This is a genomic window from Sorangium sp. KYC3313, from assembly GCF_052075895.1.
Lineage (GTDB): Bacteria > Myxococcota_A > Polyangia > Polyangiales > Polyangiaceae > Sorangium > Sorangium cellulosum_B.
The window spans coordinates 9,545,475-9,660,817 of the sequence record NZ_CP197255.1; the positions used below are offsets into that span (position 1 = coordinate 9,545,475).

Annotated in this window: 82 protein-coding genes and 3 pseudogenes (1 of these 85 only partly in view); 40 read left to right on the forward strand and 45 right to left on the reverse strand. The window is 70.6% G+C overall.

All coding sequences use genetic code 11. The annotated features are described in order from the left end of the window. Positions 1–327 precede the first annotated feature (327 nt). Entirely contained in the window at positions 328–1,287 is a 960-nt protein-coding gene (locus tag ACSRUE_RS36120; RefSeq protein ID WP_441287544.1) for a prolipoprotein diacylglyceryl transferase, read from the reverse strand. 257 nt (positions 1,288–1,544) lie between these two features. On the opposite strand from ACSRUE_RS36120, the gene ACSRUE_RS36125 reads away from it, so the two are divergent. The 5 genes from ACSRUE_RS36125 (at position 1,545) to carB (ending at position 10,008) form a co-directional block, all read left to right on the forward strand. After that, positions 1,545–2,081, forward strand: coding sequence for a MogA/MoaB family molybdenum cofactor biosynthesis protein (locus ACSRUE_RS36125; RefSeq protein ID WP_441287545.1), 537 nt, complete (start codon positions 1,545–1,547; stop codon positions 2,079–2,081). Then, positions 2,078–3,295 (forward strand): molybdopterin molybdotransferase MoeA, encoded by a 1,218-nt coding sequence (locus tag ACSRUE_RS36130; protein ID WP_441287546.1) that lies wholly within the window; start codon positions 2,078–2,080, stop codon positions 3,293–3,295. Before ACSRUE_RS36125 ends, ACSRUE_RS36130 begins: the two co-directional genes overlap by 4 nt. A gap of 195 nt (positions 3,296–3,490) precedes the next feature. Next, positions 3,491–5,209: a carbamoyltransferase family protein gene (locus ACSRUE_RS36135; protein WP_441287547.1), complete on the forward strand. Its 1,719-nt coding sequence runs from the start codon at positions 3,491–3,493 to the stop codon at positions 5,207–5,209. 356 nt (positions 5,210–5,565) lie between these two features. Further along, positions 5,566–6,732: a glutamine-hydrolyzing carbamoyl-phosphate synthase small subunit gene (gene carA / locus ACSRUE_RS36140; RefSeq protein ID WP_437768741.1), complete on the forward strand. Its 1,167-nt coding sequence runs from the start codon at positions 5,566–5,568 to the stop codon at positions 6,730–6,732. Between the two features lie 3 nt (positions 6,733–6,735). Then, positions 6,736–10,008: a carbamoyl-phosphate synthase (glutamine-hydrolyzing) large subunit gene (gene carB, locus ACSRUE_RS36145; protein ID WP_441287548.1), complete on the forward strand. Its 3,273-nt coding sequence runs from the start codon at positions 6,736–6,738 to the stop codon at positions 10,006–10,008. Between the two features lie 222 nt (positions 10,009–10,230). On the opposite strand, the gene ACSRUE_RS36150 is transcribed toward carB, so the two are convergent. From ACSRUE_RS36150 to treY, 8 genes are all read right to left on the reverse strand, one after another. Further along, a complete protein-coding gene (locus tag ACSRUE_RS36150) occupies positions 10,231–11,457 on the reverse strand; it encodes a collagen-like protein (RefSeq protein ID WP_441287549.1) in 1,227 nt (408 codons plus the stop codon). Between the two features lie 924 nt (positions 11,458–12,381). Further along, the gene (locus tag ACSRUE_RS36155) at positions 12,382–12,996 is read right to left on the reverse strand and encodes an HMA2 domain-containing protein (RefSeq protein ID WP_441287550.1); all 615 of its coding nucleotides are present in this window, start codon (positions 12,994–12,996) and stop codon (positions 12,382–12,384) included. Further along, on the reverse strand, positions 12,993–13,277 hold the full coding sequence (locus ACSRUE_RS36160; RefSeq protein WP_437745864.1) for a hypothetical protein: 285 nt from the start codon (positions 13,275–13,277) through the stop codon (positions 12,993–12,995). Before ACSRUE_RS36160 ends, ACSRUE_RS36155 begins: the two co-directional genes overlap by 4 nt. Continuing rightward, positions 13,274–16,768, reverse strand: a complete 3,495-nt coding sequence (locus tag ACSRUE_RS36165) for an HAD-IC family P-type ATPase (protein WP_441287551.1) — start codon at positions 16,766–16,768, stop codon at positions 13,274–13,276. The genes ACSRUE_RS36160 and ACSRUE_RS36165 overlap by 4 nt, the downstream gene beginning before the upstream one ends. Positions 16,769–16,882: 114 nt before the next feature. After that, positions 16,883–17,134, reverse strand: coding sequence for a response regulator (locus ACSRUE_RS36170; protein ID WP_441287552.1), 252 nt, complete (start codon positions 17,132–17,134; stop codon positions 16,883–16,885). Between the two features lie 140 nt (positions 17,135–17,274). Beyond that, on the reverse strand, positions 17,275–18,084 hold the full coding sequence (gene tsaA, locus ACSRUE_RS36175) for a tRNA (N6-threonylcarbamoyladenosine(37)-N6)-methyltransferase TrmO (RefSeq protein ID WP_437745861.1): 810 nt from the start codon (positions 18,082–18,084) through the stop codon (positions 17,275–17,277). Beyond that, positions 18,078–19,922, reverse strand: coding sequence for a malto-oligosyltrehalose trehalohydrolase (gene treZ / locus ACSRUE_RS36180; RefSeq protein WP_441287553.1), 1,845 nt, complete (start codon positions 19,920–19,922; stop codon positions 18,078–18,080). Before treZ ends, tsaA begins: the two co-directional genes overlap by 7 nt. Before the next feature lies 1 nt (position 19,923). Then, positions 19,924–23,115, reverse strand: coding sequence for a malto-oligosyltrehalose synthase (gene treY / locus ACSRUE_RS36185; protein WP_441287554.1), 3,192 nt, complete (start codon positions 23,113–23,115; stop codon positions 19,924–19,926). Positions 23,116–23,777: 662 nt separating this feature from the next. On the opposite strand from treY, the gene ACSRUE_RS36190 reads away from it, so the two are divergent. From ACSRUE_RS36190 to ACSRUE_RS36245, 12 genes are all read left to right on the forward strand, one after another. After that, a complete protein-coding gene (locus ACSRUE_RS36190; protein WP_441287555.1) occupies positions 23,778–24,842 on the forward strand; it encodes a sigma 54-interacting transcriptional regulator in 1,065 nt (354 codons plus the stop codon). Between the two features lie 132 nt (positions 24,843–24,974). Beyond that, positions 24,975–26,948 (forward strand): carbamoyltransferase C-terminal domain-containing protein, encoded by a 1,974-nt coding sequence (locus ACSRUE_RS36195; RefSeq protein WP_441287556.1) that lies wholly within the window; start codon positions 24,975–24,977, stop codon positions 26,946–26,948. Positions 26,949–27,119: 171 nt separating this feature from the next. Next, positions 27,120–28,361, forward strand: a complete 1,242-nt coding sequence (locus tag ACSRUE_RS36200) for an acyl-CoA dehydrogenase family protein (protein WP_441287557.1) — start codon at positions 27,120–27,122, stop codon at positions 28,359–28,361. Beyond that, complete coding sequence (locus tag ACSRUE_RS36205) at positions 28,355–30,358, forward strand: carbamoyltransferase family protein (RefSeq protein ID WP_441287558.1); 2,004 nt, start codon at positions 28,355–28,357, stop codon at positions 30,356–30,358. The genes ACSRUE_RS36200 and ACSRUE_RS36205 overlap by 7 nt, the downstream gene beginning before the upstream one ends. A 102-nt stretch (positions 30,359–30,460) precedes the next feature. Continuing rightward, positions 30,461–31,426, forward strand: coding sequence for a 2,3-diaminopropionate biosynthesis protein SbnA (gene sbnA, locus ACSRUE_RS36210; RefSeq protein ID WP_441287559.1), 966 nt, complete (start codon positions 30,461–30,463; stop codon positions 31,424–31,426). 15 nt (positions 31,427–31,441) lie between these two features. Then, a complete protein-coding gene (gene sbnB, locus ACSRUE_RS36215; RefSeq protein WP_441287560.1) occupies positions 31,442–32,431 on the forward strand; it encodes a 2,3-diaminopropionate biosynthesis protein SbnB in 990 nt (329 codons plus the stop codon). 46 nt (positions 32,432–32,477) lie between these two features. Next, a complete protein-coding gene (locus tag ACSRUE_RS36220) occupies positions 32,478–45,017 on the forward strand; it encodes an amino acid adenylation domain-containing protein (protein WP_441287561.1) in 12,540 nt (4,179 codons plus the stop codon). A gap of 106 nt (positions 45,018–45,123) precedes the next feature. After that, positions 45,124–45,714 carry a cysteine hydrolase family protein gene (locus tag ACSRUE_RS36225; RefSeq protein ID WP_437768756.1) on the forward strand — a complete coding sequence of 197 codons (591 nt, stop codon included), beginning with the start codon at positions 45,124–45,126 and terminating at the stop codon, positions 45,712–45,714. Between the two features lie 88 nt (positions 45,715–45,802). Further along, a complete protein-coding gene (gene hypE / locus ACSRUE_RS36230; protein ID WP_441287562.1) occupies positions 45,803–46,831 on the forward strand; it encodes a hydrogenase expression/formation protein HypE in 1,029 nt (342 codons plus the stop codon). Beyond that, entirely contained in the window at positions 46,803–49,184 is a 2,382-nt protein-coding gene (gene hypF / locus ACSRUE_RS36235) for a carbamoyltransferase HypF (RefSeq protein ID WP_441287563.1), read from the forward strand. The genes hypE and hypF overlap by 29 nt, the downstream gene beginning before the upstream one ends. After that, positions 49,181–50,824: a cyclic peptide export ABC transporter gene (locus tag ACSRUE_RS36240; RefSeq protein WP_441287564.1), complete on the forward strand. Its 1,644-nt coding sequence runs from the start codon at positions 49,181–49,183 to the stop codon at positions 50,822–50,824. Before hypF ends, ACSRUE_RS36240 begins: the two co-directional genes overlap by 4 nt. A 50-nt stretch (positions 50,825–50,874) precedes the next feature. Further along, on the forward strand, positions 50,875–51,513 hold the full coding sequence (locus ACSRUE_RS36245; RefSeq protein WP_441287565.1) for a glutathione S-transferase family protein: 639 nt from the start codon (positions 50,875–50,877) through the stop codon (positions 51,511–51,513). Between the two features lie 156 nt (positions 51,514–51,669). On the opposite strand, the gene ACSRUE_RS36250 is transcribed toward ACSRUE_RS36245, so the two are convergent. Further along, on the reverse strand, positions 51,670–53,235 hold the full coding sequence (locus ACSRUE_RS36250) for a serine/threonine-protein kinase (RefSeq protein WP_441287566.1): 1,566 nt from the start codon (positions 53,233–53,235) through the stop codon (positions 51,670–51,672). Between the two features lie 166 nt (positions 53,236–53,401). Beyond that, positions 53,402–55,753, reverse strand: coding sequence for a glycogen debranching protein GlgX (glgX, locus tag ACSRUE_RS36255; protein ID WP_441287567.1), 2,352 nt, complete (start codon positions 55,751–55,753; stop codon positions 53,402–53,404). A 384-nt stretch (positions 55,754–56,137) separates the two neighbouring features. Here glgX and ACSRUE_RS36260 point away from each other — a divergent pair, with 384 nt between their 5' ends. Beyond that, a complete protein-coding gene (locus ACSRUE_RS36260) occupies positions 56,138–57,703 on the forward strand; it encodes a 4-alpha-glucanotransferase (protein ID WP_441287568.1) in 1,566 nt (521 codons plus the stop codon). 230 nt (positions 57,704–57,933) lie between these two features. Continuing rightward, positions 57,934–59,241, forward strand: coding sequence for an ammonium transporter (locus tag ACSRUE_RS36265; RefSeq protein ID WP_437768764.1), 1,308 nt, complete (start codon positions 57,934–57,936; stop codon positions 59,239–59,241). Positions 59,242–59,343: 102 nt separating this feature from the next. On the opposite strand, the gene ACSRUE_RS36270 is transcribed toward ACSRUE_RS36265, so the two are convergent. Further along, on the reverse strand, positions 59,344–59,988 hold the full coding sequence (locus tag ACSRUE_RS36270) for a hypothetical protein (RefSeq protein WP_441287569.1): 645 nt from the start codon (positions 59,986–59,988) through the stop codon (positions 59,344–59,346). 324 nt (positions 59,989–60,312) lie between these two features. Between ACSRUE_RS36270 and ACSRUE_RS36275 the strand changes: the two genes are divergently transcribed. After that, the gene (locus ACSRUE_RS36275; protein WP_441287570.1) at positions 60,313–62,007 is read left to right on the forward strand and encodes a recombinase family protein; all 1,695 of its coding nucleotides are present in this window, start codon (positions 60,313–60,315) and stop codon (positions 62,005–62,007) included. A gap of 571 nt (positions 62,008–62,578) precedes the next feature. Here ACSRUE_RS36275 and ACSRUE_RS36280 read toward each other — a convergent pair. The 13 genes and pseudogenes from ACSRUE_RS36280 to ACSRUE_RS36340 form a co-directional block, all read right to left on the reverse strand. Next, positions 62,579–62,728, reverse strand: coding sequence for a hypothetical protein (locus ACSRUE_RS36280; protein WP_441293204.1), 150 nt, complete (start codon positions 62,726–62,728; stop codon positions 62,579–62,581). 372 nt (positions 62,729–63,100) lie between these two features. Beyond that, on the reverse strand, positions 63,101–64,594 hold the full coding sequence (locus ACSRUE_RS36285) for a sel1 repeat family protein (RefSeq protein ID WP_441287571.1): 1,494 nt from the start codon (positions 64,592–64,594) through the stop codon (positions 63,101–63,103). Continuing rightward, positions 64,576–65,232, reverse strand: a complete 657-nt coding sequence (locus tag ACSRUE_RS36290) for a hypothetical protein (protein ID WP_441287572.1) — start codon at positions 65,230–65,232, stop codon at positions 64,576–64,578. Before ACSRUE_RS36290 ends, ACSRUE_RS36285 begins: the two co-directional genes overlap by 19 nt. Then, the gene (locus tag ACSRUE_RS36295) at positions 65,225–66,025 is read right to left on the reverse strand and encodes a hypothetical protein (RefSeq protein ID WP_441287573.1); all 801 of its coding nucleotides are present in this window, start codon (positions 66,023–66,025) and stop codon (positions 65,225–65,227) included. The genes ACSRUE_RS36290 and ACSRUE_RS36295 overlap by 8 nt, the downstream gene beginning before the upstream one ends. An 832-nt stretch (positions 66,026–66,857) precedes the next feature. Then, positions 66,858–67,086: pseudogene (locus tag ACSRUE_RS36300) on the reverse strand (IS66 family transposase); the annotation flags it as partial. 595 nt (positions 67,087–67,681) lie between these two features. Continuing rightward, positions 67,682–69,202, reverse strand: coding sequence for a hypothetical protein (locus ACSRUE_RS36305; RefSeq protein WP_441287574.1), 1,521 nt, complete (start codon positions 69,200–69,202; stop codon positions 67,682–67,684). A 36-nt stretch (positions 69,203–69,238) separates the two neighbouring features. After that, on the reverse strand, positions 69,239–71,566 hold the full coding sequence (locus tag ACSRUE_RS36310) for a hypothetical protein (RefSeq protein WP_441287575.1): 2,328 nt from the start codon (positions 71,564–71,566) through the stop codon (positions 69,239–69,241). Positions 71,567–72,191: 625 nt separating this feature from the next. Next, positions 72,192–72,725: a hypothetical protein gene (locus tag ACSRUE_RS36315; RefSeq protein WP_441287576.1), complete on the reverse strand. Its 534-nt coding sequence runs from the start codon at positions 72,723–72,725 to the stop codon at positions 72,192–72,194. Between the two features lie 680 nt (positions 72,726–73,405). Next, on the reverse strand, positions 73,406–73,774 hold the full coding sequence (locus ACSRUE_RS36320; protein WP_441287577.1) for a hypothetical protein: 369 nt from the start codon (positions 73,772–73,774) through the stop codon (positions 73,406–73,408). A 1,709-nt stretch (positions 73,775–75,483) separates the two neighbouring features. Continuing rightward, on the reverse strand, positions 75,484–75,696 hold the full coding sequence (locus ACSRUE_RS36325) for a hypothetical protein (RefSeq protein ID WP_437299416.1): 213 nt from the start codon (positions 75,694–75,696) through the stop codon (positions 75,484–75,486). Further along, positions 75,693–76,253 (reverse strand): sigma-70 family RNA polymerase sigma factor, encoded by a 561-nt coding sequence (locus ACSRUE_RS36330; protein WP_441287578.1) that lies wholly within the window; start codon positions 76,251–76,253, stop codon positions 75,693–75,695. Before ACSRUE_RS36330 ends, ACSRUE_RS36325 begins: the two co-directional genes overlap by 4 nt. 57 nt (positions 76,254–76,310) lie before the next feature. Further along, complete coding sequence (locus ACSRUE_RS36335) at positions 76,311–77,186, reverse strand: helix-turn-helix transcriptional regulator (RefSeq protein ID WP_441287579.1); 876 nt, start codon at positions 77,184–77,186, stop codon at positions 76,311–76,313. Between the two features lie 154 nt (positions 77,187–77,340). Further along, the gene (locus ACSRUE_RS36340; RefSeq protein ID WP_441287580.1) at positions 77,341–78,420 is read right to left on the reverse strand and encodes an RNA polymerase sigma factor; all 1,080 of its coding nucleotides are present in this window, start codon (positions 78,418–78,420) and stop codon (positions 77,341–77,343) included. Positions 78,421–78,764: 344 nt separating this feature from the next. On the opposite strand from ACSRUE_RS36340, the gene ACSRUE_RS36345 reads away from it, so the two are divergent. Genes ACSRUE_RS36345 through ACSRUE_RS36355 form a run of 3 tightly spaced genes read left to right on the forward strand, consistent with a single transcriptional unit; the run spans position 78,765 to position 82,971 of the window. Next, positions 78,765–79,757 (forward strand): PEGA domain-containing protein, encoded by a 993-nt coding sequence (locus ACSRUE_RS36345; protein WP_441287581.1) that lies wholly within the window; start codon positions 78,765–78,767, stop codon positions 79,755–79,757. Between the two features lie 51 nt (positions 79,758–79,808). Beyond that, positions 79,809–81,404 carry a hypothetical protein gene (locus tag ACSRUE_RS36350; protein ID WP_441287582.1) on the forward strand — a complete coding sequence of 532 codons (1,596 nt, stop codon included), beginning with the start codon at positions 79,809–79,811 and terminating at the stop codon, positions 81,402–81,404. Between the two features lie 37 nt (positions 81,405–81,441). Beyond that, on the forward strand, positions 81,442–82,971 hold the full coding sequence (locus ACSRUE_RS36355) for a hypothetical protein (protein ID WP_441287583.1): 1,530 nt from the start codon (positions 81,442–81,444) through the stop codon (positions 82,969–82,971). A gap of 507 nt (positions 82,972–83,478) precedes the next feature. Here ACSRUE_RS36355 and dnaK read toward each other — a convergent pair. Then, positions 83,479–85,377 (reverse strand): molecular chaperone DnaK, encoded by a 1,899-nt coding sequence (dnaK, locus tag ACSRUE_RS36360; protein ID WP_441287584.1) that lies wholly within the window; start codon positions 85,375–85,377, stop codon positions 83,479–83,481. A gap of 6 nt (positions 85,378–85,383) precedes the next feature. Then, positions 85,384–85,887 carry an aminoacyl-tRNA deacylase gene (locus ACSRUE_RS36365; protein ID WP_437284718.1) on the reverse strand — a complete coding sequence of 168 codons (504 nt, stop codon included), beginning with the start codon at positions 85,885–85,887 and terminating at the stop codon, positions 85,384–85,386. Positions 85,888–86,368: 481 nt separating this feature from the next. Here ACSRUE_RS36365 and ACSRUE_RS36370 point away from each other — a divergent pair, with 481 nt between their 5' ends. Both ACSRUE_RS36370 and ACSRUE_RS36375 read left to right on the forward strand, forming a co-directional pair. Then, the gene (locus ACSRUE_RS36370) at positions 86,369–86,806 is read left to right on the forward strand and encodes an HAD hydrolase family protein (RefSeq protein ID WP_441287585.1); all 438 of its coding nucleotides are present in this window, start codon (positions 86,369–86,371) and stop codon (positions 86,804–86,806) included. Continuing rightward, a pseudogene (locus tag ACSRUE_RS36375) lies at positions 86,803–87,492 on the forward strand (TMEM175 family protein). Before ACSRUE_RS36370 ends, ACSRUE_RS36375 begins: the two are co-directional and overlap by 4 nt. Positions 87,493–87,574: 82 nt before the next feature. Here the strand turns inward: ACSRUE_RS36375 and ACSRUE_RS36380 are convergent. The 4 genes from ACSRUE_RS36380 to ACSRUE_RS36395 all read right to left on the reverse strand — a co-directional run bounded on the left by ACSRUE_RS36380 (position 87,575) and on the right by ACSRUE_RS36395 (position 89,869). Then, positions 87,575–87,703: a BON domain-containing protein gene (locus ACSRUE_RS36380; RefSeq protein WP_441287586.1), complete on the reverse strand. Its 129-nt coding sequence runs from the start codon at positions 87,701–87,703 to the stop codon at positions 87,575–87,577. A 267-nt stretch (positions 87,704–87,970) separates the two neighbouring features. After that, positions 87,971–88,399 carry a CBS domain-containing protein gene (locus tag ACSRUE_RS36385; protein WP_441287587.1) on the reverse strand — a complete coding sequence of 143 codons (429 nt, stop codon included), beginning with the start codon at positions 88,397–88,399 and terminating at the stop codon, positions 87,971–87,973. Between the two features lie 198 nt (positions 88,400–88,597). After that, the gene (locus tag ACSRUE_RS36390; protein ID WP_437276794.1) at positions 88,598–89,203 is read right to left on the reverse strand and encodes an HdeD family acid-resistance protein; all 606 of its coding nucleotides are present in this window, start codon (positions 89,201–89,203) and stop codon (positions 88,598–88,600) included. A gap of 72 nt (positions 89,204–89,275) precedes the next feature. Next, on the reverse strand, positions 89,276–89,869 hold the full coding sequence (locus ACSRUE_RS36395; RefSeq protein ID WP_441287588.1) for an Hsp20/alpha crystallin family protein: 594 nt from the start codon (positions 89,867–89,869) through the stop codon (positions 89,276–89,278). Between the two features lie 631 nt (positions 89,870–90,500). On the opposite strand from ACSRUE_RS36395, the gene ACSRUE_RS36400 reads away from it, so the two are divergent. Further along, positions 90,501–91,652, forward strand: coding sequence for a zinc-dependent alcohol dehydrogenase (locus tag ACSRUE_RS36400; protein WP_441287589.1), 1,152 nt, complete (start codon positions 90,501–90,503; stop codon positions 91,650–91,652). Positions 91,653–91,678: 26 nt separating this feature from the next. Continuing rightward, a complete protein-coding gene (locus ACSRUE_RS36405) occupies positions 91,679–92,089 on the forward strand; it encodes a hypothetical protein (protein ID WP_441287590.1) in 411 nt (136 codons plus the stop codon). Between the two features lie 44 nt (positions 92,090–92,133). On the opposite strand, the gene ACSRUE_RS36410 is transcribed toward ACSRUE_RS36405, so the two are convergent. Together ACSRUE_RS36410 and ACSRUE_RS36415 are read right to left on the reverse strand one after the other, a co-directional pair. Continuing rightward, positions 92,134–92,796 (reverse strand): HAD family hydrolase, encoded by a 663-nt coding sequence (locus tag ACSRUE_RS36410; RefSeq protein ID WP_441287591.1) that lies wholly within the window; start codon positions 92,794–92,796, stop codon positions 92,134–92,136. Positions 92,797–92,932: 136 nt separating this feature from the next. After that, positions 92,933–93,889: a PfkB family carbohydrate kinase gene (locus tag ACSRUE_RS36415; RefSeq protein WP_441287592.1), complete on the reverse strand. Its 957-nt coding sequence runs from the start codon at positions 93,887–93,889 to the stop codon at positions 92,933–92,935. On the opposite strand from ACSRUE_RS36415, the gene ACSRUE_RS36420 reads away from it, so the two are divergent. The 3 genes from ACSRUE_RS36420 (at position 93,888) to ACSRUE_RS36430 (ending at position 95,805) form a co-directional block, all read left to right on the forward strand. Beyond that, positions 93,888–94,169 (forward strand): transketolase-like TK C-terminal-containing protein, encoded by a 282-nt coding sequence (locus tag ACSRUE_RS36420; protein ID WP_441287593.1) that lies wholly within the window; start codon positions 93,888–93,890, stop codon positions 94,167–94,169. The genes ACSRUE_RS36415 and ACSRUE_RS36420 overlap by 2 nt on opposite strands. A gap of 371 nt (positions 94,170–94,540) precedes the next feature. Next, complete coding sequence (locus ACSRUE_RS36425; RefSeq protein WP_441287594.1) at positions 94,541–94,738, forward strand: hypothetical protein; 198 nt, start codon at positions 94,541–94,543, stop codon at positions 94,736–94,738. A gap of 83 nt (positions 94,739–94,821) precedes the next feature. Next, positions 94,822–95,805 carry a YfdX family protein gene (locus ACSRUE_RS36430; protein ID WP_437799989.1) on the forward strand — a complete coding sequence of 328 codons (984 nt, stop codon included), beginning with the start codon at positions 94,822–94,824 and terminating at the stop codon, positions 95,803–95,805. Positions 95,806–95,878: 73 nt separating this feature from the next. Here ACSRUE_RS36430 and ACSRUE_RS36435 read toward each other — a convergent pair whose 3' ends face one another. From ACSRUE_RS36435 to ACSRUE_RS36450, 4 genes are all read right to left on the reverse strand, one after another. After that, entirely contained in the window at positions 95,879–97,765 is a 1,887-nt protein-coding gene (locus ACSRUE_RS36435) for a potassium transporter Kup (RefSeq protein ID WP_441287595.1), read from the reverse strand. Beyond that, positions 97,762–98,367, reverse strand: a complete 606-nt coding sequence (locus ACSRUE_RS36440) for an HdeD family acid-resistance protein (RefSeq protein WP_441287596.1) — start codon at positions 98,365–98,367, stop codon at positions 97,762–97,764. The genes ACSRUE_RS36435 and ACSRUE_RS36440 overlap by 4 nt, the downstream gene beginning before the upstream one ends. Positions 98,368–98,620: 253 nt before the next feature. Beyond that, the gene (locus tag ACSRUE_RS36445) at positions 98,621–99,268 is read right to left on the reverse strand and encodes a BON domain-containing protein (protein WP_441287597.1); all 648 of its coding nucleotides are present in this window, start codon (positions 99,266–99,268) and stop codon (positions 98,621–98,623) included. Between the two features lie 284 nt (positions 99,269–99,552). Next, entirely contained in the window at positions 99,553–100,101 is a 549-nt protein-coding gene (locus ACSRUE_RS36450; RefSeq protein ID WP_441287598.1) for an Hsp20/alpha crystallin family protein, read from the reverse strand. Between the two features lie 576 nt (positions 100,102–100,677). Between ACSRUE_RS36450 and ACSRUE_RS36455 the strand changes: the two genes are divergently transcribed. The 6 genes from ACSRUE_RS36455 (at position 100,678) to ACSRUE_RS36480 (ending at position 106,652) form a co-directional block, all read left to right on the forward strand. Next, positions 100,678–101,331 carry a BON domain-containing protein gene (locus tag ACSRUE_RS36455; RefSeq protein WP_441287599.1) on the forward strand — a complete coding sequence of 218 codons (654 nt, stop codon included), beginning with the start codon at positions 100,678–100,680 and terminating at the stop codon, positions 101,329–101,331. A 375-nt stretch (positions 101,332–101,706) separates the two neighbouring features. Beyond that, positions 101,707–102,186 (forward strand): redoxin domain-containing protein, encoded by a 480-nt coding sequence (locus ACSRUE_RS36460; RefSeq protein WP_441287600.1) that lies wholly within the window; start codon positions 101,707–101,709, stop codon positions 102,184–102,186. Further along, the gene (locus ACSRUE_RS36465; protein ID WP_441287601.1) at positions 102,183–102,731 is read left to right on the forward strand and encodes a DsbA family protein; all 549 of its coding nucleotides are present in this window, start codon (positions 102,183–102,185) and stop codon (positions 102,729–102,731) included. Before ACSRUE_RS36460 ends, ACSRUE_RS36465 begins: the two co-directional genes overlap by 4 nt. After that, positions 102,670–103,344: a 2Fe-2S iron-sulfur cluster-binding protein gene (locus ACSRUE_RS36470; RefSeq protein WP_441293165.1), complete on the forward strand. Its 675-nt coding sequence runs from the start codon at positions 102,670–102,672 to the stop codon at positions 103,342–103,344. The genes ACSRUE_RS36465 and ACSRUE_RS36470 overlap by 62 nt, the downstream gene beginning before the upstream one ends. Further along, positions 103,341–104,330, forward strand: coding sequence for an FAD binding domain-containing protein (locus tag ACSRUE_RS36475; RefSeq protein ID WP_441287602.1), 990 nt, complete (start codon positions 103,341–103,343; stop codon positions 104,328–104,330). Before ACSRUE_RS36470 ends, ACSRUE_RS36475 begins: the two co-directional genes overlap by 4 nt. A gap of 9 nt (positions 104,331–104,339) precedes the next feature. Then, positions 104,340–106,652: a xanthine dehydrogenase family protein molybdopterin-binding subunit gene (locus tag ACSRUE_RS36480; protein WP_441287603.1), complete on the forward strand. Its 2,313-nt coding sequence runs from the start codon at positions 104,340–104,342 to the stop codon at positions 106,650–106,652. A 641-nt stretch (positions 106,653–107,293) separates the two neighbouring features. Here ACSRUE_RS36480 and ACSRUE_RS36485 read toward each other — a convergent pair. Then, positions 107,294–108,238, reverse strand: a complete 945-nt coding sequence (locus ACSRUE_RS36485) for an NADP-dependent oxidoreductase (protein WP_441287604.1) — start codon at positions 108,236–108,238, stop codon at positions 107,294–107,296. Between the two features lie 395 nt (positions 108,239–108,633). Here ACSRUE_RS36485 and ACSRUE_RS36490 point away from each other — a divergent pair, with 395 nt between their 5' ends. Further along, the gene (locus ACSRUE_RS36490) at positions 108,634–108,870 is read left to right on the forward strand and encodes a DUF2267 domain-containing protein (RefSeq protein WP_441287605.1); all 237 of its coding nucleotides are present in this window, start codon (positions 108,634–108,636) and stop codon (positions 108,868–108,870) included. 29 nt (positions 108,871–108,899) lie between these two features. Continuing rightward, on the forward strand, positions 108,900–109,499 hold the full coding sequence (locus ACSRUE_RS36495) for a hypothetical protein (protein ID WP_441287606.1): 600 nt from the start codon (positions 108,900–108,902) through the stop codon (positions 109,497–109,499). 47 nt (positions 109,500–109,546) lie between these two features. Here the strand turns inward: ACSRUE_RS36495 and ACSRUE_RS36500 are convergent, their stop codons facing one another. The 7 genes and pseudogenes from ACSRUE_RS36500 to ACSRUE_RS36530 form a co-directional block, all read right to left on the reverse strand. After that, positions 109,547–109,897, reverse strand: a complete 351-nt coding sequence (locus ACSRUE_RS36500) for a hypothetical protein (protein ID WP_441287607.1) — start codon at positions 109,895–109,897, stop codon at positions 109,547–109,549. A gap of 76 nt (positions 109,898–109,973) precedes the next feature. Beyond that, the gene (locus ACSRUE_RS36505; RefSeq protein ID WP_441287608.1) at positions 109,974–110,846 is read right to left on the reverse strand and encodes an HvfC/BufC N-terminal domain-containing protein; all 873 of its coding nucleotides are present in this window, start codon (positions 110,844–110,846) and stop codon (positions 109,974–109,976) included. Further along, positions 110,830–111,738: an MNIO family bufferin maturase gene (bufB, locus tag ACSRUE_RS36510; RefSeq protein WP_441287609.1), complete on the reverse strand. Its 909-nt coding sequence runs from the start codon at positions 111,736–111,738 to the stop codon at positions 110,830–110,832. Before bufB ends, ACSRUE_RS36505 begins: the two co-directional genes overlap by 17 nt. A 2-nt stretch (positions 111,739–111,740) precedes the next feature. Further along, positions 111,741–113,747 (reverse strand): ferritin-like domain-containing protein, encoded by a 2,007-nt coding sequence (locus ACSRUE_RS36515; RefSeq protein ID WP_441287610.1) that lies wholly within the window; start codon positions 113,745–113,747, stop codon positions 111,741–111,743. 10 nt (positions 113,748–113,757) lie between these two features. After that, complete coding sequence (locus tag ACSRUE_RS36520; protein ID WP_441287611.1) at positions 113,758–113,925, reverse strand: DUF2267 domain-containing protein; 168 nt, start codon at positions 113,923–113,925, stop codon at positions 113,758–113,760. A 190-nt stretch (positions 113,926–114,115) separates the two neighbouring features. Beyond that, a pseudogene (locus ACSRUE_RS36525) lies at positions 114,116–114,217 on the reverse strand (CBS domain-containing protein); the annotation flags it as partial. Then, positions 114,207–114,494, reverse strand: a complete 288-nt coding sequence (locus ACSRUE_RS36530; RefSeq protein WP_441287612.1) for a hypothetical protein — start codon at positions 114,492–114,494, stop codon at positions 114,207–114,209. The pseudogene ACSRUE_RS36525 and the gene ACSRUE_RS36530, both read right to left, overlap by 11 nt. A 456-nt stretch (positions 114,495–114,950) precedes the next feature. Between ACSRUE_RS36530 and ACSRUE_RS36535 the strand changes: the two genes are divergently transcribed. After that, positions 114,951–115,097, forward strand: a complete 147-nt coding sequence (locus ACSRUE_RS36535) for a hypothetical protein (RefSeq protein ID WP_441287613.1) — start codon at positions 114,951–114,953, stop codon at positions 115,095–115,097. A 22-nt stretch (positions 115,098–115,119) separates the two neighbouring features. Then, positions 115,120–115,343: the 5' portion of a hypothetical protein gene (locus tag ACSRUE_RS36540; RefSeq protein WP_441287614.1), read on the forward strand. Its footprint extends 127 nt past the window's final position; only the first 224 of its 351 coding nucleotides appear in the window; it begins with the start codon at positions 115,120–115,122; its stop codon lies beyond the right edge, outside the window.

Consider the following 115,343-nt stretch of genomic DNA (forward strand, 5'->3'; position numbering starts at 1 on the left):
TCTGGCGCCCTTGGCGCGTCAAGGGACCCGCCACGGGCGGGCGAGCCAAATGAAGGCCCGGAAGGAGCCGTCCGTGGCCCCTCCGCGCCCCTCCCCGCCTTCGCCCCTCACGCGAGCGCCGGTCCGGAGGACCGGGGCGCCGGTCCAGGCGACCAGGGCCCCCGCAGCGCGCGCTCCGTCACAGGCGGGTATCGCCAGACCGGCGCTCGGGAAACCCGGCGCTCGGGAGGGCCGAGCGGCCCAGCGCCGCCCAGCGGATGAGCGCATCGCGCGGCGTGGATCTGCCCGAAACCCGAGACGACCGGTCCAAGGCGCCCAGGTGCGGGATCACCTCTCGGCCCGGGCGCGGGAGGCCCGAGGCGCCTCGGCCTCATCGTCCTCGTCCTCGTCGGACGGATCGTCGTCCGCGACGCGCGAAGCGCCGTCCAGCGGGCTCGACCCGGCGCTCGACGGCTCGCCGCGCGCCGCCATGCGCAGGAAATAGAGCCCCACCGCGAACAGACCGAAGCATGCCCACTGCGCGGGCGTGAGACCGGCATAACGCGGATCGCCGCCGACGACCGTGCCCTCCCGCTCGCGCAGGAAATCGAGCGCGAACCGCACCGGAGCGTACGCGGTGCACATGATCCCGGTGTAGAAACCAAGCGGACGATGGGGGTTCCGGCGCCAGAGCACCGCGAACGCGATCGCGAGCGGGATCGCGAGCACACACTCATATAGGCCGAGATCGAACCGGCCGACATGTCCCGTCCCGAGCGGGTATTGGACCGCGAACCATGCGTCGGAAATACGGCCTGGATGATCGTGGACCGACGCGCAGCCCGCGCGCCCGAAGACCCACGCGAGGGGAAACGCGCTGTTGACGACCTCGCAGTAGGGCATGATCCGCTCGCGACGATAGAAGCGCCACGCGAAGGCGCCGATCAGCGCGCCGGTGAAGCCGCCGAAGCTCGACAGGCCATCCCAGAGCGCGAAGAGGTAGAGAGGATCTCGGGCGACCCGCTGCGGGTGATAGAAGATCGCGTCGAGGACGTGTCCGCCGATGAACCCGGCCGCCACGACCCAGAAGATGAACTCGCTCATCTTCTTCTCGTCGAGGCGCCGCTCGCGCGCGTGCCGCGTGGCGACCACGGCGCCGAGGTAGACGCCGAGCGCCACCAGCGTGCCGAACGGCTTGATCGAGGGCGGCTTCGCCGGATCGATGAGCTGCCCCACGAGCGGGATGTGCTCCAGGAAAGCGAGCGGGATCTCGGGGAGCTCGATGTAAGGGATCAGAGGGCCTGACACGTCGCTCCCCTAGCGCAGCGACGGGGCGAAAGCCATCCACCGTCGATGATGCCAGCGACAAGGCCGCGCCACGCGCGGCGGGGCGCGCTCAGCGCGGCGGGGGCGCCAGGGACGCAGCGAGGCCGCCTTCGCCCGGTCGAGCACCGCGCCGCCGCGCCACGACGCCACCGCGCGCGCCCCGCGCGAAGTCCGCCGCGACGTCGCGGCGGCGTCGTCAAGAGTTCGCCAACCGTGGGGGACAGGCGTAAACCTGCCGCATGAGCCGCTCCCCCGTGCGCGTCGCCACGCTGACGCTCAGTGACACCCGCACCCTCGACGATGACGAGGGCGGACAGCTCCTCGGCGAGCTCCTGAAGCGCGCCGGCTTCGCCGTGACCTCCCACGCCGTCGTCCGCGAGGAGCCCGAGCTGCTGCGAGCGGCGATCGTTCAGATCGCGGACGCAGGCTCGGCCGACGCGGTCGTCACCACAGGCGGGACCGGGATCGCCCCGCGCGACCGGACCCTCGAGGCGCTCGCGCCGCTCTTCGAGAAGACGCTCGACGGCTTCGGCGAGGCGTTCCGGCGCCTGAGCTGGGACGCGATCGGGCCGAACGCAATCCTGTCGCGCGCCGCGGCGGGCGTCGCGCGAGGGCTCGTGGTGATCGCGCTGCCCGGCAGCCCGAAGGCGGTGGAGCTCGCCGTCACGCAGATCATCGGCCCCGTCCTGGTGCACGCAGTCACGCTGGCGTCCGGCAAGGGCGGACACCACCCCCGGCACCCGCAGCCCGAGCAGGGCGAGGAGCAGCGCGGATGATCCCCTTCGAAGAGGCGCTCGATCGGCTGCTCGCGACCGCTGTCACGGTCGGCCCCGAGCGGGTGCCGCTCGACGACGCGGCAGGGCGCGTGCTTGCCGAGGACATCGCGGCCGCCGACGCGATGCCCGCCTTCGACTACAGCGCGATGGACGGCTACGCCCTCGCCTCGGCCGACCTCGCGGGCAGCGGGCCCTTCAGGCTGCCCGTCCGCGGCGAGAGCGCGGCCGGCCGCCCGCTGCCAGCGCTCCACCCGGGCACGGCGTGTCGGATCTTCACCGGCGCGCGGCTGCCGCCCGGCGCCGACACGATCGCGCCGCAGGAGGACGCCGCGCGCAGCGGCGACGAGATCACCCTGCAGGAAGCGCCGCGGGCGGGCGCCTGGGTGCGCCGCCGGGGCGCGGACCTCGCGGAGGGCGCCGTCCCGCTGCGCAGAGGAGCGCGGCTCACCCCGGGGAAGGTCGCGCTCGCGGCCGCGCTCGATCGCCCGAGCGTCCTCGTCGCGCGCCGCCCCGTGGTCACGGTGATGTGCTCCGGCGACGAGCTGCGCGCGCCCGGCTCGCCCGGCCCCGCGGGCACGATCCCGGAGTCGAACAGCTACTTCATCGCCGCGACCGCGCGCGCTGCGGGCGCGGCGGTCCGCATCGCGCCGTTCGTCCCCGACGACGCGGCGCGCGCCGCCGAGGCGGTGTCGACGGCGCTGCGCGGGTCCGATCTCGTGGTGACCGTCGGCGGCGTGAGCGTCGGCGACCACGACATCATCCGCCCCGCGCTCGAGGCAGCCGGCGTGTCGCTCGATTTCTGGCGCGTCGCCATCAAGCCGGGCAAGCCGCTCGCGGTGGGGCACGCCGAGCTCTCGCGGTGCGGCGTCGTCCACGTGCTCGGGCTGCCAGGCAATCCGGCCTCGGCCTCGCTCACGTTCGTCCTCTTCGGCGTGCCGCTGCTCCGCGCGCTCCAGGGCGACGCGGCGCCGCGGCCGCCCCGCGTGATCGTCCGCGCGGACAGCGCGCTCCGGCGCCAGACCGGTCGCGCCGAGTTCCTCCGCACCCGCCTCGACGCCTCGAGCGGCGAGCTCGTCGCCCGCATCGCCGCGAACCAGGCGTCGGGCGCCGTCACGAGCTTCGCCGAGGCCGACGCGCTCGTCGTCGTGCCGGCCGATCGGGAGCGCATCGACGAGGGCGATCGCCTCGAGGCCATCCGCCTCGCGGAGATCTGACCGCGCGCCGCGCATTGGCCACGGCGCGCCGCGCATTGCCGCGCATTGGCCACGGCGCGCCGCGCATTGCCTCCAGCACGCGGCATTGCCACGCGGCCGGCGAATTTACGTCACGAACCCGCGCTCCGTCACACCGCGCTCGGGCGGAGGGCGCACCTTGACCCTCGCGCGGGGGCACCGGAAGATGGCGGAGCGATGCTCATCCTCGGGATCAACGCCTACCACGGCGATGCGTCGGCCGCCCTGCTCGTCGACGGCCAGCTCGTCGCGGCGGCGGAGGAGGAGCGGTTCAGCAGGATCAAGCACTGCGCGGGCTTCCCGCGGCTGGCGGTCGAGTACTGCCTCGGCGCCGCGGGCGCGCGGGTCGAGGACATCGATCACATCGCGATCAGCCGCGACACGAGGGCGCACCTCGGCGACAAGCTCCTCTACGCGCTGACGCGGCGCTCGCCGGCGGGGCTCCTCAAGGGCTCGCTCGGCGCGAGCGACCCGAAGGTGCACCTCGGCGCCGCGCTCGGCGTCGACCCGAAGCGCATCCGCGCCGCGTCGCACAACGTCGAGCACCACCGCGCGCACCTCGCCTCCGCGTTCTTCCCCTCGGGCTTCGACGAGGCGGCGGTCCTGTCCATCGACGCCTTCGGCGACTTCGTCAGCACGATGTGGGCGCGCGGCCGCGGTAACAAGCTGGAGATCCTCCGGCACGTCGGCTTCCCCCACTCGCTCGGGCTGTTCTACTCGGGCCTGACGCAATACCTCGGGTTCCCCAAGTTCGGCGACGAGTACAAGGTCATGGGGCTGTCGGCCTACGGCCAGCCGGATCTGCTCGACAAGCTCCGGCAGGTGGTGCGCGTCAAGGACGGGGCGTTCGAGCTCGGGCTAGAGTACTTCCAGCACCACACGAAGGGCATCGCGATGACCTGGGAGGGCGAGCCCCGCTACGGCCCCATCCACTCCGAGCGCCTGATCGACCTGCTCGGCCCCGCCCGCAGCGCGAAAGGCCGGATGGAAGATCGCTTCATGGCGGTCGCCGCCTCGACGCAGGCGGCGTTCGAGGAGGTCTACTTCGAGCTGCTCGCGACGGCGAAGCACCTCACCGGCTCGCCGCGCCTCGCCCTCGCGGGCGGCTGCGCCTACAACAGCGTGGCCGCCGGGAAGATCCGTCCGAAGGGGCTGTTCGACGACGTCTTCATCCAGCCCGCGGCCGGCGACGCGGGCACGTCGTTCGGCGCGGCGCTCTACGTCCACCACCACAAGCTCGACAACCCGCGCGGCTTTCACCAGACGCACAGCTACTTCGGCCCGGCCTTCTCGCAGGAGACCATCGACGAGCTGCTCCGGAAGGAGCAGGTCGCGTTCGAGACCCTCCCCGACGAGGACCTGATCCCCCGCGTCGCCAGGGCGCTCGGCGAGGGCAAGGTGGTCGGCTGGTTCCAGGGGCGGATGGAGTACGGCCCGCGCGCGCTCGGCAACCGCAGCATCCTCTGCGACCCGCGGCGGCCGGACATCAAGGACGCGATGAACGAGCGGATCAAGCGCCGCGAGATGTTCCGCCCCTTCGCGCCGGCGCTGCCCCTCGAGCGCGTCGGCGACTACTTCGAGCAGACCTCGCCGGACCCGTTCATGGTCAAGGTCTACAAGATCAAGCCCGAGCGCCGCGCCGAGATCCCCGCCGTGACCCACGTCGACGGCACGGGGCGCCTCCAGACGGTGACCGCCCAGGAGAACCCGCGCTACCACGCGCTCCTCAGCGAGTTCGGCCGGCAGACGGGCACGCCCGTCCTCCTGAACACCTCCTTCAACGCCAGCGAGCCGATCGTTTGCACCCCAAAGGAAGCGCTCGACTGCTTCCTCCGGACCAAGATGGACGTGCTCGTCCTCGAGCGGGCCTACCTCGAGCGCGCGCCGGCCCTCTAGGCAGACCGCGCGCTCCTGGCGGGCCGGCGAAAAGCCCGCCAGAAGCGGCCGTGGAGGCTCGGCCGAAAGTTCGTGGTTGACGTGGAGCGAGGGGACGGCAAATGGGCGTCCCCGGCATGTGGAAGAACGGGACGCCGGGCGCCCTGCCCCACCTCGACGGAGCGCCGGAGCAACCGGCTCCGACGACCAGGGGTGCTTGGACGCCTTGCCTCGAGCATGATGCCGGCCCGCCGCGCGGCGTGCGCGCGGACCTGGTACCCCATGGGCCCACGGCGCTGCATGCGCTCACGGCCCCTCCTGCGTAAGGGTCCGCGCCGCGGCGGCCCAGGCGGTCAAAGAGGATGGATGCGAATCGGATGAAGCTCGTACTCGAAGACGGCACGACCATGACGGGCCGGTGCTTCGGCGCCCCGCGCGCGGTGAGCGGCGAGGTCGTCTTCAACACCGGCATGACGGGGTACGTCGAGACGCTCACGGATCCCTCGTACAGAGGCCAGATCCTGTCGATCACGTACCCGCTCGTGGGCAGCTACGGCGTGCCCGCGCCGCGCAAAGCTGGCAGCGTCGACGGGCCTTACGAGGCCGACCGCATCCAGGTGCAGGGGCTCGTGGTCCAGAGCTACGTGGAGCGCTACAGCCACCACGCCGCGGTCCGCTCGCTCGGCGCCTGGCTCGCCAGCGAGGGCATCCCGGCGATCACGGGGATCGACACGCGCACGCTGACGCGGCGGCTCCGGGAGGTCGGGACGATGAAGGGCTGGCTGTTCCCGGCCGAGATGGACCTGGAGCGGGTGAAGCGCTCGGCCGAGGCCGTGGACATGCGCGAGGAGGTGTTCCGCCTCGTTTCGCCCCGCGAGCCCATCACGTACGAGGGCGGCCCCCTGAAGGTGCTCCTCATCGACGCGGGCGCGAAGGACAACATCGTCCGCTCGCTCCTGCGGCGCGGGGTCACCGTCATCCGCGCCCCCTACCACGCGCCCATCGCCGAGCTCGCCGAGAGCGCCGACGGCATCCTCATCGGCAACGGCCCCGGCGACCCCAAGGACCTCGGCCAGCTGGTCGCCGCGGTGCGCGGCCTGCTCGGGACCTACACGAAGCCGATCTTCGGCATCTGCCTCGGCAACCAGATCCTCGCGCTGGCCGCCGGCGGCGACACCTTCAAGCTGCCGTACGGCCACCGCGGCGTGAACCAGCCGGTGCAGGACCTCCTGAGCCGCCGCTGTTACGTCACGAGCCAGAACCACGGGTACGCGGTGAAGCACGAGTCGCTGCCCGCCGAGTGGGAGCCCTGGTTCGTCAACATCAACGACGGCACCAACGAGGGCATCCGCTCGCGGCTCCGCCCCTTCTTCAGCGTCCAGTTCCACCCCGAGGCGACGCCCGGGCCCGAGGACGCGAGCTACCTGTTCGACGACTTCCTCCGCCTCTGCGGCGCGATGAAGGGGTCCTCCGATTCGCGACTCAAGACCGCAGGGGCCGCTGCCGCGGAGCCCCGCGCCACCCCCACCGCAGGAAGGAGCTGAGCCATGTACGGCGCGTATCTCCCCAAGAAACCCCGGCGCGTCCTCGTGCTCGGCTCCGGCGCGCTCCAGATCGGCCAGGCCGGCGAGTTCGACTACTCGGGGTCGCAGGCGATCAAGGCCCTCAAGGAGGAGGGGATCGCCACCGTCCTCGTGAACCCCAACATCGCCACCATCCAGACGAGCGAGGGGCTCGCCGACCGCATCCACCTCTGCGCGGTCACCCCGGAGTTCGTCGAGCGGATCATCCTCAAGGAGGAGGTCGACGCGATCGCCCTCTCCTTCGGCGGGCAGACGGCGCTCAACTGCGGGCTCGAGCTCCACGACTCGGGCATCCTCGACAAGTACGGCGTGCGGGTGCTCGGCACGCCGATCAAGGCGATCCGCGACACCGAGGACCGGCGGCTCTTCATCGAGCGCCTCGACGAGATCGGCGTGAAGACCGCCCGCAGCCGCGCCTGCCGCTCGCCGGCCGAGGCCATGGCGGCGGCGCGCGAGATCGGGTTCCCCGTGATGCTCCGCGGCGGCTACGCGCTCGGCGGCAAGGGCAGCGGCATCGTCGAGAGCGAGCGCGACCTCGATGACGCCGTGCGCCGCGGCTTCGCCGGCGGCGTGCCCCAGGTGCTGGTCGAGGAGTGCCTCCGCGGCTGGAAGGAGATCGAGTACGAGGTCGTCCGGGACGGGCGCGACAACTGCATCACCGTCTGCAACATGGAGAACCTCGACCCGATGGGGATCCATACCGGGGAGTCGATCGTCGTCGCCCCGTCGCAGACGCTGAACGACGAGGAGTACCAGCTCCTCCGCTCGGTCGCGCTGAAGACGATCCGCCACCTCGGCATCGTGGGCGAGTGCAACATCCAGTACGCGCTCGACCCGCACAGCGCCGATTACCGGGTCATCGAGGTGAACGCGCGCCTCTCCCGGTCGAGCGCCCTCGCCAGCAAGGCGACGGGCTACCCGCTCGCCTACGTCGCCGCGAAGATCGCCGTCGGCTACACCATGCCGGAGATCGCCAACGCGATCACCCGCAGGACGACCGCGTTCTTCGAGCCGGCGCTCGACTACCTCGTCTGCAAGGTCCCGCGCTGGGACCTCGGCAAGTTCCGCGGCGCGTCGATGCGGATCGGCAGCGAGATGAAGAGCGTCGGCGAGGTCATGGCCATCGGCAGGACGTTCCCCGAGGTCATCCAGAAGGCGCTCCGCATGCTCGACATCGGGGTGAAGGGGCTCGACCCCGACGCGTTCACCTTCCAGGACCTCCGCGACGAGCTGCAGAACGCGACGCCGCTCCGGATCTTCGCCGTGGCCAGCGCGCTCCAGGAGGGGATGTCGGTCGACGAGATCCACAACCTCACCAAGATCGACCGGTGGTTCTTGAACCAGATCGAGCCGATCGTCCGGATGCACCGGGACCTGAAGACGCTCAAGGTCGCCGTCCCCGCGCAGTCCGACAAGGCCGCGGCCGCGCAGGAGCCGGCGTTCGAGGAGGCGACCCTCCGGGAGGCGAAGCAGCTCGGCTTCAGCGACCGGATGATCGGCACGCTGACCGGCGCGCCGCGGGGCTCGATCCGGGAGGCCAGGAAGCGGCACGGCGTCGTGCCGCACCTCGCGCAGATCGACACGCTCGCGGCCGAGTTCCCCGCCGAGACGAACTACCTCTATTCGAGCTACCACGCGTCGGCCGCGGACGTCGCGCCGTCCTGGCGGAAGAAGATCATGGTGCTCGGCTCCGGCGCCTACCGCATCGGATCGAGCGTCGAGTTCGACTGGTGCTGCGTCAACGCGATCCGCGCGGCCTCGGAGCTCGGCTACGAGACCATGATGCTGAACTACAACCCGGAGACGGTCAGCACCGACTACGACACGTGCGACAAGCTGGTCTTCGACGAGATCAGCTTCGAGACGGTGCTCGACATCTACGAGCGGGAGCAGCCCTACGGCATCGTGGTCAGCATGGGCGGGCAGGTCCCGAACAACCTGGCGCTCCGGCTGCACGAGGCGGGTGCGCGCATCCTCGGCACGAGCCCGGGGAGCATCGACACCGCCGAGGACCGGAAGAAGTTCAGCGATCTGCTCGACCGGCTGGGGATCGACCAGCCGCGCTGGGCGCACGTCGTCGACGCGGGCCAGGCGGGCGAGATCGTGAACAAGCTCGGCGGCTTCCCCGTCCTCGTGCGCCCGAGCTACGTGCTGAGCGGCGCGGCCATGAGCGTGGCGCACGAGCCCAACGAGCTCGATCGCATCCTCGCCCGGGCCAAGGCCGTCTCCCCCGTTTACCCCGTGGTCGTGTCCAAGTTCGAGACCCACGCCCGCGAGGTGGAGATCGACGCGGTCGCCGACCGCGGGGAGATCATCCTCTGGGCGATCAGCGAGCACATCGAGAACGCCGGCGTCCACAGCGGCGACGCGACGCTCGTCCTGCCCCCGCAGTCGCTCTACATCGCGACGATCCGCAGGATCAAGCAGATCGCCCAGCAGGTGGCGCGGTCGCTCTCGATCACCGGGCCGTTCAACATGCAGTTCTTGGCCAAGCACAACACGGTCAAGGTGATCGAGTGCAACCTGCGCGCGTCGCGGAGCTTCCCCTTCGTGTCGAAGGTCACGGGGAACAACTTCGTCCGGGAGGCGATGCGCAGGATGCTCGGCGTGTCGCAGCCGGTCGAGAACCGCGGGCTCGACCTCGATTACGTCGGGGTGAAGGCGCCGATGTTCTCGTTCTCGCGCCTCGTGGGGGCCGATCCGATGCTCGGCGTGGAGATGGCGAGCACCGGCGAGGTCGGCTGCTTCGGCGACGACATGCACGAGGCGCTCCTGCACTCGCTGCTCGCGACCGGCTTCAGGTTCCCCAAGAAGGGCGTGCTGCTCTCGCTCGGGCCGCTCGAGGACAAGTACTGGTTCGCCGACGAGGCCCGCGTGATCGCCGAGCACCTGAAGCTCCCCATCTTCGCGACGCCGGGCACGGCCGAGGCGCTCCGGGCGCTCGGGCTCGCGTGCACGAGCCTCGCGAAGCAGCCCGACGAGGGGGAGACGGCGATGAGCGCCATCGAGCAGGGGAAGGTGGATCTCGTGATCAACATCCCCCGCGAGTACGACCAGCTCGGCCGTCCGGACGGCTACCTGATCCGGCGGCGCGCGGTCGACGCGAACATCCCGCTCCTCACGGACCTCCAGCTCGCGCGGGCGGTCATCGGGGCGATGCGCGCGAAGAGGATCGAGGATCTGCGGACCCTGTCCTACGACGAGTACCTCGCGCGGAGCCCGGTGGCGCTCCGGTGATCTGAGGCGCCGACGCGGCGAGGAGAGGCTCCGGGTGGCTCGGGAGGTCGTGCCGAGCCGCCCGGCCCCGCGACGGGCACTCCCCCATGGGGCCGGCTGCCCTCCCGAGAGCAGAACCAACACCGGCCCTCTCCGCGCCCCGCGACGGATGCCCCCACCGCGGGGCCTGCCGACTTCATGGGAGCGGAGGCGGGCTCACGAACCCGGACGGCGGGCTCGCCCTCAGTCGTTCGTGACGATGAACCAGCCGTTCACCATGCCGTTGCCGGTCGACGTGGTCGATCCCTGGATCGGGCTGGTCCCCTCATTGCGGACGCACATGCCGACATTCCATTCGCCCTCTGGCAGCACCGTCGTGGCAGAGACCGAGTAGGTCGTGCGGGTCGGCGTGAAGTAGTGGCTCGCGAAGGCGCCGCCGAAGAAGTTGACGAGCTCGCCGGTGCCGCGCCGCTGGTAACAGAGGCCGAGCGGGGCGACGAACGCAGAGCTGGACGGCCGCAGCCCGAGCGGCGCAGAGGCCGATCCGGTCACACGCTGGTTGCCGGTGATGGTCACCAACCCCGGGGGGCCGACGAAGGCATACGCGGCGCTGCCCCCCTCAAAAAGGGGAGCCATGTTGCCCGCAATCGCGATCGTCGCGACCACACCCGTCGGCCCCTGAGGCCCCGTCGGCCCCTCGGGTCCCATCGGCCCCTCGGGTCCCATCGGCCCCTCGGGCCCCATCGGTCCCTCGGGTCCCATCGGTCCCTCGGGTCCCATTGGCCCCTCGGGCCCCATTGGCCCCTCGGGCCCCATCGGGCCGACGGGGCCCATCGGTCCCTCGGGCCCCATCGGTCCCCTCTCGCCGGGCAGGCCCGCCGGCCCCTCGGGCCCTGTTGCGCCCGCGGGCCCCGTCGGCCCCTCAGGCCCCGTCGGTCCCTCCGGCCCCTGGGGCCCTGTCGGCCCCGCCGGTCCCATCGGCCCCGCGATTCCGCTCGAGTTGCCCACCCAGTTGCCGCTCTCGTCGATGACGACCCTGCCGCCGATCTTCACCAGCTTCGGCGTGATCTCACCAACAGCGTTGTTCGCGACCATCGCATACGGGACGCTCCCGATCGAAGCGCGCGGCTCCATCTCCTGATCGTCCCCGACCGTGATTCCGATGTAGCGAACCGAGCCGTCAAAGACCTTCCCGGCTTGCTCCTCGGTGAAGTCGAGCACCGTGGAGAAAAAGCCTTCGTCGAACGAGAGCGCGATCTCCTCGCTCCAGAGCGGCTCGTCGTCGTCCTCGGCGGCGTAGATGGCGAACGTCACCGAGAGCACGTCATTGACCGGCTCGCCGTTGGCCGTGAAGAGCCGCCCCTGATGCGAGATCTGCATCGGCACGGCGGCGGCGGCGCCGCGCGCGAGGCCGACGGAGGCGGCGAGAAGAACACCCATCGCGAGGACACGCCGTCCCATCCCGTTCATGGCACGCTCCCGTTCGCCCCGACCAGACCGCCCTGCACGCGGTAACTCGGTGAGGTCGTCTTTCCCTGATTCTGCGTCGGCTGACCGAGCGTGAAGACCATGCGATAGCTCGGACTCCTCACGACCTTCCCCGCGCTGACCATCTCGCCCGCGGCGATGCCCCGATCCCCCACCTCGGGGCGCCCACCTGCGCCACCCCCGCCCGCCGAAGCGACAGGATCGCCTGCACCAGCCCCGCCAGCGCCCCCGAGCCCCTCACCCCCCGGCCCGGCCCCAGTCACGGACACGTCGGGACTGCCACAGCTACAGCCCGGAGACACGGCGAGCGATGCAACAGTCAGGCCTAGCCACACCGGGAATTGCAGTCGCACCATCAACGTGTCCCCCTCTGCTTCCGGGGCTTACGATCCGGACCAGGAAGGTACGCGCGCGGCCACCAAGGTTCAATCTATTCCCGAGCCATTGTGAGACATCGCCGCTTTACGTCGGGGTCGACAGGCGGCACCACGAGCTCGAAAGCGCGCCGACACGCTCACGCCGCGATCGCAAGGAGATGTCCGAGGCGAGGTGAACGCCGAGAATCCTGGCCCCGCCGGCGGAATGCCCTCGACCCTCGCTCTCCTGCCTTCCGCGCGAGCGCGCGGGGGCAGCTCCCGCCGAGCGCTGCTTCCGCGCGCCGGGCGCTCCGGGCCCGCCTTCGGCCGCGCCCGGAGCGCCCCGACCGGCGGGGTGTCCGCGGAGGGAACATGCCTTTTTACAGCGGTTTCCGCCCCCCCTCTGCACCATCCAGAGCCGCAGCAGAGCGACGGTCACCCGCACAGGAGACGGGCCCAGATCGGCGTTTTCGGCGCGGAAGCGCACTCCGGTGCGCTGAGCACCGAAAACGTCGAGGTGGGCCCGTATCCGAAGCGGGTGACCGTCGCTCTAGAGATCGTCGCACACCGGCGCCGCCTCGCCGGGCCCCTCGCCCGCGACGCCCGGCTCGCCCTGCGCCCCGCCGTCGCTGTGCAGCTCCTCCGAGATCGCCCCGGGGTTGAACGTCATGAACCACCGGAGCGACCACCAGAGCAGGTTGAACCAGGCCGGCGCAGGCAGCCTGCGCGTCGCCCCGACCTCGGCGAGCCCCGCCGCCGCGAAGACGACCGGCAAGAGGGTGCCCAGATCCGCGCGGTAATCCATCGCCTCGCGCACGTCGGCGTTGATCCCGGCAAAGGCGTGCGCGAGCGCGCGGGCAACGCGCGTCGGACCAGGGTGCCCCTCGGGCCGCGGCGCGCCGAGCGGGTGGCCATCGTCCTCGCGCGCCCCGTCGACCAGCCCGGTGAGCCGGGCGCGGAGCCGCTCCGGATCGAGCCCGCCCTCGGAGCGCTCGACGATCACCGAGCCGGTCATCGGACGGATCGAGACGACCTCGCAGGCGGGATCGGCCGCGAGCTGCTCCGCGATCCGCTCGCACACCCGACGATGACCGGCCAGCGCCGGCGCGCGCAGGCGGACGCGCCGCTCCAGGGCGTGGACGACGAGGACCGCCGGCGACGTCATGACGACGGCTCGCCGTGGAGCTCCGAGGCGCCGTTGCTCTTGCGCGCAGCCCGCTCGCCGCGCGCCCCGCCCGCGGCCTTCTGGCGCACCCGCTCGGCGACCTCGGCGAAGAGATCCTCGACGTGCTCCCGCTGGCGCTCGAGCAAGCCGAGGCCCAGCCTGCCGAGGTGGAGCCCGAGCGCCGCGATCTCGACGACCACCGGCCGGAGGTGCTGCTTCTTGCCCATCAGGAGGACGGCCGTGCCGACCCCCAGGGCGAACGACGGTGGATGGAACTTCATGATGCCATGTCTCCCTTGCGCAGCCCCGCGACGCGCGCGGCGCGCACGCCTTGCTTGCGTCTCGCGGCCGCCCCCGCATCCTCGCCTGCGCCCTGGTCGGTTTCCGCTTCCGCGCTCGCGCCTGCTGCTTCCGCTTCTGCTGACGCGTCCGATTCGGCTTCTGACTCCGAGCCCGACTCCGATTCTGACTCCGACTCCGACTCCGATTCCGATTCGGCTTCTGACTCCGAGTCCGAGTCCGATTCCGACTCCGATTCCGACTCCGATTCCGACTCCGATTCCGACTCCGATTCCGACTCCGATTCCGCGCGCCTGCCGTTGACGATCACGATCTCGCGGCCAGCGCTCGCGGAGCGCCCCGGAGCACCGCGGAGCAGCGCGGGCAGCGCGCCTACGGCCACGGCGAGCGCGAGCTCCCCGCCGCGGAGGCGCTGCGCCCCCAGCAGGCGGCCCAGGGACCTGGAGCCGAGCGCGAGCGCCTGGAGCGCGGACGTGGCGGCGAGCGCGCGGGCCACGTGCGGGCTGTCCCGGCGGAGCGCGGCCGCCGCAGCGCCCTCCCCGGCGCCGGCGCGGCAGGCCAGGATGTGGAGCAGCTGCGCGGTCACCAGCGCCGTGAACGCCCTCGTCCCCGCGGTGGCCCGGCCGCCGAGCGCGTACGCCGAGAGCGACGCGCCCGACATCGCGGCCGCGTCCACGCCCAGCGCGCGGAGATCGGCCGCGCCGAGCAGCCGCGCCGCAGGGTCGCGCGGAGGGCGCCGCATGATGCCCGCCTCGGCCGGCTCGAGCGCGAGCGCGAGCGCCGGCGCCACGTCGGTGAGCAGGTTGATCCAGAGCAGCTGCAGCGGCGTGAGCGGCGAGGCGCCGCAGAGGGCGCCGATCAGCATCGTGAGGACCTCGCTCGCGTTCGTCGCGACGAAGTAGGCGATCGCCCGGCGGACGTTGTCGTGCAGCCGCCGCCCCTCGCGGACCGCCTCGGTGAGGCTCGGCAGATCGTCCTCGGCGAGGACCACGTCGGCCACGGCCCGCGCGATGTCCGTGCCGCGCTTGCCCATGGCCACGCCGACGTCGGCCGCCTTGAGCGCGGGCCCGTCGTTCACGCCGTCGCCCGTCATCGCCACGATCGCGCCGCCCTGCTGGAGCGCCCGCACGATGTCGAGCTTGGCCTCCGGGGTGACCCGGCTGTGCACGGCGTCCGGCGGGATGCCGAGCTCGACGCCGATCGCGCGCGCGGTCCGCTCCTGGTCGCCCGTGAGCATCAGGGTCCGGATGCCGGCGCCGGAGAGGGCCTCGAGCGCCTCCCGCACGCCGGGGCGCGGCGGGTCGCGGAGGCCGACGAGGCCGGCGAACTCGAGCGGAGCGTCGTTGTCCGGCCGGCCGTTCTGCCGCCACGCGAGCGCGAGCACGCGCAGCCCCCGCGAGGCCATCGCGTCGTTGTGCCGGAGCGCCTCGGCGCGCTCGTCGCCGGCCCCCTCGCGCCGAGGCGGCGCGTCGCAGCGCGCGACGACCTGCTCGGGGGCGCCCTTCACGAGCTCGATGTGCCCGAGCTCCGGGTGATCGTGGACCGTCACCATGAACGCGCGCTCGGCCGAGCGTCGCGCCTCGCTCACGCGCCGCGCCGCGAGGCGCCGCGCCGACACGGGGTAGCCGGCGGCGAGCGCGAACTCCACGAGGGCGCGCTCGGTGCCGCTGCCCTGGACGACCTTGCCCGCCTCGCTCAGCTCGACGTCGGCGTTGAGGGCGGCGATGCGCGCGAGCGCGTGCACGCGCGGGGCGGCGACGTCGACCTCGCGCCCGTCCTCGGCGATCAGCGCGATCCCGCGCCCAGGCCCCGCGCCGCCGCCCCGGCGCGCGGCGCGCTCCACCCGCAGCGCGCCCTCGCCGGGGAGGAAGATCTCGGCCACCCGCATCCGGTTCTCGGTGAGCGTGCCGGTCTTGTCGGCGCAGACGACGCTCACCGCGCCGAGCGTCTCGGCCGCGGCGAGGCGGCGGATCACGATGCCGGAGCCGCGCAGGCGGCGGCTCGCGAGCGCGAGCGCCGTGGTGCCCACGGTGGGGAACCCCTCGGGGATGGCGGCGACGCCGAGCGCGACGGCGCTCCGCAAGAGCGCGTGGAGCGGCCTCCGGCGCGCGAGGCCGACGACCATCACCGCCGAGGAGCTCGCGAGCGCGAAGGTCGCGAGGCGCCGGCCGATCCAGGCGAGCTCCTGCTCGAGCGGCGGGGTGCGCTCGGACTCGCGGGAGAGCGCGCGCTGGATGTCCCCGAGCGCGGTCCACCGGCCCGTCGCGACGACCACCGCCGCCCCCTCGCCCGAGGCGATCGTGGTGCCAGCGTACACCATGCCGCGGCGCTCGGCGAGCGGCGCGCCGCCGTCGACCCTCGCGGCGCACTTCTCGGCGGGCTCGCTCTCGCCGGTCAGCGTGCTCTCGTCGGCGGCGAGGGCGTGCGAGGCCAGGACGCGCGCGTCCGCCGCGACCGGCTCGCCCGCGCGCAGCGCGAGCACGTCGCCCGGCACGATCTCCGACGCGGCGAGCCGCTGCTCGCGCCCGTCGCGCACGACGCGCGCCCACCCGACGCGGAGGTCGCCCCACGCGTGCAGGAGCTCCTCGGCGCGCGACTCCGTGTACGTGCCGATCGCGGCGTTCGCGCCGACGACGAGGAGGACGGCGCCTGCGTCGATCATGTCGCCGAGCGCGAGCGACAGGCCCGCCGCGCCGAGGAGCATCGCCGTGGGCACCGTGACGATCTGGCCGGCGAGGATCTCGATCGACGAGCGGGTCGCGACGCCGGCGAGCTCGTTCGGGCCGACCGCGCGGAGGCGGCGGCGCGCCTCGGCGGCGGGGAGCCCCTCGCGCGGATCGACGCCGAGCGCGCGGGCGACCTCGCCCGCGTCCTCCGCGTGGGCGCAGAGCGCCACATCGACGCGGCGGGCGCGCTCGCCTGCGCCCTGCCCGGCCGGCGCGCCCTCACCCTGCCCGGCCGGCGCGCCCTCACCCTGCCCGGCCGGCGCGACCTGGCTCCCCCAGGCCCGCGCCTGCCACGCGCGTCGCTCGTCCTCGCCCGCCGGGCCCTCGCGGGGGCGCGCGCAGCGGCGCGCCGCGCACACGAGCGCGCCCACGCCCTCGGCCATGGCCCGAACGGCGCGGCGCGCGGACGGCGGCGGCGGGGCGCCGGGCACGGCGTGGGCGCCGAGCACGAGCGCGGCCTCGTCGGCCGCGTCCTCCCCCACGCGCACGAGCACCCGCCCGGTGCGCGCGCTCGCCCGCGCGGACACGACGCCGGGGATCGCCGCGAGGTCGCGCTCGATGCGCGCGGCGCGCGCAGCGTCTCCGAAGAGGCCGGCCACCTCCGCGCGCACCCGCGCGATCCCGGCGGGCCCGTGCAGATCGCGCGCAGGCGTGCGATCTGCGCGGGCGCGCCGCCGCGCGCCGGCGCCGCCGCGGCCCCTGCGCCCGCCACGAAGATCGATCCAGCCTGTGCCCCGACGCTCCATGATCCTCCGCGCTGAGGCGGAGGTCTTTTCAAAGGTCGAGCCAGCGCCTGTGTGCGAGCGAGCCACATCGAGCCGCCGGGCCGGCGCGGCGGCGCGCCAGCGCCCGCGTCGCCGTCACGCCCGCGTCGCCACGGAGGCCAGGAGGCTCTGCAGCGAGCCCGGATCGATCGGCTTGACGAAGTGCATATCGAAGCCGGCCTCGCGGACCCGGCGCTGGTCCCGCTCCTGGCCATAACCCGTCAGCGCGATCATCAGCGACGGGGCGACGTCCGCGCTCTCCTCCAGGGCTTTCAAGGTCCGCGCCACGCCGCAGCCATCCATCCCGCCGGGGAGGCCGATGTCGCACAGGATGACCTCCGGCAGCATTTGTCCGCCTCGAGCGCGTGCTGCAAAGCGGCGCGAGCGTGAATCGTCACGCGAGATCCGAGGAATACCAGGCGATCTGCGCGTACCTGGCGAGCGCGAGCAGGCGGCGCGCTGGTCGATGCCGATCGCTAGACGCGCCGCTAGCCGCGGCCGAACCGCTCCACGAACCGCCGGTGCGCCTCGAGATCGGGGCCCTCGCCGCCGACGAGCTCCTTCTCGCGGTAGCCCGTCGCCACCGACAGCACGTCGATCCGCCGCCCCTCGGCCCTGAACCGCACCCGCCACGACGTCACGGCGAGGCGCATCGCGTCCCCGTCGGCGCGGATCCGGCGGTAAGGGTGCGGCTGCGGGCCGAGCGCGAGCACGCGGTCGACGCGCTCGCGCAGCGCGAAGCCGTGCGCCTCCTCGATCCACGCGGCCTGCTCGGCGGCGCGCGCGCCCCACGCGACCTCGAAGCCGGGCTCGGGGTCGACCGGCGCTCCCCCGCCCGGCTCCTCCGCGAGCGGCGTGAGCCAGCCGGTGCGCGCGTGCGGGTGGGCGTCCGCGTACGGCACGTAGGGCTTGAGATCGAGCACCGGCGTGCCGTCGATCATGTCCACGCCGCCGACGCGCAGGGTGAGCCCGTCCACGGCGAGGAGCCTCACGGCGCTGAGGCCGATGGGGTTCGGGCGGTGCGGCGAGCGCGTCGACAGCACGCCGCGCCGCTTGCCGGCGCTCCGCGGGGGCAGCACCTTCGGGCGCCAGCCCTCGTTGAGGTGGAACCAGAAGACCACCCAGAGGTAGTCCCACCCCTCGATGTCGGAGAGCGCGTGCTCCAGCCCGAGGCCCGGCACGAGCTCGATCGTCCCCTCCGCGCTGCCCGCCGCGTGGGGCTGCCGCGGCGCGCTCACCTTGTCGGAGAACGGCGTGCGCACCACGCCGATGGGCGTGAACGTGACGGGCTTCAGCATGGCGCCCCGGGGGCGTCGGGCACCTCGACGATCAGGACCGACGGCCCCTCGAGCTCCACCCAGCCGCGCTCGATCGGGGGCCGCCGCGCCGCGCCGCCGAACCGCGGCTCCTCGCTGAACGCGAGCGCGCGCGCCTCCGGGCGGCCGAGGTCGAGCGAGAGCGCGCCCCGGAGCGCGCAGAGCGCGATCACGGCGGCCCCGCCGCCGCGGCGCTCGATGCAGATCGCGTCCGGCGAGAGCGCGTCGGCCGAGAAGGCGCCGCGCGCGCGGCTCCGCAGCGCGGGGTGCGAGGCGCGGAGGCGGAGGAGCTCGCGGTACCACGCGAGCACGCCGGCGTGCTCGGGCCGCTGCCGCTCGGCGGGGTCGAGCTTCGAGCGCTGGAACGTCCGCGGATCCTGCGGATCCGGCACCTCCGCGCCGGCGAACGCCGCGAAGTACTGGAACTCGCGCCGGCGGCCCTCGGTCACGAGCCGGCCGAGCTCGGCCTCGTGATCGGTGAAGTACTGGAACGGCGTCCGCGCGTTCCACTCCTGGCCCATGAACAGGAGCGGCGTGTACGGCGTGAGCAGGAGCAGCGCCGACATCGTCCGGAAGGCCGCCGGGCTCACCTTGTCCCCGAGTCGATCGCCGACGGCGCGGTTGCCGATCTGATCGTGGTTCTGGATGCAGTGGACGAAGCGCGGCGGCGGCACCGGATCCGCGGGCGTGCCCCGCGGCTTGCCCGTGTGCTTCGAGATCTGCCCCTCGTAGAGCCACCCCTTGCGGATCGTCGCCGCGATGTCCTCCGCGCTGCCCGTGTGATCCTCGAAGTAGCCGTCGCGATCCCCGGCGAACAGGACGCGCAGCTCGTGGTGGAAGTCGTCGGACCACACCGCGTCGAGGCCGTACCCGCCCTGCTCGACGGGCGTCACGAGGCGCGCGTCGTTGTGGCTGTCCTCGGCGATCACGAGGACGCGCCGCCCCTCGCCGGCCGCCCGCGCGCGCTCGCCGATCTCCCGGAGGATGTGGGGCTCGGAGTCGTCGACGATCGCGTGGGTCGCGTCGAGGCGGAGGCCGTCGATGTGGAAGTCGCGGATCCACATCTCGACGTTCTCGAGGACGAGCGCGCGGACCTGCTCGGCGCCCGCGCCGTCGTAGTTCACCGCGTCGCCCCAGGGCGTCTTGTGCCGATCGGTGAAGTAGCGCGTCGCGTACGCGCGGAGGTAGTTCCCGTCGGGGCCGAAGTGGTTGTAGACGCAGTCGAGGATCACGCCGATCCCCGCGGCGTGGGCCGCGTCGACCAGGCGGCGCAGGCCCGCCGGGCCGCCGTAGGCCGCGAGCGGCGCGAAGAGGTCGACCCCGTCGTACCCCCACCCGCGCTCGCCCGGGAAGCTCGCGACCGGCATGAGCTCGATCGCCGTGATGCCGAGCTCCCGGAGCTCGGCGAGCCGCCCGATGAGCGCGTCGAACGTGCCCTCCGGGGTCGCCGCGCCGACGTGGACCTCGTAGAGGACGAGATCCTCGAGCGCGACGCCCCGCCACCCCGCGTCGGTCCACGCGAACGAGGGGTCGTCGACCGCCGACGGGCCGTGGACCCCGAGCGGCTGCGCGCGGGAGTACGGGTCCGGGAACGGCCCCTCGCCGTCGATCCGCACCTTGTAGAGCGCGCCGGCCCCGAGGCCCGGCGCCGTCGCCTCGAAGGAGCCGCCGCCGATCGGGGCCGCAGGCAGCGCGCCCGTGACCTCCTGGCCGTCGGCCCCGTAGGTGACGATCTCGATCCGATCGTGGTCGGGCGCCCAGACGCGGAAGCGGACCGCGCCGCCCTCGAGCCACGCGCCCATCGTGCGCTTCGCCTTCATGTCACTGGCCTCGCTGCGCCGCCCGCAGGAGCAGGGCGACGGGGAAATCGGAGAGCACGCGGTCGAGCGGGAGCGACGCGCCGCCGCCCGGCTCGGGCGGCGCGTCCGAGCCGCGCGGCGGAGCGGCGGACGGCGACGCCTCGAGCTCGGCGCCGGTGAAGAGATCCGTGTAGCGGCCAGGCTCCACGTCGACCGAGGTGCCGGCCCACGCCGCGCCGATCGGCGGGGAGCAGGCGCCGCCGAGCAGCCGCGCGCTGAACCGGGGCGCGACCACGACGATCGAGCGCCCGTCCGGCGCGCGCCGCGCGAAGGAGACGACGTGGGCCTCGCGCTCGCCGATCACGGCGCGCGGCGCGTAGTCCCCGTCGGCCCCGAAGAGCGCCGGGTGGCGCCGGCGCAGCTCGAGCGCGACGTGCGTGACGAACAGCTTGGCGCGGCCGTCGCGCGCCTCGGCGCAGAGCTCGCGCGCGAGCGCGCGGCCCCCGCCGGTCGACCGCCGGCGCGCGCGGATCTCCGCGAGCGCCCGCTCGCGCACGGCGTAGTCGACCGTGCGGCGGTTGTCCGGGTCGACGAGGCTGAAGTCCCACACCTCGTTGCCCTGGTAGATGTCGGGCACGCCCGGCGAGGTGAGCTTCAGGAGCGCCTGCGAGAGCGAGCCCCACATGCCGTGGTACGCGACCACGCGCGCGAGCGGCAGGAGCGCGCCCAGGACCTCCGCGGACGAGACCGCCTTGCGGACGAACGCCTCGACGGCGGCGTCGTACTCGGGCTGCGCGTCGATCCAGGACGTGTTGACCTTCGCCTCCTTCGTGGCCTTGCGCATGTAGTCCACGAGGCGGTCGGCGTACGCCGAGAGCGCGTCGCCCTCGGGCGCGCGCGGCTCGCGTCCGCCGCCGAGCAGCGGCTCGATCGGCAGGCTGCCGAGGAGGGTCTGGTAGAAGAGGTACTCCTCGTTGCTGTCCGGCGCGAGGCGGCCCTCGATCTCGGCCTTGAGCGGCGCGGCGGCGGCGGCGGCGCGGTGGAGCGCCTCCTCCCAGGCCGACGGCAGCTCCGAGAGCACGCTGATGCGCGCCCGCACGTCCTCGCTCCGCTTCGTGTCGTGCGTCGACGTCGCGAGCATCGAGTACGGCCACGCCCTGTGCCGCTGCACGTTGCCGCGGTGGAACGCGAGGACGCTCGATCCGTAGCGCTCGGGCTCGCCCCCGACCTCGTTCAGCGACACGAGCCGGTTGTAGATGTAGAACGACGTGTCCTCGAGCCCCTTGGCCATCACCGGCCCGGTGAGCTGCTGGAACTTCATCACGAAGTCGCAGAAGAGGTGCCGGTCCTCGTCAGGGAAGAGATCCGTGCCGTCGAGCATGAGGACCGAGCGCACGAACGTGAAGATGGAGCCCTCCATCGTCGGGTTCTGCCGGCGCGCGAGGGCGACGGCGCGGCCGATGGCGACGCGGTCGTGATCGGAGATCGCCGGCGTCCGATCGTTGATGTAGGTGCGGTAGACCGGGAAGCACGCGATGACCTCGCGCAGCGCCTCGTTGAGCGAGCCCAGGGTGAAGTCGCGGAAGCGGCGGTCGCGCTCGGTGAGCCGGTTCAGGGCGTGGGTGAGCACGTTGAGCTCGCTCGCCAGGGCCGTCCGGAGGATCACCTTCTTCTTCTCGTAGACGAGCGCCTCGAACGGTATGTGCTCGTCGATGAACCGCTCGTAGATCGCGGTCATCTGCCCCTCGCTCGAGGCGTCGACGAAGAGCTCGCCCACGAGCGCGGTGAAGTCGTAGCCGCTCGTCCCGTGGACGGGCCAGGCCTCGGGCAGCGTCTCGCCGCGCGCGAGGATCTTCTCGACGACGACGTAGAGCGGCCGCGCGATCGACGCGCCACGCGCGCCGCGCTCCGAGAGGGCCGCGCGGAGGGCCGGCTCCAGCCGGGCGAAGCGGGCTTCGGGGCGGCGGCGCGGGTCGAGGAGGCCCTTCTGCTCGGGCCCGTCCGAGGCCTCGGCGAGGAAGCGGCGCCGGCAGCGCTCGATCAGGTAGCCCTGCTGGAGCTCCTCGAAGTAGCCGATCGGGTTCCAGAGGCCGTCGGGGTGGTCGATGCGCAGCCCCGTGACCTGACCCCGCTCGCAGAGCTCGAAGACGAGGCGGTGCGCCTCGGCGAACACCGGCCGGTGCTCCATCCGGATCGCGGCGAGGTCGTTGATGTCGAAGAACCGGCGGTAGTTGATCTCCTCGGCGGCGGTGCGCCAGAAGCTGAGGCGGTAGGCCTGCTCCTCGAGCAGCGCCTCGATCGGGTCGAAGCTCAGCGGATCGCCCGGCTTGCCGTTGATGCGCAGGACGCCCTCGGCCACCGCCGCCGCGATGTCGGGCGAGTCCGCGACGAGCGACGCGAGCCGCCGCCTGAGGATCTCCTTCTCCCGGCGCCGCTCGATCACCTTGGCCCGCTGCGTCTCGGTCCGCGGCGGCATGTTGCGGAGCCCGGTCAGGATGCTCTGCAGCTCGAGGAGCGCGTCGTGCTCCTCGCCGAGCGCGGCGACGAGCCCGGGCACGAGCGGCCCGATGATCATGCTGTACGTCCGCGGGTTCACCGGGAAGACGTGATCGAAGTACCGCAGGACGAACGCGCCGTTGTCGAACTCGATCTTGAGCTCGCCGCGCTCGAGCACGCGCCCGAAGTGGTCGCCGAGCACGGGGAGCAGCACCTTGTGCTTCAGCTCCGTCTTGAGCGGCGCCCAGTCGATGTCGAAGAACGGCGCGTAGAGCGAGCTCGGGCCGTTCTGGAGGACGTCGTTCCACCAGGCGTTGTCGGACGTGCCGATGCCCATGTGGTTGGGCACGAAGTCGAGCAGGAGGCCCATGCCGTGCGCCGCGAGCTCGCCGGTGAGCCGGTCGAGGTCGGCGCGCTCGCCGATCGCGGGGTTGAGCGCGTTGTGGTCGACGAGGTCGTAGCCGTGCATGCTCTCCGGCCGGGCCTTGAAGAACGGCGACGAGTAGAGATCGCTGACGCCGAGGGCGTCGAGGTAGGCGACGACCCGGCGCGCCTGCTCGAAGGTGAAATCCTTGTTGAGCTGCACGCGGTAGGTGGCGCGCGGCAGGCGAGGGGCCACGCCCTCGCACGCCGCGTCGGCGAGCCGCGCTGCGTTCGCCTGCAGGCCAGCGCCGTCCGCATGGCCGCCCGTCTGCTGTTCGTCCGACGTTCCGGTCATCCTTCGGTTGCCTCCGGCGGCAGAATCTACTGCGAACGAAGCGATGAGCATCCGCGGATCTGCGCAGCTCGCGCGGCTCCTGCCGTTTCGGCTTGCGGCACGAAGGAAAGGCCTGACGCGCCTACGGGGAACGCAGCAGCGATGAGCTTGGCGCCATGGATCACACCGGGGTCCGGCGTGGCCACGGAAAAGGGGTGACGGGCTCAGCCGTTGTCGAAGGCACGCCGGGCTCAGCCGTTGTCGAAGGCACGCCGGGCTCGGCCGTTGTCGAAGGAGTCGCCGTCAGCGCGCTGTGCTTCCCATGGGAACGCTCGACCTCCTCATCGCCACCGTTCTCCGTTGCTGTTCCACCCCTCCGCGCATGGCCGCACCGATACCCGAATAACAAGCGCCGTTCAGGCGGCCGACTGCATGTTTCCGGAGCCGCCCCCGCGAACATCACGGCGAGCGCGTTCCTCCTCCGGTGTTCGTTTGCACCGCCCGCGCGCTCTTCGCGTGTCCCCTCCCCTGGAGCCCGCCGTCGAGACGGCTCGACCGGCGCATGCTCGGCGGCGCGCGGCCGGAGGCGCACGCTCGGGAAACGATATGTTGCCAAATGCCCGTATTCGCGGGCGGAGTGAGACAACAACTGTTTCCGTCATGAAGGATCAGGAGAGGTATTGATGACCAGCTCTTGGAGATTCGTCGCGCACTCGGAGGCGCGGCGCAGGGCGCTCGGGTTCGCCAAACAGGCAGCGTCCGCAGACTGCTCGGTCCTGATCGTCGGGCCGACCGGAGCGGGGAAAGACATCCTCGCGCGCGACATCCATCAGCACAGCAAGCGTTCGAAGCACCGACTCATCACCGTCAACTGCGCAGCCCTCACGCAAACGCTGTTCGAGAGCGAGCTGTTCGGCCACGCGCGCGGCGCGTACACGGGGGCGACCGTATCGAAGCGCGGCGTCGTGGAGCTCGCGTCCGGAGGCAGCCTGTTCCTCGACGAGATCGGCGAGCTGCCGGCGGAGGCGCAGGCGAAGCTCCTCCGCTTCCTCGCGGACGGCTCGTTCTGGCCCGTGGGCGGCAGCGAGGAGAGGAGCGTCGACGTCCGCGTCCTCGCCGCCACGAACCGGGACGTCGCCACCGGGCTCGACAAGACGTTTCGAGCCGACCTGTTCTTCCGGCTCAGCGTGCTCACCATCGTCGTGCCACCGCCCAGCCGGGAGGACCTGCGCAGCCTCTCGAGGGTCCTCGCCCTGGAGCTCGGCGAGCGCTACCGCACGCTCCTGCCCGCGCGCGAGGTGAGCGCCGTCGGCGAGCTCGCGAGCAACGGCGTGTACAGGGGCAACGTCCGCGAGCTCCGCAACGCCGTCGAGCGGTACTTCCTCGTGCGAGACCCGGAGCGGACCGTCGAGCAAAACTGGCGGGCCGCGTGCGCGCTCGACCTCCTGGCCCAGCAGGGCGCGCCCCCCGACGACGACACAGCGGCGATATCCCAGGTGCACCCACAAGAGGTCGAGAAGCTCTACGACCTCCTGTTCCTGACGTGGGCCAGGGAGACGAGGAACGCGCGCGAGCTGTCGCGGCGAATCGATCGCTCGTTGCCGTACGTTTACAGCCGCCTCGCGAAGCTCGGTATCAAGCCGAAGGACCTCCAGAGCACCGAGATCCTCGAGCGCACGTCGGCGAGGATCCGCGCGGCGCTCGCCCCCCATCGCTCCACATTTCTCCAGCTTCTTAAAGAATCTTAACAAAATAGATCACCCCCTCCCGAGGGCGCCGCCGGAACCGTCGCGCCGTTCGATGGAACGACCCTTGCGAAACGGCCGAGACGGAACCCGGGAGGGCGGTGGATGTCCCGACCGAGAAGGATGGAGGAGCGCATGCTGACTCTGGGCCTCGCAGGAGGCTTGGATCCCGTCTACGACTGCCGCTACGACTCGCCGCAATTCTTCACGTACGACGCGGCGGCCGTGCTGGTCGAGGACGGGCAGGTGGTGGCCGCCATCGAGGAAGAGCGGCTGAACCGCGTCCGGCGGACGAACAAGTTCCCGTTCGACGCGCTGCGCGCCTGCCTGAGACAGCGAGGCGTCGCGCTCTCGGACGTGGACCGGATCGCCTATTATTCAGGCGAGGAGACGGCCAACCTGCTCGTCGGGCGCCTGCGCGCGGCGTTCCCGGAGCTCGCCGGCGTGCCGGACGCGCGCGGGCTGCTGCACGCGGCCATCCAGCGGGAGATGAGGTGCGCGGTCGATCCGGCGCGGCTCGTCTTCGTGCCGCACATGATGACGCACGCGGTGAGCGCCATCGCGGTGTCGGGCTTCGATCAGGCGCTCGTCTACGTCATCGACAACGAGGGCGGGGTCCTCGCCGGGACGTCGGCGAGCGGGAGCCGGTCGTGCCTCACGTCGCTCGCGGCCTTCGCGCCGCAGAAGTCGCTCGGCGAGCTGTGCCATCGCACGATCCGCGCGCTCGGATACAGCCCCTTCGAGGAGGCCGAGGCGATGGAGCTCGCCCCGCAAGGCGACCCCGCCGCGGTCCGCGGCGCGATGCGCGAGGTGTACAGGCTGCTGCCGGACGGCGACTACGATCTCGCCCTCCAGAACCTCGCGGCCGTGCTCTCGAAGGCGCCGGGCAGGCTGCGCGGCGACGCGGTGGAGCAGGCGCACAAGGACGTGATCGCCGCGCTGGAAGAGGCGATCTCCGAGATCGTGCTCCACGTGCTGCGCCACCACCGCACGAAGAGCGGGCTACGGCGGCTGTGCCTGGCCGGCGGGGGGGCGCAGATCTGCGCCGTCAACTCGCGCGTCCTCGCGAGCGGCCTGTTCGACGAGGTGTTCGTGCAGCCCGCGGCGCACGACGCGGGCTGCGCCCTCGGTGCCGCGCTCTTCGCGAGCGACGCGCCGCCGCGCCGCGCCCCGCTCGACCACGTGGCCTGGGGCACGGACATCGGGAACGCGGACGCGGTGATCCCGGCGCTCAGGCGCTGGGGCGCGCTCGTGACGGCGGAGCGCCCGGCCGATCCGGCCCGCAAGGCCGCGGAGCTGATCGCCGGGGGCGCCGCCGTGGGCTGGGCGAACGGCCGCTCGGAGATGGGGCTCGTGGCGCTCGGGCGCCGCGCGATCGTCGCCGATCCGCGGGACGAGCGGCGGCGGGAGGCGCTGAACGAGCTGAAGCGGCGCGCGCCGCACCGGCCGCTGTCGGTCGCGATGCTCGCCGAGGACGCGGCCGAGTGCCTGATGCTGCCGTGCCCGGCCGAGCAGCTGCGCTGGAAGAGCTTCGCCCTCCGCGTGAAGCGCGAGCGCCGCGCGGCGCTCGCCGCGGCGCTGCACGCGGACGGCACGGTCCGCGCGCAGGTGGTGCTGAAGGAGGCGGATCCCCGGCTGTTCGCGCTGCTCTGCGCGTTCAAGGAGATCTCCGGGGTCGGGGCGCTGCTCGCGACGTCGCTCGATCACGGGGCGGAGCCGCCCGCCGAGACCGTCGACGACGTTGTCGCGCTGCTCCTCACGAGCCGCCTCGAGGCCGCCTTCGTGGACGGCGTGCTCGTCCGCGAGGAGGGCCCGTCGCTGGAGGCCAGGCTCGGCATGATCGTGGAGATCCCGCGCTCGACCCAGGTATGCCGCACGCGCGGGTGGCTCGACGGCGCGCGCATCGGCGACGCGTGGGAGCTGCGGACGAGCTACGACCGCGGGATCCGCCGGAAGATCTCGCGCCCCGCGTACGAGGCGCTGGTGAAGGCCGACGGGAGCCGGCCGCTGTCGTCGCTGCTCGACGGCGCGGGGGCCGACGTCGCGGGCGAGCTCTGGGCCCTCTGGACAGAGCGGCTCGTCCGGCTCGCGCCGGCCGAGCGCGGGTGAAGCGCAGGCGCCGAAGCCAGACGCGCGTGAAGAGCGCGCCGGCCTCACGGACGTGACGTGAGCGCGCCCGCCGGGCGCACAGGGAAGAGACAACGCAGGCCTGCGTGGCCGCGAGGCTCGGGACACGACGGGTGCAAGGAGAAGAGCGCGGTGAGCTCGGAGGACATGACCATGAGCGCTGGACGCAAGGCGCGCCCGAGGATCGACATCGATCGGCAGACGCAGCTCGCGGCAGAAGCGCTGAAGAGCGCGCTCGCGGCGCGGGATCTGCCGGCCTTCTACCGGGTGTTCCGGTCGACGGATCTGCCCTTTTTGGGGCGCATCTATGAGGGAGACGCAGCAGGCCTGTTCCGCGCGTGCGCGCACGTGCTGCACCGGCTCGGGGGGATCTCCCCGGCGGTCGCGCTCGCGGTGGAGAACCATTTCTACGTGACCTCCGCGATAGCCACCTTCCCCATCGCGGACGACGCGCGGCTCGACGCGCGGCGGCGCGCGCTGCTCTCGGAGGTCGTCGAGGGGCGCCGGCTCGTCGCCAACACGAACTCGCGGGTGCACGCGGACCGCGTGAACGCGGTGGGGACGCGGGCGCGGAAGGCGCCCGGAGGACACGTGGTGAGCGGCGCCGCGTCGTACACCTCCCTCGCGACCGAGGGAGATCTCCTAATCTTCACGACGGCGCTGGAGGAGGGCTTCCCCGCGGTCTTCATGACGCGGCCGCGGGGCAACCCGGCCGTCGAGATAGGCCCGTACCTGTTCCCGGACGCGATGCTCGACTCCGATACACGCCGGATCGTGTTCCACGATCTCTTCGTGCCGGAGGAGGACCTCCTGCTCGGCGGCCCCGGGCCCGAGATGGTGCAGCTCCTCCTGTTCGAGATGGTGTGGCACCAGGTGCTGATTCCATCGCTGTACCTCGGCGCCGCGGCGCAGGCGATCGACGAGTCGCGCCGGTTCCTCCGCGCGGTGCGCGGCCGGGACGGGGCGCCGCTCGCCGAGCTGGACGGCATGGTCGTGGACATCGGCCGCCTCGTGATCCGCTACCGCGCCGCGTGCGCGGCGGTCCGCGAGGCGGGCGAGGCGATGGGCACGATCACCTCCGCGAGGGACCGCGCCGAGCGGCTGCCGCGGCTCTACGAGCTGGCCGGGGCCGCGAAGTACACGGGGACGAGGTGCGCCGAGGAGACCGTCGCGGCGGCGCGCGGCATCGTCGGCGCGCGCGCGTACGCGGGGGACGGCGCCCTGGAGCGCCTGTGCAAGGAGGTCGTCTTCGGCCCGCTCGGGCCGGAGGTGAACGCCGTCATCGAGCGCGCCTACGGGCGACGAGCGCTCGGAGAGGGCGAGTTCGACGGCGCGGCGTCGTCGCCGTGGCTCGATGGCGCGATGAGCGCGAGCGGCAAGGAGGAGACATGCTGACGCTGGGCCTCTCCGGCGGGTTGAGCTTCGCCCACGAGGAGATGTACGACATCCCGAAGAGCTTCACGCACGACGGCGCGGCCGTGCTCGTCGACGGCGGGGAGGTCATCGCGGGGATCGAGGAGGAGCGGCTCAACCGCATCAAGCACTCCAACAAGTTCCCCATCGAGGCGATCCGCTTCTGCCTCGCCCGGGGCGGCGTCGACATCGATCGTGTGGACCGGATCGCGTTCTACGCGAGCGAGGAGTACTGCAATGCGCTCCTCGGGCGGGTGCGGCTCCTGACCGGGGGCGCGCTGCCGCGGATCGACGCGCGCACGCTGCTCGCGGCGAAGCTCGGCCAGGGGCTGGGGCGCCCGATCGACCGCGACAAGATCGTGTTCGTGCCGCACCACCAGGCGCACGCGGCGAGCACCTACCTGCTGTCGGGGTACGACGACAGCCTGATCGTGGCGATCGACGGGTCGGGAGACTTCCTGTCCGGGCTCGTGGCCGTGGGCTCGGGCGACAGGATCGACGTGCTGAAGACGATCCCGGAGTCGAAGTCGCTCGGGAACTTCTATGTCTCCGTCATCGCGCTCCTCGGATACGGGGTGTTCGACGAGTACAAGGTGATGGGGCTCGCGCCCTACGGCGATCCGGCGAGGTACCGCGCGCTGATGAGCTCGCTCTACACGCTCTTGCCGGACGGAGATTACGAGATCCACCGCGACCGCGTGGGCGCGCTGGCGCAGGCGATCGAGGTGCGCAGGAAGGGCGGGCCCTTCACCCAGCAGCACCGCGACGTCGCGGCGTCGCTGCAGGAGGCGCTGGAGGCGCTCGCGCTGCACGTGATCCGCCACGAGCGCGAGGCCACGGGCAAGACGCGGCTCTGCCTGGCCGGCGGGGTCGCGCACAACTGCACGATGAACGGGAAGGTCCTCTATTCGGGGATGTTCGAGCGGGTCTTCGTGCAGCCTGCGGCGCACGACGCTGGCTGCGCGCTCGGGGCGGCGCTGCACACGACCCTCGCCGCGGGAGCGCTGAAGTCGCGGCGGCGGATCGAGCACGTGTTCTGGGGCCGCGACGTGGGCGGCGAGGCCGAGATCGAGCGCGAGCTCTCGGGGTGGTCCCGCTTCCTCCGCCACGAGCGCGCCGAGGACCTGCCGGGGCGCGTCGCCGAGGTGATCGCCGCAGGGGCCGCCGTCGGCTGGGCGCAGGGAGGATCGGAGTTCGGGCCGCGGGCGCTCGGGCACAGGAGCATCCTGGCCGACCCGAGGCCGGCCGCGAACAAGGACCTCGTGAACGCGATGGTCAAGAAGCGCGAGGCCTACCGGCCGTTCGCGCCGGCCGTCCTCGCGGAGGACGCGCGCGAGTTCTTCGAGCTCCCGCCCGGCGAGGACGAGTTCCCGTTCATGATCTTCGTGCTGAAGGTCCGGGAGGACAAGCGGAGCGTCCTCGGGGCGACGACGCACGTGGACGGCACGGCCCGCGTCCAGACGGTGGCGCGGGGCTCGAACCCGCATTTCTGGGGCGTCCTCAAGGCGTTCAAGGACAGGACGGGCGTGCCGGTGCTGCTCAACACCTCGTTCAACAACAACGTGGAGCCGATCGTCGACTCCGCGCACGACGTGGTGACGAGCTTCCTGACCACCGGGCTCAACTACCTCGCGATCGGCGGCTTCTTCGTCGAGAAGCGCGCGTGGACGTGGGAGGACGTGGCGGCGCTCGCGGTCGACATCCCGAGGCACGTCCGCGTGGACCAGATCCGCCGCTTCGTCGCGATGGATCGCGCGGCCACGGCCTTCGAGCTGCGGAATACCTACGACGCCGGCGTGCGGGTGAGCGTGTCGGCCGACCTGGGCGAGGCGCTGATGCGCGCGGACGGGGCGAGCTCTCTGGCCGAGCTGCTCGCGGGCGCCGGCGCGGACGAGCCCGCGCGCGCGCAGAAGGCGGCCCAGGAGCTCGAGGGGCTCTGGGCGGAGCGGCTCGTCTCCCTGCGCCCGCGAGGCGCCTAGAGCGAGAGCGCCTGTCCGTCGTCTCGTGATGAGCCTTTGGCGCGAGCGCCCTTGTCCGCTCGCGCGTCGCCTGTCCGCTGTCTTGAGGGTGGTGAAGCTTGCATGCTTAAACAAGAGCAACTCCTGACGCGGGCGGCCACGCTCGTCAGCATGCTCCGTGAGACGCCGGTCGTGAAGCTCGAGCACGAGCGGGTCGATCTCTCCGTGAAGCTCGAGTACTGCAACGCGGTCGGGAGCATCAAGGACCGCCCCGCGCTCTGGATCCTGAAGTCGGCGATCGAGCGCGGCGAGATCGACCCGCGGACGACGATCGTGGAGTCGTCGTCAGGCAACTTCGCGATCGCGCTCGCCGCGTACGCTCGGCTCCTCGGGCTCGACTACATCCCCGTGATCGATCCCCACATCTCCGCGGTGAACGAGCACGTGCTCCGCTCGCTCTGCGCGAGGGTGGTGAAGGTGGAGGAGCGCGACGACACCGGGGGGTTCCTCAAGACGCGGCTCGCGCGGGTGAGGTCGCTCTGCGAAGCGCTCCCCGGCTCGTACTGGCCCAACCAGTACAAGAACCCTGACGGGATGATGGCCCATTTCCACACGACGGGGCGGGAGATCTGCGAGGCGTTCGGTGCCCTCGATTTCGTGTTCGTCGCCGTGAGCTCTGCGGGGACGATCGCGGGGCTCTCGCGGCGCCTGAAGGAGCACTTCCAGGGCGTGAAGATCGTCGCGGTGGACGCCGAGGGCTCGGTGATCTTCGGCGGCCCGCCGCGGCCGCGGCGCATCCCGGGGATCGGCGCGGGGGTCGTCCCGGATCTGCTCCGCGAGGCGCTGATCGACGATGTGGTGATCGTGCCCGAGGTCGAGTCGATCGCCGCGTGCCGGACCCTCCTCGACCGCCACAAGCTGCTCGTCGGCGGCTCGACGGGGACGGTCTACGCCGCGATCCAGCGCTATTTCAGCAAGGCGAGCGGCCTCGTGAGGCCGAAGGTCCTGTTCCTCTGCGCGGACCGCGGCGTGCCTTATCTGGACACGGTTTACAACCCTGCTTGGGCGTCGCGTTACGCCGAGGGATGAGCGATGCGCTTTGGTGTGGTATCTGGCAATGTCATCCGCCGACTCATCGAGGAGAGCCCCGAGGAGTGCGTCAAGGCGGTCGAGGACGTGTACCTCGCAGGCCACCGGGGAGAGGTGGTCTGTCCCAACAGCTATTTCCTCCGCTTCCCCGACCGGCCGGACGCGCGGATCATCGCGCTTCCAGCCCACCTCGGCGGTGGTGAGCCCGTGTCTGGGATCAAGTGGATCGCCAGCTATCCGGCGAACATCCGGCAAGGCATCCCCCGGGCGTCGGCGGTGATCGTCCTCAACCGGGCGGACAACGGCTATCCGTTCGCGTGCCTCGAGGGCTCGATCATCTCGGCGGCGCGCACCGCGGCGTCGGCGGTCTCGGCCGCTGCGGCGCTCTCCGGGGGGCGGCGCGCGGGCACGCTCGGCATCGTCGGGACGGGGCTCATCGCGCGGTACGTGGTGTCCTTCCTGTCGCGCCTCGGCTGGGAGATCCCGGAGGTGCTCCTGTTCGACACGAACCCCGCGGAGCCGGAGCGGTTTCGCGAGGCCGCCTTCGCGCCGGAGCGGCGCCGCGACGTCCATGTGGCAACGGACCTGGAGTCGGTGGTGCGGCGGAGCGATCTCCTCGTCTTCACGACCTCGGCCGCCACGCCGCACGTCCACGATCCGGGCTGGTTCTCGCACGCGCCGGTGGTGCTGCACCTGTCGCTGCGGGACCTGTCGCCGCGCATCGTCCTCTCCTCGTTCAACGTGGTGGACAGCGTCGAGCACGTGATGAGCGCCGGGACGTCGCTGCACCTCGCAGAGCAGGAGTCCGGCGGGCGCGAGTTCGTCACGGGGACGCTCGCCCAGGTGCTCCTCGGGCAGCGCGCGGCGCCGCGGACGAAGCCGATCGTGTTCTCGCCGTTCGGCATGGGGACGCTCGACCTCGCCGTGGCGAGGTGGGCTTACGCGCGCGCCGAGGCGGCAGGCGACGTGGTGTGGATCGACGACTTCTTCGACATGACGCGCTGACGCCAGGCGGGCTTCGCAGGGCGCGACGGCGCGCTGGAGAGTTTCGATGAACGGTGATGTGTTGTTGGGCGATCTGGATCGCTGCCAGACCCTCGTGGATCTCCTCCGGCTGCGCGCGGAGGCCCAGGGCGACGCCCTCGCCTTTCGGTTCCTGACCACCGGAGACGTGGACGGCGGCTCCGAGGAGTGGACGTTTCGAGATCTCCACCTCCGCGCGATGGGCATCGCCGCGTCGCTGCAGGCGGCGGGGGCCGCCGCGGACCGCGCGCTGCTCCTCTACGCGCCCGGGCTCGACTTCATCGCGGCGTTCATGGGCTGCGTCTACGCCGGCGTCGTCGCCGTCCCGACGTACCCGCCGAACCCGGCGCAGCTGGATCGCACCCTGCCGCGCCTCCGCGCGATCGCCCGGGACGCCGGCGCGAGGTTCGTGCTGACGACCGGGCTGATCGCGTCCCTCTCGGAGGCGCTCCGAGCGCAGGCGCCCGAGCTCTCGGAGCTCCGCTGGATCGCGACGGACGCGCTCGAGCCCGGGGCGGCCGCGGCGTGGCGCGCGCCGGACATCTCGGGGGAGACGCTCGCGTTCCTCCAGTACACGTCGGGCTCCACCGGGCACCCCAAGGGGGTGATGGTGAGCCACGCGAATGTGATCGCCAACGAGCGCGCCATCCGCGCCGGCTTCGAGCACGACGCGGGCTCGTCGGGCGTGGGGTGGCTGCCGCTCTTCCACGACATGGGGCTCATCGGGAACGTGCTGCAGCCGATCTTCGTCGGCTTTCCGTGCACGCACATGTCGCCGCTCGCGTTCCTGGAGAGGCCGCTCCGGTGGCTCAAGGCGATCTCCCATTTCCGCGCCACGACGAGCGGCGGGCCGAACTTCGCGTACGACCTCTGCGCGCGCAAGGCGACCCGCGAGGATCTGGCGGCGCTCGACCTCCGCTCGTGGACGGTGGCGTTCAACGGCGCGGAGCCGATCCGCGCCGAGACGCTCGACCGGTTCGCGGCGGCGTTCGCGCCCTGCGGCTTCCGCCGGGAGGCGTTCTACCCGTGCTACGGGCTCGCGGAGGCGACGCTGTTCGCCTCCGGGGGCCTCCGCGACGCGCCGCCCGCCTGCGCGAGCGTCGACGCCGGCGCGCTCGCGCGAGGGGTCTCGCTCCCGGTGGAGCCGGCCACCGCGGGGGCGCGGCGGCTCGTGTCGTCCGGGGCGCCCCGGGCGCGCGTCGCCGTCGTGTCGCCGGAGCGCGGCGAGCGCGTCGCGGACGGGCAGATCGGCGAGATCTGGATCGCCGGCCCGAGCGTCGCGGGGGGGTACTGGGGCCGCGCCGAGGAGACGGCGCGCGCGTTCGGCGCGCGCCTCCAGGGCGACGGCGAGGCGTCGTACCTGCGGACGGGGGATCTCGGCTTCCTCTCGGGAGGCGAGCTGTTCGTCACAGGGCGCATCAAGGACCTCATCGTCATCCGGGGGCGAAACCTGTACCCCGACGACATCGAGCGGACCGTGGAGGCGGCGCACCCGCGCGTTCGCCCGGGCTGCTGCGCGGCGTTCTCGATCGAGGTCGGCGGTGAAGAGCGGCTCGGCGTCGCGGCCGAGCTCGACGGCCGCGGCGGCGACCCGCCGCCGGACGTCGTGGAGGCGCTGCGATCGGCGGTCGCCAGGGAGCACGACGTGCAGCCGCACGCGGTGCTGCTGCTCCGCCCTCGGACCCTGCCGAAGACGTCGAGCGGCAAGGTCCAGCGGCACGCGTGCGCCCAGGGCTTCCGCGAGGGGACGCTCGAGACGCTCGCGGTGTCCGTGGCGCAGGAGGCGCCGGCGCCGGCGCCCGCGGGGGCCGAGGGCGCGCGCGCGGCGGCCGATCCGGCGCGGGTGCTGCGCCTCGCGCTGCGCGCGGTGCCCGCCCCGGCGAGGGTGGGCCTGCTCGTCGACGTGGTGCGCGAGGAGCTCGCCCGGCTCGCGCGGGTGGACCTCGGGAGCGTCACCCCGACCTCGAAGCTGATGGCGCTGGGGCTCGACTCGCTCGCGAGCGTCGAGCTCCAGGCGCGCTTCGAGGAGCTGCTCGGCGCCGCAGTGCCGCCGCAGCTGCTCTGGCAAGCGACGACGGTCGAGGAGCTCTCGGCGGCGCTCTCGGCGGCGGTCGACGCGCCGGCCGCCGGGCCGGCCCCCGCGCCCGCCGCGGCGGACGGCGAGCCGGCGGAGCTCTCGTCGCACCAGCTCCGCCTGTGGTTCTTCTGCCGGTTCGCTCCGGAGAGCCCGCTCTACCACGTGGTGTTCGGCGCGCGGATCGTCGGGGCGCTCGACGAGCGGCGGCTCGAGGAGAGCCTCGCGGCCGTCGTCCGCCGGCACCCGGCGCTGCGCACGGTGTTCCGCGAGATCGCCGGGGAGCCCCGGCAGATCGTGCTGCCGGACGTGGCGGTGCCCCTCGCGCGCGCGCGGGTTGTCGTCGACACCACGCGCGCGGAGGAGCGCGAGGAGCGCCTGCGCGAGCTCGCCGCGGCGTGGGGCCAGGCGCCGTTCGCGCTCGAGGAGGGGCCGCTGCTCCGGGTGTGCCTGGTCTCGCTCGGCGAGCGCCACCACGTGCTCCTCTTCGCGCAGCACCACCTCGTGACCGACGGCCGGTCGATCGAGGTGCTCGTCCGCGATCTCGCCGCGAGCTACGCCGGCCGCGCGGACGCGCCGGTGCCACCCCTCGGGTACGCCGACTACGCGCGCGCGCAGCGGGCCGCGCTCGCGCGCATGGACGCGGCGCGGGCCTACTGGAAGGCGAAGCTCGAGGGGCTGCCACGGCTCGAGCTGGGCGCCGAGCGCCGGCGCGCGGCGGCGTCGCCGTTCGCGGGCGGGACGGTCCGCTTCGCGCTCTCCGCGCCGCACGTCGAGGCGGCGCTCGCCGTCGCCCGGGCGGAGAACGCGACGCTCTTCGTCGCGCTGGCCTCCGTCTACGCGGCGCTGCTCCACCGCACGACCGGGCAGGAGGACCTCGGGATCGGCGTCGTCGTCGCCAACCGGAGCCGCCCCGAGCACCAGGGGGTCGTCGGCTTCTTCGCGAACACGGTCGTCCTGCGCGTGGATCTCGGCGGGAGGCCGACGTTCCGCGAGCTCGTCCGCCGCGTGCGCCGGACGATGGCCGAGGCGATGGAGCACGCCGAGCTGCCGTTCGACGAGGTCGCGCGCGCCGCGGCCCCGGGGGCGGGGCGGGACGGGGAGCGGGACGCGCTGCTCCAGGCGAGCTTCGTGCTGGAGAGCGCCTCGGAGCCGCCGGCGGAGGTCGAGGGGGCGCTGTGGCGGCCCGTGCTCTGGGCCCCCGACGGGGCCGTGGAGGGCACGGCGAAGTTCGATCTGGGGCTGAGCGTGGCGCGCCTCCACGGCGAGCTCGCCGCCGCGCTGGAGTTCCGCGCGGACCGCTTCGCGCGCGACGAGATCGAGCGCATGACGGGCCACCTCGGGGAGCTCCTTCGCTCGGCCGGGGCGGAGCCGGACCGCCCGATCGACGAGCTCCGGCTGCTCTCGCCCGAGGAGGAGCGCTACCTGCTCGCGGGCTGCAACGACACCGCGGCGGCCTTCCCGCGGGACGCCTGCTTCCACGACCTCTTCCGGGAGCAGGCCTCCCGGACGCCCGAGCGGATCGCCGTCGCGTGCGGCGAGCAGCGGCTCTCGTACGCGGAGCTCGACAGCGCAACCGACCGCGTGGCGCGGGCGCTCTCGGCGCGCGGCGTCGGGCCCGATCGCCTGGTCGCGCTGCTGACGCGGCGCGACCTCGACTTCATGCTGCTCGCGCTCGGCGCCTTCAAGGCGGCGGGCGCGTACGTGCCGCTCGATCCCGCGCACCCGGCGCGGCGCAACGCCGACATCCTGGCGCGCGCGGGCTCCCCTCCCCTGCTCGCCGGCGCCGCGATCCCGGGCGCGCTGCTGGACGAGATCGCCGCGGCAGGCGCCGGGGCGATCGAGGTGCTCCCTGCCGGCGCGCTGCTCGCCGACGCCGCGGCGGAGCGCGGGGCGCCTCCGGCCGCGCGCGCGGAGCACCTCGCCTACGTCATCTTCACGTCCGGATCGACCGGCGCGCCCAAGGGCGCGATGGTCGAGCACCGGGGGATGCTCAACCACCTCTTCGCGAAGGTGCGCTCCCTCGGGCTCGGGCCCGCGGACGTCGTCGCGCAGACCGCGCCGATCACCTTCGACATCTCGGTGTGGCAGCTGCTCTCCCCGCTGCTCGCGGGCGGGACGTGCCGCCTCGTGCCGGACGAGATCGCGACGGACCCCGCGCGGCTGCTCGACGCCGTGGGGGAGCTCGGCATCACCGTCCTGGAGATCGTGCCGTCGCTCCTGCGCGGGGCGCTCGACGAGCTCGAGGCGCGCCCGGCGTGGCGGCCGCGCCTCGACGGCCTGCGGTGGCTCGTGCTCACCGGCGAGGCGCTCCCCCCCGATCTCGCGCGCAGGTGGCTCGCGCTCTACCCGCGGATCCCGCTGATGAACGCCTACGGCCCGACGGAGTGCTCGGACGACGTCGCCCAGCACGTCATCGCCGAGCCCCCGGCGGAGGACGCGGCGTACGTGCCGATCGGCAGCGCGATCCAGAACACGCAGCTCTACGTGCTGGATCGACGGCGGCAGCCCGTGCCGCTCGGCGTCGCCGGCGAGCTGTACGTGGGCGGCGACGGGGTCGGCCGTGGGTACCTCCGCGATCCGGAGCGCACGGCGGCGGCGTTCCTTCCGGATCCGTTCTCCACCGCGGCGGGGGCGCGCCTGTACCGGACGGGCGATCTGGTGCGCCGGCTGCCCGGCGGCGAGCTCGTGTTCCTGGGGCGCATCGACCACCAGATCAAGCTCCGCGGCTTCCGCATCGAGCTCGGCGAGATCGAGGCGGTCATCGCGCGGTGCGCCGGGATCCGCGACGTCGTCGTTGTCGCGCGCGAGGATGCGCCGGGGGACCCGCGGCTCGTCGCGTACGTGGTCCCCGAGGCGCCGTCCTTCGATCCGGGCGCCCTCAAGGACCAGCTCTCGTCGCGCCTGCCGGGCTACATGATCCCGGCCGCGATCGTCGCGCTCGACGCCCTCCCGCTGAGCGCGAACGGCAAGGTGGACCGCAAGGCGCTGCCCGCGCCCGCGTGGAGCGCCCCGGGCGAGCTCGCGGCGCAGACGGCGCCGCGCACCGGCCTGGAGCAGGCGATCGGCGAGGTGTGGCGCGCCGTCCTCGGCCTCGATCGGGTCGGCGTCCACGACGACTTCTTCGCGATCGGCGGCCACTCCCTCTCGGCCACGCGCGCGGCGGCCCGCCTGCGCGACGTGCTCGGCGTCGACGTCGGCGTCCGGTCGCTCTTCGAGGCGCCGACCATCGCCCGGCTCGCCGCGCACATCGAGCGGTCGACCCGGGGGGAGGCGCGCCGGGCGCAGGCGCCCCTCGCGCCGGCGCCGCGCGTCGGCGAGGAGGCGCCGCTGTCCTTCGCGCAGCAGCGGCTGTGGTTTCTGGATCAGCTCGAGCCCGAGAGCGCCACGTACAACGTGCCCGCGGCGCTCCGCCTGCGCGGCGCGCTCGACCTCACGGCGCTCGCGCGCGCGATCGCCGAGGTCGTGCGGCGGCACGAGGTGCTGCGCGCGACGATCCACGCGGTCGACGGCCGCCCTGTCCAGCGCTTCCAGGGCGCTCGCGAGACGTCGGACGCGTGGCCCCTCCCCCTCGTCGACCTCTCGGAGGTCCCCGCGCACGATCGGGAGGAGGCTTTACAAATCGACGCATCGCGGGAGGCCGCGAGGCCGTTCGACCTGGAGAACGGTCCGCTCCTGCGCGCGACGCTCTTCCGGCTCGCGCCCGACGAGCACGTGCTTGTCGTCACGCTCCACCACATCGCCTCGGACGGGTGGTCGCTCGGCGTGCTCGCGCACGAGCTCACGGCGGCTTACACCGCGTTCGCGAGAGATGCGGCGCCGGCGCTCCGCCCGCTGCCGGTCCAGTACGCCGACTACGCCGCCTGGCAGCGGCAGGAGCTCGCCCCGGAGATGCTCCAGGCCGAGCGGGAGATCTGGCGCCGGCGGCTCGACGGCGCGCCGCCGCTCGACCTCCCGACGGACCGCCCCCGCCCCGCGGCGCGCTCGTCGCGCGGGCGCACGCATCGGTTCGCGCTGCCGCAGGACCTCGCCGCCGCGCTCCGGCGCCGGAGCCAGGAGCTCGGGGCCACGCTGTTCATGACGCTCCTCGCCGCCTTCGAGGCGCTGCTCCACCGGTACAGCGGACAGCAGGACTTCTGCGTCGGCACGCCGGTGGCCGGCCGCGGGCGGACCGAGCTCGAGCCGCTCATCGGGCTGTTCGTCAACACCCTTGTCCTGCGCGCGCGGCTCGACGGCGACCCCACCTTCGCGGAGCTCGTCGGCCGCGTGAAGGCGGACGCGCTCGAGGCGTACGCCCACCAGGATCTGCCGTTCGAGATCGTCGTCGACGCGCTCGCCGTGGAGCGGGATCTCAGCCGGAACCCGCTGTTCCAGGTGATGTTCGCGCTCCAGAACGTGCCCCCGCCCGCGCTGACGCTGCCGGGCGTCGAGGCGTCGCCGGTCCCGCTCGACGTGGAGCGGGCGCGGTTCGATCTCACGCTCTTCCTCACCGAGTCGGGCGAGGCGATCGAGGGCGCCCTCGAGTTCGATCTCGATCTGTTCGACCCCGAGACCATCGCGCGGCTCGCGGGGCACTACGAGACGATCCTCCGCGCCGTCGCCTCGGACCCGGGGGCGCGGGTCGCCGAGCTCCCGCTCCTCACGGCGGGCGAGCGGCGCGAGCTCCTCATCGCGTGGAACGCGACGAGCGCGCCGCCGCCGCCCGCCGCGTGCCTGCACGAGCTCTTCGACGCACAGGCCGAGCGGTCGCCCGGGGCCGTGGCCGTGGCGTCCGAGGCCGGCGAGCTCACGTACCGCGAGCTCCGCCGCCGCGCCGACGCGCTCGCCCGGCGGCTGCGCGCGCTCGGCGTGCGGCCGGAGACGCGCGTGGGCCTGTGCGTGCGGCGGACGCTCGACATGGTCGTGGCCCTCTGGGCCATCTTCAAGGCCGGCGGCGTCCACGTGCCGCTCGACCCGGGCTACCCGCGGCAGCGGCTGCAGGTGATCCTGGAGGACGCGGCGGCGCACCTGCTCGTGACCGAGCGCGCGCTGTCGGGGCTCGTGCCGGCAGGGTCGGCCGAGGTGCTCCTGCTCGACGAGATCGTCGCGGGCGCCGACGACGCGGAGGACGCGCAGGGCGGGGCGGGCGACGCGCTGCCGGCGGGGCGGCCGGACCAGGCGGCGTACCTCATCTACACCTCCGGCTCGACGGGCCGGCCCAAGGCCGTCGTGATCGAGCACCGCCAGGCCGTCGCGCTCGCGAGGTGGGCCAGGCGGACGTTCTCGGACCAGGAGCTCGCCGGCGTGCTCGCGTCCACGTCCACGTGCTTCGACCTCTCGGTCTTCGAGCTCGTGGTCCCGCTCTGCTGGGGCGGCAAGGTCGTCCTCGCCGACGACGCACTCGCGCTGCCCGCGCACCGGCGCCGCAACGAGGTCACGCTCGTCAACACGGTGCCCTCCGCCGCGGCGGCGCTGCTCGCGGTGTCGGGCATCCCCGGGTCGGTGCGGACCGTGTGCCTCGCCGGCGAGCCGCTCCGCGCCTCGCTCGCGCGCGACGTGCTCGCGCTTCCGCACGTCGAGCGGCTCCTGAACCTCTACGGCCCCAGCGAGACCACGACGTACTCGACAGGCGCGACCGTGACCCCCGCGGCGCGCCCGACGATCGGCAGGCCCATCGACCACACCCAGGTCTACGTGCTCGACGCGCGGCTGCAGCCGGTGCCCGTCGGCGTCGCCGGGGAGCTCTACATCGCCGGCGCCGGCGTCGCGCGCGGCTACCTGGGGCGCGACGAGCTGACGGCCGAGCGGTTCGTCCCCTGCCCGCTCGAGGAGGCCCGCGGCGCGCGGATGTACCGCACCGGCGACCGCGCGCGCTGGCTCGCGAGCGGCGAGCTCGAGTACCTCGGGCGGCTCGATCATCAGGTGAAGATCCGCGGCTTCCGCGTCGAGCCGGCGGAGACCGAGGCCGCGCTCGCGGCGCACCCGGACGTGCGCGAGGCGCTCGTGCTCGCGCGGGACGACGGCCCCTCGGGCCGCTGGCTCGTCGCCTACCTCCTCGTCCGGCGGCCGGTGGACGCGCAGGCGCTGCGGGCGCTCGTCGCCGAGCGGCTGCCGGAGCCGTTCGTCCCGTCCGCCTTCGTCGAGCTCGACGCCTGGCCGCTCAACGCCAACGGCAAGGTGGACAGGAAGGCGCTCCCGGCGCCCAGTCGACCGGAGATCGCGCCGGGCACCGCCGGCGAGGCGCGGCGCGCGCCGGCGACGCCGACCGAGCAGGCCCTCGCGGGCGTCTGGAGCGAGGTGCTCGGCCGCGGCGGCATCGGGGCGACCGACGACTTCTTCGCGCTCGGAGGGCACTCCCTCCTCGCGGCCCAGGTCATCGCGCGCGCGCGGCGGCTGTTCGGCGTCGCTCTGCCGCTGCGCGCCGCCTTCGACGCGCCGACGGTCGCCGCCCTCGCCGAGCGCATCGATCGGGCGAGGCTGGACGGGCGCCGCTGCGCGCCCGAGCCGCTCCGCCCGGCGCCCCGGGGCGGCGACGCGCCGCTGTCCCACGCCCAGCAGCGCCTCTGGTTCATCGAGGCGCTCCAGCCGGGCACGGCGGTCTACAACATGCCGATCGGGGTCCTGCTCCGCGGGCCGCTCGACCGCGCCGCCCTCGAGCGGAGCCTCGATCGGGTGGTCGCGCGCCACGAGGCGCTGCGCACCCGGATCGAGGCGCCCGACGGCCAGCCGTTCCGGGTCGTGCTCCCCGAGGCGCGCCTCGAGCTGCGGCTCGTCGACCTGTCCGCCGTCCCCCGGCACGAGCGGGACCGGGCGGCGCAGCGCGCCGCGGAGGAGGAGGCGCGGCGGCCGTTCGATCTCGCCTCGGGCCTGCCGATCCGCGCGGCGCTGATCCGCCTCTCCGACGAGGCGCACGTGCTGCTCCTCACGGCGCACCACATCGCCTGCGACGGCGGCTCGATCCCCGTCCTGTTCCGCGACCTGTCCGCCTTCTACGAGGCCGCGCGCGCTGGCCACGCGCCGGATCTGCCGCCCCTCCCGGTGCAGTACGCCGACGTCGCGATCTGGCAGCGCGCCCAGGCCGACGCGTGGCGGGGGCAGCTCGAGTACTGGAAGCGGCAGCTGTCCGACCTGGAGCCGCTCGAGCTCCCCACCGACAGGCCGCGCGGCAGCGCCCTCTTCCACCGCGGCGACACCGTCCCGGTGCGCCTGCCCGCGCCGCTCGTCGAGGCCCTCCGCGCGCTCGGCAGGCGCGAGGGCGCGACGATGTTCATGGTGCTCCTCGCCGGCTTCGTCGCCCTCCTGCACCGCTACACGGGCCGCGCCGGCGTTGCGGTCGGCTCGCCGGTCTCCGGCCGCACGCAGGTCGAGATGGAGCCGCTCATCGGCTTCTTCGTCAACCTGCTCGTCCTGCGCGTCCGCGTCGACGACGACCCCACGTTCGTCGAGCTCGTGCGTCGGGTCCGGCAGGCGACGCTCGAGGCCCAGGAGCACCAGGACGTCCCGTTCGAGCAGGTCGTGGACGCGCTTCAGGTGAAGCGCGACCTCGGCCGCACCCCGCTCTTCCAGGCGGCCTTCGCGTTCCAGGGCGCGCCGGAGCGCCCGCGGAGGCTCGGCGACCTCGACGCCTCGCCGTTCGAGGTCGACACAGCGACCGCGAAGTTCGACCTCCTGCTCGCGCTCGAGGAGGACGACAAGGCCGTCTCCGGCGGCATCGAGTTCAGCGTCGACCTGTTCGACCGGGCCACGATCGAGCGCTGGCGGGGCCACCTCGAGGCCCTGCTCGCGGCGAGCGCCGCGCAGCCCGAGCTGCGCGTCGGCGACCTGCCGCTGCTCGGGCGCGACGAGCGCGACCTCGTGCTGCACGCGTTCAGCGGAGGCCGATCGGCGCAGCCCGCCCCGGAGGCCGCGTGCGCGCACCGCCTGGTCGAGGCGCAGGCCAGGGAGGCGCCCGGGCGGGCCGCGCTCCTCTTCGAGGGGGCGACGGTGAGCTACGGCGAGCTCGACCGCCGGGCCAACCAGCTCGCGCACCACCTCCGCGCCCGCGGCGTGCGGCGCGGCGCGCTGGTCGGCGTGTGCCTGCCGCGCTCGCCCAACATGATCGTCGCGCTGCTCGCGGTGCTGAAGGCCGGCGGCGCGTACGTGCCGCTCGACCCGACCTACCCGCGCGACCGGCTCGCCTTCATGATCGAGGACGCGCGCCCCGCGCTGCTCGTCGCGCAGCCGGAGCTCCTCGCCGCGCTGCCCGCGGCGCTCCCGCCGGTCGTGCGGCTCGGGGAGAGCGAGCATGCCTTCCCGCACGAGCGGGCCGACGCCCCCGACGCCGGGTCGCTCCCCGAGGACCTCGCGTACGTCATCTACACCTCCGGCTCGACAGGGCGCCCGAAGGGCGTGCTCATCGAGCACCGCTCGCTCTCCGCGTTCGCCGTGGCGCAGCGCAAGCTGCTCGGCGTCGAGCCGGGGACCCGCGTCCTCCAGTTCACCCGGCTGAGCTTCGACGTCTCCGTGATGGAGATCTTCGTGCCGCTCTCCGCGGGCGGCGTCGTGTGCCTCGCGCGCGCCGAGGCGCTCATGCCCGGGCCCGGGCTCGTCGACCTCCTGCGCGAGCAGCGGATCCAGGTGGCGTCGCTGACCCCCTCGGCGCTCATGGCGGTCGGCTTCGACACGCTCCCGGACCTGCGCGTGCTGTGCGTGGCCGGCGAGGTGTGCCCCGCGGAGCTGCCGCGGCGGTGGGCGCGCGGCCGGCGGTTCGTCAACGGATACGGCCCCACCGAGGCGACGGTGCTCGCGACCGCGGCCGAGTACGCGCCCGACGTCGCGCGGCCCACGATCGGCCGCCCGCTGCCGAACACGCAGGTGTACGTGCTCGACCCGCGGGGCCAGCCGGCGCCCGTCGGCATCCCCGGCGAGCTCCACATCGGCGGGATCGGCCTCGCGCGGGGCTACCTGAACCGCGACGACCTCACCGCGGCGCGCTTCGTGCGCGCGGCGTTCCCCGAGGCGCAGGGGGCGCGGCTCTACCGCACGGGCGATCTCGTGCGGTGGCTGCCGAGCGGCGAGATCGACTTCCTCGGCCGGCTCGACGAGCAGGTCAAGATCCGGGGCTTCCGGATCGAGCTCGGCGAGATCGAGGCGGTGCTCGCGTCGCACCCCGACGTGACCGAGGCGGCGGTGGTCACCCGGGAGCACGCCCCGGGCGACGTGCGGCTCGCGGCCTTCTTCATCCCGCGCGGCGGGATCCCGCGCGGCAGGCGCGCCGCGACGAGCGACGCGCTGCGCGGGTACCTGTCCGACCGGCTGCCCGACTACATGGTCCCGCCGGTCATCGCGCCGGTCGAGCGGTGGCCGCAGACCCCGAGCGGCAAGATCGATCGCCGGGCGCTCGCCGCGTCCGTGCCCGCGGCGCTCGCGGCGCTCGCGGGCGGAGCGCGCGTCCCGCCGAGGACCGGGCTCGAGCTGGAGCTCTGCGCGCTGTTCGAGGAGCTCCTCGGCGAGGGCGGCGTCGGCGTGACCGACGACTTCTTCTCGCTCGGCGGGCACTCGCTGCTCGCGGTGCGGCTCATGGCCGAGATCCGCGGGCGCTTCGGCCGCGATCTGCCGCTCACGAGCCTGTTCCGCGCGCCGACGGTGGAGGGCCTCGCGGCGCTCCTGCGCGAGGATCGGGGAGCGCCGCGGGGCCGCACCTCCGTCGTGGTCCCGCTCCACGCGGGCGGCGCCCGCGCGCCTCTCTTCTTCGTTCACCCCATCGGCGGCAACGTCCTCTGCTACGCGGATCTGGCCCGCGAGCTCGGGCGGGATCGGCCCTTCTACGGCATCCAGGCGTTCGGGCTGGAGACCCCACCGCGGCCGCTCGCCAGCGTCGGTGAGATGGCCGAGGCGTACTGCGAGGAGCTCCGCCGCGTCCAGCCCGAGGGGCCGTACCTGCTCGGCGGCTGGTCGATGGGCGGCGTGGTGGCGTTCGAGATGGCGCGCGTGCTCGAGCGCAGCGGGCATCGCGTGGCCGCCGTCGTCCTCCTGGACGCGTACCTCCCCCCGTTCGACGAGCCCGGCGACGACCTCCCGCCGATCGCGCAGTTCGCCGCGGATCTCGCGCGGATCGCGGGCGCGCCGGCCGCCGCGGCGCTCGCTTGGCCAGACGGCGGCGCGGCCGACGCCGCGTGGCTGCTGGAGCGCGCGCAGAAGCTCGGCGCGCTGCCCCGCGGCACGACGCTCGGCGAGCTGGAAGCGCTGCTCGATGCGTTCCAGCGGAACGCGGCGCTGCTCGCGCGCTACGCGCCCGGCGAGGTCTCGGCCCGGGTCGAGCTCTTCCGCGCCGAGGACTCACCGCACAGGGATCCGCGGCCCGCGTGGGCGAAGTGGGCCCCCGGCCTGCGGAGCCACGTCGCGGCCGGCGACCACTACACGCTGCTCCGGAGACCGCACGTCGGCGCGCTCGCCGAGCGCCTCCGGGCCGCGCTGCTCGAGGCGGACCCCGGCGCCCCGCGCGAAGGCGCCGGAGCCGCCCGGCCGCCGGGGTGATCGGCGCTCGCGCCGCCACGCTTCGCCGCTCTGCCGCGCTCGTTGCCAGGCAAGGGCCTTTGACTGACTCGTCTCGAATCCATCAACCGAATCCAAGAGGACCATCATGCCCAACATCGCAGTGCTCACCAACGACCTTCAGTACGAGTTCATCGACAAGATGCCGGGAGGTCGCGAGCTCCTCTCCAGGGTGGCGCCGCAGTTCAACATGTTCCTCGGCGCCATCCGCGCCCTGGGGCACGCCGTCGTCCACCTCCAGCTCATCAACGATCCGACCGATCCGCAGATCCAGCGCCGCTTCCGCGGGAAGGAGATCCCGGCGATCAAAGGCACGCCCAACGCCGAGCTGATCAAGGACTTCGTCCATCCGTCCGACATCGTGATGGTCAAGCACCGCGACAGCGGGTTCTACGAGACGCCCCTCGACGACAAGCTGAAGGAGCTCGGCGTCAAGACGATCCTCGTCACGGGCATCCAGACCCAGATCTGCGTGCAGACCACGGCGGCGGACGGCTTCTTCCGCGGGTACAAGGTGTGGGTCCCCGAGGATGGCGTGTTCTCCCTCAAGGAGGAGGACAAGAAGCGCTCCCTCGAGTGGATGGCGTCGTACTGCGCGGCGATCGCCCCCGGCGCGGAGATCATCAAGCGCCTGCGCCAGAGCGACGACCTGCCGAGCCGGGAAGAGCTGCTCGGCTGACAAGGCACGACGAGGCCGCGGAGCCGCGCGGCCTCGTCTCTTTCACGACCCTCACCGCAGCTCTGCGGTGCCAACGCTGGAGCCTCACATGACGAAAGAACACGCGAAAGAGAACGAAGAGGTCGTCCTCGACCACGGGACGGGCGCCCGCCTGAGCCGGGAGCTCGTCGAGCGGATCGCCGCGACGCTCGGCGACACGTACATCGGCGCGATGGAGGACAGCGCGATCCTGGAGGTGCCCACCGGCCGGATCGCCGTCACCACGGACTCGTTCGTGGTCACGCCGCTGTTCTTCGGCAACGGCGATATCGGCAAGGTCGCCGTCTGCGGCACCGTCAACGATCTCGCGGTCAGCGGCGCGAGGCCCCTCTACCTGACCCTGGGCCTCATCATCGAGGCGGGCTTCCCGATCCCCTTGCTCATCCGCGCCCTCGAGTCGGCGCGCGACGCGGCGAGGGAGGCCGGCGTGAAGATCGTCGCCGGCGACACCAAGGTCGTCGGCAAGGGCGAGGCCGACCGGCTCTTCATGAACACGACCGGCGTGGGCGTCTTCGAGCGCCCGCCGCTCGTGAGCCGCGCCGTGCGGCCCGGCAACAAGATCATCGTGAGCGGGTATCTCGGCAACCACTCCATCCACCTGCTCTCGGTCCGCGAGGGGCTCGGCTTCGAGAAGCGGGTGCAGAGCGACTGCGCGCCGCTCAACGGGCTCATCGACGCGGTCCTCAAGGGCGTGCCCCAGGGCGCCGTGGCGGCGATCCGCGACGTGACGCGCGGCGGCCTGTGCGCCGTCCTCCACGAGTTCGCCCGCGCCTCGGGCGCCGAGCTCTCCTTCACGCGCGCGGCGCTGCCCGTGCTGCCGGAGGCCGTCATGGCGGCCGACATGCTCGGCATCAACCTCATCCACCTCGCCAACGAGGGGTGCCTCTGCCTGTTCGTGGAGGCGGACAAGGCGGGTGACGTGCTCGGGATCCTCCGCGCGCACCCCTACGGCCGCAACGCCGCGGTCATCGGCGAGGTCAAGGCCGCGACGGAGCCCGTCGTGTCCATGACCGAGCCCGATGGGACTCAAACCCTGCTCGAGGAGCTCTATGGAGCCGAACTCCCCCGACTCTGCTGACGCTCGGCCGGTGATCGTGACCCGCCGATTCCGGGTCTCGGGCATCGTCCAGGGCGTCGGCTTCCGGCCCTTCGTGCACCGGCTCGCCCGCGCCGTCGGTGCGCGCGGCTGGGTCCTCAACGACTCCCGCGGCGTGCTGCTCGAGCTGCAGGCCGGCGACGAGGCGATCCAGGCGTTCCTGCGCGCGCTCGTCGAGTCGCCCCCGCCGCTCGCCCGGATCACCGGCGTCCGCGAGGAGGCGCTCGCCGAGCCCGCCCCCCGGCACGACGACTTCCAGATCCGCGGCAGCGTGGATCTGCGCAGCACCGACACGCTCATCCCGCCCGACTCGGACGTCTGCGCCGACTGCCTGCGGGAGCTCAGGGACCCTTCGAACCGCCGTCACCGCTACCCGTTCATCAACTGCACCCATTGCGGGCCGCGCTACTCGATCATCTGCGACATGCCGTACGACCGGCCGCAGACCACGATGAAGAGCTTCCCGATGTGCCCCGCCTGCGCGGGCGAGTACGAGGACATCGAGGATCGGCGCTACCACGCGCAGCCGAACGCGTGCCCCGCGTGCGGCCCCCGGCTCACGCTCACCGATCGGCTCGGCGCGCCGATCGCGGCGGAGGACGCGGTGCGCTTCGCCATCGCCCGGCTGCGCGAGGGCGCGCTCTTCGCGGTGAAGAGCCTCGGCGGCTTCCACCTCGTCGCGGACGCGCGCAACGAGGCGGCGGTGCGGGAGCTGCGCCGGCGCAAGCGCCGCGACGCCAAGCCGTTCGCGATCATGGTGGCCGACGCCGAGGCGGCGAGCCGCCATGTCTCGCTCAGCGACCCGGAGCGGGCGCTGCTCGAGAGCCGGCAGCGCCCCATCGTTCTCCTGCGCAGGCGGCCAGGCGCCCTGTCCGAGGCGATCGCCCCGAGGAACCCGAGCTTCGGCGTCATGCTGCCCTCGACGCCGCTGCACTACCTCCTGCTCGAGGACCCGGCGCTCGACGTCCTCGTCATGACGAGCGGGAACCTCTCCGGACACCCCATCGCGTTCGACAACGACACGGCGCTCTCGCAGCTGCGCGACATCGCGGATTACTTCGTCCTGCACGACCGCGATATCCGCACCCGCGTCGACGACTCCGTCGTCCGGCTCACGGAGGCGGAGGGGCTCGACGCGCCGCTCGTCTCGTTCATCCGGCGCTCGCGGGGCTACGCCCCGTACCCGATCCACCTCCCGCAGGACGTCGGCGCGGTCGTCGCCCTCGGCGGCGAGCTGAAGACCACCGTCGCGGTCGGCAAGGACAACCAGGTCTTCATCAGCCAGCACATCGGCGATCTCAAGAACGACGCGACGTTCGGCGCGCACATCGACTGTTCGTCGCACGTCCAGCGGCTCCTGTCCGTGCAGACGGACACGGTCGCTTGCGATATGCACCCGGCGTTCCGCTCCACGCGGGCGGCGAGGCGCCAGGCCGGCGCGGAGGTCGCGACGGTGCAGCACCACCACGCCCACATGGCCGCCTGCATGGCGGAGAACGGGCTGAACGAGCGGGTGATCGGCGTCATCTTCGACGGCTCCGGCTACGGCCTCGACGACACCATCTGGGGCGGCGAGTTCCTGGTCGGCGACTACCGCGAATTCGTGCGCGCCGGCCACCTCCGGCCGATGTACCTCCTCGGCGGCGACAAGGCGGTCAAGGAGCCCATCCGCGTCGCGATCTCGCTGCTCGTGGAGACGTTCGGGGAAGAGCTCGGCGGGATCCGCGTCCCGGCGCTCCTGGACGTCGCGGAGGAGCGCCGCGACGTCTTCGTGAAGATGGCGCAGCGGCGGCTGAACGCGACGGCCACGACGAGCATGGGCCGGCTGTTCGACGGCGTGTCCTCGCTCCTCCGCATCTGCCACGAGGTCGAGTACGAGGCGCAGGCCGCCATCGAGATGGAGGCGCTGCTCGACAGGGACTTCCGGACCGCGCCGCCGCTCCAGTACGGGATAGACGAGCGGGACGGCCGCCTCGTGGTCGACTACCGGCCTCTCGTCCGGGATCTCCTGCGCGCGCTCGACCAGCCGGACGCCACACCCGCGCACCTCAGCCGCCGGTTCCACTCGACGATCGTGGATATGATCGCCGCTGTGTGCTTGCGCCTGGCCGACAAGTTCGACGTGCGCCGCGTGGTCATGAGCGGCGGAGTCTTCATGAACGAGTTCGTCCTGATCAACGCGCTCCGGCGCCTGAAGAGCGAGGGGCTCACCCCGTATTGCCACCGGCTGGTCCCGCCGAACGACGGCGGGATATCGCTCGGCCAGATCCTTGTCGCGGCCGCCCGCGGCCCGTCGGCGCGAGGGGAGCGCCCCACCACCACCGAGCGTCCATGAAGCTCCTCGCGTTCGTCGCCGGCTACTCCCGGCGGATCCTCGTCCTCGCGATCGTCGCGGGGGCGCTCTGCGGCGCCTGCAACACGGCGCTCCTCGTGCTGATCAACGAGGCGCTTCAGGGCAAGCGCGGCGCGGTGATGTGGAGCTTCGCCGCGGTGTGCCTGCTGCTCCCGTTCGCCCGCTACCACTCGGAGATCCTGCTCACGCGCCTCAGCCAGGGGGCGCTCTTCGACCTCCGGGTGAAGATCTGCCGGAAGATCCTCGGCGCGCCGCTCCGCCAGATCGAGGAGATCGGCCCGTCACGTGCGCTGACCGCGCTCACGGACGACGTCCCCGTGATCACCACGGCGCTGATGCAGATCCCGATCGTCTGCATCAACCTGGTCATCGTGGTCGGAGGCCTGCTCTACATGGGGTGGATGTCTCCTGTCATGCTGGCCTCGGTGCTGGCGCTCATCGTCCTTGGGATCGTCGGGTATCAGCTCCCGATGAGCCGGGCGACACGGCATTTCCGCCGCGCGCGCGAGGCGACCGAGGAGCTGATGAAGACCTTCCGCGCGCTCACGCGCGGCGTGAAGGAGCTGAAGCTCCACGCGCGGCGCCGCGAGGCGTTCCTCGCGACGTCGCTCGAGGGGGAGGCCGGCGTCGTCCAGGCGAGCAACCTGCGCGGCATGGTCGCGCTCACCGCCGCGAACGGGTGGGGCCAGGCGATGGTGTTCACCATCATCGGCGTGACGCTCTTCGTCGTGCCGCTCTTCCAGGAGGCGAGCGCCGAGGCGTCGATCGGCTACGCCCTCGTCCTCCTCTACCTGATGACGCCCATGCAGGTCCTCATCGGCGCGCTCCCGGCCCTGAGCCGCGCGGGCATCGCCGTGCAGAAGGTCGAGGACCTGGGCGCGAGCCTCACGGTCGAGGCGAGCGGGTCAGAGGCAGGGGCAGCGCTCCCCGAGAGGTGGAAGCGGCTGGAGCTCGCCGGGGTCACGCACGCCTACAGATCCGAGGGAAAGGACGACACCTTCACGCTGGGCCCCATCCACCTCAGCGTGCGGCGCGGCGAGCTGATCTTCCTCGTCGGAGGCAACGGCAGCGGCAAGACGACCCTCGCGAAGCTGATCGCGGGCCTTTACGCGCCCGAGTCGGGCCAGATCCGGCTCGACGGCGAGGCGATCACCGACCGGAACCGGCAGGCGTACCGGGAGCTCTTCTCGGTGGTGTTCTTCGATTTCCACCTGTTCGAGCGCCTGATCGGCCTCGACTCTCCCGAGCTCACCCAGCGCGCGCGGGGTTACCTCTCTCGCCTGCAGCTCGATCACAAGGTGTCTGTCGAGGGGGGCGTCCTCTCCACGACGTCGCTGTCGCAGGGGCAGAGAAAGCGCCTCGCGCTGCTCACGGCCTACCTGGAAGACCGGCCGGTCTACCTGTTCGACGAGTGGGCGGCGGACCAGGATCCGGTGTTCAAGGACGTCTTCTACCGCCAGATCCTCCCGGAGCTCAGGGCCAGCGGCAAGACGATCCTCGTCATCAGCCATGACGACAGGTACTTCGGGCTGGCGGATCGCGTCCTCAAGATGGACTTCGGCCAGCTCGTCGGCGATGCCCAGGTGACCGCGAGATCGGACGAGACATACGCCAGCGCCTGAGTTAGAAGCTGGCGTGTTCGTCGTCCGACGGCGAGCCGACGGGAGGTGTCATGGAACCGCTGGTGCTGTATCTTGGTACGAGGACGTATTCGACCTGGTCGCTCCGCGCCTGGCTCGCGCTGCAGCACACCGGCGCTTCGTTCACGGAGGAGGTCATCGCCCTTTACCAGCCGGGGTCGCGCGAGGCGCTCCTCCGGCGCTCCCCCTCGGGGCGCGTGCCGGCGCTGCAGCACGGCGACCTCGTCCTCTGGGACTCCCTCGCGATCTGCGAGTATGTCGCCGAGCTCTTCCCCGAGGCGCGGCTCTGGCCGGGCGATCGTGCGGCGCGCGCGCTCGCCCGGTCGGTGTCGAGCGAGATGCACTCCGGGTTCACGGCGCTCCGCAACGCGATGTCCATGGATCTGCGCAGGGAGATCGCCCCGATCGCGCGCGACGCCGCGGTGGACGCGGACATCGACCGTGTGACGTCGATCTGGACCGAGTGCCGGCGGGCTCATGGCCAGAAGGGGGAGTACCTCTTCGGGCATTTCACGATCGCCGATGCCATGTTCGCGCCGGTGGTCACGCGCTTCCGCACATACGCCGTCCCGCTCGCGGGCGCCGCGGCAGAGTACGCCGAGACGATGTGGCAGCACCCTGGCCTCGCGGCGTGGGTCGCGGCTGCACAGACGGAGTCGCTGGCCGGCTAGTTCCACCCGCCAGAGGTCCTGCCAGGGATACGGAGGGAGATTTCAACGCAAAGTCGCAAAGTCGCAAAGTCGCAAAGTCGCAAAGTCGCAAAGAATGAGCAGATTTTGCGAGTTTTTGCGTCTACGGCTCGGCGAAGAGCGGTTCGCGATCGACGCTCAGAAGATCGCGCTCTTCCCCGTGCCTGCGTCGGTCGTCCGCTTTCGTGAGGGCGCCTTGCCGGTGCTCGCAGGCGCGCCGGACGCGCGGACGGGGCGCGCCGCGGCCGGCCGCGGCGCGGGCACAGGAGGCGCCGGAACGGGGCGCTCCGCGGCGGACCGCGACGTGGACGCCGGAGAGGTCGGGACGGGGCGCTCCGCGGCTGGAAGCGGAGCGGGCTCCGGCGGCGGCACGGGGGACGGCGCTGTCGCGGGCGCGGCCGCGAGAACCGTCGATGTCGTGCCCGCCGGGGGCGCCGCGGGCGCCTGCGCCACGAGCGCGCCGCGGGTGGCGGCAAGCACCTCGTCGCTGATCGCCCGCAGCTCGGCGGTGGCGTCAAGGCGCTGCGAGGGCAGCGCGGCGGTGAGCGAAAGCCCCAGCCCGAGCGCCACGACGAGGCCGGCCACCGCGAGGCGCAGCCCCGCCCGCCGCGCCGGCGCGGCGGGCGCCGGCGCGCTCGGCGCAGCCGAAGGGCCGACCGCGGCCACGAAGGCGGAGATCATCGGCGCGATCGAGGGGAATCGCTCCGCCGGATCCAGCGCGAACGCGCGCGCGAACCACGTCTCCAGCTCCGGCGGCGCGCCGGGGCACAGCGTCGACAGCGGGGGGCGCGCGCCCTCGAGGATGGAGGCGAGCACATCGGCGATGGTGCGGCCGGCGAAGGGCTGCCGGCCGGTGAGCGCCACGTGCGCGACCACCGCGAGGGCCCACATGTCGAGCTGCGGGTCCGCGTGCCCGTCGCACGTGTGCTCCGGGCTGAGGTAGCCCGGCGTGCCCAGCACCACGCCCTCCGCCGTCTGGCGCGGGAAATCGGCCGCCAGATCCTGGCGGATCCACTTGGCGATCCCGAAGTCGGCGACCTTGGCGCGCAGGCGCCCGTCGCGCCCCTCGCGGAGCAGGATGTTCGACGGCTTGATGTCGCGGTGCACGATCCCGAGGCCGTGCGCCACCGAGAGCGCCTCTCCGATCTGACGGAGGAGCGCGGCCAGCTCGGCCGCGGGCACCGGCCCGCGCTCGTGGATCAGCTGCCGGAGGGACCTGCCGCGCACGTACTCCATGACGAGGTACGGGCCTGCCTCGGCGTCCTCGCCGGCGTCGTGCACGGTGACGATGAAGTCGGTCTTCCGCCCGAGCTGGGCCGCGACCTGCGCCTCGAAGCGGAAGCGCTCCATCGCGTCGATGGCCAGGTTCTGGCGCGGGAGCACGAGGAACTTGAGCGCGACATCGAAGCGCCGAACGCTGTCGTGCGCGCACCACACCTCGCCCATCGCGCCCTGGCCGAGCGGATGCACGAGCCGGTACCGCCCCGCCACGACGCGGCCAGGAAGCAGCGCCGCGCGTGCCTCGTCCCGCCCTGTGCCGCCCGGAGCAGGAGCGCTGAGCGGCGCAGGCTGCCCGCCCAGCGTGGTGGCGTCGCGCGCGGCATCTCTTGCCGAGGAATCGGGCGGTCGACCCAGGGAGGGCGGCTGCAGCACGCCGGTGACCTTCGTGCCGCCGCCATTTCCCGGACCGGTCGATGCGTCCATCGGACAACGACCTGAGGAGAGGGGCGGCGACATGGCCTCCAGCGTATCGCGAATGCGGATGCCTTTGAACGGCGAACACCCCGCCCTCCTCGCGCACGTGCACCTGGAGGCCCACGCGTCAGCGTCGCGAGGCGCAGCGCTGCTGTACTTGTCAGCGCCGGGACGACTACGCCCGCTGCGCCTTCACCCGCTTGACCTTCTTCTTCTCCTCCTTGCGCTCCAGGAGCCGCAGCACCGCCACGGACCGGTCGACGAGCAGGTAGCGCTCTCCCCCTGCCCTCGCGGGCACCGTGCGCGCCGGCTCCCCGGCGGTGCGGGTGTCGATGAGCACCTCCCACCGCTCGCCGAACTCGATCGCGGGCAGCACGAACTCCAGCGGCGAGTGGTTCGCGTTGATGAGCACGAGCAGCGTGTCGCCGGAGATCGGCTCGGCGTGCGGCCCGCGCGCCGAGAGGGCGTCGCCGCCGAGCAGGTAGCCGATCGCCCGGGCGTTCGGGTGGGTCCAGTCCTCCGGCGTCATCTCGGCGCCGTCGGGGCGGAACCACACGATGTCCTTGAGCCCGCTCCCGTGCACGTAACCGCCCGAGAAGAACATCCGCCGGCGCAGCACAGGCTGGCTGCGGCGCAGGGCGATGAGGCGGCAGGTGAACTCGAAGAGCTGCATCCGCCGCTCGTCGAGGTCCCAGTCGTGCCAGGAGAGCTCGTTGTCCTGGCAGTAGGCGTTGTTGTTGCCGAGCTGCGTCCTTCCGATCTCGTCGCCGGCGTTGATCATCGGCACGCCCTGCGAGAGGAGGAGCGTCGCGAGGAGGTTGCGCTTCTGGCGCTCGCGCAGCTCGACGACCGCGGGGTCGCTGGAGGGGCCCTCGACGCCGTGGTTGTAGCTGTGGTTGTTGTTCGTGCCGTCCCGGTTGCACTCGCCGTTCGCCTCGTTGTGCTTCTCGTTGTACGAGACGAGATCGTTCAGCGTGAAGCCGTCGTGCGCCGTCACGAAATTGATGCTCGCGTAAGGGCGGCGCCCGCTGGACGCGTACAGATCGCTCGACCCGGTGAGCCGATAGCCGAGGTCGGCCGCCAGCAGATCCCCCTTCCAGAAGCGGCGCACCGAGTCGCGGTAACGGTCGTTCCACTCCGTCCAGAGGACCGGGAAGTTGCCGACCTGATAGCCGCCCTCACCCACGTCCCACGGCTCCGCGATGAGCTTCGTGCGCGAGAGGACGGGATCCTGATGGATGATGTCGAAGAACGAGCTCAGGCGGTCGAAGTCATGGTGACCGCGGGCGAGCGCCGACGCGAGATCGAAGCGGAAGCCGTCGACGTGCATCTCGGTCACCCAGTACCGCAGGCTGTCCATCACCAGCTGGAGCGTCTGGTAATGACGCGTGTTCACCGTGTTCCCGCAGCCCGTGAAGTCCATGTAGTAGCGCGGGTTGTGCGGGACGAGCCGGTAGTAGGTCCAGTTGTCGATCCCCTTCAGGGAGAGCGTCGGGCCGAGGTGGTTCCCCTCCGCGGTGTGGTTGTACACGACGTCGAGGATCACCTCGATGCCGGCGGCGTGGAGCGCCTTCACCATCGCCTTGAACTCGGTCACCTGCTGGCCGAGCCGCCCGCTCGACGCGTAGCGGCCCGCGGGCGCGAGGTACGCGAGCGTGTTGTAGCCCCAGTAGTTGACGAGGCCGCGCTCCCAGATCTCGCGCTCGCTCGCCATCTCGTGCACGGGGAGCAGCTCGATCGCCGTCACGCCGAGCTTCTTGAAGTGGGCGATCGCCGCCTCCGAGGCGAGCCCGGCGTAGGTGCCGCGCAGCTCCTTCGGGATGCCCGGGTGCCGCTGGGTGAAGCCCTTGACGTGGACCTCGTAGAGGATCGTGTCCTGCCAGCGCGTCGCCGGCGGCCGGTCGCCGTCCCACGCGAAGCGGTGGTCGACGACCACCGACTTCGGCGCGCCCCAGGCGCTGTCGCGGTGGCAGATCTCCAGGTCGTCGAGCGAGGCCGGCGGGGGCGGCGGGGGCGGCAGCGTGGAGTCCTTCCCGCGCGCCTCGGCGGCGCGGCGATCGCTCGCCGTCTTGCCCGCGCGCCCGCCCTCGCCCTTCTCGGGCGCCGCGCCGTCCCGGCCCGCCTCCCTGGGCCGGCCAGCGCCGCCCTCGCCGCGCTCGGGGTGCCCCCCGCGGTCGTACGCGAAGAGCGGCGCCTTCCAGTTCGGCTCGCTGGAGAGCGCGTACGCGTAGGGATCGACGAGGAGCTTCGCCGGGTTGAAGCGCTGCCCGGAGCGCGGGTCGTAGGGCCCGTGCACCCGGTAGCCGTAGAGCTGGCCGGGCTTGAGCCCCGGCACGTAGCCATGGAAGACGTGGGCCGTCCGCTCGGGGAGCTCGATGCGCTCGCGCTCCACGACATCGTCGACGGCCTCGAAGAGGCAGAGCTCGACCTTGGTGGCGGACTGGGAGAACAGCGTGAAGTTGACCCCCTCGCCGTCAAAGACGGCGCCGAGTGGGGTGGGCGTGCCGGGCCATATGCGTCTGGTCATCTGAAAAACCTGTGAAGCCGCCCTATTCGCGAGATCGGCGCCGCTGTCGAGACACAAGCGCGCGCGGCCTGATTTTTCGGTCGCCGCCCCCGGGATCGCCCGCCGCCCGGCCGCTCGGCGGGCCCGCCCTCGCGCCGCGCGCGGCGCCGCGGCCCTCCTGCGCGAGCTCGGCGGCGGCGGCTCGGCAGCGGCGGCGGCGCGACGGCGCTACCGCACGGTCGCAGAAGGAGCATCCAGGGCGGCGCGACCCGGGATAGACTTCGCCCCCGAACGCCTGGAGCCAAGCGAAAAACGCCCATGTCTTCCCCCTCTGCTGAAAATCAGTCCCGGAGCTCATCGTCGCCTCCCGTCCCCGGTTCCGGCACGCGCCGCCGCATCGCCGGCGTGACCGTGCCGCTCTTCTCCCTGCGCAGCGATCGCTCGTGGGGCATCGGCGAGATCGGCGATCTCCCCGAGTTCGCCGCGTGGATGCGCGCCGCTGGCCTGCGCCTCGTGCAGCTCTTGCCGCTCGGCGAGGTGTCGGGGGGCGAGACGTCGCCGTACATGGCGCTCTCCGCGTTCGGGATCGATCCGATGTTCATCTCGCTGTCCGCCGTGCCCGAGCTCCCGGCCGAGCGCCTCGGCGAGGCGCTCGGCGACGACCTCGGGGCGCTCGATCGCGCGCGGAGCAGCGCGCGCGTCGACTACGATCTCGTGCGCCGCGTGAAGGGGCGGGCGCTGCGCTTCGCCTTCGACGTGTTCGAGCGCGAGCACCACGCGAAGCAGACGCCGCGCGCGGCCGAGCTCGGCGAGTTCGTGAAGCGGCAGTCGGACTGGCTGCCCGACTACGCGCAGTTCCGCGCGTTCAAGGACGCCTTCGGCGGCAGGGCGTGGTGGGACTGGCCCGAGGCGATCCGCGAGCGCAGGCCGGAGGCGCTCGAGGCGCTGCGGCGCGAGCGCGCGCGGGACATCCTCTACTACGAGTACGTCCAGTGGCTCGCGCACGCGCAGTGGGAGGCGGCGCGCGCGGATCTCCGGGGCAAGGGCGTGGAGATCATGGGGGATCTCCCGTTCATGGTGTCGCGCGACAGCGCCGACGTGTGGGCGCACCAGGGCGAGTTCCGGCACGACATGACGGTCGGCGCGCCGCCCGACCAGTTCGACACGGAGGGGCAGCGGTGGGGGCTCCCGCCGTACTTCTGGGCCCGGATGCGCGAGAACGACTTCGCGTGGCTCAGGCGGCGCTGCCGCTACACGGGGCTGCTCTACGACCGGTTCCGCATCGATCACCTGGTCGGCTTCTACCGGACGTACATCTTCCCGGAGCAAGGGCAAGCGGCCCAGGGGGCCGAGCGGCCCAGGGCGACCTTCGATCCCGCGGAGGAGGCGGAGCAGCGCGAGCACGGCGATCGGGTCGTGCGGGCGATGCTGGCGGGGGCGGCGGAGACCGGGGCGCAGCTCGTGGCGGAGGATCTCGGCGCGGTGCCGGGGTGGGTCCGGGAGTCGCTCTCGGAGCTCGGGGTGCCGGGCTACAAGGTGCTGATCTGGGAGAAGCACGACGTCGTGTTCCGCGATCCGGCGGAGTATCCGGCGCTCTCGGTGGCCTGCTTCGGGACGCACGACACCGACTCCGTGGTGGTGTGGTGGGAGTCGCGGGACGACCGGGAGCGCGCCGGGGTCCTCGATCTGCCGCAGCTCGCGCCGCGCCGGCAAGAGCTCGGGCCGCAGTTCACGAAGGAGACCCACCGCGCGCTGCTCGACCTGATCCTCGGCTCGAAGAGCGAGCTCGTGCTGCTGCTCCTCCAGGACGTGCTCGCCACGCGCGATCGGATCAACGTCCCGGGGACCGTGGGGCCGCAGAACTGGTCGCTCCGGCTGCCGGCGCCGCCGTCTGCGCTCGATCGCGATCCCGAGGTGCGGGCCGCGCTCGATCGGGTGCGCGAGAGCATCGAGTCCAGCGGACGCGGATGACGCTTCATCTCCCGCCGCCTCACGCCCCCTCGGGCCCACCGGCGATATAGTCTCACTGCAAATCCATCGACCCGCTGTAGAAGCGAGTCGGCCAGCGCGCTGACCGCGGAGGCGCCCACGCGCTGACTCGCTGCGTCGTCGCGGTACGCTTCGTGCTGTCGCGAAGTATATGCCGACGAAACATTCCGGAAAACTGCCTTCTCTTAGTGTCGCCGTCGAGGAGGCCACCAGTGAACGAAATCAACGCCTCGGACACCACCTGGCTCCTGGTCTCGTCGGCAATGGTTCTGCTGATGACGCCAGCGCTGGCCCTGTTTTACGGGGGCATGGTCCGAACGAAGAACACGCTCAGCACATTCATGCACAGCTTTTTCGCCATGGGGATCGTGACCCTGGCGTGGGTGACGCTCGGGTACTCGATGGCGTTCGCCGAATCCAAGGGCGGGTTCATCGGCGGCCTCGACCACGCGTTCCTGAACGGCGTTGGCACCGAGCCGCGCGCCGGGATGACGGTGCCTCACCTCCTGTTCATGGCGTTCCAGATGATGTTCGCCATCATCACGCCGGCGCTGATCTCGGGCGCTTATGCGGAGCGCATCAAGTTCTCGTCGTATGTGGTGTTCACGCTGCTCTGGTCGCTCCTGGTCTACAGCCCGCTCTGCCACTGGGTCTGGAACCCGGGCGGGTGGCTCCTCGCGCGCGGCGCGCTCGACTTCGCCGGCGGCACCGTCGTTCACCTCTCCTCGGGCGCGAGCGCGCTCGTCATCGCGATCGCGATCGGCAAGCGCAAGGGGTACCCGACGCGCAAGATCGTGCCGCACAACCTCACCATGACGCTGCTCGGCGCCGGCCTCTTGTGGTTCGGCTGGTTCGGCTTCAACGGCGGCTCCTCGCTCGCGGCGAACGGGCTCGCCTCCGTGGCGTTCGTGAACACGCACATCGCCGCGGCGATCGCGGCGCTCGCGTGGGCCCTGATCGAGGCCGTGCGCTTCGGCAAGCCGTCGCTCCTCGGCGTGGCGTCGGGGCTCGTCGCGGGCCTCGTCGCCATCACCCCGGCGGCGGGCTTCGTCGGCCCGATGGCGTCTGTCGCGATCGGGCTCGCGGCGGGCGCGGTGTGTTACGGCGCCGTGATGCTGAAGGGCAAGCTGGGTTATGACGACAGCCTGGACGCGTTCGGCATCCACGGCGTCGGCGGGCTGCTCGGCGCCCTGCTCACCGGCGTGTTCGCCTCCACGGTGTGGAATTCGGCCGGCCAGGACGGCCTCATCAAGGGCAACACGGCGCTGCTCACCGAGCAGGCGATAGCGGCCGTCGTCGCGGCGACTTACGCGGCGGTGGTCACCTTCGTGCTCGTGAAGGGGATCAGCGCGGTGATGGGCTTCCGGGTCGACGAGGAGGTCGAAGACGAGGGCCTCGACGGCGCCCTCCACGGCGAAGAGGCCTACTCGCTCGGCGAGGGCGGCGCTCACGCCATCGAGAGCGAGCCCCCGGCCGCCAGGCCGGCGGCGGCGCCCGTCTTCGTGCGCGAGAGCGCCTGATCCAGCGCAGCGGAGGCTCGCTCGCGGAGGCCGCCTGGCGGGTGCCAGGCGGCCTTCGTCGTTTTGTCCCCTTGGCCCCCTGCCCTTCCTGGCAGGGAGCGGTCACCTGCACGTGAAGGCGGGCTCGCCGGTCTCCTCGCAGCCGTGCTCGCACGTGACCTTGGCGCACCCGCAGCGGCGCAGCCCTCCGCGGTCGCCGTCGGCGCGCTGACCGCAGTCCTCGCTCAACGTGCGGCACTCGTCCTGGCAGCGCCCTTTCTGGGCGGGCGACGGCGCGCAATCGACGACCGCCGCCCCGCCGGAAGAGCCCGCGCCGCTGCACAGCTCGACGGACGCGACCTGCTCCAGCAGCGGGATCCTCCCCCCGATCATGCATTGAGCGTGCGGCTCGCAGACGTGGTCCCGCAGCACCGCCAGCACGCGGACGCGCTGCCCGGTCAGCGCGCGCCAGTCGGGGCCGAGCCAGCGCTCGGCGTCCTCGCGCGACAGGATCCTCCCGGCGATGAGGGGCTGCGAGCCCTTCGTCAGCGCCAGCGTACCGACCCAGCGCTCGCGCGCCGGCGCGTCGCCAGGTCGCTCCCCCTCGGTCGACGGAGACGCCGGCGGCGCGCCGGCGGGCGCGGCGCTCGCGGCGGGGGCCGGCGCAGCGACCCGCGCCGTCGAGGCGACCCGCGCCGCCGGCGCCGTCGAGGGAGGCGCGCTCTCCGCGCAGCCCATCGCCCCGGCGCAGCACGCGCCGGCCAGCACCCCGCGAAGCCATCGCCGCAATCCCGCCGAGACGGGGTGGAGCCGCGGGGAGCGCATTGAGTTCGTGGAAGGCACAGGACATTTTTACCATACGCCGGCGTGCCTGCGCGCCAGGGCGCGGCGGTCCGGCGGAGCGGGCCGCCCGCCGGCCGCTGCTTGGCGCCCGCGGCGAGCAGGCTCGAGGACAGCAGCGTCTTCGCCCACCCGATCCAGAGCTGCGGAACTTTTAGTACACGCAGGAGAGGCCGAAATTGCGGCCAAAACGGGCGATTTGCTCAGCCGCGCGGGCTGGAGCATGATCAACCTTTCGGACAGGTGAAACAAATGAAAGACGCAACCCCCAACGCCGCGATCCGGCGTACGCTCGGCTACCCGCGCGTCTCGACGAGGGAGCAGGAGATCGCAGGCGTGTCCCTGGACGCCCAGGCCGAGAGGATCGGCAACTACTGCCGGCTCCATTCGCTGCCGGAGCCGATCCTGTTCCCGGAGGTAGAGAGCGGCGGCGAGGAGAACGAGGCGAACCGGAAGAAGGTCGCCGCGCTCCTGGCGGACGTCCGCCGGGGGGACATGGTCATCGTGACGGACATCGACCGCTTCGGGCGCGACGTGGTCTTCATTGTCAAGAACGTTCGGCAGATCATGCGCAAGGGCGCCGTGTTCGTCGCCATTGACAAGGGGTTCGATTCGCGCTCGCCGATGGCAGAGGACACGCTCGCCAACTGGGCGGTCGGGGCGGAGCAGGAGCGCCGTCGGATCAAGGAGCGGACCGAAGGGGGGCGGAAGCACCTGCGCGCACAAGGGCATTTCGTCGAAGGGCATCCGCCGTTCGGCTACGAACGCCAGCCGAAGCCGAAAGGGACGAAGACGCCGCTCCCCCTCCGCGTGGTTCCGGAACACGCCGCAGTGGTGCGTCGCATGTTCGCGCTCTGCCTTGAAGGCTATAGCGTATTCGCGACCGCTAAGCGGCTCCGTCAAGAGTACGGCAGCATTAAAGCGTTCGGGCGCGCCTGGGTTGTTACCGCGCTGCGCAACCGAACCTATACGGGCCGTGTCGCAAAGACCAGCGTTCGGCCGAGCGCCACGCGCGGCGTCGTGCAACTTCCGGCCGAGTGGATCCCTGCACATGAGGCGATCATCGACGATGAGACATTCAACAATGCTCAGCTCGCGCTGAGAGGCCGGCGCCGCGGGAGGAAACCCCAGGACGCGTCTGCGACGGCGAACTACTTGCTGCGCGGCTTCTGCCGTTGCGCGGAATGCGGCGGCAGCGTCGCTGCGCGTCCGGTGGACCGCAACGGCCGACACAAGGTGGGCTACTACGTCTGCCGTGGCCATGTGGAGCAGAAGGAGAAAGGCGTCCGGTGCAAGCTCGCGGCATGGCTTCGTCAGCCGGACGCGGACGCCGCTGCGAGTGAGCAATTCTTGACGTTTGCTCGCTCGCTCCTCACTTCGCTGACGAGACCGCCGCGTCAGATCGAGAAGCCAGACTTTGCCGCCCAGCGCCGCGAGATCAAGATGTCGCGACAGCGAGTTGTGGAATTTGTCGCAAAGGGGCTCTTCACCGTCGACGATGTAAAGATGGAACTGAATCGCCTCGACGACGCGCTTGCGGCGATCGAGGCGAAGGAAGCCGAGTTCAAGGAAACGGCCGGCAACGACACCGTCGAGACTCGAAAGCACGCACACGCCTACGTCCAACAGATAGTCGACGAGTGGGATGTTTTGCCGCTAGACATCCAGCGAGCACTAATCCGGTCGTTCTCTTCGAAAGTCGAGGCAACGAAGGACAAGCAGATCAGGACCACATGGCACGATCCATCGCAGATATCAGCGGCGCACGGGGCGCAGGAGTTGCCAGCGCTCCGCCCTGCGCCGAACGTCGCTGCGCTCCCCGCCCCCTCGCCCATCGCCTCGCCGTCCCCGATCGTCGCCGCGCTCCCTGCGCCGACCATGTCCGCGCGTGACTACCTCGGCTCGCCGGAACGTGCCCCCGCCTCAGTCGAACGTTCGCGGGGCTGACCGCTCTGCGTGAACCCCATGGAGGGGGGGCGCGTTAGCATGGACGCGGTGCGCACCCTGCTCGGCTGGCTCCTCTCGGCGCTCGCAGGTAATATCGCGCGCTCTCATTGGCGCCGCTGCTTGCGCTCTTCGCTCCACCGATCCTTTCGCTGCTGTAGCTCGCGCTGAAAGGACTCGACGCTCGCCGCGCTTGAAGACGTCGATGGCCCCGAGCTCGCCCATGCACCGGTGCGATCGACGAGTTGGTGCGCCCGAGCCTCGACGCCGGCGCGTTCCCGAGCTCGCCCATGCTCACATCGACGTCGGCGCGGTCGATGAGCTTGCTCTAGAGGGCCTTGATGCCGGCCGCGCCGCGCTCGAAGGCATCGACGGTCCAGAGCTGGCCCATGCGCCGGCGCGCGGGAAGCGCCCGGCCATCGCCATGGGCACGGCCTCTTGCGGCTCTCGCCGGGGTCGACGATGCTGGGCGCGGGGCGGTGTCGGCCCACGACTCGGCGCAGGCACAGGCGGTCCTGAAAGAGGTCCCGGCGAGGCGGCTGCCGCCTGCGTCGCCGAGCGAGGCTCGTGTTGTTCAGGTCGCGTCGGCGTCGCCGGTGCTCGGAGCGGCGCGCGACGATTTCGCCCAGGCGTCGGGCAGCAACTCGTCCAGCCTTTCGCGCGGCGAGCCCGCCTGCAACTTGCCGCCCTCCGCCCGCTCGGTCCACTCCACCCTCGTCGCCATCGCTTCCTCCTTCGTCGCGATGGCAACAGGTAACCGGCGCCACGCTGATGATCACCATGGCGTTGGCTGGGTGGATACGGCGCCGCCTCTGCGCCATCGATCGCGGCGGACGCGCTCGACTTGTCGGGGCGCCGCCCTCGTACGCCGGCGTCACCGGTCCCGCGCTCCTCGGCCGTCGCTTCGGGGTCCCTCAGTCCGGTCTCTCCGCCGTTGCCGGCGTCCCGCCGTCGCTCTCGCATCACACGGCGAGCCTATGTCCCCGGCCTGCTCGACGTTAGGATGGGCTCTGCCGAACGGATACAATCTGCCGGGTAGGGAGCCTTGCACAAGGGCGCATCGAAACGCGATTGGCGGAGCGGTCACGCGAGGAGCTCAGGGGCTCGTGGGAGTTCTCGCAGGCAGCTGGCATTGCTGGCTGCACTGCTGAGCGCTCGGCAGCGATGCCGGGAGGCAGGCCGGATACCAGTGGACGTAATTCCCGCTGATACCGCACATCCGCTCTTCGCACAACTCGCGCTCCCAGCCGTAATTGGACGTACAGTCCGCGACGCACCCATTGCGCTTGCGCTCGAAGCACGACTGGAACGACGCGGTGGAGGCCCCAACGCGACACGCTCCTTCGCAGACCTCTTGCGGGGCCGCTCGCTTCGGCAGCCCCGCCAGGGACGCCTTGGCCGCCATGTCGCCAGCCGCGGCCAGCCACGTGTAGACGAAGTACGCCTTTGCCCGGTCGACGGCCACCCCGGAGGCCCCGGTATCATGGGCGAAGCCGACGGCGTATTGCGCCCACGGGTCGCCCTCGTCTGCCGCCATCTGGAGCAGCTCGTGGCGCTTGGTCAGATCCTTCGGCACATCCCAGCCATGCTGATGGTGGCGAGCGAGCTTGAGCATCGCGTCGATGCGCGCAGCCCGCTCCTGAATCCCGGCAGGCTTGCGGTTGATCGTCGCGGCGAGCGATGCCGCCGTCTCTGCGCGCTCCTCGGCGACCATCTTCTGGAGCGCACCTTCCAGCGCTTGCTCCTGCGACAGATGATAGCCAAGAGGCTGCGAGCTGTAGGGCGGCTTCGCATAGAGCGCTCGCCAGGCCGTCTTGTGCTGCGAGAGGGCTTGCAGCACCCGTTCGGCCTGGCCCGGGTGGCTCGACTGCGCCGCGGGCATGTACGTGTACCACGCGCGGCCCTTCAGGCACATGATGGCGCCGGATGCGCCCGCAAGGGGGACGATCCCGGTGGACATGAGGGCGCTCACCGCCCAGCTGTCGGCGGCAAACTCGATCCCTCGTGTCGCAGAGGGGGGCGTGCTGACCGTGTAGAATGCGTCGAGGGCGTGGTGACCCAGCTCATGCGCGAACACGAACGTAAGTGCCTGATCGAACCAGCTCGCGACCATGGCCCGGACCTTCGGCGAGGCCCACTCTTGGCGCTCGCTGCTGGACAGGCCGGCAAAGACCTCCAAGGGCAGCAGGCGCTGATTCTCCCAGCCGATGCTCCCGTTGGTGTGTATGTCGTACGCCGACCAGAGATCTCGAGTCAGCGGGTTGGCCTTAAACGTGGCCTCCATCATATTGGCTTCGATGCATGCCCAGAGCCTGGCGATGTATCCTACCGAGATGAGCACGCCACGACCGCTGTCACTACTCGTCGCCATGGGCATCGAGAAGTCGGCGAGGTCGGGCACAACGTTGATGTCCACCGAGTTGATCTTCAAGGCTTCACGGGTCGGGACGCTGCCTGCCACGCGCTTCCTGTAGGCGTTGACCGCTGCGCGTGTCTCCTGGGCCAATTGAGACGCCAGCGGCGTCGGCTGGGCATGTGCCGAGCTGGTCGACACCGACAGCACTGCCGCGATCAGAGCGACGCGTTCCATGCCCCTATCCTCTCCATCAAGGCTTGCTCTTCACTCGTGAGATCGCCCTTCTTCTTCGTTGCCAACTCTCGATATTTTTTCTCCTCGTCAGGCGTGACGCCTCGAGATCTTATCGCGAACGCTTGCTCCGACAGCACAGATGTCGCCTGTCCGACATTGTACTTGACTGCAAGCGCGCGAAGCTCGGGGTCGGTCATGCGCCCAAGGTCGCGGGCAAAGTACATCATTGAGTTCATGGACTGCACGAACCGCAAGGCCGCCAACCTGTCGGCCTCTCCGGCGAAGCCGATCACCATGGAGCTGACCTTGCACCTGGAGCACTCCTGCTTCCGTGCGCTGGCCAGCATTTCGGGGAGGCATACGGCGAGGTGCTGGGCGACGCTGGCGGTCACATTAGCGTCCGGCTTGTTGCTCCCCAGGCTCTTTTCGTACTGTTCGTACAGTCTTGCGACGGGCAATACGTTGCAGTCGTCCTTGGCCTGTTTGATCGCTTCCATCAGCTCCTTCGGGGCATTGGGCTGCGTCCCCGCCGAGGTGCTCGAGAACGTCGAGAGCAGCAGAGCGCACAGCAGCGTGAGCCTCGCCGACGCCTTGCGATACGACCTGCCACTGATGTCCGGCCTTTTCTCGCTACTCATTTGCAGGCTCCTGGTTGCGTTTACGCTCTCTTTCCTCGTACTCCCGAAGCCGTTGCGCTGCGCCGCTCTCGGGAGCTCTATCGGTCTGTGCGTCGCGGGGGGAGGCGGCGTCACGATGACTTTCGCGCAGCTCCATGAACGGGTTGGCAAACAGCGTCGCCAGCAGAATGGCCGCCCCCAGGATCGCGATGATGATGCCAGGCGAATCCGTCGCGAGGCGCGCCCTGAAGCGCGGGGGGCCGCCCTTCCCCTGGAATGCGATCCGGACCCGCCGCAGGACGATGGTGCAGCCGATGAGACATACCAGCGTCCCGACGAGGAAGGCGCTGTTGCTTCGTATGGTGATGACCTTCAGGGAGGCCACCGCGAGGGAATAGCGCTGCTCCGAGTCGCAGAGCTCCGGGGACGCCGTGCAAGAGGCCGGGGTCAGCTTCGTCAAGGCGTCGCTCGTGAAGCGCCAGAAGAACCAGGCGACGAACCCGAGCACGGCAGCTATCAACCCCCAGAGAAGGTAGTCCTCCTTGTGGGCGGTCAACTCATGCAGGCTCGCGTTCCCCTGGTTTTCCGTTGCACCCGCAGGTGATACCTTGGGCGCAGGGGACGGCGCTTCTTCGCCGCCTGCGCCTTGCTTGGCATCCCCGGGCGGGCTCCCGGAGACGAGGGGGGAGTCGCGGCTCGCAGGCACCGGTGCGCGCTGGGAGCTGGGGAGGGCGAGCTTCAGCGAGCGTTCCGGCTGGATCGCGCTGCTCTCGCCCGTGTTCGTCGCAGCGGACTGCTCGTCGTTATCGCCCATCTCATCCCCTCCACCAAGCTCGCAAACCGCGCTCGCGTCGCTCACGCGATGCTGCATTCACAGGGCGGCAAGGCGTCGAATATACACACGGCGGACAGAAAATCGTAGAACCATCGCCCGAGTCAAGCCCCTCGCGGGGCGGCGCCGGACGAGCCCACGTTCGCTCCTCGGACACCTCCTTACCCGGTCGCCGGGCCCACCGCGTCATCCACCGGGCCCCGATCTCCTTCGACGGCCGCAACGGGCGCTCGCCATGACGGGCGCGGCCCGCACGCCTCCCCGGGCCACGTCGACCCCAAGCGCCGCCAGCTGCTGCCGTGGCTAGTTCGTGCCGCACCCCGCTGCCGCAAGGGACCCCGAAGAGGTCGACGCCTCGAGCGTCGTCCGTCCACCCCAGGCAGCCTTCTCACACCCCACCGGAGCGGACGGCGCTCCGTAAGCGCCCGACCAACGCCATCGTGGCCGTCCGAGCGGCGCGGGTTACCTGCTCCCATCGCGAAGGAGGAAGCGATGGCTTTGGTCGGACACTTACGTCCGCACCACCTCGGATGATAGTTCGACGGCGTGATGTTCACGCCGCGCCTCCTCCGATCGAGGATCGGCCGCACAGCGCCGAGCTCCCGCCGGGAAACCGCGCTGCACGAGCTCCCGCGGGCCGCAGCGCCGTACGCGCTCGATCATCACCATGGCGATGGCCCCTTGAGCCCTCGCCGCGGTCGACGATGCTGGGCGGGTCGGCGTCGACCCACGACTCGGCGCGGGCACGAGCGGTTCTGAAAGGGGGCTCGGCGAGGCGGCCTCCGCCTACGTCGCCGACCGAGGCTCGCGTTGTTCAGGTCGCGTCGGCGTCGCCGGCGCTCGGAGCGGTGCGCGACGATTTCGCCCATGCGTCGGGCAGCAACTCGTCCACCCGGTCGCGCGGCCAGCCCGCCTGCAACTTGCCGATCTGTCCCCCAGGCGAGCGGGTTGACTCCGTGCATCCGACACGAGCCGAAGATCGTGTAGCCGATGGCCAGTCGCTGAGCGCCCTTGTCCGAGCCCACGAACAAGTAGTTCTTTCTGACACCGCCCCGTGCCCAGCATCGTCGACCACGGCGAGAGCCGAAAGGGCCATGGCCATGGCCATGGCTGGGCGATTACGGCGGGCTGGTCGCTCGAGCAGGAGGAGTTGCTGCCTGACGCCTGGGCGAGACCGTCGACTGCTGCTCCGGCCGCCCCGCGACGCCGACGCGACCCGAACAAACCGCGCCTCGGTCGGCGACGTAGGCGCAGGCCGCTTCGCCGGGCCCCCTTTCAGAACCGCTCGTGCCCGCGCCGAGTCGTGGGGCGACACCGCCCCGCGTTCGGCATCGTCGACCACGGCGAGAGCCGCAGGGCGCCGTGCCCATCGCGATGGCCTAGTGGTTAGGCTCCGCCCTCCCAGCGCGGGATCTCGGGCGACGGGTAAACGGGCCGCCAGCGAGGGTTCCGAACCTCGGGCAGTCCTCAAAATTGAACCGTTTCTGATACACATCGGCAATTGTAGGACCCCGCCCAGTGAAGTGGCACCAGCGAGTCGATCCAACGGCCGGGGTTTCAGCTATCGCGCGAAGCGCGCTCAGTTCTAAACCCTTGTTGGGCGGGCGCCTGGAAACCGTCACTGTGCTCCTGCCGCCACTAACTATAGGAACTCGGCGACCTAAGGTTACCATCGATGATGACGACCGCGACTTTTGACGGATAGGCCGGAGTCGCAGCATCGTAACCATGCAACGCGGGCGACTCTAGGGTAATATTGTTCGCGACGTTTGACGGAGGATGTAGCTTCTCGGTCATATCTAGAATACACACCACGCTAACCGGAACACCTGACGCGGAATACTGGGCCGGCTGCCGCACGTACTTGGTCCTGAGCTTGCTCCTATCCTTAACGCTATGCTCCACCTTCAACTCGATAACCACATTGCGAAAACGCAGGTCTAGTCGACCGCCAGCCAAGGTTTCCTCTTCGTGCACGTCGGGCCCCAACTGCATTCGCAGGTGCTGGAGCAGATGCTGCTGAAAGTCACGCTTTTCATCGACATCTTTCCCCTTGAACACACCCGTTTGCTGAACCATGCCAGCGTACCGACCCAAGATGACCATACAATTCATAAAATCGTCATAGTCAGACGGTCGCAAATCGGGCAGCGAATTACGAACCTCTTCGAGAATCTTCGGAATCTGAATATCGATCATTGGGTACCGCGTAAGCACAGGGTACGACGACTGATCAAGTGCCCGAATTTGAAGGTTTGCGTGGCCGATGACAGTCGCGGAAAGCATACGCGCGTCGTTCGCTGCCAAGAAGCGGGCCCGTGTCGCAAGGGCAATCGGCTCGCTCTGAAGCGACTGAGCAAATTTGAACAACAGCCCCCCCTTTTTGGCGGAGCTAGACTCTACCTCAGTACGTGTCCACCGGTATTTGGGCACCACATACAATTGCGGATCCTGTGTCGAGAGAAAATCAACCTCGACCCACTCCATGTCTCGGGGCCATTCCAGCACTTGCACTCGCGCAGCGACGTCGTACTGCACCATGCTTCGAACAGCTTGCGGCGTTGCCCACGGTGCGCCATCGACCTCAAAGAGAACCTTGATCACTCGACCGGCCGGCTCGGGTCGTTGTTGGCCACTCTCACCAGGATCATCAGATCGATTGTTCGCCCGTGTCGACATCTCTTCCCGGATGCGTTTGATGCCTGCGTACGGATCCACCGACGCAAAATAGAACACCGGAAGCGGAACATGGCCGAACTCAGCCACCACACGTTCGAAATGCATCGGGTCGTCGAGTTCGCACACGGCATTTAGCCACGAAACCAACGACCCCCGCGTGTTCGAGAATCCAATTGTCTGAGACTTTAGTTCCGACAAAAGGATCCTTGCTTGAGCTTTCCCTGCGGCGACGAATCGACCCGCATCCAATTCGGCCTTCACTACAGCTTGAACCCATCGACAGGTTATGGCCAAGATGCCGATGGCACGCGAAACTTGATGAGCAAGATGACCTTCGGGGAGGTCGCCCATCGTTGTGGGCAGTGAATCGTACTCTACCCTGATATGTTCGAGTGCGGTAGCTAACCCCTCCGGCTGAAGAAGTGAAAAGCCCTGAAGCGCACGACGGATGTCCTGGTTCAGCGCGCTCGACTTCTGCAACAACTCATGGTTACCGCGGCGTACCAACGTGTCTCCTTACTTATCCGATCCAGAGGTTCGTCTGTCCACGATTCGCTCGGCCTCAGTCCGTTCAGCAGTCGCAGCTAGCTCATACAGACCTCGCTCCACCTCATGCTCCTTCACTTGAGGCAACCGCTGCGCACATTCCTTCGCAACGAGAGCCGCCGCGGCGTGCAGTTCATGATAGGACAAGAGACCAATGAAGCATAATGCCTCATATCCGTCGCGACCAACGTGAGAGCGAATCATACCGAGAATAGCCGCAGACGCATCCGCAACAAGACTGCTCGGAAGATCGAAAAGAGATTCAAAAATACGAGATCTGTCCGAGGTCAAACTGTTGTTATACCTGTCTCGCGAGAATCGACTCAGGTACACAATTGCAGATATCAAGTACGACCGCTGAGCTGCCACGTGAGTGCGGACGCGGCGCGACATGGCTACGAGCATGTCTTCAGCAAAGTGACGATTCTGCATCGCCCCATACTTCGGAAGCAGGGTCGTCGTGACATAATCTTGAACATCAGGCCAGTCACGGTACGCATTATTGAGCACCGCAACGAGATCACGGAGAAAATCCGTGTCAACACGCTCGTTTCCCTCAGCTGAGTATGCTCGCTCTATCGCGAGGATCTTACGAAGGACTTCCTTTCCCCGGTCATCATCAGGAGAAAAATGGTAGTATCGAAAGGCACGCACGGCGGACTTATGGATGACCACAAAATCTTCACCAAGATATGTCGACACGAGCTCGATCATATTGTCTGGCACAGTGAAGTCATCAATCTGCATAAGCTCACCGACCACATCAATGGCCGACTGGCGGACAAAATTGGACCCGAAGTCCGTGAGATGCTTGTAGAGCTCAGGCAAGACCACCGGCACCATTGCATACTGCTTTCCGAATGTGGCAAGTGTGCTCACCAGCTTGGACTTCAGATTCGGGTCTAATTTGCTGTCCGTCTCACCAATCGCCGCCACGACTGCTTCAAATGTCGGGGCGGGAGAATGCTCGGCGATTCTCTTTACGATGCCGATTACCCGATTCTCTATGGCATCGTAGGAGGCACTTTGCGAGATGTTGTCGAGGTGCGCCAACGGAGATCCCTCTCTTACCGGCGCGGCCTTTGCTTCCCTCGTCGTGAGCGCTAACCGAGTTAAGAATCGATGCAACTTCGAAGCGCCGTGTTCAGGGTATGCGGCCACGACGTTCTCAAGCAACTCGGACGCGTGGGTCCGGACATCCATCTCGTTTTGCATGTCAGAGATGGCGATATATAGCTTGTCAATGATCGCGGGGACATGAGCGGCGTAGTCAGTGCGAGGGAACAATTGACCGACCCTACGATTGCCGTCTTCCGCACCATGCATGGCAATGCTCGCATAGATGTCGAGAATCAAACGACGCAGTTCGCCGCTGACAAGCGCATAGATCCGTCCGAGCTCCTCCTCCACGTGTGCGGACGAGAAGGCATACAGGTGCGCCAAGACCTCGCATACCGCTTCGTCGGCTGAGTCACCGTAACCATCGTCCGCCAGTTCCAGAGATCGAACAAGCATGCGCGTTAGCGGAACAACTTGTTCGGCAGCATGCGGAAGTAAGTCGAAGAGGATATTGGCGCAGTTGAGTTTGCTGCGCTTGTTATCAAACCCAAGTCGTTGACCGATAAGCGAACGCACTTCGTTCGGCGCGGTTTCGAGCATGCGCAGTACAAAGCTCACTGTTCCGGGGTATTTCGGCCGCGTTCGAATGAAGCTCGAGGAGGGGACGTACTCATATTCCGGAATGTTGAGCGCGGACGCGAGGGCTTCCAATAGGGCGGTTCGCTCGAAGTCGGAAAAATGATCAACAATGATGCTACAAGCCGTGTCGAGGCCGGCATGGACCGCATCGACGGCTGCCTTCTGCATAAAGGCGGATAGGTCTTTTCGGTTCAAGAGGACGGACCGGACGATTTCTACACACGCCTCACCCAGAGCCGTCGTAAAGCCATCCACAAGAACTTTGAGAGCGTCATCTGAGAAGAACTCCGGGGCGATTTTTGCAGCGTCCTTGAGACTCTGGATGACATCAGTAGCTTGTTCCGGATTATGGAAACGCAAGATCAGCTGATTGACTGAAGCGTGGGTCATCTCCTTCGTCTGCAGGGCGCTGGTCGCCTCTTGCTGAGTCTGTCGCTCAAGCTCTCTTCTCCGCTGTTCGGCAAGAGTTGCCTCTTGCTGCATCCGGAGACGTCTTGCGAGAATGTCGCGCCCCAGGTTTTCGTTGGAGAGCTCATCATGATGGGAGCAGGCGGTACAGTTTTGGTCGATAAATCGCTCGGCCTCGTACTCGAGGTGCATAGACATGCCTGCGGGAGTGCCATGAGGACATGTTACCTTCAACATGCCTATTGGAAGCCGAGTCATCTGCGCCAACAGCCCGGAGATCTCCACCTTTACGTCAATGTGGCGGCACCACTGCTTGAGTCGAGGTATTAGCCGCTCGTTCTTTCGACCCAGTTGAACGTATTCGTCGTGGTCGTCGCGCTTTACCATTGAGAACTCTGTTGGATTGCGAGGGAGAAACCCTACACGCGTCGACTAGCGAAAGCAAGCGTGTCAGCGCATGCTCCTGCCAGACTTGGCTGCCATGGCGGCGGCTATCGGCATCGGCAGCAGACCAAGGGCCCGAGGCAGGCGTCGCTTTGGCCCGCCAAGACGTCAAACGAGCGACGAGCGCCGCCCAACGATGAACCGTTCTGCCGTGGGCCGAGGTGCCGGGCTCCACGCGGCGGCTCGGGCCGTCGGAAGCAATGGCCGGTTGGGCATTTCCGATGCACAGCCTCCAAAGGCACTTGCAGCACCCACGGCTTGGCGGCTCGTAGCGCAGGGGCTGCCGAAACGGCGGCGGCGGTGGACAGCAGTCGCGAGCGGCTCGGGATTCCCTGTGTCTTCGGCCTCGGCGACGCCTTGCGCCCGCTCGCGACTACTCCAGGTAGAAGCGCCGCGCGAGCTCCGGGCCGTCGCCGTCCACTTGGTCGAGCTCGGTCACCTCGCCCGCGAGCTCCTGGAGCGCGGGCTCGGCGCTACGGCCTGCGGAGCGGCCGCGGGCGTCGAGGTGGAGCCTGGCGAGCGTGCGATCCCGCTGGCGTCGTACATGACCCCGGAGCGGGCACCGCGACCGCAGCGTCGAGGAGGACGCCGGCGAACTTGAGGCGGCCGTGCGGGTGTCGAGAGCCACGTCGGGCGCTGGTGACTGGACACCGGTGCTCAGCGCCGGCGAGCTCGGGGCGCGGTAGCCCGCCAGCGGGCGCCGCTCCCTTCGGGAGGCGCTAGGCGGGGGAGCGGCCGCGAGGTCGAGGTGGACGCCGGCGAGCTCGGGGCCGTCGATGTCCAGCTGGTCGAGGCGTAGCGCCGCCGTCGACTTGGCCAAGCTCGTGCCGCGCTGCCCGGCGAGGAGCTCGTGGCGAGCTCGGCGGCTTGCCTCCGCGGCAGCGCGGCCGAGGAGGTCGAGGCACACGTCGGCGAGCTTTGGGGCTATCGCCCTCCACCTGATCGAGCTCGGCCACGTTGCCGCCAAGGGCGGAGCGGCACGTGCGCGCCGCGGGGGCGCCCCTCTGCCAGCGGGATCATCTCCGCGAGGGAGATACACCGCGCGAACTCGTCGCCGTCGCCGTCCACCTGGTCGAGGTCGGCCACGTCGCCAGCATGTTCCGCGAGCGCGGACTTGGCGCCGTGACCTCGTCGAACCGCGGAGCGGCCGCGGCGTCGAGATGGACGCCAGGGAGGCCGCGGTCGCGCTGGCGTCGTTCATGACGCCGGAGCCGACGGCGCGGCTCGCCGGTCGGGGCGCCGCTCCACGCCTAGCCGACATCGAGATCCTCGAACATGAGCTCGGGGGGGCCACCATCGTCCACCCCGGGCGAGCGCGATGCCGCCGCAGCGATCGAAGCGGACGTCGGCGAGCGTTGCGCCGTCGGCCTCGTCCATCGGGCCGAGCGCGGCGCCGTGTCGGCGCCGTGACAGCACTCCTTGACGCACCTGAAGCTGCACCACGTCGCCCGTGCGCCAGCATCGCCTGCTCCCTGAATAGGATCGGCGAGCGGGCGCGATAGGCATGTACGGGAGAGGTACGCGGCGGAAGTGCAACACGATGCCGCTTCATGTGCTCGACGGGCGCGCTTCTCACCGAGCAGCGCTTCACCGCAGACGAGCCTGCCGATCGCCCGGACGTGGGCTCGGCACCGCGCGCGTCCCGCGCTCCGCCGCCTCCCACGCGGCTCGCATGCTGCTTGCAAGTTTTCCTTCCCCCTCCATCGGCGGTCCCATTCGCTTCAGCGCCTCCAGGCGCACAGCCTCCAGCCTCGACCGGCGCGGCGCCGTCGCCCGGCGTTTCTCCACGAGCTCACCGAGTACCTGCGCCGCGCGCTCCCACTGCTCCGCCGCCCCCGGCGCGTGCGCGATCCTTCGCACGGCGTTCCAGGGCGCTTCAAGCTGATCACACAGGGTGCCGATCTCGGGGTGCAGCCGTGCGATCGCGCGCAGGTGGCACCGGGTCTGCTTGTTCATCTGGAAACACTCTTCCAGGACGTGGCTCGGCGCGCGGACAACTCCGCACGCGAGCTCGTACCAGCGCCGCGAGCTCATGCGTCTACAAAAGCACCGAACCAGAAACCTGCCAGAGCGAAGCCTTCATTTTCCGTTCAACTTTAAAGAGCGTTAAAGCACAGTACAAGAGTCGGCTCCTGGCGAGGGCGACGGCATTAAAGTCTGATGTAGCGTGCGACCAAGAGGACGCCGGTTCTCACGTGGCACCGTGACCTGACTGGCATTCGCTGGGGCCCGATCAGGTGACCTCGGTGTGCGGGGTGACCCCTCCCGGCGATCCCACGGCCCGGCCGTCGAGCGGGGCCAGCTCGCCCGGCGCCACGGCCGCGAGCCGCGCTGGCGTCCACCTGGGCGAGCTCCGCCTAGCGCCTGCGCCAGCCTCCCGCCTGGACGAGCTCCGTGGCCCCGTGCGCCGAGTTCGCGCCCCGCGTCAAGCCGCCCCGCGGTCGTGCCGGTCGCGCGCCGCCCTGTGGCACACGTACGCAACAAAACGGAGGTGGGCGGCTCGCCGGAGCCCCTCAGCCGACCGCGCGCAAAATTACCAAATCGACCCCTTCGCGCCCCCCCAAATTGGCCCCTCGGGAGCTCCCTCGAAGCGGTCTAACTGCGCGTCACCAGAGCGTTTTCCACACCTGACCAGATCCCGGTAACTCGCGACGAGATACCGGATCGTCAGAATTACCATTTCGGGCCTCCTCACGGGCTCTCGTTCAGGCTCCGTCCCGAACCCGAAACACCACAACAACGGAGGTTTGTATATGGCAGGAGCAGCTACCCTCGCGCCCTCGGCGGCTCCAGACGCGCGGCCGTCGGGCCGCGCTGGCGGGCGACCCTGCTGCACGGGCGGCATCGTGCGCAGCCCCAGGCGTTCGGCCGTCAGCGTGCGGTGACCGCGGCCTGCCCCACGGCGCGCTCCGACGAGCCGCCCGCGCGCGGCACGGCCACGCATGGGCGACGTCGTGCAGCTCCAGCCGCATGGTCTCCAACACTCCGCCAACGCCGTCGAGCGCCGTCCTGCCCACGGCGCCACGCCGGGCCGGGAGGCGGACAACGCTGGCGCACGTACGGCGACATCGCCACGCCAGCGGGCCGGCGTCGCGGCGGTCGGCGCGCGCCTCCGTGACGCCGTCCACGCTCCCCGCGCCCGTCACGGGCGCGAGGCCAAGCGCCAGCGGCGGCCCTTCATGTCCGACCGGGCAGACCGGACGATGGCGCGCGATCGGCCAGCTTGGCGCCTCCGACTGTCTCCCGAGAAAATGTCTCCCGGGGCGCCTCGCGCGCGGACGTCCACGCGCGCCGATCCGGGCCGTGCATGGCGACGCTGAACGTGGGCGCCACATTGGGGCCCTGCACCCGTCGATCGCGTACGAGACCATGGGGCTGCCGGCCGACGTCGCAGGCTCGCCGAGCTCCCTCGCGTCCGCTCGGCTTCAGCTGCGCACGGTGAACACCATCTCTTGTGGGAATGGAATCCAGCGCGATCCCGTGCATGTGCGCGTAGAACCCACACGATGCCGATTCGCTGCGCTCGGCTCGCGCATCGTGATCAGAGGCGCACGCCTGAAGCGGCACGACGGCGTCCGGGCGCCAGCGTCGCCCGCGAGCGCGGCCCGATAGCGGCACCGCGGGCCTTTTGCGTCGACACCACGACGACGCGGGTTCGTCGGCAGCTAGATTGGGACCTCGTCATCTCTCAGAAGCCCATCAATCTTGCTTAGCAGTTCTCGCTTGACCCGCTGCCGGTTCAGTTCGTCTTCGTAACCGGCCTTGACAGATGATACCTTAGCGACGCCCTTCAGCATCATCAGAGCGTCGATCATTCGCTCCGCCTCGTCGTCATCCAGGTCGCGCCGGAAGTGAACAACCAGGCCCTTGACGCTCATTGCAGTCCCACTCCCCGCGAAGAGATCTCGCCGGCTTCCCGAAGCACAAGGATATTACGCAACTCACCGATGGCCCGTGCGCGTCGCCTGTAAAGCGTCGAGAGGGGCAGCCCTGCGTCTTGGGCGATCTGGACCATCGAAACTCCGCCCAAATCGTGCGCCACGAGAACATGTCGCAGCCCCGGATCGAGCTCATTCACTGCATCCATGGTGCTGGCCCTGACGTTGTCGGACTCCATCACAGCAGCAGCATTCGGCGCTGGATCAAGCACCTCGATCGAACTGACCAATTCCTCCCTGCGCTTTCGCGCACGCTCGTGGTAGTGGGAGGCAACGTGTACGGTGATCGCGTTCAACCAGCGCTCCGGCCTGCCGCGTTTCGGGTCGAACCTGGGCCAGCTCTCGCAAGCGTTGAGCCAGACCTCGCCCGCGACGTCGCCACGATGGCACTGAGGGACCCCCATCCTCTCCAACCAGAGCAGCACCGCACGAACCAGCATCGGGCAAAACAAGCGCGCGTACGCCGCAGCGCGCTTTCCTTCATCCGGAAAATCCATGACTTTACCCCCCATTGCGAAATCGCACCCTATGATGAATGCGAGGCACGGCAGCGCTCACCCATGGCCCCCTACTCCCGGAAGCGTCGTGTTCAGCGAAGAGCGCTCTGCATCCTCCCAATCGGGTGTGCTGTCAGAGCTCGTACCCCCTTCGTCACGCTGTAGCGGGAAGCTCGTCAGCGTGGCGGCGCGCTGGACGAGCTCCGCCCCCGTCGCGGCACCGACAGGGAGCGACGACCGAAGCCGCGGCAGTGGAGGCGGCGGGAGCTTCGCCCGCGGGCTCCTAGCCGCAAGCTCGGGAGACGGTACCACGGGCGGAGGAACGTCGAGCGCGCGGGGAGGCACCGTCGGCGGAGTCGGCGGCGCCGAGTTCGGGGCCGGCGACGACGCCGGACGCGCCGAGCTCTCGCGCTTGATGACGGGCTCGCCGACGGAGATCACGACGGTCTCCTCTGCGTCCGTTCGGTAGTCGTCGTGTAGCCGCCACAGGCGCTCCCAGTACCGCGCGGGCGTGCCGGTGAAGGCCTCCAGCTGCCGCGCGAGGCCGGGCGTCATGGGGAGCTCGCTCCTCAGCAAGCGCTCCACCTCCCTCGGTTCCAACCCCGTGCTCTCGGCCAGCCTTCTCCTCCACGAAGGCATCGTCGCACAGAACGACTCGAGGACCCTTCCTGGCCAGGGGACGGGGCGCGCGCGGGCGACTGTCAGCTCCGCGAGCGCCGCGTCGACGTGACAGTCCAGAAGGCGCCGGTACCGGTCCCGCTCCCCCGCGGCCTGCTCCTTCGCATCGGTGAGGGCTGCCTCCTCGTCGTCATGCGCGTGCTCGCGCGCCTCGCGAAGCCCGCGCTCTCGTCCCAGCGCTTCGCGCGCGGTGACCGCGAAGCCGATCGCGACGCAGGCGATCATCGCGAGCCCGAGCGGCGAAATGAGCCACATCGCACCAAGCACATCCTCCATCGTAGTCATCGCGTTTCGTCTCCTGGACGTGAACGTTCTTTCCGGAACGCAAGGCGGATCTCGGCCCTGTGCTGTCTGATCCGAAGACACCACCAGCGTCACCCCAGCTCGCCGTCGATCGACGGCCGATGATTCAGCGAATGAGCCTGAGCAGCGCTTCGCGCTCCGCTGCGAGCCGACCGCGCGGAAACTCACGCGCATGGGCTTCGAGCAGCAGGCGCGCCTCGTGATCGCCCTCTCCGTCGTTGTCCTCAATGGCCCTTCGGGCCTGGCTGATCAGGCGCATCTCGCGTGCGGTGACCGCTGGCCACACGGGGCTCCCCGCGGACGAGATACGAGGTGCTGTCGTCCCAGAGGGCGCGGGCGTGCTGCTCGCCACAGCCTCAGCGCGCGCGCTGCCTGTTGCCGCCGGCGACGAGCTCTCGGGCGCGGCGGGCGCGGCAGCGGAACGCGCGCTGTCACGTGAGCCTTGCGCCATGACGTCGTCTGGTGCGGGCGCGCGCCCCGGTGCGCGGAATGCCGCCGGGTGCAGCCACGATTCCGCGCTGGGCAGCGGCGGCACCGCCGAGAGGAGCGCGCCGGTCAACACGACGAACGCACCCTGCACGACGATCCTCACGCCCAGCCGGCGCAACCAGGCCGTCCACGACGCACGGCGGTCCAGCCCGAGCACCAGCGGGACGCAGGCGCTCTCGTCCCTACCGTGCGCGGGTTGCCGGGCCCTCCACCGCTTTGAAGCCGCATCGAGTCGATCCCAAGCCCGGCGGTGCTGCGCCCTCACTGTATCCAACGGGACGTTCAGCTCGGCGGCGATCGTGGAGAGCGGTGTCCCCTCCAGCTCGTGCTTGACCAAGAGATCCCGGTACTTGGGGCCGATCCGGTCGAGCAAGTCCCGGGTCAGCTCTTCCCGCTGCCGCAAGCGCAGCAGTTCCTCCGGCGTCGGGCATTCGTCTCGGGGATCGCGCTCCTCGAACGACGTCAGCACCTCTCCGCGGCGGCGCTCGTTCCGCCTGTGCTTCCGCGCCTCGTTGAGGGCGATCGTGACGAAGTAGCGCGCCGGATCGCCGCTCAGCTCGACCCGCCTCGTCACTTCCAATCCCCGCAGCAGCGCATTCTGCGCGACGTCCTCGGCGTCGCGCGCCGGCACGCCGTGAAGCCTGGCCAGGCGCCGGAAGCGGTTGAAACTGAGGAGATGGGTCGCTGGCTTGCCCACAGCAGGTAGCATCCCTGAGCCGCTCGAAACGGTGCAGGAAAGTGCAAGGAGCGGCCACTTTGGTAGCACCAGGTGGCACCGATACATGCGTTCAGGCGATCGCGCCCTCGCTGCCGCGAGGAGGCGATCGCATTGCCGCACCCGAACGCAATTTGCCACTCCCAGGGCCACTTTGCATCGATTCGCTCTCGTTGACGCCGCGCGGCTGGCGCGAGTACCGTCCAACCATGCGATGTTCCGCATGCGCTCTGCTCTTCTCTGCGCTCCTCGCCGCAACCGGCGCTGCGAGCTCGGCCAGCGCGGAGGACGCCTATCCGGAGCCAGGACCACGTGACGGAGCAACGGTGAAGGACCATGTTCGCCGCGGTCGCAGGGCGCGCAACGCCGGGCAGTGGACCGAGGCATACGCCGCCTACAAGGCCGCCTTGGAGGCAGCAGACCCAGCGTCCAGCACGGAGCGAGAGCGCGCGGAGCTCGCCGGCGAGCTTGGTCTCTGCGAGCTCGCGCTGCGCAAGTACCGCGATGCCGCCGAGCACCTGGCCTTTAGCCTCGAGCAGCGCACGGCGCTGCCGCTCACGCTTCAGCTACGATTCGAGAAAGGAGAGCGCGAGGCAACATCGCACGTCGCGACACTCGTGCTCTCGGTCGATCCGCCGGATGCCGAGGTGCTCGTCGACGGCAAGTGGGTGGGCCGGGTAGCGCGGACGTACAAGCTGTTCTTGGAGCCCGGCCAACGCATGGTGCGAGCCCGCGCACCGGGCCGCCAGGATGGTTTCCATGAGTTCGGGGCTGTGGCCGCAACGGCGTACAACGTCAGAATGCCGTTGGCGCGTATGGCGGTGAGCCAAGCTCCGGAGAGCGCGCCGGGTTCACCGAAGAAAACGCCGAAGACCAGGAGCTCGTCGCCTGCAGCGCGGGGCCGGCCGCCCAGCCCTTGGACATCCTGGCCAGGCGCCCTGCGCATCACCGGTATCGGGTTGACCTTGGCGACAGGCTCGCTCGGTGCGGTCTTCATGGTTCGTGCGAGGACCGCCGACGGAGACCTGGACGAGCGGAACGCGAAGCTCGACGCCGTGGGCGTCTCTCAAGGGGTATGTCGGGGAACGCCGAAACCCTCCGCGTGCGGCGAGCTGACGAGTCTCCAACGAGAGCGGGATCTCTTCGCCGGGCTCGGCACGGCGATGGTGGTGACGAGCGGTGTGGTGGGCGCTGCGACTCTGGCTTCGTTCTTCACGGACTTCTCTTTACTGCAGGCTGAACCGACCAAAGCTCGGGTCGCGCTGGTGCCGACGGTCGCGCCGACACAGGCCGGCCTCGTTGCGTACGGCGCGTGGTGATCAGGGGGCCAGGCCATGCTTCTTCTCGAACAGCGACGAATGCGGCTGCTGTTGGCTGTAAGCACCGTCTCCACGGTCGGCGCGGGCGGCCTCTCCGGGTGCGCTTACGACGATAGCTGCTACGACCGACGCCTCTGCCTCACACCGCCGACGTCTCTCTGTGACGGCGACCCCACCACGGCGCCGGCGCTCGACGAATGTGGGGTGTTCGTCAGCGCGTCGTCGGGTGACGACAGCAACCCCGGCACGAAGGGCGCGCCGGTGAAGACCCTGCAACACGCGATCGGGCTCGCCGCGAGCGGACGAGGTCACGGCAAGGCGCCGACCCGACGCGTGCTTGCGTGCGGCGGGACGTTCGAGGAGGCCATCTCGCTCCCCCAGGGTGTCGACTTCTGGGGCGGGCGTCTGTGTGCCGGCGGCGACTGGTCCTATGGAGGGCCGCTCGACGGGCAGCACGCGTTGACCGTCATCGCTCCGCCCGTGGGGATCCCGCTGCGGGTCCTCGGCGGGGACGACGCCGTCAACGCAGGGAACGACGCGACGTCGGTGATCTTCGGCGTGCGCGCCGTGGCGGCCGACGCCTCCGCGAGCGACCACAAGTCGTCGATCGCGATGCTCCTGAGCTATGGAGCCAGGGCAATCGTGCGGGAGAGCGAGATCCTCGCGGGCAACGGCAAGGATGGAGATCCGGGCGAGGACGCGCCGAGCTACCGCGCGAACGCCGGCGCTTTGGGGAACGACGGCGTGGATGCGTGTACGGCGAACATGGCGCCGGGCGGCCTTCCGGTCGTGACCGTGTGCGGCGAGGGGCTCGAGTCGACGGGTGGTCAGGGGGGCGATGGAGGCCTGGAGACGGGCGATGGTGGGACGTCAGGACTGCCGGAGCCGGTCGAGATTCCGGATAATCGCGGCTCGGCCGGCACCGGGGCGTCCAGCATGCCGTGCACGGTTGGGGGCCGCGGAGCAGACGGCTCCGACGCGGAGCGCGCTGCCGGAGCGGCAGGCGCCGGCCTCCTGGGCGTCGAGGGATGGGTCGGCCCCCGCGGGGAGAACGGGAAGCCGGGCGGCGTCGGTCAGGGCGGCGGCGGGGGTGGCGGTGGCAAAGGGCGCGACCCAGTGAACGCGTGTCCGGCGGGTCGGCCCCAGGGCGGTGCGGCCGGCGGATCGGGGGGCAGCGGCGGCTGCGGCGGCAAAGGGGGCAAAGGGGGCGATTACGGCGGTGCGAGCATCGGGATCGTGGCCTTGCAGGGGAGCTCCCTCACGGTCGACGCCAGCACGGTCCTCGGGGCCAAGGGCGGCAACGGCGGGGTCGGCGGAACGGGCCAGTGGGGAGGCTTTGGTGCCGGCGGCGGCCTCGGCGGAAACAAGCTTCTGACCGACACGTCGCGAGGGTGCGCCGGCGGCGATGGCGGCAACGGCGGCCGCGGGGGCGATGCCGGCGGCGGTCTCGGTGGCCACTCGCTCGGCATCGGCTCCGTGGGCGCCTCGGTGGCCATCTTGAAGAACTCGACGGTCTCGCCCGGACAAGCCGGCACCGGGGGGATCGGCGGCAACGCAACCTTGGAAAGCGGGCTCGGCCAGGGGAATGACGGGACTTCGCTGTTCTGGTACCGGTTCGATGCGCCAGACCCGGAGCCGCCTCAATGAACCGCCCTGTGCTGGCGGTGCACGTCAGGAGACGCCCATGAGGAAGACCACCGCTGCTACCTTCGTCCTTCTGTTGTCGCCGTGGGCGACCGGCTGCGGAACTGCTCCCGGCGTGAACGACCCTGGCGTGACGCCGTGTGAAGGCACCTCGTGCGAGAACGAGCCGCCTCCCGAGTCGGTCTGCGTCGAGCACGTCGCCGCCGATATCCTCGACGACGGCTGCGGCGTGTTCCTCGCCGGAAACTACGGTTTCGGCGACGACAGGAACCCGGGCACGAAGGCGAAGCCGGTGTACACCGTCGCGCGCGCCGTCGAGCTCGCGCGCGCTGGACGAGGACGCGTGTTCCTCTGCAACGACGGATTCGTCGTGGAGGAGATCCGGGTGCCCTCCGGCGTGGATCTCCTCGGGGGCTTCCACTGCCGGAGATGGGATCGCGACCCTCTACGCCCGCAGACCACGTTTACTCACGATCGGGTCTTCGGCCCCATGGTGATCGTCGAGCCTGCGGGCCCCGAGGACACGGGGGCCGCGGACGGGGTGTCGACGCTCGCCGATCTCTACGTCCGGTCGGCGGGCCTGGTCGGAGTGCTCGTTCAGTCGAACACGGCGGTGGAGATCCTGCGGAGCGAGATCTCAGCCCGGGGTGGACGGAGAGGGGCGGCTGGCGAGAAGTGGCAGACCTGGCAACCCACCGGACCGGATGGCATGTTCGGTGGGGACGCTTGCTCGGCGACCGTCGTCGCCGGCGGCCCTGCGGCCGTGAACCGGTGCGAGAGCGGGCTCACGAGCATCGGTGGCAAGGGAGGCGACGGGCTGCCCGACAGCGCCGAGGATGGAGGCGACGGGGAGCCCGCCGACCTTTTGCCGCCCGCACGCGGTGGTATCGGGGAGCGGGACAACGTCAGTTGCAGCCCCGGATCCGAGGGGGGCCCGGGGGCTCCGGGAACGCAGGGCGCGCCCGGCAAGGGCATCGGGCGCCTCACCGAGGCAGGATGGGAGGGCGACACGGGGGCCGAGGGGACCTGGGGCACGCCGGGCCAGGGCGGCGGCGGCGGCGGCGGTCGCTGGGGCGGGCTCGCCGTGTGCGGTGCGGCCTCCAAGGGAGGCCCAGCAGGCGGCTCGGGAGGGGCCGGCGGTTGCGGAGGCAGAGGAGGCCGCGGGGGAGCGAACGCACCGCCGTCCATCGGCGTCCTCGTGCTTCACGCCCGGGTGACCGTGCGCGACACCAAGATCACGGCGGACCTTGGCGGCAATGGCGGCGACGGTGGGGAACCCCAGCGCGGTGGCATAGGCGGCCGAGGCGCACCGGGCGGAACGCTGGGGGATGAACTCGCCGCCTGCTTCGGCGGCCGGGGCGGCGAAGGAGGGCCCGGCGGATACGGCGGCCCGGGGCGCGGCGGCGACTCGATCGGCGTCGCCTACCTCGACGAGGACCAGCTCACGCTCGAGGGCGTCATCATCGAGACCGGACAGCCGGGCAAGGGCGGCACCAGCTGGAACCACGATGGCAGCACGACGGTGGGAGAGAGCGGCGAGGCCCACAAGACGCTTAGGTTTCCCGAATAGCCGAAGTCACGTCCCGGCGAGGACGGCGCAGAGCTCCACGACTGCTACGAGGGAGCTTCGGAATCCGAGTCCACGAGCCAGCTATCCAGGAAGCTGGAGGCCCAAGCGACCATGGAGGCTGGCGGCTCGCCTTCACCATCCCACCCACCGACCAGGCTTCGATCTCGCGGATGGCAGCTTCGAGCTCGCGCCTCTCCCGCCGGGAATTCCTGGCGGCACGTCCATCGCGGAGATGGGTGCGACCCATCTTTGATGGAGGCACGAATTTGCGGTGCCGAACCGTCGCGATCCGTCGCTTCAGCCGGGATCTTGGGGGGACCAGACCACCGATCGCAACCCTTCGGAAGGCATCGACCCAATCCGGGCCCAACCGCCGACGCCTGAGTTTGGCGGGCTCGCACCGGCCGACCCGTCGCATCGGGCCGCCGTGGTCGCCTCGCTCGCGGGCACGCTGAGCCGTGCCGTCGCCCTCGGCCGGGCGGCTCGCCGCCGCGACATCGGACCTGCCTACGTCCCGGTCTCCTCGAACTCCGCGTCGATCACGCCCTCTTTCCCTCCGGTATCGCGCGCCCCCGAGGGCGGCGCCGGAGCCTCGGGCGGCTGGCCGCCCGCCTTCTCGTACATCACCCGGGCGACGCGGTGCGCCTCCTTCTCCACCTTCTCGAGCGCGGCCGCGACCTGGGCGTCGTCCTGCTGCTCGATCGCGCGACGGCCCTCGGCGATGAGCGCATTCAGGGCCGCGACGTCGGCGTCGGCGAGCTTGTCCTTGTTCTCCGCGACGGTCTTCTCGAGCGTGTAGCAGAGGGTGTCGAGCTTGTTCCGGCGCTCGATCTCCTCGCGGCGCCTCGCGTCCTCGGCCTCGTTGCGCTGCGCCTCGGCGACCATCCGTTCGATCTCGTCCTCCTTGAGCCCGCCCGACGCGGTGATGGTGATGCGCTGATCCTTGCCGGTGGCCATGTCCTTGGCGTGCACCGAGAGGATGCCGTTCGCGTCGATGTCGAACGCCACCTCGATCTTCGGCACCCCGCGGGGCGCCGGCAGGATGCCGTCGAGGTGGAAGCGACCGAGCGTCCGGTTGTACCGCGCCTCGGCCCGCTCCCCTTGCAGGACGTGGACCTCCACCGAGGGCTGGCCGTCGGCCGCGGTGGAGAAGACCTCCTTCTTCTGCGCCGGGATCGTCGTGTTGCGCGAGATCATCGGCGTCATCACGCCTCCGAGCGTCTCCACGCCGAGCGACAGCGGCGTGACGTCGAGGAGCAGGAGATCCTTGACCTCTCCGGAGAGCACGCCGGCCTGCACGGCCGCGCCGACGGCCACGACCTCGTCGGGGTTGACACCCTTGTGCGCCTCCTTGCCGAAGAAGCTCCGGACCGTCTCCTGGACCAAGGGGATTCGGGTGGAGCCGCCGACGAGGACGACCTCGTCGATCTGCTGGGCCGTCTTCTGCGCGTCGCCGAGGGCCCGGCGCACGGGCTCCATCGTCCGGTCCACGAGCGGCTTCATCATCTGCTCGAGCCGCGAGCGGGTGAGCACCTTCGAGAGGTGCTTGGGGCCCGAGGCGTCCGCGGTGAGGAACGGGAGGTTGATGGTGGTCTCCTGCACGTTGGAGAGCTCGATCTTCGCCTGCTCCGCCGCGTCCTTGAGGCGCTGGACGACCATCTTGTCGGTCGATACGTCGATGCCCGTGTCCCGCTTGAACTCGGCGACCAGCCAGTCGATCACCAGGTGGTCGATGTCGTCGCCCCCGAGGTGGGTGTCGCCGTTCGTCGAGATCACCTGCACCACGCTGTCGCTCACCTCGAGGATGGAGATGTCGAACGTGCCGCCGCCGAAATCATAGACGGCGATGATCTCGTGCTTCTTCTTGTCGAGGCCGTACGCGAGCGCCGCGGCCGTCGGCTCGTTCACGATGCGCTTGACGTCGAGCCCCGCGACGCGCCCGGCGTCCTTGGTCGCCTGGCGCTGCGCGTCATTGAAGTACGCGGGGACGGTGATGACGGCCGCCGAGACGCTCTCGCCGAGGTACTCCTCCGCTGCCTTCTTGAGCTTCTGGAGGACGTGCGCCGACACCTCCGGCGGCGAGATGACCTTGCCGCGCACCTCGAACGCTGCGTCGCCGTTCTTCGCCTTGACGACCTTGAAGGGCACGCGCTTGGCCTCCTCCGTGACCTCCTCGAAGCGCCGCCCGATGAAGCGCTTCGCCGAGGCGATGGTGCCGAAGGGGTTCACGACCGCCTGGCGCTTGGCGATCTGCCCGATGAGCACCTCGCCCCGCTCGTCCCAGGCGACGACGGACGGGGTGACGCGCGAGCCCTCCTGGTTGGGGATGACCTTGGGCTCCTTCCCCTCCATCACGGCGACGACGCTGTTCGTCGTACCCAGGTCGATTCCGATGATCTTGGCCATGGTAACCTACGCGACCTTCTTGTTGGGTTCCTGCGGCTCGGCATGCTCCGGGAGCTCGCCGCCGATCGTGAACGAGGCGACGCGGGGGCGCTCGAGGCGCGCGAATTCGTCATACGAGAGCTCGATGCAGTCGTTCGGCGAGAAGGCCGTGAACACGATGGCGGACGCGCTCGTCAGCCGCTCGTCGATGAGGGTGAGGGCGCCCATCGCCCCACCGAGCGGCGGGATCTGCCCGCCGGCCTGCGAGTAGGGCGGCTTCAGATCCGCGGGGCTGCCCTCGATCACCTCCGCGCGGAGCTCGTGCCTGAGCTCCGGCAGGCTCAGCCTCTCCCCCCGGGGCAGGCAGGCGATGGCAGGTTGCCCGCCGACGACGAGCACCTGCGTCTCTACCGCGAGGCCGCCCGGAGGGACGCAGTGCGCGACCGCCGGGAGCGGCTCGGGCGATGGATGGCTGGAGAGACGGAACGGTACGCCGTGCGTCCTCAGGTAGGCGACGACTCGATCGAGCATGGAGTCGACTCAAGCGATCATCGGACCAGACCCGCCGCATGCGCAACCTGCACACGGACGGCGCAGGGCCGCGCTCAGCGCTGCGGCAGCAAGGACCCCGGAGAGCTCCTCGCCGCGGCGTCGCGCGCATGCCGCGCCCGTCCTCCCGGCGAGCACGCCCGTGCACGAAGTGCCACGTGCAGCACGCGGCGCCCCGTGCCGCCGGCGACGCTCGTCACCGTCCTTTGCCCTCGAGCGCGCTCCAGGGTACGAGCCTGGAGGCTCCTGCGCTCGATTCACGCCACGTCGCCCCACGCCGCGTCGCCCGCCGGAACGAGCGCGCTCGGGTGCTGGGCCGGCGTGGCACACGCGATGCCGGACCGGGAAGGCACGGCTCCAGGGCCGTGACGCGAGGAGCCGGGCGCGTGCTCGCTGGATGGATCATGGGCAAGGCGATCGGGGCGATACGGCGCGCGCTCGGCGGCGCCGCGGAGCAGGCGGCGTGAGCGCCGCCGATGCGCTCGTGCTGTTCGGGGCGACAGGCGATCTGGCCTTCAAGAAGATCTTCCAGCACCCGCTGGACAATGGCGCGGCCGCAGTCGTCATCGCGACCTTGGAGCGACACGGCGCCGACGTCTGGGTCTACCAGGGCGACGACTGGCTGGTGCGCCGCGCCGACGCGCCGCGCGTAGCGCTCGAGCAGGCGGCCGTGCAGGTTCTCCCCAGGGTCGTCGAGCGCCGGGAGGGCGTCGTGGGCCATGTGCTCATGTTCCGGGAGAGCGGGCTCCGCCTCGCCATGGGGCACGCGCGCGCCGTCGTGCAGCGGCAAGCGCGCTTCATCACGCTGTCGAACGACGACGAGGGCTTCGCGCACGCCGTGGAGACGTGGCTGCTTACGGCGAGCGGCGGCCAGGGAGGGAGAGGGCGAACGAGCCCATGACGGCCCCTCTGGCGAGCGCTCCCGGCGAGCGCCTGAGACCGCACCGACGCCGGAGGCTCGCCCTCGTCCTCGCGACGCACGAGGGGACGAGCCGCATTGAGGCGCTCAGCGACGCGGTGTTCTCGATCGCGGCGACTTTGCTGGTGATCGAGCTCAAGATCCCTTGAGGGCTGACCGACTCAGCTCGGCTCCTGGATGCGCTGGCGACGCAGTGGCCCGTCTACGTGGGCTACGTGATGAGCTTCGTGTACCTCGGGATCTACTGGAGCCACCACGTCCACGTCTTCAGGCTGTTCCGGCGCACGGACCATGTCTTCCTCAAGCTCAACGTGCTCTTCCTGATGACGATCGCGCTCATCCCCTTTCCGACGGCGCTCCTCGGCGTTTACTGGCACGCGCACGACGACAGGACGCGCACGGCGCTCCTCGTCTACGCGAGCTCGCTGTTCGTCACGGCGAGCCTGTTCCTGGCCATATGGCTGCACGCGACCCACAATCGCCGGCTGGTCGATCCGGAGCTGGACGACGATGTCATCCGAGCGACCACCGAGCGCTACCTCATAGGGCCGATCGGTTACGGCGCCTCGTTCCTCGTCGCACGGTGGAGCCCCGTCGCCGGCGCGCTCATCATCCTCCTGATCGCGCTGTTCTATATCCTGCCGGTCCAGCTCGTCAGGCATGGCTGAGGATCGCCCGCGAGTTCGGGCGCCGGAGGCGCGCTGGAGATCGATCCGGAGCCCCCACCTCGCGAGCTGCGCCGGGGCGTTATCACGGCTCGACGGTGATGAGGTTCTCGACGCAGTGGACGCCCGGAGCCGACCATGCCGCCCGCTCGGCTTCTTCCTTCTCGGCCCACGAGCGCACGCGGCCGAGGAAGATCACCTCGCCCCCCCGCACTCGACACGGATGCGCCGGGCGTCCATCCGGGCGCTCCCGACGAGCCCGCCGGTCCGGCGCCTGCGAAAGGCGGTCCCGTCAAGGTGTGTCTCGGCGCCGCGCCGGCGCGAGGCGCCGCGCTACTCGATGACATAGGCATCGCAGCGCACCCTGAGGAGCTCCATGTCGGCTTCGCCGATCATGAGCATGGCCTCGCGGTTCAGCGATTCATAGCGCCGATCTGCAGCAGTCGTGACGGAGGCGATGGTCGATGTTGTAGATGGTGCATCAGGGGCGCACGACGCCCGTCTCTTCGAGACGTCTATGGCTCAGGAGGTCTCTGGCGAGGCGGACATAGTCGGACGTGGTGACGATTCCGACGACGTGGAATCGTTCGTCGATGACCGGAAGACACCCAACCTTCAGATCGAGCAGCTTGCCGGCGGCCTCGGCGGCGTCTGTGGCGGGACGCACCGTCTCGACCACCCCGCGCATGATCTTGCACACGTGGAGCTTGGCCTTGTACTCGATCTCGTCGTCCTCCGAAGGAATGCTGATGCTCGGAGGCGACACGTCGAGCACGTCCTGCCGGCTGACGACCCCGACCAGCACGTCGCCGTCGGTGACCGGGAGGTGCCCGATCTTCTCGCGGTTCATCGTCTCCTCGGCGTGCGCGACCGAATCGGTTGGAGCGATCGTGATGGCCGGGAATGTCATGATCTCATTGACGCGCATCGGATTCGACCTCCTCCTCCGCCAGGGCCACACCAGGGCGAACGGGTCGCGCTGAGGGCAGGCATCCAGGCGCTTCGAGCGGCCGGCGCTCCGAACATGTCAGAGACCGGCCTCATGGACAGCAGCCGTACGGCTGAGCGACGACGAGCGTGGCGCGCCGCTCCGGGCGCGGCGCGCCGGTCACACGCGCGCGCTGGCCACGGGCCGGGGTCGCGCGCTGACCCCGATCAGCAGCATCGACGATCCGCTGATGATGAGGTTGACGCCCACGAGCAGGCCGAGCGCCCACGCCGCGGTGCTCGGCCAGCGCCACCAGATCAGGACCCCGAGCGCCAGCGAGAGCAGCCCATCGAACAGGAGCCAGCCCCAGGCCGGCATCCCGCGGTGCTGGATGGCGCGGATGATCCTGAGGAAGCCGTCTGCGAAGAAGAACGCCGCGAGGATCAAGGTCAGCGTCATCGTGCCTGTCACCGGGAAGGCCACGATCAGGACGCCCGCGACGATCTGGAACAGGGCGCTCACGAGGGACCAGGAGGAGTTGGCCCATCGCGGGTTCCGGACGGCGTGGACGCCCAGGAGGAGGCCGCTCACCACCAGCACGCTCCCGATGACGACCGCCGAGACCAGCGAGGCGACCACGGGCATGAGAATCGCGAGAACGCCAAGCACCAACAGGGCGATGCCGAGCCCCAGGAACGAACCGCGGTTCTCCTGCACCGTATGAGCATCGACCAACCCCAATCCGAAGCTCGTCGTGCGGACAGGGTCCTCCAAGCGATCAGCCATGTGCATCCCCTCCTCTTCCTGCGCCGCGGCGTCGCGAGCGCGAGCAGGATAGACCTGGCCACTTCCCAGGGTCTACGCTGCCTTCTTTTCGCCCGTCGCAGCCCTCTCGGCTTCGGCCGTCGTCCCGGCCCTCTCGGCCGGCTGCCCGGATGCGAGCTCCTTGCCGCCCGCCTCCTTGCGGCCGATCTGGACGCGGCGTGACTGCATCTCCGCCTTCTTGGGCACCGAGATCTGGAGCACGCCGTCCCTGAGCTCGGCCCTCAGCCTGTCGAGATCGGCGCCTTCGGGCATCACGAACGAGCGGCTGAACGCCCCGTAGGAGCGCTCGTAGGCGAAGAACCGCTCGTCCTCGCGCTGTTCCTCCTCCTCCCGCTTGCCACTCACCGTGAGCCGGTTGCCGGAGATCGAGACCTCGAGGTCCTCCTCGCGCACGCCGGGCAGGTCGATGTTGAAGACGTAGCTGTCCTTGGTCTCCTTGATCTCGATATCGGGCGCGAACGCCGTGCGCGCCGCCTGGACCATGCCGGCGAACGGGTCGGTGCCCACGAGGTCGCGGATGATGCGAAAAGGATCGAGCGCGCGGAACGGAGCCGTCATGCGCGTGGGATCCCCGGCGGTGGCGAGCGACTGCTGCGGCTCGCCTCGTCGAGTGCTTAGATTGGCCATCGTACCCTCCTTCTTTCTCCCCCTCCACTGCAAGCATCAATTGTGCGCGTCGCACGGCGGCGCAAGTGCACGATGCGCGCCGAGGAGCCTCCCCTCGCGTTCGCCGGATCGACGCGCTCCGGAGCGGACGCATGCCGGACTGCCGTTCATCCGGTCACGCAGGCGGGAGAGGACGCGACGGCTCCGGAGCGACGGCTCATGCTGCTCGCGTGCCTCTCCTCGACCGCAGAACGGAAGAGCGCGGTCGGAGCATGGTCCGAAATGGCTCACGCGATGCAAGCTCGCGAGCTCAAGGCTGACGAGCTCGAGGTGAGGCTGCCGGGCAGTTGCCAGCGCACCGACGAGAACATCGCCCGATGTGTCGTGGCACCGACATGGCTGCGCGTTCGAGTTGAACACGGAGCTCCCGCTCTCCTCGAGGAAGGCGCACGACGAGACGAAGCGCCAGAACCAGGAGCTCGATGGATCAGCGGTAGATATCCGGGTTTTCAAACGATGGACAACCGTCCTCCCTGGCCTCCGGGCGGCGAAATCGCGGAGCGCCGGTGCCTACGCCGGTTGCACCCATGAGCGTGCGCGCTGGGTTCGCTCCTTGCATCGTCCCCATCGAGCAAAAGGAGAGGTGGTGCGAATGCTGGCGCTCACATACCATGGGCCGAAATGCGTCCGTGTCGAGGAAAACCCGGAGCCTCGGATTCAACATCCGAATGACGTGGTCCTGCGTGTGAGTCGCGCCACGATCTGCGGCTCTGACCTGCATCTCTATCATGGCTACGTGCCCGACACGCGCGTCGGCACCATCTTCGGCCATGAGTTCACCGGCGTCGTGGAGGAGGTCGGGCCATCCGTGCGGACCCTCCAGTGCGGCGACCGCGTCGTGGTGCCGTTCAACATCGCCTGCGGTACGTGCTTCTTCTGCCAGCGAGACCGCACCTCCGCCTGCGAGAACACGAACCCGCTCACCACGATCACCGGCGGGATCTTCGGTTACTCGCACACCACCGGCGGCTACCAGGGCGGCCAGGCCGAGCGCGTCCGCGTCCCCTTCGCCGACGTCGGCCCCATGAAGATCCCCGACGACCTCTCGGACGAGGACGTGCTCTTTCTCTCGGATATCCTCCCCACGGGGTACCAGGCGGCGGAGATGGGAGACATCGGCCCCGCGGACACGGTGGCTGTCTTCGGCTGCGGGCCCGTCGGCCTCGTGGCCCAGCGGTGCGCCTGGCTCCTCGGCGCGCGCCGGGTCATCGCCATCGATTCGGTCGGTTACCGCCTCGATTTCGCGCGCCGGTACAACCAAGCAGAGACGCTCGATTTCAGCAAGGTCCCTGATGTCGTCTCCGTCCTCCGGGAGATGACCGACGGCCGCGGGCCGGATGTCTGCATCGATGCGGTCGGTCTGGAGGCGAACGGCTCGACGCTGCACGACGTGCTGGGCAAGACGCTCATGCTCGAGGCCGGCTCGCCCGTCGCCCTCAACTGGTCGATCCAGTCGGTCCGCCGCGGCGGGAGGGTCTCGATCATCGGCGTCTACGGGCCGCCGTGGAACCTCGTCGACGTGGGCGCGGCCATGAACAAGGGACTGACGATCAAGACCGGGCAATGCGACGTGAAGCGGTACATGCCCCACCTGCTCGAGCACATCCGCAAGGGGAACATCGACCCGAGGGCGCTCATCACGCACCGCGTCCCGCTCGATGCGGCCGCGGAGATGTATCGCCTGTTCGCGGCGAGGTCCGACGGGATCCTCAAATGCGTGCTCATCCCGTCGGGCGCCAAGTGAGCTCTTTCATCGAGGAGGAAACGATCATGGAAGCCGAGATCGCGCGGCCGATGGAGCAGCCGTACTGGGGAGTTGATCTGTGTCCGGAGGAGAGGCCCGGCGTCCCGAGAGAGGCGCCGCCACACCTCCTGGCGTGGGCGCACTGGATAGAGCCCGAGCGGCAGCCGATCGAGGGTCGCGTGCTCAGGCGCCCAGGGCTCGCCCGCCCGACGCCGGTATTCAGCACGGCGTTGCCGCCGAGGGGGGCGAGCGGCGCGCTGCGCCGCGTGGCCTACGAGATCCCGGATCACCAGCTTCCCCACACGATCCTGCTGATGATCGCGGACCGGGTCGACGTGCTCGAGAGCCTCCCTCTCCTCTTCCAGAGGCGGGCCGTCAGGGCGGGCAAGCTCAGGACAGCTGCTCTGAGACGTCGCAGCGAGCAGAGAGGGCGCTGATCCTCTCTGCTCTGCTCCCGCTGCGCCGCCGTGCCGGGCGGTCCTCAGGGCAGGACGCCGAGCTCGTCGAGCGCGGCGCCGAGCTCCGCGGGGTCGCGGTACACCCGGTACGCCCCCGCCGCGAGCAGCTCGTCCTGCCCGTACCCGCCGGAGAGCAATCCGACCCCGAACATGCGGGCCCGGCGCGCGGCGAGCAGGTCCCATACGGAGTCACCGACAACGTAGCAATCTTCGGCCGCCACACCCAAACGCTGCTGGCACGCGAAGAAGAGATCGGGCGCGGGCTTCGCGCGGCGCACGTCACCGCGAGCAACCACGACCATGCCCGGCGGGAGGTCGAGCGCCGCGAGCGAGGCGTCGATCTCCGGACGCCGTCCGGAGGTCGCGATCCCGTGCGGCACCCCCGCATCACGCAGGTGACGGAGCAGCGCCACCGCTCCAGGGAGCGGGCGTCGCTCCGGCAGGATCTGCTGGAAGATCTCGCCGTGGCGCTCCTGGACGAAGCGCGCCTGCTCGGTCGCGAGCGGGTGGCCGACCTCGCGCGCCACCGCGCGAGCGAAGAGCCCGCCGCTCATCCCGATGCGCCGGTGGACCCGCCAGGCGTCGATCGGCATGCCCGCTTCGGCGAACGCGCGCTGCCACGACAAAACGTGGGCATAGACCGTGTCCACCAGGGTCCCATCGAGATCGAAAATGATCGCGTGCACAGCGCTTCCCCACTGATTCCTCTGGCGCCGGAAGGCTGCTTCAGCGTCAGCGCTCCCTCGAGCTTGAACCTCCGGCGCTTCTCCTCGTCCTCGTGGGCTCCCCATCGACCTTGGCGCCCGAGCGCCCACGGCCCCGTCAGGCGCCATCGTCGAGCTCCCACGATCGTCCCGTGGTGACCTCGAGCAATCGAAGCACGGCGCCCCGGCGCGGAAAGGCCCGGACGTCGTGCTCCGGGCCCACGAGAGACTGCGCGGCGGTCGCCAGCGTGGTCGCGTCCTCCAGCGAGCGTCCCTCGGCGCGCGCCGCGGCGAGCGCGGCGACGAATACCTCGTCGGAGGCGTCGGCGTTGGGCGCGGCGAGGCGGGGGAACATCCGGGAGCCGCGCTCCGTGACGAGCAGATGCCCGTCGGGCCCCGCGTCGATCAGCACCGCTCCGGGCCCGCGCGCGCGGAGCGCCTCGGCTGCGGCGATCGCGGTCGCCGGACTGCGGACCTCGACGCCCACGAGCGCCTTGGCCTCCCTTGCGGTCGCGTGGAGGATCTCGACCCCCTGCAGCTCGTCGCCCGAGAGGGCCTCCATCGCGCCGGCCGCGTCGAGAACGACGCGCGCATGCGCGATGCGCGCCAGCCCGATCGCCCGCTGCGCAGCCTCACGCGCGACCTCGAGCGAGACCAGCACGGCGCGCGCAGAGGCGATGACGTCCGCAGCGGCCTCGACGTCGAGGGGCGAGATCGCCCGGAACGGGTCCGGGAAGATCATCGCCTGCCGCATTCGCGACGGATCGAGGTGGACGAGCGCGGCGCCGGACGAGACGGCCTTGTCGCGCCGGAGCCACCGCGTCGCGACGCCCTCGCCGTCGAGCCGGCGGAGCAGGGAGTCCGCGCGCTCGTCCTGCCCAATGGCCGCGACGAGCGCCGCGGGCGACCCCAGGCGCGCCGCCGCGACGGCCTGCCGGGCGCCACGCCCGCCGAGCACCTCCTCGAAGGCCGTCGCTACGACCGTCTCTCCCACCTTCGGCAGCCATGGGTCGTGGGCGACGTACTCGACCCACAGCCTCCCGACGGCGATGAGCTCGGCGCTCGATTCCGCCATGAACAACCCCCTCTCCGACTCTGCATCACGGACTCTGCATCACGCGCGCCATGCCGCCGGCGTCACATGCCGGCCGCCCCGCGTCGCGCGTCTGGCGGTGGAGGCCGCATCGCCGTTCGGCTGGGAGCGCTGGACCGGGGAGCGAGGGGACATCGTCGGCGTGCCTCGCTTCGGGGCCTCGGCGCCCGGCAGGAAGGTGCTCGAGGAGTATGGGATCACAGTCGACAATGTTGCCCTACGCGCGCTCGCGCTGGTCTCGGGTGCGCGGGCGAACGGTTGAGGGCCCGCCTCGCAGCCTCCTCCACCTCCATGTGGATTCCCGGCCACGGGGGCGCCTCGACCGGCAGCCCCGGGTAGACCTGGACGAGCACCTTGTAGGCGTGGAGCACGACGACCTCGGCGCTGAAGCAGGGGGCGAGCTGATTCACGAGGTCGAGCGCTCGGAGCCAGCGCTTGCCCGAAGTCGACCGGCACGAGGATGATGTCTTGGGCGTGCCCCTCCGGCGCGCCTGTTCGCACGTGATTCTCCATCAGTCCCTCCGCTTTTGCGTGGAGGGAACGCAAACGCGATACCGAGCATCATGTGGTATTGACGCGCCGAGGCCCGGCGGCATGCTCGCAGTGAAGGCAGCGGAGGAGGGAGGTTCTCCGATGATTGTGCAGTTCATGGATCGCGCCACCGGAACGGCCGTGTACATCAACCCGGCCTACGTCATGACCGTGCGACCCGACCCGACGGACCCGGACCACCTCAGCGACGTCAAGCTCCGGGACGGAGAATCCGTCGAGGTAATGGGCGACCACCGGCAAGTCGCGGAGAAGCTCACCCGGGCAGAGGTGGCGAGCTAACGGACGCTGAGCAACGCACGCTCGGCGGCGTCCGGCCGGCTGGTGGGCAGGCAACCGGAGATCGAGACCCGAAAGGACAGCAGATGAAGGACACAAGAAGCACATCGAGTTCGGTGCTGGCGATGTCCTTGGCCTTGTGCATGGGACTGGCCTCGTGCGAACGCGCCCGGGAGCATGGCGGGACATCCGCGTCTCTCCTCGCGCCGAGCGAGGCACAGGCGCTACCTGACACCAAGAAGCAACCGAAGGAAGGCGAGCGACAAATGAAGCCCGAGATGCGGCCCGAGGTAGAGAAGCAGCGGAAGGAGGCCGAGCAGCAGGGCGAGAAGACGCTGGACAAGGAAGCCATCGCGGCCATCACAGAGACCCGGAATGCGCTCAAGGCCATCGCGGAGGACAAGCGCGATGAAGCGGCGGCGGCGCTCGAGCGGGCTACCGGCAAAGTCAGCATCCTCCTGGCCCGCAACCCGGCGGCGGCCCTCATCCCTGTCCAGCTGGAGGTCGACATCATCGACGTGGCGCCGGTGGACATTCAGGCCGTCAAGGAGATCGCCAAAGCCGCGGGGAGGGCCGTGGAGGACAAGAACTATCCGGTGGCGCGGGTGGTGCTCTTCGGTCTGACCAGCGAGATCCGCACCCGCGTCTACAACCTGCCACTCGCGACCTATCCGGCCGCTCTTGGCGAGGCCGCCCGTCTGCTCGAGCAGAAGAAGACCAAGGAGGCCGGCGTGGTGCTGCAGACGGCGCTCAACACCCTGGTGGTGATCGACCGTGTCAGGCCGCTGCCGATCGTCGCCGCGCAGGCCGCGATCAGCGAAGCCCAGGCCCTGCGCGAGAAGGACAGGGACGGAGCGCAGCGGCTTCTGGCCACGGCCAGGCACGAGCTCGAGCGCGCGAAGGAGCTCGGATACGCGGGCAATGACCCGGAATACGCGGCCCTGCACAAGGACATGTCGGACATCGAGGCACAGCTCAAGAACAAGGAAGACGCGACCTCGGCCTTCGCCAAGCTGAAGGATAGGATAGCGGCGTTCTTCAAGCGGCAGTCCGAGAGCGAGCGGCGCTGAGCGCAGGCATCCACGCGCTTCGAACCGCCGCGCCCGCCGGCAGCCTGATCCAGAGGGCGCTTGCGGAGGCGCGCTAGAGATCGATCTGGAGCCCTATCTCCACCACCTGGCTCGGCGGCAGCTCGAAATAGGCGGACCGCGGGACCGCGTTGCGCAACATGAACGCGAAGATGCTCTCGGCGACGTGGCCCATGCGGCCCCCGTCGGTCGCCAGGAGCGTCTCGCGGCCGACGTAGTAGGTGAGGTCGTCGACGTCGAACGGCTCGCCGCTCCGCTCCGCCGCGGCGACGAGGCAGGAGGGGACATGCGGGCTCTCCATGAAACCCATGCGGATCCGGAGCCGGTAGAAGCGGTTGCCGCCGAGCGACGTGAGCTCGATGCGCTCCCCCTCGGGCACGCGGGGCACGTGCTCTGTGAGCACGGTGAGGAGAATGGCCGTCTCGTGCAGGACCTTGTTGCGCGCGAGGTGGTGCGCGAGGCTCGGCGGCGTCTTGTCCGTGCTCGTGAGGAACACCGCGGTGCCGGGCACGCGCGCGGGGCGCTTCGCGTCGAGCTCCCGCAGAAACGCGCCGAGCGGCGGGGCGGTCTCGACGACAGCCTCGGCGAGCAGCGCGCGGCCCCTCTTCCAGAGGGCCATCAGCCCGAAGAGGGCAGCGCCGACGAGGAGCGGGATGTACCCGCCGTCGCGCAGCTTGAGCAGGGTTGCGCCGAAGAAGGCGAGGTCGCCGGCGAGGAACACGACCAGCAGCGGCAGCGCCTTCACGCGAGGCCAGCGCCAGGTCCTCTGCGCGACGCCGTAGAAAAGGACGGACGTGATCGTCATCGTCCCGGTCACGGCGATGCCGTATGCGGCCGCGAGGCGGCTCGACGCCTTGAAGCCGAGGACCAGCGCGACGCACGCGACGGCCAGGGCCCAGTTGACTACGGACACGTAGACCTGCCCCTCCACCTCGCTGGAGGTGTGCTTCACCGCGGTCCACGGGAAATATCCGAGCTGCACCGCCTGGTGCGTCAGCGAGAAGGCGCCGGAGATGATCGCCTGCGACGCGATCAGGGTGGCCATGGTCGAGAGCGCGACCAGGCCGTAGGTGGGGATCCCCCGCGGCACCATCTCGAAGAACGGATTGCCGGCGGCCTCGGGATGGCCAAGCAGGAGCGCCCCCTGGCCGAAATAGTTGAGCACGAGCGCGGGGAGCACGAGCCAATACCACGCCCTCCGGATCGGCCCGCGACCGAAATGCCCCATGTCGGCGTAGAGCGCCTCGGCGCCGGTGATGACGAGCACGACGGCGCCGAGGAGAGCAAAGCCGTGGACGCCCTGGTCCAGGAAGAAACGCACGGCGTGCGCCGGCCGTAGGGCGTCCAGCACCGACGGGTCGCTTGCGATGAACCGGAGCCCGAGCAGGGCGACGACGATGAACCAGAGCAACATGATCGGGCCGAAGACCCGGCCGACGTTTGCCGTCCCCCAGCGCTGCGCGCCGAAGAGGAGCAGCAGGATCGCGCACGTGATCGGAACGACGGCGGGCTGGAGCCGCGTGGTCGCGACCCCGAGCCCCTCGACGGCGCTCAGCACGGAGATGGCCGGGGTGATGATCCCGTCGCCGTAGAGGAGCGCCGCGCCGAACACGGCGAGCGCCGGCATCCAGCCCATCCGCGGCGAGCGCTGCGCCCGCACCCGCTCGGGCAGGAGCGCGAGCAAGGCGAGGATCCCGCCCTCTCCCCGGTTGTCCGCGCGCATGATGAAGGTGAGGTATTTCAGGGTCACGACGAGGAGGAGCGACCAGAAGATGAGCGAGAGCACGCCGAGGATGTTCTCGGGCGTGGGCGCGACGCCGTGCTCGCCGTGGACACACTCCTTGAAGGCATAGAGCGGGCTCGTCCCGATATCCCCGAAGACGACGCCGAGCGCCGCAACGACGAGCGTGGCGCGCCGCTCCGGGCGCGGCGCGCCGGTCACACGCGCGCGCTGGCCACGGGCCGGGGTCGCGCGCTGACCCCGATCAGCAGCATCGACGATCCGCTGATGATGAGGTTGACGCCGACGAGCAGGCCGAGCGCCCACGCCGCGGTGCTCGGCCAGCGCCACCAGATCAGGACCCCGAGCGCCAGCGAGAGCAGCCCATCGAACAGGAGCCAGCCCCAGGCCGGCATCCCGCGGTGCTGGATGGCGCGGATGATCCTGAGGAAGCCGTCTGCGAAGAAGAACGCCGCGAGGATCAAGGTCAGCGTCATCGTGCCTGTCACCGGGAAGGCCACGATCAGGACGCCCGCGACGATCTGGAACAGGGCGCTCACGAGGGACCAGGAGGAGTTGGCCCATCGCGGGTTCCGGACGGCGTGGACGCCCTGGAGGAGGCCGCTCACCACCAGCACGCTCCCGATGACGACCGCCGAGACCAGCGAGGCGATCACGGGCATGAGGATCGCGAGCACGCCAAGCACCAAGAGGGCGATGCCGAGCCCCACGAACGAACCGCGGTTCTCCTGCACGGCATGAGCATCGACCAACCCCAATCCGAAGCTCGTCGTGCGGATAGGATCCTCCAAGCGACCAGCCATGTGCGTGCCCTCCTCTTCTTGGAGCTGAAGTTTCATCGCGAACCGAAGCCCAGCGTCTCACCTTCGTGCCTGCTCGCCGCAATGAGCGTCTAGCTCACTTAGCTCACTCCCCCGGGAGCGCATGATGCGGGGCGCGGCACGGGCCACGGCGAACAAGGTGCCGCCCGTGAACGGTGTCAAGTGACCGCCGCCCAGCGGCGATGAGGCCTGTCTCGCGCCGCGGAGCCTCTCCGGGCATCATCTCCGGGCATCATCACGCCTCGACCGTGATGAGGTTCTCCACGTCGTGGACCCCCGGAGCCGCCCAGGCTACCCGCTCGACCTCCTCTCTCTCGGCCCACGAGCGCACGCTCCCGTGCAGGGTCACCTCGCCGTCCACCACCTCGATGCGGATGCGCCGGGCATCCAGCAGGGCGCTGCGCCTCAAGGCCTCCTCGATCCGAGCTTTCACCTCCGTCGGTGTGACGCTCGGCCCGACCGTGATCAAATTGCTCACCCCCCTCACGCCCGGAAGTTTGCGGACGGCCCTCTCCGCTGCGTTCTTCTGGAACCGCCAGCTCACCTCGCCTTCCAGCTTCAGCCAGCCGTTGCTCACCGTGACCTTGATCTTGTCGGCTGGCACGAGGATGTTCCACTCGAGCGCCCTGACCGCCGCGGCGGCGACGTCCTCATCGGTGCGCCTGTCGGGCAGCTTGACGTCAAGCTCATCGACGACGGCCCTGACGCCGTAGACGCGCCTGGCAGCCTCCTCCGCGGCCTGTTTCTCGGCGTAGGTGGAAGCGTGGCCGCGGAGGGTGACGACACCGGCCTTGACCGAGACGGCGATGTGGGCCGCGTTCACGCTCGGCTCCCACGACAGCTCGCTCACGACGTCACGTTGCAGTTCGATGTCGGTCTTCATGTGTCACTCCGTTGGGCACGACCGCCGATGCGCCCGGGCTCGACCTCCGGCCTCGCTGCGGCCTCCCCGGCTGTGTCTGCGTCGTAGACGCCACCTCGGCAGCGTGGAGGTCCTGACGAGCTGATCGGCCACCTGCCGGTGGTCCCCCTGAGCCCGCATGGACTCGCGGTCCCGGATCGCCCCGGAGCCCGGAGCCGGCGCGGCGTCCCGGCTGGCGAGAAGGCCTGGCCGGACGTCACGCCGTCGCGAGGACGATCAGGCGAGACCTGGCGACTTCCCAGGTCCTACGCCGCCTTCTTCTCGCCCTTCTCGCCCTTCTCGGCCGCCGTCCCGGCCCTCTCGGCCTCGGCCGTCGTCCCGCCCCTCTCGGCCGACTGTCCGGACGGGAGCTCCTTTCCGCCCGCCTCCTTGCCGCCGCCGATCTGGACGCGGCGCGATTGCATCTCCGCCTTCTTGGGCACCGTGATCCGGAGCACGCCGTCCCCGAACTCGGCCCTGAGCCTGCCGAGATCGGCACCTTCCGGCATCACGAACGAGCGGCTGAACGCCCCGTAGGAGCGCTCGTAGGCGAAGAACCGCTCGTCCTCGCGCCGCTCCTCCTCCTCCCGCCTGCCGCTCACCGTGAGCCGGTTGCCGGTGATCGAGACCTCGAGGTCCTGCTCGCGCACGCCGGGCAGGTCGAGGTTGAGCACGTAGCTGTCCTTGGTCTCCTTGATCTCGACATTGGGCTCGAACACGGTGCTCGCTGCCTGGACCATGCCAGCGAACGGGTCGGCGCCCATGAGGTCACGAATGATGCGGAAGGGATCGAGCGCGCGGAGCGGATCCGTCATGCGCGCAGGCTCCCAAGCGGTCGCGAGCGGCTCGCCTCGGCGAATGTTCAGATTGGCCATCGTACCCTCCTTCTTCCTCCACCAACCAGCATAAGCATCAATCGTGCGCAATGAGGATAAATCGTGCGTGCGCAATGAGAATAAATCGTGCGCACCGCACCGGCGGCGCAAGTGCGCAACGCGCGCCGGCGAGCCTCCCCTCGCGTTCGCCGGATCGAAGCGCTCGGGAGCGGACGTGTGCCAGACTGCCATTGATCCGGTCACGCAGGCGAGACAGGAGGAGGGAGCGCGAGGGCTCCCGATCGACGGTTCATGCCGCCCGAGTGCCTCTCCTCTCGACCGCTGAAGAAGAAGGGAGCGGCCTGGCCATGGGACGGAGTGGCTCGCGCGATGCAAGCTCGCAAGGCCAAGGCTGCGAGGCCGGCCCGGGGGAAGGTCACGCGTGCCAAGCGCCAAGGAGAACGCGGCCGAGGTTGTACAGCTGCGTTCGCTCTGACGCTGCCGGCCGGGTGAGCCAACCGCCTGGCGGTACAGGAAGAACAAGCCAGAACCGACGCAAGCAAAGGAGAGCGATCAATGGACGACAGACAACTGCAGCGGGATGTCCTTGAGGAGCTGGCGTGGGAGCCGAGCGTCAATGCAGCCGAGATCGGCGTGGCGGTCAAGGACGGCATCGTCACCCTGGCCGGCCGCGTGCAATCGTTTGCCGAGAAGTACGCGGCCGAGCAGGCGGCCAAGCGCGTCTACGGCGTCAAGGCCGTCGCCAATGAGCTCGAGGTCAGGCTGCCGGGCAGCAGCCAGCGCACCGACGAGGACATTGCTGCGGCGGCCGTCAGCGCGCTCAGATCCAACGTGCTCGTGCCGGCCGACAAGATCAAGGTCACGGTCAGCAAGGGCTGGCTGAAGCTGGAGGGCGAGGTGGAGTGGCAGTTCCAGAAGGACGAGGCCGAGCAGGCCGTCCGCAATCTGGTAGGCGTGATCGGGGTGAGCAACTTGATCACGGTCAAGCCGCACGTCTCCCCGGCGGAGATCAGGTCCAAGATCGAGGACGCCCTCAAGCGCAGCGCCGAGATGGACGCCCGGCGCATCAGCGTCGATGTGGTGAACGGCGGCAAGATCGTCCTGCGCGGGAGCGTGCGCTCGTGGGCCGAGAGGGAGGAGGCCGAGAGAGCAGCCTGGTCGGCGCCCGGGGTCTACAGCGTCGAGGACCTCGTCACCGTCTCGCCCTGAGCCGACCGCCGCCGCTGGCCGCTCGACCGGGAGCCCAGATTGCTTCTTGCGGTACCCGGTGGGAGCACCATGCTGCCAGCAAGTAGGGGGAGGAACTAGTACTACAGCCGCACGTCGGTGAGCGCCGAACGAGCTGGGCTCGACCCGTGTGCGGACGAGCGTCGCCTCACGATCGTCCGCCCGCTCGGCGAAATCCGCGGAGATTCCGCGACGTGCGGCTGTAGTACTAGTACTACAGCCGCACGTCGGTGAGCGCCGAACGAGCTGGGCTCGACCCGTGTGCGGACGAGCGTCGCCTCACGATCGTCCGCCCGCTCGGCGAAATCCGCGGAGATTCCGCGACGTGCGGCTGTAGTACTAGGGGGAGGAACCATTATGGCCCAACCGATCGGCCCGGGCACGGCCGCGCCCGATTTCACGCTGGCGACCACGCCCGACCAGAAGGTATCGCTGAGCGATTTCCGCGGGCAGCCGGTCATCCTTGCCTTCTACCCGGCCGACTGGAGCCCCGTGTGCGGCGACCAGCTGGCGCTCTACAACGAGAGCGAGGTCCGCAGCGAATTCGAGCGACACCACGCCAAGCTCCTCGGAATTTCCGTCGACGGGGTGTGGTGCCACCTCGCGTTCGCCCGCGACCGAAAGCTGCGTTTCCCGCTGCTCGCCGATTTCGAGCCGAAGGGCGCGGTGGCGCGGCAGTACGGCGTCTACCGCACGCATGACGGCATCTCCGAGCGGGCGCTGTTCGTCGTCGACGCGGAGGGCAAGGTGGCGTGGAGCTACGTCTCGCCCGTCGGCATCAACCCCGGCGCTGACGGCATCCTCGACGCGCTGGACAAGTTAGGAGGTTCGAAATGAGCAAGCTGACACCGCCGGTCGGCCCCGGCGACCACATCCTCGGTGACGTGGACGCGCCCGTCACGCTGGTCGAGTATGGCGACTTCGAGTGCCCATACTGTGGACGCGCCCACCTCGTGCTCCAGGACGTGCTGAGCCGGGTGGGTCGCGACGTGCGCTTCGTCTTCCGCCACTTCCCGCTCGCCGAGCTGCACCCGCACGCGCTCGCGGCGTCAGAAGCGGCCGAGGCCGCGGGGGCGCAGGGGAAGTTCTGGGCCATGCACGACACACTCTTCGAGCACCAGGACGCGCTCGGGCTCGAGGACCTGATCGGCTACGCCGCCGACCTCGGGCTCGATACCGAGCGCTTTGCCGACGAGCTCGCGAGCCACGCGCACCTCGACAAGGTGAAGGCTGACGTCCGCTCCGGCTTGCGCAGCGGCGTCAACGGCACGCCGGCGTTCTTCATCGACGAGGTGCGCTTCGACGACAGCTGGGACGCGGATACGCTCACGGCCGCGTTGCGCGCCGCGATCCGCGCGAAGACGCTGGCGGCGACGGGGTGATGGCGCCATGGTCGTCGCCGATCGACAGCGCCCGGCCGGAATGGATGCGGGCATAGGAGCGTCGCAGTCCCCTGAGGGCTGCGTGCCCGTGCGTCTCCGGGTCAACGGTGAGCTTCGCGAGCTGCGCCTCGACCCGCGCACGACGCTGCTCGACGCGCTGCGCGACCATCTCGACCTGAACGGGAGCAAGAAGGGGTGCGACCTCGGGCAGTGCGGGGCCTGCACCGTGCTCGTGGACGGCCAGAGGGAGCTCGCCTGTCTCGCGCTCGCCGTCGCGCACCAGGAGGACGAGATCACGACGATCGAAGGGCTCGCGGACGGCGACCGGCTCGACCCCGTGCAGGCGGCCTTCATCGAATGCGACGCGCTCCAGTGCGGCTACTGCACGTCGGGTCAGATCATGTCGGCCGTGGCGCTCCTCGAGGAGGCGCGCCGCGGCGTCCCCAGCCATGTCACGCTGGACGTCTCCGCGCCGCCCTCGCTGGGTGCTCTCTCCGATGAGGAGATCCGCGAGCGTCTCAGCGGCAATCTCTGTCGCTGCGGCGCGTACCCGAACATCGTCGCCGCGGTGCGCCGGGCGCGGGATCTGAACGGGGGAGGAAGCGCGGCATGAAGCCGTTCCGCTACATGGAAGGCGAGAGCGCCGAGGCTGCGACCTGCGCGGTGACCAGCGCGCCGGGGGCCGTCTTCTTCGCCGGCGGCACCACGTTGATCGACCTCATGAAGATCGATGTGGTGTCGCCGGACACGCTGGTCGATATCCGTCGGCTGCCGCTCGCCTCCATCGCGGAGGACGGGGAAGGCGTGCATATCGGGGCCAACGTGCGCAACAGCCAGCTCGCGTGGCACGCGACCATCCGCGAGCGCTACCCCGTCCTCTCGGAGGCGATCCTCTCCGGCGCCTCGACGCAGCTGCGCAACATGGCCACCACCGCCGGCAACATCCTGCAGCGCACCCGGTGCCCGTACTTCCGCGACGTGCACGCGGCGTGCAACAAACGGGAGCCCGGGTCCGGCTGCGATGCCCTCGAGGGATTCAATCGCAGTCACGCCGTCCTGGGCACGACCGAGCACTGCATTGCGACCTATCCATCCGACATGTCCGCAGCGCTCGTCCTCCTCGATGCCGTCGTGCGGACGCGGAAGCCGGACGGCACGACGCGCAGCATTCCCCTGGAGGACCTTCACCTGCTCCCGGGCGACACGCCCGAGCGCGAGACGGTGCTGGAGCATGGAGAGCTGATCACCCACGTCGATCTGCCGCACCTCTCCTTCGCCCGCCGCTCCCATTACCTCAAGGTGCGGGATCGGGCGAGCTACGAGTTTGCCCTCGCGTCGGCGGCCGTGGCGCTCGACATGGATGGCGAGACGATCCGCGCGGCCCGTGTGGCGCTGGGCGGCGTGGCCACGAAGCCGTGGCGCTGCCCCGAGGCCGAGCGGGTGCTCGCCGGGCGGCGTGCAACGGCGGACAGCTTTCATGCCGCCGCGGACGCCGCGCTCGCGGGCGCTGTCCCCCGGCGGCACAACGGCTTCAAGATCGAGCTCGCGAAGCGCGCGCTGGTGCGTGCGCTGAGCGAGCTCACGGCCCGGGCGGCCTAGGAGTCGACGATGGCGACTGGCAACTGCCTGATCGGCACACCCGTCAGCCGTGTGGACGGGCGAATGAAGGTGACCGGCGGCGCGCGGTACGCAGCCGAGACCAGGTTCCCCGCGACGGCGCACGCGGCGCTCGTGGGCAGCACGATCCCGAGCGGCCGGGTGGTGCGCCTCGACGTGGCGGCTGCCGAGCGTGCGCCGGGGGTGCTGCTCGTGCTCACCCATGAGAACCGTGGACCGCTCGGCGAGATGCCGACGAGCGCGGACTGGACGGGGATGACGCCCGAGCGGCGCCCCCCGCTCGAGGACGCGCGCATCCATCGCTACGGCCAGTACGTGGCGATGGTGGTCGCCGACACGCCCGAGCAGGCGCGTTACGCCGCGTCGCTCGTCCAGGTCGCGTACGAGCGCGCGCCCTTCGCCGTGGCGATGGAGCAGGCCCTGGAGACCGCCGATGTGCCGCGGCAGGTGTTCGGCGAGGAGCTGCAGGTGCAGCGGGGCGCGTCGCTCGCGGGCGCGCTCGCCGCGGCCGAGGTGCGCCTGGACGTCACCTACGCGACGCCCAACGAGCATCCGTGCGCGCTGGAGCCGCACGCGTCGGTCGCCTCGTGGGACGGCGACACCCTCACGGTGTACAACGCGACGCAATGGGTGCGGGGCGACCGGGCCGTGCTCGCGGCGGCGCTCGGGTTGCCCCAGGAGAAGGTCCGGGTGCTCGCGCCGTTCGTCGGCGGCATGTTCGGCTCGAAGGTCGCAACGGGCTGGCATACGGTCCTCGCCGCGCTCGCCGCCCTGAGGCTGAAGCGGCCGGTCCGAGCGGTCCTCACCCGCGCGCAGGTGCTCACCAACGTGGGACATCGCACGGAGACCGTGCAGCGCTTCGAGCTTGGCGCGACGCGAGGCGGGACGCTCCTGGCCCTGCGCCACCACACGCGCGTGCACACGGCCGCGGACGAGCGCCTGGACGGAGAGGGGTTCCTGGAACCGACGAGCTGCACCTCCCGGCTGCTGTATGCCTGTCCGAGCTACGAAGCGACCTACGACTGCGTGCGCCTGAACGTGATGGCGCCTGGATGGATGCGGGCACCAGGCGAAGCCCCCTGTATGTGGGCGCTGGAGAGCGCGATGGATGAGCTCGCCCTTGTGCTCCGGATGGATCCGGTCGAGCTGCGCCGCCGCAATCACACGGACATCGATCCACACCGCGGAGCTCCGTTTTCGAGCAAGCACCTGCTCGCCTGTTACGAGCGGGGCGCCGAGCGGTTCGGGTGGGCGCAGCGCACGCCGGAGCCGGGTTCGATGCGCGATGGCGACGCGCTCGTCGGCTGGGGGATGGCGACGGCCACGCACCCCGCCTGGCTCATGGGCGCGACCGCGCGCGTGCGTCTCGAGCGCCGCGGGACCGGCGTCCGCGCCGTCGTCTCGACGGCGGGTGTGGACGTAGGGACCGGCATGTACACGATGATGGCGCTCGTCGCGGCGGAAGGGCTCGGCTTGCCGCTCGCTCAGGTCACGGCCGAGCTGGGCGACACCCGGCTCGCGCCCTGCCCCCCTGCGGGCGGCTCGAACCTGACGGCCAGCACGGCGCCGGCGATCCTGGATGCATGCGCCGCGCTCCGCCGGGAGATCCTCGCGCTCGCCGCGGCCACGCCGAGCGGCCTTTCGGGTGCGGCGGACCAGACCGGCGAGCTCCCGTGCGCGGAGGGGAGCCGCCCCCGCCGTCCGCCGCTCGCCATCCACATCGATTATGCCGAGCTGCTGGCGCGCATCGGGCGCGACAGCCTGGAGGCCGAGGGCAAGACCGAGCCAAGGAGCCTGCATGACGACCGCTTCACGTTCCAGTCGTTCGGCGCGCACTTCGTGGAGGTGCGCGTTCATCCGGACATCGGCCGCATCCGCGTCTCGCGCGTGGTGAGCGTCTTCGACGTCGGGCGGGTGCTGAACGCGAAGGCGACGCGCAGCCAGCTCATCGGCGGCATCGTCTTCGGCATCGGGCAGGCGCTGCTCGAGGAGCTGGCCTACGACGGAGCGCACGGGCAGCCGATCAACGCCGATCTTGCCGGCTATCTCGTGCCCGTCCATGCCGACGTTCCGGACATCGACGTGAGCTGGCTCGATGAGCCGGATCTGGTCTTCAACGCGATCGGCTGCCGCGGCGCCGGGGAGATCGGGATCACCGGCGTCGCGGCGGCGATCGCGAATGCGGTCCATCACGCCACCGGCGTCCGCGTGCGCGGCCTGCCCATCACGCCGGAGAAGCTGCTCTGGGCGCCCGCAGACAGGCAGCCCGCGCCAGGGGCGAGCCGACCCCAGGGAGCCGGATGAAAGAGCTCTGAGAGGTCGTGAATGCCTGTGTTCCGGCGTGCCGCGCTTCGGATCGAACCTGGGCCAGCTCTCCCAGGCGTTGAGCCAAACCTGACCTGCGACGTCGCCGCGATCGCGCTGTGGGACCCCCAGCCTCTCCAGCCAGCGCAGCACGGCGCGAACCAGCGTCGAACAAAACAGGCGCGCGTGCGCGGCAGCCCGCTCGTCGTGATTCGGCGGACAACACATGGCTTTACTCCCTCCGGGCAATCTCCCGTCCTCTGATCACGCGTCAGCACCACGAGCAGGGACACCGAATCGGCGTCCACGACCTGTGGCTCGACACCTCGCCGAGCGGCTACCCCAAGTGCGGCCGCCCTGACCGCCCGGGCTTTCGTCAAGGGCCGCTCACGCTCTGCGCCTGGACCGCCGCGCTCGCCTGGGACGCGCTCCGTGCTCTCGGTGACGCCGTGCTCTCGGTGACGCCCTCCCCGCGCGCTTTCACCTCGCCCACCCGCGCACGCTGCGGCGCTGGGTGCTGATGCGCGACGCCGACCTGGGCTTCGCCGCCCGGAGTCAACCGCTGTCAGACGCACGGCCTGTGCTGCCAAGTGAGGCGAAGTGGATTCTGGCAGCACGAAAGGCTGTGGGGGCGTTTGGTGCTATCGAATGTGGAGCACGATCTTGCCGAGCACGTGTCCCTGCGCCAGACGCTCGTGGGCTTTGGCCGCCTCGGCGAGTGGATGGGCTGCCGCGATCGGCATCGTGAGGTTCGCCACTTCCGCAGCGCGTGCCAGACGCTCGAGCTCGCGCCGGTTGGACACGGCGTCATAGGCGATGACCTCCATCCCGTGTCGCTTCTTCGGCGGGGGCTCGACGCCGTTTGGGTACGCGACGCGACCGCCCGATCGGACCAGCTCCATGGCGCGCGTGAGCACCTGGCCGCCCGCCAGCGCGAGCACGGCGTCGATGCCATCCGGCGCGAAGTGCTTGCCCGCCTTGAGCATGTCGCCGTGCCGCGCGTCGACGGTCGCGTCGGCGCCGAGCTCACGCACCAGCTCCTGGCCATCCTTGCCCGAAGCGGTCGCGAGCACGCGCGCGCGGCGCAGCTTGGCGAACTGGACCGCCAGCGTCCCCACGCCGCCCGACGCGCCATGGATGACGACGGTCTGCCCTTCCTTGATGCGAAGGTGCTCGTCGATGCCCTGCAGCGCGGTGAGCCCGGTCGTCGGAATCGTGCCGGCGAGCGCGAGCGCGAGGCCGCGGGGAGCATGCCCGACTCTCTCGTCGAGCACGGCGACGTACTCCGCGTAGAAGCCGCCCTTCGGGTTCCTCCAGCTGTAGGAAAACACGCTATCGCCCACCGCGAGGCCAGCGACGTTCGGGCCGACGGCGGCGACCGTGCCGGCCCCGTCGGTGCCGAGCACGAGCGGAAAATCGGCGCGTCCTTCCGGCAACCAGCCTTGTCGGATCGCCGTGTCCCACGGCCCGACGCCGGCCGAGTGGAGCGCAATCAACACCTCGCTCGCTCCGATGGTGGGTACCGGCAGCTCGTGGATCGTGAGCACCTCCGGTCCCCCGAAGCGATCGATCGCAGCGGCGCGCATGGTCTTCGGTATTTCTCTCATCTCGCTCACACTTCCCGCGCGCGGATGCTGCAGGAAGCGGACCACCCACGCCGCGCTCAGCGAGGCGCGAGGGACACCTGCGATCGCCGTCGAACGTTCGCGTGCACGCGCATTCCCGGCTTCTCATGCGACCTCGGCGTCCTAAGTTGTGGTGGAGGGGGGTATCATGGCGGACGCGAAGCCAGAGGCGAAGCCGATCGAGCGCGACGAGATCCTGCGTGCGATCGAGCGCGTCGTCCCTCCGGGCTTGGACCCGAAGGATGCTTTCGCCGCGGTGATGTGCTCGCTGGAACGGCGGCTCACGCGCGGGGAGGCCATCCACGTCCTCGCCGAGCTGCCCGCCTCCGGTGCGTCGGTTCATCAGGACCTGCGCGATGCACCGCGAGGAGCACGCCCCGAAGGGGGACACGAGGGCCTTCCTCGAGCAGGTGGCGGCGCACCTGCACCGATCCGCCGAGGAGGTCGAGCCGATTGCGCGTGAGGTGCTCGCGGTCGTGCAGAGCCGGCTGTCGGCCAGGGCGATCTCACACATCAGCAGGCAGCTCCCCGCGGATCTGCAGGATTTCCTGGCCGAGGCGAGGGATCAGGGGACGCCGCCGGAACGTCGCTGAGCCCAGAGAGACGGAACAGAGGGGAAGTCATGCCGAGTCCGCCCATCGGGTGCCGCGAGTTGGAGTTGCTCGTCCACGAGGCGCTCCACGTCCACAACGAGCACGCCCGCGCGACTTCGGAGAGCGTCCGGCGCAAGCTCCACGCCCGCTTGCTCGAGCTGGAAGAGCGCTTCGGGCGGGTGCTCACGGAGTCGGTGTCCGACGAGGCGGTCCGCCGCGCCTGGCGCGAGCACCTCCACGCGCGGGGTCCGGCTCCGGCGGAGCCGCCCCCACCGCCCATCATCGTCTTCAAGGGACGCTCCGAGGCCGGATCCGAGGTCGTCGTGCGCGCCGCGAGCAACGGCGAGCTCCGCGTCGAAGTGGACGGCGCGCTCTTGAATCGCACGGTCGCGCTGGCTCTCCGTCAGGATGGAGAGCGGTCGTTCTTCCCGATCAAGGGCGTCGGCGACTTCGGCGAGACGTTCGTCGCCTCCGCGGAGGCCATCGAGGCGTTGCGCGCCTGGGTCGACAAGCCCCGCGGGGAGCCGCCGTGGGAGCACCTGCGAGAGCTTGCCGACGACGGGCTGGTCGGCAAGGACTTCGCGCTCACGCCGCGCGGGCGGCGCGCGCTCGGCCGTACCGCAGCCTGACCGAGATCGCCGTCCCGCGCCCGAGCGCGCGCGGCCCGCGCGGCCTGTCACATCAGCGCATTCAAGGCGCCGTGCAGGTGGGCGGCAGCCACCTCGATCTCGCGGTCCTCGTACTGGGCTGCTCGCACCTCCGCCGCGATCACGCCGCAGCGGTGGAGCTTCTCGAAGTCGCCGTAGGGGAACTTGTACCTTCGCCTGTCGCTCTCCTCCTCGTCCTCGTCGATGCCCAGGAACCACTTCTGGTACTCGTCCATCCCGTGCTCCGCGAGGAACTCGTTCTCCTTCTCCGCCGAGGGCTTGTGCTCGCTCCAGTCGTCCCTCTTGTCGAGAACGAACATCTTCTGCCCGATGAGGATCTTCGCGTGCTGGAACGCTCGCTGATTCAGCTTCACGCTCATGATGGCCACTGTCCTGATTCGAGGTCCGCGCCTCCGCCGAGCTCGACTTCGCTCGCCCGCGCGGGCGTGATGGGATCTACCTGCCTCGTGTCAGCGAGACCATCCCGAGCCCCTCTGCCGTGGGCAGCCAGAGCAGGAGATCCACCAGCGCCGCGCTCCTGTCCTCGCCCGTCGCGGCGGCGACCTCCCCGGCCAGCGCGACCAGCGGGCGCGGGCTGCCGCAGCTCGCCAGCGCGCGTCGCTGCCAGGGCGCGACATCGGCCAGCACGGGCCGATACGCGACGCGGCTGACGGCGAGCAGCGAGGGCCGCGCCTCGGGGACGGCGGGGGCCTCGCCGCGATCGACGGCCGACAGGAAGCCACGCACGTCGTGCCCCAGCGCGGCCACCCGCAGACACGGCGCGGCCACGACGTAGAGCTCGTCCCGGAGGAGCGGCGAGAAGCCGGTGACGTCGAGACGCGCGCCGTCCTCGTCCGGGAGCCCCGGCGCCCGGAGCGCCTCGATCCGGGCGCGCTCGGCGCGGGCGAGATCGATCGGTAGCCGGAGGAGCGAGCGCCGATCCTCGGGCATGACCTCGTCGGGAGGGCGCGTCCGCTCGAGGTGGTCGGCGAAGCCTTCGCCGAGCATGAAGAGGCTATGGTGCCGCGGCGGCCGTGACGCGAGATAGCCGGTCGCGAAGCGCTCGAACAGCGCGTCGCCGAGCAGCGCGCGGACGGCCGGGTAGTCGGCCCGGATGCAGGCGAGCAGGCGATCGAGGTAGCCGCGCGCGTAGATCGAGAGCCGCTCGACCGCGTCGGCGCCCTCCGGGACGCGGATCGTCCGCGCCTCGCCGTAGCGCTCGCGCGCGCGGCAGAGGCCGGCGGGGACGCCGCCCGGCGTGGTCACGGCGAGCCGCAGCCAGTCCTGGAGCGCGGAGAGCGACGGCGCGCCCTCAGGGGGCGAGGTCATGAATCACTCCGGGGAGCCAGGGGGCGTCGTCGCGCACGGGGCCCAAGAGCGGCACGTCCGGCAGCTCGCCAGCGAGCACGGCGCGTGCCTTGTCGAGCTCCGCGACGAGATCCGGATACGCGGGGATCGCCGCGTCCCACTCGAGCAGCGTCGGGACGCCGCCCGTCCGCTCCTCTGCCAGGCGATAGAGGCGCCAGACCGGCGTGGGCACGGGGTGATCGTGGGTGTCCACGAGGTAGCGGCCGAAGGACGTCGGGCCGGCGATGTGGATCTGCACGATCCGATCGTGCGGCAGGCCCTCAATGTACCGCTCCGGGTCGAAGCCGTGATTGAACGACGACACGAAGACGTTGTTCACGTCGAGGAGCAGGCCGCAGCCGGTCCGCTCGGAGAGCGCGCCGAGGAACTCCCACTCCGGGATGGTGGAGGCGGCGTACTCGACATAGGTGCTCGGGTTCTCGAGCACGAGCGGCCGGCCGAGGAAGTCCTCCACGCGGAGCACGCGCTCGGCCACGTGATCCAGGGCCTCCTCGGTCAGCGGCAGGGGCATCAGATCGTGGGTGTTGTGACCGGCCACGCCGGTCCAAGAGAGGTGATCCGAGATCCAGGCGGGCTCGACCCACGCGGCGAGCGCGCGGAGCCCTTCGAGGTAGTCCATGTCGAGCGGATCGGAGGAGCCGATCGAGAGCGAGACGCCGTGCATGACGATCGGGTGGGAGCGCGCCAGCGCCCCGAGCACGTGACGCGCGAAGCCGTGATCATCCATGAAGTTCTCGCTGATGATCTCGAGCCAGTCGACACGCGCCGGGTGCCGGAGCAGGTGGTGGAAATGGCATGACCGGAGCCCGAGTCCGAAGCCGAGCTGGGGCATGCCGAGGCGGGCGGGGCGCATGGTCAGGTCGAGGGCGGGAAGGCCACGCGCAGATCGTCGGCGGGGGGTGGCGCGCTCGGCGGGGTCTCGCCGCGCGCGCGGAGGACCTCGCAATAGGCCCTCCAGGCGACGTCGTAGACGGGGTCGCCGTAGGCGAAGGGCATCGTGCCGATAGACCTGGGCTCCGCGTCCGGCCCGATGTCGAACAGCGCCATCTCGCCGCTCGACGGGTAGAGCTGCGAGGCCGAGATGGGGACGGCGCAGCCGCCCAGGGCGCCGCACTTGTTGTCGGTCGGCGCGCTGTAGAGCATCCCGCGATGGCCGCAGCTCGCCTGGGACTTGATCGTCGTGCCGCAGCTCGTCGCGCCCCCGCCGCCGCCCCCGCGGCAGCTCCCGCCGCCCGCCACCGATTGCACGAAGCCGCAGCCGCCCTGGGCCTTGCAGGCGTTCGAGCCCTTGCAGGTGTGGTAGGTCGTGATCGCGGGCATCTCGCCGGAGCCGGGGTGGGCGAGGTCGAGGCCCTGGCACGCATGATAGAGGGCGCCTTGCCTGGGCTGCTCGGTGCCCAGCGCGAGGTCCGGGGCCTCGCCGAGCACGGCCCAGCAGATCGACACCCGATCTCCCGAGCCGACCATCGAGGGGTAAGGGAAGCCGACGTTCGGGTCCTTCCAGTAGCCGTCGAGCGCGCGGGTGACCCCGGCGATGGCGCCGGCGGCCACCTGGCTGAGTTGCCGCCGCACGCTGCCGTCGGCATTCCTGGCCTTGAGCCGGTTGAGCGCCGCGGCGACGTCGGCCACCCGGGGGACCTTGTCAGAGGCCTCGTCGGTGTCGCCGATCGTGAGGTCCCTGGCCGTCCACGGGGTCGCGCCGTGCGAAGCGTGCCACGCGTCCCAGGTCACGAGATGGGGGAGGAGCTCCTCCCTGATCTCGAGGAAGCGCGCGTAGTGATCCTTGCGGTCGTTGTCGAAGCGGGCCTTCGCGTCCGCGGAGGGCAAGAGCCTGCCGTCGTCGTCGTAGCTCGGGTAATCGAGGGTGAGGCCCTTCTCGGACGAGCGGTAGTCGGTCGCGACCTCGTTCGCGAGGGAAGCGAGCGCCTCCCTGTGGCCGAGCAGCACCGCGCGCAGGGGCGGGGTGATCGTCCTGCCCTCGCCCTGGTCCGTGATGGCGCTGATGATGTCGACGGCGGCGCCGAGCGCCTCCTCCGCGCCGATGGTCGGGAGCACCGCCGAGATGCCGGGGTACTCGGGCATGGGGTGCCCGCCGGTCGGCGTGTTGAACAGCTCGCGCTGCACGGAGCTCGGCGTATAGACGTGCTGCCAGAGCGTCGTCCCGTCGCGATAGCGCATGGTCATGTAGTGAACCATGCACTCGTACATGTATCCGATGGTCCCGAACATCGGGAGATCGGCCTCGGTCTGGTCAGGGGTCCAGCCGGCGAAGGGCACGGCGGGGAAGTACTTGTCGAGCTTCTGGGGATCGATGCGCTGCCTGGCCTGGTTCTCCGGCGCCTCGACCGCGAGGAAGAGCTCGATCTGTGCGGCGGAGAGCGGCCCGAGCACGACCTTGGCGGAGGCGTGGGTCGTCGTGTCGCGGAGATCGATGATGTGGGGAATGACGGTGTTGTCGGGGCCGAAGCACTTCCAGCCGTCGTCCTCGGTCTGGAGGATCGAGCTCGTGAAGGTCGGCGTGACGCCCATGCTCGTGGCGAGGTTGGCGGCGAGCTGGAGGTGCAGCATCTCCTGGACGAAGACGCTGAAGATGATGTTGAAGGCGCGCTCGTTGGCGCTCTCCGGCGCGTGCGTCGGCGCGGAGCCGGGCCACCTTCGTCCCTTGTAGAACGTCTGCTCGGAGGCGTTGATCGGGTGCATGCCCTGGATCGAGTACATGGGCACCATGTAGAGGGGGATCGTGAACAGCTCGACGGTGACGGCGGCCTGCGCGAGGGCGCGCAAGGCAGAGGCGTCGATGGAGAGGTTCTTGGGATCGCGATCGCGGACGGGATCGATGTGGATCGACTCGACGGTTCTCATGGTGACCCTCTCATGCGGCCGGGCGGCGGCGACTCCAGAGCTCCTTCAGATCCGAAGGGAGCTGCGACTCGACGGCGATGACCTCCTCCTCCGGCAACTCGGCCTGGATCGCGGAGAACACCGCGCGGGCGACCGCCTCCGCCTGGGTCGGCGTCGTATCGAGGTGCTCTGCCACCATCTGCAGGAACTTGTCGCGGCCGAAGCGCTCCGGCCGCTCGCCCCGGTGCGTGACGCACGGCGACCACCTCGCGGGTCATCACGTCGTCGATCGAAGCCGACGGGGGATTGCCGTCGGCCACGTTGCGGATCGCGATGTCCCGATCCGTCACCGTGCCGAGCACTTTGCCCGAGGCGTCGCAGACCGGGAGAAACCCGATGTTCTCTGCGCGCATCAGCAGCGCCGCCTTCTGCACGGTGGTGTTCGGCAGCACGGAAACGGGGTTGCTGTTCATCAGCTCGCTACAGAGCATGGCTCCCTTCCGAGCGCCCGGTCGTCGGGATTGCGCCCGCGAGCGAGAGATCGAAGCCCTGGGGAGCAGGCCCGACCCTCTCCTCGATCACGGAGACGTACTCGGCGTAGCAGCCGCCATGCGGGTTGGTGAAGCTGTAGGAGAACACGCGATCTCCCACCGCGAGCCCGGTGACGCTCGATCCGACGGCGGCGGACGTCGACCGGAGGTCTCGCGCCGCGGTACAGGCGCTCGCGGCGCCCGAGCTCCGGTAGCTCCCGCGCTTCGGCGGCGGCAATCCCGTCCTCCGGGACCCCGAGCCCGTGGACGACCTCGTCGTTGAGCACGCGGACCCCGCCGGAAGCGATCGCCCCCATCGCGAGCTCCTCGTGCCCGGGGACACCCAGCTTGCGAACGACGAAGACATCCAGCGGCGCCCCCAGCCGGCGGGCCACCTCGTAGCCGACGGGGACGCCTCCGCGCGGCAGCGCCAGCACCACGACGTCCGGCCGCCCTGCATAGGGCTCGAGCGCCGCTGCGAGCCTGCGGCCGGCGTCGAAACGATCTCGGAACAACATGGTCCCCTCGCCGCGCGAGATCGTAGTCTCGTGAAGGTGAATCGAAAGCCCCGACGGGGCCCTCTCCCGCGAGGCGCCGCCGCGCGACGAGCAGGCTCGGCGCGCGGGTCGGGACACCCCTTGCCAGTCCATGACGAGAGCGCCACGAGCGGCCGGAGGGCACTTCCATGGCTCGCATGAGAACCATCACCGAGGCTGCCGGGCCCGCGAGCCCGGAGCTCGGTCGCATCCTGAAGATGGTGGATGAGACCGTCGCGCGCGGAGCGCGCGCCCTCCTCCGCGGCGCGCCGCAGGGGCTGGTCCTTCCCCCATCTTCCATCTAGAGGGTAGAGGCTGAGCGCAACCATGGCAGTGAAGCTGAACCAGCGAGCGTACGATCACGCGAAGGCGCTGGTCGAGGATCGAGAGGTCGTCCTTGACCAGCGGGACGCGTGGAGCGAGCACCAACCCTCGGCGGAGGACGAGAACCGGTACATTCGAGAGCACGGGATGGGCGAGTACGGGAAGTGGTTTTGGGCCATCGACACGGAGGAGGGCGAGGACACGAAGGGCCGGTACAAGTTCCCTTA

Bases quoted from the DNA above. Each gene is read 5' to 3' on its own strand.
- ACSRUE_RS36205 (WP_441287558.1), top strand. From the start codon at position 28,355: ATGCTGACGCTGGGCCTCTCCGGCGGGTTGAGCTTCGCCCACGAGGAG.
- ACSRUE_RS36135 (WP_441287547.1), top strand. From the start codon at position 3,491: ATGCTCATCCTCGGGATCAACGCCTACCACGGCGATGCGTCGGCCGCC.
- ACSRUE_RS36330 (WP_441287578.1), bottom strand. From the start codon at position 76,253: ATGGATTTTCCGGATGAAGGAAAGCGCGCTGCGGCGTACGCGCGCTTG.
- ACSRUE_RS36405 (WP_441287590.1), top strand. From the start codon at position 91,679: ATGGAAGCCGAGATCGCGCGGCCGATGGAGCAGCCGTACTGGGGAGTT.
- ACSRUE_RS36390 (WP_437276794.1), bottom strand. From the start codon at position 89,203: ATGGCTGATCGCTTGGAGGACCCTGTCCGCACGACGAGCTTCGGATTG.
- ACSRUE_RS36415 (WP_441287592.1), bottom strand. From the start codon at position 93,889: ATGGCGGAATCGAGCGCCGAGCTCATCGCCGTCGGGAGGCTGTGGGTC.
- glgX (WP_441287567.1), bottom strand. From the start codon at position 55,753: ATGACCAGACGCATATGGCCCGGCACGCCCACCCCACTCGGCGCCGTC.
- ACSRUE_RS36245 (WP_441287565.1), top strand. From the start codon at position 50,875: ATGGAACCGCTGGTGCTGTATCTTGGTACGAGGACGTATTCGACCTGG.
- sbnA (WP_441287559.1), top strand. From the start codon at position 30,461: ATGCTTAAACAAGAGCAACTCCTGACGCGGGCGGCCACGCTCGTCAGC.
- ACSRUE_RS36195 (WP_441287556.1), top strand. From the start codon at position 24,975: ATGCTGACTCTGGGCCTCGCAGGAGGCTTGGATCCCGTCTACGACTGC.
- ACSRUE_RS36285 (WP_441287571.1), bottom strand. From the start codon at position 64,594: ATGGAACGCGTCGCTCTGATCGCGGCAGTGCTGTCGGTGTCGACCAGC.
- ACSRUE_RS36420 (WP_441287593.1), top strand. From the start codon at position 93,888: ATGAACAACCCCCTCTCCGACTCTGCATCACGGACTCTGCATCACGCG.
- ACSRUE_RS36460 (WP_441287600.1), top strand. From the start codon at position 101,707: ATGGCCCAACCGATCGGCCCGGGCACGGCCGCGCCCGATTTCACGCTG.
- ACSRUE_RS36200 (WP_441287557.1), top strand. From the start codon at position 27,120: ATGAGCGCTGGACGCAAGGCGCGCCCGAGGATCGACATCGATCGGCAG.
- ACSRUE_RS36160 (WP_437745864.1), bottom strand. From the start codon at position 13,277: ATGAAGTTCCATCCACCGTCGTTCGCCCTGGGGGTCGGCACGGCCGTC.
- ACSRUE_RS36250 (WP_441287566.1), bottom strand. From the start codon at position 53,235: ATGGACGCATCGACCGGTCCGGGAAATGGCGGCGGCACGAAGGTCACC.
- ACSRUE_RS36365 (WP_437284718.1), bottom strand. From the start codon at position 85,887: ATGCTCGATCGAGTCGTCGCCTACCTGAGGACGCACGGCGTACCGTTC.
- ACSRUE_RS36425 (WP_441287594.1), top strand. From the start codon at position 94,541: ATGATTGTGCAGTTCATGGATCGCGCCACCGGAACGGCCGTGTACATC.
- ACSRUE_RS36355 (WP_441287583.1), top strand. From the start codon at position 81,442: ATGAGGAAGACCACCGCTGCTACCTTCGTCCTTCTGTTGTCGCCGTGG.
- carB (WP_441287548.1), top strand. From the start codon at position 6,736: ATGTACGGCGCGTATCTCCCCAAGAAACCCCGGCGCGTCCTCGTGCTC.
- dnaK (WP_441287584.1), bottom strand. From the start codon at position 85,377: ATGGCCAAGATCATCGGAATCGACCTGGGTACGACGAACAGCGTCGTC.
- ACSRUE_RS36490 (WP_441287605.1), top strand. From the start codon at position 108,634: ATGCACCGCGAGGAGCACGCCCCGAAGGGGGACACGAGGGCCTTCCTC.
- ACSRUE_RS36445 (WP_441287597.1), bottom strand. From the start codon at position 99,268: ATGAAGACCGACATCGAACTGCAACGTGACGTCGTGAGCGAGCTGTCG.
- ACSRUE_RS36220 (WP_441287561.1), top strand. From the start codon at position 32,478: ATGAACGGTGATGTGTTGTTGGGCGATCTGGATCGCTGCCAGACCCTC.
- ACSRUE_RS36310 (WP_441287575.1), bottom strand. From the start codon at position 71,566: ATGCACCTCGAGTACGAGGCCGAGCGATTTATCGACCAAAACTGTACC.
- ACSRUE_RS36395 (WP_441287588.1), bottom strand. From the start codon at position 89,869: ATGGCCAATCTAAGCACTCGACGAGGCGAGCCGCAGCAGTCGCTCGCC.
- ACSRUE_RS36280 (WP_441293204.1), bottom strand. From the start codon at position 62,728: ATGGCGACGAGGGTGGAGTGGACCGAGCGGGCGGAGGGCGGCAAGTTG.
- ACSRUE_RS36225 (WP_437768756.1), top strand. From the start codon at position 45,124: ATGCCCAACATCGCAGTGCTCACCAACGACCTTCAGTACGAGTTCATC.
- treZ (WP_441287553.1), bottom strand. From the start codon at position 19,922: ATGAAGGCGAAGCGCACGATGGGCGCGTGGCTCGAGGGCGGCGCGGTC.
- ACSRUE_RS36500 (WP_441287607.1), bottom strand. From the start codon at position 109,897: ATGAGCGTGAAGCTGAATCAGCGAGCGTTCCAGCACGCGAAGATCCTC.
- ACSRUE_RS36475 (WP_441287602.1), top strand. From the start codon at position 103,341: ATGAAGCCGTTCCGCTACATGGAAGGCGAGAGCGCCGAGGCTGCGACC.
- carA (WP_437768741.1), top strand. From the start codon at position 5,566: ATGAAGCTCGTACTCGAAGACGGCACGACCATGACGGGCCGGTGCTTC.
- ACSRUE_RS36150 (WP_441287549.1), bottom strand. From the start codon at position 11,457: ATGAACGGGATGGGACGGCGTGTCCTCGCGATGGGTGTTCTTCTCGCC.
- ACSRUE_RS36155 (WP_441287550.1), bottom strand. From the start codon at position 12,996: ATGACGTCGCCGGCGGTCCTCGTCGTCCACGCCCTGGAGCGGCGCGTC.
- treY (WP_441287554.1), bottom strand. From the start codon at position 23,115: ATGACCGGAACGTCGGACGAACAGCAGACGGGCGGCCATGCGGACGGC.
- ACSRUE_RS36190 (WP_441287555.1), top strand. From the start codon at position 23,778: ATGACCAGCTCTTGGAGATTCGTCGCGCACTCGGAGGCGCGGCGCAGG.
- ACSRUE_RS36400 (WP_441287589.1), top strand. From the start codon at position 90,501: ATGCTGGCGCTCACATACCATGGGCCGAAATGCGTCCGTGTCGAGGAA.
- ACSRUE_RS36165 (WP_441287551.1), bottom strand. From the start codon at position 16,768: ATGGAGCGTCGGGGCACAGGCTGGATCGATCTTCGTGGCGGGCGCAGG.
- ACSRUE_RS36465 (WP_441287601.1), top strand. From the start codon at position 102,183: ATGAGCAAGCTGACACCGCCGGTCGGCCCCGGCGACCACATCCTCGGT.
- ACSRUE_RS36295 (WP_441287573.1), bottom strand. From the start codon at position 66,025: ATGGGCGATAACGACGAGCAGTCCGCTGCGACGAACACGGGCGAGAGC.
- ACSRUE_RS36505 (WP_441287608.1), bottom strand. From the start codon at position 110,846: ATGACCTCGCCCCCTGAGGGCGCGCCGTCGCTCTCCGCGCTCCAGGAC.
- ACSRUE_RS36480 (WP_441287603.1), top strand. From the start codon at position 104,340: ATGGCGACTGGCAACTGCCTGATCGGCACACCCGTCAGCCGTGTGGAC.
- ACSRUE_RS36325 (WP_437299416.1), bottom strand. From the start codon at position 75,696: ATGAGCGTCAAGGGCCTGGTTGTTCACTTCCGGCGCGACCTGGATGAC.
- ACSRUE_RS36535 (WP_441287613.1), top strand. From the start codon at position 114,951: ATGAGAACCATCACCGAGGCTGCCGGGCCCGCGAGCCCGGAGCTCGGT.
- ACSRUE_RS36515 (WP_441287610.1), bottom strand. From the start codon at position 113,747: ATGAGAACCGTCGAGTCGATCCACATCGATCCCGTCCGCGATCGCGAT.
- hypF (WP_441287563.1), top strand. From the start codon at position 46,803: ATGGAGCCGAACTCCCCCGACTCTGCTGACGCTCGGCCGGTGATCGTG.
- ACSRUE_RS36450 (WP_441287598.1), bottom strand. From the start codon at position 100,101: ATGACGGATCCGCTCCGCGCGCTCGATCCCTTCCGCATCATTCGTGAC.
- ACSRUE_RS36485 (WP_441287604.1), bottom strand. From the start codon at position 108,238: ATGCGCGCCGCTGCGATCGATCGCTTCGGGGGACCGGAGGTGCTCACG.
- ACSRUE_RS36170 (WP_441287552.1), bottom strand. From the start codon at position 17,134: ATGCTGCCGGAGGTCATCCTGTGCGACATCGGCCTCCCCGGCGGGATG.
- ACSRUE_RS36520 (WP_441287611.1), bottom strand. From the start codon at position 113,925: ATGGTGGCAGAGCACCTCGATACGACGCCGACCCAGGCGGAGGCGGTC.
- ACSRUE_RS36275 (WP_441287570.1), top strand. From the start codon at position 60,313: ATGAAAGACGCAACCCCCAACGCCGCGATCCGGCGTACGCTCGGCTAC.
- ACSRUE_RS36430 (WP_437799989.1), top strand. From the start codon at position 94,822: ATGAAGGACACAAGAAGCACATCGAGTTCGGTGCTGGCGATGTCCTTG.
- ACSRUE_RS36290 (WP_441287572.1), bottom strand. From the start codon at position 65,232: ATGAGTAGCGAGAAAAGGCCGGACATCAGTGGCAGGTCGTATCGCAAG.
- ACSRUE_RS36440 (WP_441287596.1), bottom strand. From the start codon at position 98,367: ATGGCTGGTCGCTTGGAGGATCCTATCCGCACGACGAGCTTCGGATTG.
- ACSRUE_RS36385 (WP_441287587.1), bottom strand. From the start codon at position 88,399: ATGACATTCCCGGCCATCACGATCGCTCCAACCGATTCGGTCGCGCAC.
- ACSRUE_RS36455 (WP_441287599.1), top strand. From the start codon at position 100,678: ATGGACGACAGACAACTGCAGCGGGATGTCCTTGAGGAGCTGGCGTGG.
- ACSRUE_RS36320 (WP_441287577.1), bottom strand. From the start codon at position 73,774: ATGAACAAGCAGACCCGGTGCCACCTGCGCGCGATCGCACGGCTGCAC.
- tsaA (WP_437745861.1), bottom strand. From the start codon at position 18,084: ATGCTGAAGCCCGTCACGTTCACGCCCATCGGCGTGGTGCGCACGCCG.
- bufB (WP_441287609.1), bottom strand. From the start codon at position 111,738: ATGCGCCCCGCCCGCCTCGGCATGCCCCAGCTCGGCTTCGGACTCGGG.
- hypE (WP_441287562.1), top strand. From the start codon at position 45,803: ATGACGAAAGAACACGCGAAAGAGAACGAAGAGGTCGTCCTCGACCAC.
- ACSRUE_RS36240 (WP_441287564.1), top strand. From the start codon at position 49,181: ATGAAGCTCCTCGCGTTCGTCGCCGGCTACTCCCGGCGGATCCTCGTC.
- ACSRUE_RS36130 (WP_441287546.1), top strand. From the start codon at position 2,078: ATGATCCCCTTCGAAGAGGCGCTCGATCGGCTGCTCGCGACCGCTGTC.
- ACSRUE_RS36495 (WP_441287606.1), top strand. From the start codon at position 108,900: ATGCCGAGTCCGCCCATCGGGTGCCGCGAGTTGGAGTTGCTCGTCCAC.
- ACSRUE_RS36335 (WP_441287579.1), bottom strand. From the start codon at position 77,186: ATGTGGCTCATTTCGCCGCTCGGGCTCGCGATGATCGCCTGCGTCGCG.
- ACSRUE_RS36125 (WP_441287545.1), top strand. From the start codon at position 1,545: ATGAGCCGCTCCCCCGTGCGCGTCGCCACGCTGACGCTCAGTGACACC.